General features: G+C 69.8%; 64 protein-coding genes (1 of these 64 only partly in view). 40 read left to right on the top strand and 24 right to left on the bottom strand.

The features are described from left to right. Positions 1-217 precede the first annotated feature (217 nt). A complete protein-coding gene (locus tag CAP_RS18045; protein WP_044242574.1) occupies positions 218-1255 on the bottom strand; it encodes a hypothetical protein in 1038 nt (345 codons plus the stop codon). Between the two features lie 30 nt (positions 1256-1285). On the opposite strand from CAP_RS18045, the gene CAP_RS18040 reads away from it, so the two are divergent. Further along, positions 1286-2362, top strand: coding sequence for an MJ1255/VC2487 family glycosyltransferase (locus CAP_RS18040; protein WP_044242572.1), 1077 nt, complete (start codon positions 1286-1288; stop codon positions 2360-2362). A gap of 86 nt (positions 2363-2448) precedes the next feature. Here the strand turns inward: CAP_RS18040 and CAP_RS18035 are convergent, their stop codons facing one another. After that, complete coding sequence (locus tag CAP_RS18035; protein ID WP_044242571.1) at positions 2449-3291, bottom strand: protein phosphatase 2C domain-containing protein; 843 nt, start codon at positions 3289-3291, stop codon at positions 2449-2451. 354 nt (positions 3292-3645) lie between these two features. After that, positions 3646-4269 (bottom strand): polysaccharide biosynthesis/export family protein, encoded by a 624-nt coding sequence (locus CAP_RS18030; RefSeq protein WP_052375453.1) that lies wholly within the window; start codon positions 4267-4269, stop codon positions 3646-3648. A 183-nt stretch (positions 4270-4452) separates the two neighbouring features. Here CAP_RS18030 and CAP_RS53720 point away from each other — a divergent pair, with 183 nt between their 5' ends. The 7 genes from CAP_RS53720 (at position 4453) to clpA (ending at position 16887) form a co-directional block, all read left to right on the top strand. Beyond that, entirely contained in the window at positions 4453-6165 is a 1713-nt protein-coding gene (locus tag CAP_RS53720; RefSeq protein ID WP_044242569.1) for an O-antigen ligase family protein, read from the top strand. Between the two features lie 117 nt (positions 6166-6282). After that, positions 6283-8967 (top strand): polysaccharide biosynthesis tyrosine autokinase, encoded by a 2685-nt coding sequence (locus tag CAP_RS18020; protein WP_156040904.1) that lies wholly within the window; start codon positions 6283-6285, stop codon positions 8965-8967. Between the two features lie 92 nt (positions 8968-9059). Continuing rightward, positions 9060-10364, top strand: coding sequence for a hypothetical protein (locus tag CAP_RS18015; protein WP_197041233.1), 1305 nt, complete (start codon positions 9060-9062; stop codon positions 10362-10364). 115 nt (positions 10365-10479) lie between these two features. Continuing rightward, positions 10480-13026: a glycogen/starch/alpha-glucan phosphorylase gene (locus CAP_RS18010; RefSeq protein ID WP_081864996.1), complete on the top strand. Its 2547-nt coding sequence runs from the start codon at positions 10480-10482 to the stop codon at positions 13024-13026. A gap of 257 nt (positions 13027-13283) precedes the next feature. Further along, the gene (locus tag CAP_RS18005; RefSeq protein WP_044242563.1) at positions 13284-14039 is read left to right on the top strand and encodes a hypothetical protein; all 756 of its coding nucleotides are present in this window, start codon (positions 13284-13286) and stop codon (positions 14037-14039) included. A gap of 208 nt (positions 14040-14247) precedes the next feature. Beyond that, positions 14248-14580, top strand: coding sequence for an ATP-dependent Clp protease adapter ClpS (gene clpS, locus CAP_RS18000; RefSeq protein ID WP_044242560.1), 333 nt, complete (start codon positions 14248-14250; stop codon positions 14578-14580). A gap of 6 nt (positions 14581-14586) precedes the next feature. Next, a complete protein-coding gene (gene clpA / locus CAP_RS17995) occupies positions 14587-16887 on the top strand; it encodes an ATP-dependent Clp protease ATP-binding subunit ClpA (RefSeq protein ID WP_044242655.1) in 2301 nt (766 codons plus the stop codon). Here clpA and apaG read toward each other — a convergent pair. Then, positions 16880-17263: a Co2+/Mg2+ efflux facilitator ApaG/CorD gene (apaG, locus tag CAP_RS17990; protein ID WP_044242557.1), complete on the bottom strand. Its 384-nt coding sequence runs from the start codon at positions 17261-17263 to the stop codon at positions 16880-16882. The two genes, clpA and apaG, sit on opposite strands and share 8 nt — an antisense overlap. 135 nt (positions 17264-17398) lie before the next feature. Here apaG and CAP_RS17985 point away from each other — a divergent pair, with 135 nt between their 5' ends. Beyond that, complete coding sequence (locus CAP_RS17985) at positions 17399-18442, top strand: rhomboid family intramembrane serine protease (protein WP_231511547.1); 1044 nt, start codon at positions 17399-17401, stop codon at positions 18440-18442. 7 nt (positions 18443-18449) lie between these two features. Here CAP_RS17985 and CAP_RS17980 read toward each other — a convergent pair whose 3' ends face one another. Further along, positions 18450-19664 carry an ATP-grasp domain-containing protein gene (locus CAP_RS17980; RefSeq protein WP_044242554.1) on the bottom strand — a complete coding sequence of 405 codons (1215 nt, stop codon included), beginning with the start codon at positions 19662-19664 and terminating at the stop codon, positions 18450-18452. A gap of 227 nt (positions 19665-19891) precedes the next feature. On the opposite strand from CAP_RS17980, the gene CAP_RS17975 reads away from it, so the two are divergent. The 4 genes from CAP_RS17975 to CAP_RS17960 all read left to right on the top strand — a co-directional run bounded on the left by CAP_RS17975 (position 19892) and on the right by CAP_RS17960 (position 23810). Continuing rightward, complete coding sequence (locus CAP_RS17975; protein ID WP_197041232.1) at positions 19892-21040, top strand: acyl-CoA dehydrogenase family protein; 1149 nt, start codon at positions 19892-19894, stop codon at positions 21038-21040. Between the two features lie 48 nt (positions 21041-21088). Further along, complete coding sequence (locus CAP_RS17970) at positions 21089-21721, top strand: hypothetical protein (protein WP_052375452.1); 633 nt, start codon at positions 21089-21091, stop codon at positions 21719-21721. Between the two features lie 324 nt (positions 21722-22045). After that, positions 22046-23131, top strand: a complete 1086-nt coding sequence (serC, locus tag CAP_RS17965) for a 3-phosphoserine/phosphohydroxythreonine transaminase (RefSeq protein ID WP_044242551.1) — start codon at positions 22046-22048, stop codon at positions 23129-23131. A gap of 340 nt (positions 23132-23471) precedes the next feature. Continuing rightward, positions 23472-23810 (top strand): con-10 family general stress protein, encoded by a 339-nt coding sequence (locus tag CAP_RS17960; RefSeq protein WP_044242648.1) that lies wholly within the window; start codon positions 23472-23474, stop codon positions 23808-23810. Positions 23811-24083: 273 nt separating this feature from the next. On the opposite strand, the gene CAP_RS17955 is transcribed toward CAP_RS17960, so the two are convergent. Both CAP_RS17955 and CAP_RS17950 read right to left on the bottom strand, forming a co-directional pair. Beyond that, positions 24084-24845, bottom strand: a complete 762-nt coding sequence (locus CAP_RS17955) for an MBL fold metallo-hydrolase (protein ID WP_044242549.1) — start codon at positions 24843-24845, stop codon at positions 24084-24086. Positions 24846-24890: 45 nt separating this feature from the next. Beyond that, positions 24891-25826 (bottom strand): fatty acid desaturase family protein, encoded by a 936-nt coding sequence (locus CAP_RS17950; RefSeq protein ID WP_044242546.1) that lies wholly within the window; start codon positions 25824-25826, stop codon positions 24891-24893. A 274-nt stretch (positions 25827-26100) separates the two neighbouring features. On the opposite strand from CAP_RS17950, the gene CAP_RS17945 reads away from it, so the two are divergent. Further along, entirely contained in the window at positions 26101-27216 is a 1116-nt protein-coding gene (locus CAP_RS17945; protein WP_063748713.1) for an agmatinase family protein, read from the top strand. Positions 27217-27247: 31 nt separating this feature from the next. Here CAP_RS17945 and CAP_RS17940 read toward each other — a convergent pair whose 3' ends face one another. Then, complete coding sequence (locus CAP_RS17940; protein WP_044242644.1) at positions 27248-28552, bottom strand: M18 family aminopeptidase; 1305 nt, start codon at positions 28550-28552, stop codon at positions 27248-27250. Positions 28553-28742: 190 nt separating this feature from the next. Here CAP_RS17940 and CAP_RS17935 point away from each other — a divergent pair, with 190 nt between their 5' ends. The 3 genes from CAP_RS17935 to CAP_RS52370 all read left to right on the top strand — a co-directional run bounded on the left by CAP_RS17935 (position 28743) and on the right by CAP_RS52370 (position 31634). Then, positions 28743-29831: a quinone-dependent dihydroorotate dehydrogenase gene (locus tag CAP_RS17935; protein WP_044242545.1), complete on the top strand. Its 1089-nt coding sequence runs from the start codon at positions 28743-28745 to the stop codon at positions 29829-29831. Between the two features lie 78 nt (positions 29832-29909). Further along, the gene (locus CAP_RS17930; protein WP_044242543.1) at positions 29910-31061 is read left to right on the top strand and encodes a GNAT family N-acetyltransferase; all 1152 of its coding nucleotides are present in this window, start codon (positions 29910-29912) and stop codon (positions 31059-31061) included. A gap of 60 nt (positions 31062-31121) precedes the next feature. Continuing rightward, on the top strand, positions 31122-31634 hold the full coding sequence (locus tag CAP_RS52370) for a hypothetical protein (protein WP_197041231.1): 513 nt from the start codon (positions 31122-31124) through the stop codon (positions 31632-31634). 94 nt (positions 31635-31728) lie between these two features. Here the strand turns inward: CAP_RS52370 and CAP_RS17920 are convergent, their stop codons facing one another. Beyond that, the gene (locus CAP_RS17920; RefSeq protein ID WP_044242641.1) at positions 31729-33027 is read right to left on the bottom strand and encodes an FHA and sigma-54 interaction domain-containing protein; all 1299 of its coding nucleotides are present in this window, start codon (positions 33025-33027) and stop codon (positions 31729-31731) included. Between the two features lie 410 nt (positions 33028-33437). On the opposite strand from CAP_RS17920, the gene CAP_RS17915 reads away from it, so the two are divergent. Beyond that, the gene (locus tag CAP_RS17915; RefSeq protein ID WP_156040903.1) at positions 33438-35774 is read left to right on the top strand and encodes a DUF1588 domain-containing protein; all 2337 of its coding nucleotides are present in this window, start codon (positions 33438-33440) and stop codon (positions 35772-35774) included. A gap of 11 nt (positions 35775-35785) precedes the next feature. Beyond that, positions 35786-37054: a DUF1501 domain-containing protein gene (locus CAP_RS17910; RefSeq protein WP_044242538.1), complete on the top strand. Its 1269-nt coding sequence runs from the start codon at positions 35786-35788 to the stop codon at positions 37052-37054. A gap of 10 nt (positions 37055-37064) precedes the next feature. On the opposite strand, the gene pbpC is transcribed toward CAP_RS17910, so the two are convergent. Next, entirely contained in the window at positions 37065-39623 is a 2559-nt protein-coding gene (gene pbpC, locus CAP_RS17905; protein WP_052375451.1) for a penicillin-binding protein 1C, read from the bottom strand. A gap of 51 nt (positions 39624-39674) precedes the next feature. Beyond that, entirely contained in the window at positions 39675-45545 is a 5871-nt protein-coding gene (locus tag CAP_RS17900; RefSeq protein WP_044242537.1) for an Ig-like domain-containing alpha-2-macroglobulin family protein, read from the bottom strand. 147 nt (positions 45546-45692) lie between these two features. Here CAP_RS17900 and CAP_RS17895 point away from each other — a divergent pair, with 147 nt between their 5' ends. Together CAP_RS17895 and CAP_RS56055 are read left to right on the top strand one after the other, a co-directional pair. Then, on the top strand, positions 45693-46826 hold the full coding sequence (locus CAP_RS17895) for an AAA family ATPase (protein WP_044242536.1): 1134 nt from the start codon (positions 45693-45695) through the stop codon (positions 46824-46826). A 167-nt stretch (positions 46827-46993) separates the two neighbouring features. Next, positions 46994-47581 (top strand): FliH/SctL family protein, encoded by a 588-nt coding sequence (locus CAP_RS56055; protein ID WP_231511545.1) that lies wholly within the window; start codon positions 46994-46996, stop codon positions 47579-47581. Between the two features lie 30 nt (positions 47582-47611). Here CAP_RS56055 and CAP_RS17885 read toward each other — a convergent pair whose 3' ends face one another. Further along, positions 47612-48814, bottom strand: coding sequence for an MFS transporter (locus CAP_RS17885; protein ID WP_044242535.1), 1203 nt, complete (start codon positions 48812-48814; stop codon positions 47612-47614). A gap of 810 nt (positions 48815-49624) precedes the next feature. Between CAP_RS17885 and CAP_RS17875 the strand changes: the two genes are divergently transcribed. The 6 genes from CAP_RS17875 (at position 49625) to CAP_RS17850 (ending at position 57042) form a co-directional block, all read left to right on the top strand. Beyond that, positions 49625-50773, top strand: coding sequence for an ABC transporter ATP-binding protein (locus CAP_RS17875; RefSeq protein WP_081864992.1), 1149 nt, complete (start codon positions 49625-49627; stop codon positions 50771-50773). Further along, positions 50770-51495 carry an ABC transporter permease gene (locus CAP_RS17870; RefSeq protein ID WP_044242530.1) on the top strand — a complete coding sequence of 242 codons (726 nt, stop codon included), beginning with the start codon at positions 50770-50772 and terminating at the stop codon, positions 51493-51495. The genes CAP_RS17875 and CAP_RS17870 overlap by 4 nt, the downstream gene beginning before the upstream one ends. Continuing rightward, complete coding sequence (locus CAP_RS17865) at positions 51492-53432, top strand: Gldg family protein (RefSeq protein ID WP_231511544.1); 1941 nt, start codon at positions 51492-51494, stop codon at positions 53430-53432. The genes CAP_RS17870 and CAP_RS17865 overlap by 4 nt, the downstream gene beginning before the upstream one ends. Further along, a complete protein-coding gene (locus CAP_RS17860) occupies positions 53429-54430 on the top strand; it encodes a DUF4340 domain-containing protein (protein WP_044242528.1) in 1002 nt (333 codons plus the stop codon). The genes CAP_RS17865 and CAP_RS17860 overlap by 4 nt, the downstream gene beginning before the upstream one ends. A 250-nt stretch (positions 54431-54680) precedes the next feature. Then, positions 54681-55316, top strand: coding sequence for a hypothetical protein (locus CAP_RS17855; protein WP_156040902.1), 636 nt, complete (start codon positions 54681-54683; stop codon positions 55314-55316). A gap of 4 nt (positions 55317-55320) precedes the next feature. Further along, positions 55321-57042, top strand: a complete 1722-nt coding sequence (locus CAP_RS17850) for a serine/threonine protein kinase (RefSeq protein WP_044242526.1) — start codon at positions 55321-55323, stop codon at positions 57040-57042. Between the two features lie 190 nt (positions 57043-57232). Here CAP_RS17850 and CAP_RS17845 read toward each other — a convergent pair whose 3' ends face one another. Then, a complete protein-coding gene (locus CAP_RS17845) occupies positions 57233-58123 on the bottom strand; it encodes a site-specific tyrosine recombinase (RefSeq protein ID WP_044242525.1) in 891 nt (296 codons plus the stop codon). A 154-nt stretch (positions 58124-58277) separates the two neighbouring features. On the opposite strand from CAP_RS17845, the gene CAP_RS17840 reads away from it, so the two are divergent. The 3 genes from CAP_RS17840 to rpmB all read left to right on the top strand — a co-directional run bounded on the left by CAP_RS17840 (position 58278) and on the right by rpmB (position 60921). Beyond that, complete coding sequence (locus CAP_RS17840; protein WP_231511543.1) at positions 58278-59126, top strand: N-formylglutamate amidohydrolase; 849 nt, start codon at positions 58278-58280, stop codon at positions 59124-59126. 14 nt (positions 59127-59140) lie between these two features. Next, the gene (locus CAP_RS44870; protein WP_156040901.1) at positions 59141-60610 is read left to right on the top strand and encodes a hypothetical protein; all 1470 of its coding nucleotides are present in this window, start codon (positions 59141-59143) and stop codon (positions 60608-60610) included. A gap of 86 nt (positions 60611-60696) precedes the next feature. Then, the gene (gene rpmB, locus CAP_RS17825; RefSeq protein ID WP_044242619.1) at positions 60697-60921 is read left to right on the top strand and encodes a 50S ribosomal protein L28; all 225 of its coding nucleotides are present in this window, start codon (positions 60697-60699) and stop codon (positions 60919-60921) included. 417 nt (positions 60922-61338) lie between these two features. Here rpmB and CAP_RS17820 read toward each other — a convergent pair whose 3' ends face one another. The 9 genes from CAP_RS17820 to rpsP are packed head-to-tail and all read right to left on the bottom strand — an operon-like array spanning position 61339 to position 67704. Beyond that, positions 61339-62400, bottom strand: coding sequence for a hypothetical protein (locus CAP_RS17820; RefSeq protein ID WP_052375448.1), 1062 nt, complete (start codon positions 62398-62400; stop codon positions 61339-61341). Continuing rightward, positions 62397-63119, bottom strand: a complete 723-nt coding sequence (locus CAP_RS17815) for a DUF72 domain-containing protein (protein ID WP_044242521.1) — start codon at positions 63117-63119, stop codon at positions 62397-62399. Before CAP_RS17815 ends, CAP_RS17820 begins: the two co-directional genes overlap by 4 nt. Before the next feature lie 51 nt (positions 63120-63170). Beyond that, complete coding sequence (locus tag CAP_RS17810; protein ID WP_044242519.1) at positions 63171-64097, bottom strand: lysophospholipid acyltransferase family protein; 927 nt, start codon at positions 64095-64097, stop codon at positions 63171-63173. Further along, positions 64094-65179 (bottom strand): tRNA epoxyqueuosine(34) reductase QueG, encoded by a 1086-nt coding sequence (queG, locus tag CAP_RS17805; protein ID WP_044242517.1) that lies wholly within the window; start codon positions 65177-65179, stop codon positions 64094-64096. Before queG ends, CAP_RS17810 begins: the two co-directional genes overlap by 4 nt. A gap of 25 nt (positions 65180-65204) precedes the next feature. After that, complete coding sequence (locus CAP_RS17800; RefSeq protein ID WP_044242515.1) at positions 65205-65801, bottom strand: RNA methyltransferase; 597 nt, start codon at positions 65799-65801, stop codon at positions 65205-65207. Continuing rightward, positions 65798-66499, bottom strand: coding sequence for a tRNA (guanosine(37)-N1)-methyltransferase TrmD (gene trmD, locus CAP_RS17795; RefSeq protein WP_044242513.1), 702 nt, complete (start codon positions 66497-66499; stop codon positions 65798-65800). The genes CAP_RS17800 and trmD overlap by 4 nt, the downstream gene beginning before the upstream one ends. Before the next feature lie 34 nt (positions 66500-66533). Then, positions 66534-67193, bottom strand: coding sequence for a ribosome maturation factor RimM (gene rimM, locus CAP_RS48190; RefSeq protein WP_052375447.1), 660 nt, complete (start codon positions 67191-67193; stop codon positions 66534-66536). Then, positions 67190-67441 (bottom strand): KH domain-containing protein, encoded by a 252-nt coding sequence (locus CAP_RS17785; RefSeq protein ID WP_044242511.1) that lies wholly within the window; start codon positions 67439-67441, stop codon positions 67190-67192. Before CAP_RS17785 ends, rimM begins: the two co-directional genes overlap by 4 nt. Positions 67442-67443: 2 nt before the next feature. Beyond that, the gene (rpsP, locus tag CAP_RS17780) at positions 67444-67704 is read right to left on the bottom strand and encodes a 30S ribosomal protein S16 (RefSeq protein ID WP_044242510.1); all 261 of its coding nucleotides are present in this window, start codon (positions 67702-67704) and stop codon (positions 67444-67446) included. A 218-nt stretch (positions 67705-67922) separates the two neighbouring features. On the opposite strand from rpsP, the gene CAP_RS50540 reads away from it, so the two are divergent. The 10 genes from CAP_RS50540 to CAP_RS17730 all read left to right on the top strand — a co-directional run bounded on the left by CAP_RS50540 (position 67923) and on the right by CAP_RS17730 (position 80148). After that, a complete protein-coding gene (locus tag CAP_RS50540) occupies positions 67923-68390 on the top strand; it encodes a hypothetical protein (protein ID WP_156040900.1) in 468 nt (155 codons plus the stop codon). 182 nt (positions 68391-68572) lie between these two features. After that, complete coding sequence (locus CAP_RS17770; RefSeq protein ID WP_197041230.1) at positions 68573-69910, top strand: DUF4350 domain-containing protein; 1338 nt, start codon at positions 68573-68575, stop codon at positions 69908-69910. After that, positions 69907-70884, top strand: a complete 978-nt coding sequence (locus tag CAP_RS17765; RefSeq protein ID WP_044242507.1) for an AAA family ATPase — start codon at positions 69907-69909, stop codon at positions 70882-70884. The genes CAP_RS17770 and CAP_RS17765 overlap by 4 nt, the downstream gene beginning before the upstream one ends. A gap of 7 nt (positions 70885-70891) precedes the next feature. Further along, positions 70892-72586 carry a DUF58 domain-containing protein gene (locus CAP_RS17760; protein ID WP_081864990.1) on the top strand — a complete coding sequence of 565 codons (1695 nt, stop codon included), beginning with the start codon at positions 70892-70894 and terminating at the stop codon, positions 72584-72586. A gap of 54 nt (positions 72587-72640) precedes the next feature. Continuing rightward, positions 72641-73453 carry a 16S rRNA (adenine(1518)-N(6)/adenine(1519)-N(6))-dimethyltransferase RsmA gene (gene rsmA, locus CAP_RS17755; protein WP_231511541.1) on the top strand — a complete coding sequence of 271 codons (813 nt, stop codon included), beginning with the start codon at positions 72641-72643 and terminating at the stop codon, positions 73451-73453. A 158-nt stretch (positions 73454-73611) separates the two neighbouring features. Then, complete coding sequence (gene atpD / locus CAP_RS17750) at positions 73612-75036, top strand: F0F1 ATP synthase subunit beta (protein WP_044242505.1); 1425 nt, start codon at positions 73612-73614, stop codon at positions 75034-75036. Between the two features lie 7 nt (positions 75037-75043). Continuing rightward, positions 75044-75601: an ATP synthase F1 subunit epsilon gene (atpC, locus tag CAP_RS17745; protein WP_044242504.1), complete on the top strand. Its 558-nt coding sequence runs from the start codon at positions 75044-75046 to the stop codon at positions 75599-75601. A 132-nt stretch (positions 75602-75733) separates the two neighbouring features. After that, a complete protein-coding gene (gene dnaG / locus CAP_RS17740; protein ID WP_044242501.1) occupies positions 75734-77737 on the top strand; it encodes a DNA primase in 2004 nt (667 codons plus the stop codon). Positions 77738-77863: 126 nt separating this feature from the next. Continuing rightward, positions 77864-79786 carry an RNA polymerase sigma factor RpoD gene (gene rpoD, locus CAP_RS17735; RefSeq protein WP_044242500.1) on the top strand — a complete coding sequence of 641 codons (1923 nt, stop codon included), beginning with the start codon at positions 77864-77866 and terminating at the stop codon, positions 79784-79786. Positions 79787-79797: 11 nt separating this feature from the next. Further along, positions 79798-80148 carry a hypothetical protein gene (locus CAP_RS17730; RefSeq protein WP_156040899.1) on the top strand — a complete coding sequence of 117 codons (351 nt, stop codon included), beginning with the start codon at positions 79798-79800 and terminating at the stop codon, positions 80146-80148. 63 nt (positions 80149-80211) lie between these two features. Here the strand turns inward: CAP_RS17730 and CAP_RS17725 are convergent, their stop codons facing one another. Both CAP_RS17725 and bamA read right to left on the bottom strand, forming a co-directional pair. After that, positions 80212-80994, bottom strand: a complete 783-nt coding sequence (locus CAP_RS17725; RefSeq protein ID WP_044242496.1) for a rhomboid family intramembrane serine protease — start codon at positions 80992-80994, stop codon at positions 80212-80214. An 89-nt stretch (positions 80995-81083) separates the two neighbouring features. After that, positions 81084-83006 carry the 3' portion of an outer membrane protein assembly factor BamA gene (gene bamA, locus CAP_RS17720; RefSeq protein ID WP_156040898.1) on the bottom strand. 750 nt of this gene lie beyond the right edge of the window, so the window shows 1923 of its 2673 coding nt (coding positions 751-2673); the start codon falls outside the window, past its right edge; the stop codon is at positions 81084-81086.

Raw genomic sequence — 83006 nt, 5'->3', positions numbered from 1 at the left:
TCGAAACACCCGCAAAAACCTGTTCGACCTGCGACGCCACGCCGCGCTCAGCAACGTGGCGGTAGTTGACCAGCAGCTCTTGCTTGCGGCTTAACTGGTCAGGTCTCTAGGTACTGCGTAGCACTGCGTACGGCAATTCAGGGACCTTCGGTCCCTACGCTCCCGATGGTCGCTACCCTGCTGCGTACGGCAATTCAGGGGCCGACAGGCCCCTGCTTCAGGGTACGCAGTACGAGGCGATGAGGTCGAGGGTGGTGAGGGCGCGGCGGGCGCGGGGGGTGAGGGAGAGCGGGGGGCCCTGGGCGGCTGGGGTGGTGACGAAGGCGCGGAGCCAGCGCTCGGGGGGGGAGCGGGTGAGGACGCCGCCGAGGTCGAAGAGGGCGAGGTCGTCGATGCCGGAGGCGCGGGCGGTGGCGACGTCCTGGCGTAGCTCGTCGACGTCGCCGTAGGTGGGCTCGTCGCCGAGGGCGCCGGTGCCGACGACGCCGAGGGAGGCGCCCGCGGCATCGCCGAAGCGGGTGCGCGCGTCGCGGCACAGGGCGGCGAGGAGGGAGAGGGCATCGAGGCGGCGGAGGAGGCCGCGAGACCAGCCTTCCAGCATGGAGGTGTAGAGCATGGCGTGGATGCTCCGGTAGCCGATGCCGCTCAGGGGCGTGGCGAGGACGCGCTCCCAGGAGCGCGTGGGGCCGTCGCGGAGCAGGAGGGGGACGATGGCGGCGGTGGGGTGGATGTCACGCGCGATGAGGTGGTCGACGAGGGCGCGGTAGAGGGTGTGAGGGGCAGCGTCGGGAGGCGGCAGGGGGTGGGGAGGGTGCGAGAGGTCGGGAGGGTGCGAGAGGTGGGGGGGCGGAGGAGACCAGGTCGCGGCGCTGCCACGGAGGAGAGAGACGAGGCCGCGGGGGCCGGAGAGGGCGCGCTGGACGAGGGGCATGGGGGGCTCCAGGTCGAGGATGACCTCGCGGGGGGGGACCACCTCCTCGGTGAGGCGTGCGAGCAGCTCGTCGATGAAGGCGCGGAACTCGGAGGCGTTCGGGGCGCTGGCCCAGCGGCCGGCGTGGTCGGCGATCATCGGCCAGACGGCGACGGGGACGTCGGCCGTGGCGGCGGCGCGGCAGAGGCGGGGGAGATCGGGGAGGGTCTCGGGGCGCACCGCGATGGAGAGCTCCAGGCCGTGGCGCGCGAGGAGGCGAAGGACGGGCGGTGAGCCCACCTCGGAGAGGGGCAAGAGCTCGCTCCAGATGCGCCGTCTCCTCATCGCTGGGGCTCCGTACTAAGCTCGGGGGGCATGAAGATCCTTTACGGCGTCGTGGGCGAGGGGATGGGGCACGCGATGCGGTCGCGGGTGGTGCTGGAGCACCTGCTCGACGAGGGGCACGAGATCGAGGTGATGGCCTCGGGGAGGGCGACGGAGTTCCTCGCCAAGCGGTTCGAGGGGGTGAACCGGATCCACGGGCTGCACATGATCTACACGGAGAACCGGGTCCGGCGCGGCAAGACGCTGTGGTCGAACGTGCTCGCGGGGACGACGGGGGTGCCCGAGAACATCGCGGCGTACTTCGAGCTGATCAAGGACTTCAAGCCCGAGATGGTGATCAGCGACTTCGAGTCGTGGACGTACCTGTACGCAAAGGCGCACCGGCTGCCCATCGTGTCCATCGACAACATGCAGATCATCAACCGGTGCGCGCACGAGCCCGAGATCTATGCGGGTCACGAGGCGGATTTCAAGATCACGAAGGCGTTCGTGAAGAGCAAGCTGCCGTTCTGCGATCACTACCTGGTCACGACGTTCTTCTACCCGCCGGTGCGCAAGGAGCGCACCACGCTGGTGCCGCCGATCCTGCGGCCAGAGGTGCTCGCGGCCAACCGTCGGCCCGGGGAGCACCTGCTCGTGTACCAGACGGCAGAGGGATACGGGGCGCTGCTCGATACCCTGGAGAAGACGGGGATCGAGTGCCGGATCTACGGGATGCGGCGGGGGATCACCGAGCCGCAGGTGGAGGGGAACCTGCGCTACATGCCGTTCAGCGAGGAGGGCTTCGTGGACGATCTGGCGTCGTGCCGCGCGGTGATCGCGGGCGGCGGGTTCACGCTGATGGGAGAGGCGGTGTACCTGCGCAAGCCGATGCTGGCGGTGCCGCTCGGGCGGCAGTTCGAGCAGATGATCAACGCGCGCTACCTGGAGCGCGAGGGGTACGGGCAGTACGCGGAGGCGCTCGACGATCCGGCGGTGATCGCGCGTTTCGTGGCGGCGATCCCGGGCTGCGAGGAGAAGCTCGCGGGTTATGCGCAGGACGGGAACAAGGCGCTGTTCTCGCAGCTCGATGGGCTGCTCGATCGCGCGGCGGGCGGCGTTCTGTAGCGAGGCGGCGCCGGGCGGCGCTTCTCGCGTCGGCGCCACGTGAGCACGTCAGCGCCGCGTGAGCACGTGGGCGCGTCAGCGCCGCGTCAGCGCTCTGATCGGGTGCTGCCTGGGGGGGACGCTGAAGGGGGCCAGGGGCTGTCGTCCTCGATGCGGATGAGGACGACGGTGATGTTGTCGCGGCCGCCGCGCTCGTTGGCGAGGGCGACGAGGAGCGCGCAGGCCTCGGTGAGCACGGGCTGTTCGAGGACGATGCGGGTGACGTCGGTGTCGTCGAGCAGGCCGTGGAGGCCGTCGGAGCAGAGGATGAAGACGTCGCCGGGGCGGGTGGACTCGGCGCAGGCGTCGGGCGCGAGCGTGGCGGAGATGCCGAGGGCGCGGGTGATGACGTTGCGGGGGAGGTAGGCCAGATCCTGGGCAGTCAGGTCGGGGCGCTCGCGGAGGGCGTCTTCGAGGAGGGAGTGGTCGCGGGTGATCTGGCGGAGCGCGCCTTCGCGCAGGAGGTAGCAGCGGCTGTCACCGGCGTGGACCACGTGCAGGCGCTGCTCGTCGGGCGAGAAGGCGGCGGCGACGACGGTGGTGCCCATGCCGCGGTGGGCGCGGGAGTCACCGGCGCGGGCGAAGATGCGGGCGTTGGCCTCGAGGATGGCGGCGGCGAGGCGGTCGCCGGTGGCGCCGTCGGCGCCGTTGGCTCCGCTGGCACCGTTCGAGCCGCTCACGCTGCCCGAGTCGCCGGGGCGCGCGGGGTCACCGCGGAAGTAGCGGGCCACGGCGCTCGCGGCCATGCGGCTCGCGACCTCGCCGGACTTGTGGCCTCCCATGCCGTCCGCCACGAGGAACACGTTGTACTCGGGCAAGAGCAGGAAGCGGTCCTCGTTGTGGAGCCGTGCCCTGCCGACATCCGACAGCCCCGCCGCGATGGCACGCATCGGGAGGGAGCTTAGACGACCGATGGCACGGTCGGGAACTGGGTTGTCGGTGAGCTTGCACGAAAGACAGGACGCGGCCGCCGGCAGGGCGTGTTGGCGTGCCGGGGTACCAGGCGTGACAGGGTTGAGAGCCCGTCGCCGCGGGGGCACTACGGAGCGCGCTCGTCCTGCGTACCTTGAGTTCGTCCCGGGTCCTCGGCTCGGCGTTCGAGCGAAGTATCGGGGGTAGCGACCAGCGGGAGCGTAGGGGCCGCAGGCCCCTGCTCCAGGGTACGCAGTACCGACCAGCGGGAGCGTAGGGGCCGCAAGGCCCCTGCTCCAGGGTACGCAGTACTACGCAGTACTACGCAGTACCTAGGGGACGACGACGGTGTCGTTTGATTGGAGGGGGAGGTTGGCGCGGAGCTGGCCCTCGTCGACCACGTGGGTGTAGGGGAACGGGATGCGGCGCTCGCCGAAGGCGTCGCGGCGCACGATGACGATGTCGTCGGGGTCGGCGAAGCGGCTGAAGCCGCCGGCGAGGGCGATGGCCTGGAGCACGGTCACCTGGGCGGTGGGGGTGAACTCGCCGGGCCGGGCGACCTCGCCGACCACGTAGACCCGGTAGCTGTGAAGCTCGGCGACCTCGACGCTGACCACGGGCTTCTGCGTGTAGTACTTCTCGGCGCGCTTGCCGATCTCCGCGCCGATGTCGAGGGCCGTCCGGCCTGCGGCGAGGACCTCGCCGACCAGGGGGACGGTGATGAACCCGTCGGGGCGCACCGTCGTGCGCTGGTTCAAGGCTTCCTGGCTCCAGGCGCGCACCTCGAGAATGTCGCCGGGGCCGATGCTGTACTTGCTCGTGGCCTTGCGCTCGGCGTCGTAGTCGAACTTGGGCATGGAGCTGCCGCAGCCCGTGGCGGCAGTGACCGCAAGAAGCAGGGCGGCGAGGAGGGTCGGCCGGGGCTTGGGGGTGTTTCGGGCAGGTGCGCGGGTCATGGACTCTGTCTCCTCCGGAATCGCTGCGGGCGCTCGTGGTTCCGCCCACGCCCGCTCTCCTTGCTTGGATGCTGCTCAGGCCCAGGGCGCGCGCCTTCTTGGATCTTCGCCCATCAGCAACCCCGACCGCCCCTCCGGCAACGAAGCAGGGAGGGAGACCGGAGACCACCCGGTGGCGGATGGATGGCTGCGTGGATCGTGTGCGCGCTCTGCGCGCTCGTCATCTTGAAGCCTCAGGAGTTCATCCCGGCGCTGGCCGGGCTGCCCCTCCTCTATATCGCGTTCGCGGCGGCGGCGGTCCTCGTCGTCTTCGACGTGTGCTGGCGCAGGGTGAGGCCAGCGCTGGCGCCGCAGATCCCGTTTGCGCTCGGCTTTTTCGCGTGGGCGCTGCTCACCACGGCCATCAAGGTCCCCGACGTGCTGTCGGAGCGGGTGGCCTTCTTCGTCACCGCGGCGGGGGTGGTGCTGGCGGTGGGGGTGGGGAGCGCTTCATCGCGGGGGCTCAAGGCGTTCGCCGTGACGTTCCTGGCGTGCGGCGTCCTGGTGACTGGCGTCGCGATCATGCAGGGGCGCGGGCCGCTGATGTGCATGACGGCGGTCGACGAGGAAGACTGGATGGGGACCGGCGAGCTGCGGTCGGATGGACGTTCCTGCACGCTCGACGACGACTGCTACAAGGACGCGCCCAACCCCGAGGCGAGCTACCGCTGCGAGCGTCAAGGGCCACTCGGCACGTCGACGGTGCGAGGGCGGGTGCGCTACCGGGGGTCGCTGGCAGACCCGAACGAGCTGGCGCTGATGGTGGGGATGACCATCCCCTTCGCGTTCGCGCTGGCGGACCGGGGGCGGCGGCGCAAGCGGCGCGACGAAGGTAATGAGGGCGGCGGGAGCGGCGGGAGCGGCGAGGACGGCGCCGAGGCCACGGCGAGGAGCGCGGGCGAGGATGCGGTGGTCGGCACGGCCGGCACGGTCCATGTGGCCGGTGTGACGGATGGCGCCGGTGTGGATGGAACGCACAGGGGAGAGGAAGGCCGGACCGCAGACGGCCTCGCCAGGAAAGAGGCGGGGGTAGGTCAGGAGAGGCCTGCCTGGATGGCCATGCGGAGCGAGGCGAGCGGGGGAGCCATGATGGCGACTGCTGTGCCGCTGCCGCTCCTCCTCACCGACAAGCTGCTCGGCCGGGTGGGGGCGGGGCTGCGGGCGCTGCCCGTGGTGGCGCTGCTCGCCGCCATCGCGGTGATGGTGGTTATGACGAAGTCGCGCACGGGCGTGATCGTCTTCCTGGTGGTGCTCGGGCTCTACTTCATCAAGCGCATCGGGGCCTGGGGGGTGGTGCTGTGCTGCCTGGTGGGGCCGCCCATGCTGCTGCTCGGGGGGCGCAGCGGGGCGGAGGCCGAGGAGAGCTCCGGGGAGCGGGTGGAGCTGCTCCGCGAGGGGTTCGAGATGATCCGCCGGACCAAGGGGATCGGCGTGGGGTCGGGGCAGTTCGGGTACGAGAACTCGATCGGGCTGACGGCGCACAACGCTTACCTGCTCGCTGCGGCCGAGGTGGGCATCGTGGGGGCATGCCTGTTCGGGCTGACGCTGTACGCAGCGGCGAAGGTGCCCCTCGCGATCTGGTTCGGGAACTACCGGGTGGACTCCGTGGTGGAGCGCTTCGCGCCCGCGGTGTTCGTGAGCCTGTGCGGGGCCTTCGCCGGCATCTTCTTTCTGTCCTGGAGCTACAAGGACGTCCTCTACATGGCGATCGGGGCCTCGGCGGCGCTCTACGGGGCAGCCAAGGGGCAGGACGAGCGGGTCTCGGTACGGATCTCCCTCACGGAGGTCGTGCTGGTGTGCCTGGGGATGATGGGGATCCTCGTGGCGATCTACCTGGGGATCCGCATCTTCAAGTGAGTGTGTCCGGGATCGCATGCGGCCGGTAGAGCGCTGAGCACGGCCTTTGCCCTCTCGCTGGTCTGGCCGCGCAGGGCGCGCGGAAATGACACCGAGCACGTCCCAGCACGAGGATCCATGGCATTCCTGAGTACAGACAGCACACCCCGCGAACGCTTGTCGCGGCTCATCAGCCTGCTCCGGCGGGTGCGGATGTACTGGCGCTCCACGGCCGTCATCGCCATCGTCGGCATCGCGATCTCGCTCGGGGTGGCGCTCACCACGAAGCGGATCTGGCGGAGCGAGACCACGCTCCTCTACCGGGATACCATCCAGACCGGTCAGCAGCCGAACGCCACGCGGGCGGCGCGGCTCGGGCCGAAGCTGAAGGACATGATCTACGCGCGGCCGAAGCTGTCGAGCGTGATTGAGGAGTACAAGCTCTACCCGGAGAAGACCGAGCGTTCGATGGTCGAGGCGGTCGCCGAGATGCAGAACCACCTCGGGTTCCGCGGCCGGGACAGCGACTCGTACGTGGTGTCCTTCTCGCACCACGATCCGCTCGTGGCGCAGCAGGTCACGGCGCGGCTGGCAGACCTGATCATCGAGGACTACCAGCGCGAGAACATGACCTCGGCGAAGATGACGCTCGACTTCCGGAAGCGTGAGCTGGAAGAGGCGAGCAAGCAGGTCGAGGAGGCGAGCCGCTCGCTGTCGTCGTTCCTGGCGGAGCACCCGCAGTTCCAGTGGGGCCTCGGGGACTCGCCGTACGCGCCGACGCCCCAGGTCCAGGCGGCGCCGACGCACGCCGCGCGGCCCCAGACGCCCACGGCGTCGCGCAGCTCGGATCCGGAGCTGTCGGCCCTGGAGCGGCGGCTCGCCCAGGTGGGCGCGCGGCTGTCGCCGGGGACCGGCAGCGTTGAGGTGGCAGCGCCTGCCACGTCGGCCGATGTACAGAGGGCCCGACAGGCGGTGGCCGCGGCAGAAGCAGCGCTCGCCGACAAGCTGCGGGTGGTGACGCCGCTCCACCCCGACGCGGCGACGGCGCAGGCGCGGGTGGACGCGGCACGCCAGGAGCTGGCCCGCGCGGAAGGTGCCCCGCAGGTGCGCGCCGTCCCGGCTCCGGCAGCGGGGGCGCCGACGCTGGGCGCGGAGGAGCAGGCTGCGCTTGAGCGGGAGCGGACGTCGCTGCTCCAGCAGATCGCGGCGCGCCGCGCCAAGCTGCAGGCCGAGCGTCAGGGATCCGCGCAGGCCGCTGCGCCCTCGGCGGCCGACGCGGCCACGGCGGCGGCGGCGGCGGCAGCGTCGGCCATGTCGGATGTGGTGGGGCTCGAGACCGAGTGGCACAAGCGGCGCCTCAACCTGGACCGGGCGCGCGATTACCTGAAGACGGCGCAGTCGAACGAGCGGGCCGCGAACATGGTCTCCGAGGCCGTGCAGAGCAAGGGCGAGACCGAGATGGCGATCCTCGATCCGGCCTACCTGCCCTCGCGGCCCGACAAGGGGCGCGGCAAGGTGTTCATGGTCGGCGTCGTGGTGTCGCTGATGTTCGCGTTCGGCATCGCGGGGGCGCGGGTCCTCCTGAACGACACCATCTACGACGAGGCCGACGTGGGCGCGATCGGGAGCCTGCCGGTGCTGGCGGCGATGCCCGCGCTCCCTGCCATCGAGCCGCCGCGGGTGCGGGCGATGGTGCCCCTGCAGGAGCCGGAGCGCGACGTGCCGGAGGTGGTGGAGGTCGAGGACGACGACGACGACTACTACGAAGACGCCGACACCCAGGTGGTGGCTGCGCCCGGGGAGAGCCGCCTGCACACCCAGACGCTCCGGTGGGGCAGCCCGCTGGAGGTCGCGGAGATGCGGCGGAAGGTGGCCGAGGCGCGGGAGCAAGCGGCGGCGCGGGCGACCGCGGAGGCGCAGGTCGCGCAGGCGGCAGCAGAGGCGCGCGCGGCAGCGCACCGGCCGAGCGAGGCGCCGCTCGTGAAGGTCCCCCAGGCGACGCTCGCGCGGGTGCGGACGCCGCTCGATCCGGACGCGAACACGCCACACGGGCCGGAGGTCGAGGAGATCGGCGACGATCCGGCGGCGGAGCACGGGGGTGAGGACGCGATGAAGCTCTTGCGCAACGTCCCCCCGCAGGCGCTGGCCTCCCTGCGCGTGCTGCGGCACCGGCTGGAGCGGCACCGCGGAGAGGGGCGGATGATCGTGTCGGTGCTGAGTCCGGGCCCCTCCGAGGGCAAGACCACGCTCGCGGCGCGGCTGGCGATGACGCTCGCCGAGGCGGAGCGCGCGCGGGTCATCCTGGTGGACGGGAACCTGGGGAGCCCCCGAGTCGCCTCGACGCTCGGCCTGAAGCTGCCCGGGTATGCGGGCCTTTCGTACCAGATCCGGCAGCGGATGCTGGGTCACCGTCAAGGGATGGAGGGCATGGTCGGGCATGGTGCGGGCGGGAACGCTCCGCTCGGGGTGGTGCGGCTCGCGCCCTCGCTGTGGGTGCTCGCGGAGCCGGCGCTCGGGGAGAGCTACCCGGACGTGGTGAACTCGCCCCACTTCGGCGCTGCCCTGCAGTCGCTGCGGCGTTGCTTCGACTACGTGATCGTCGACGGTCCGGCCGTGCTGGGCTCGGGCGACGCCAACGTGCTCGAGGACGTGGCCGACGGCATCGTGCTGGTGGCGCGCTCGTCGCTGACCCGGGGGGCGAGCCTGACCCGGGCCATCGCTCAGCTCGGGGATCGCCGGATCCTCGGGGTGGTGCTCAACGATGTGAGCGAGCGGCCCGTGGCGCGGAAGAAGGTCGCCGTGGTCCAGGACGCGACGGCCTGATCGCGGAACGAACGCTGTGATAGCCTGTCCGCGCCCCTGCTACGGGGCGCGGAGGCGTTTCGATGCGGCTCAGTGCGTGGATCTCGGTCGCGGTGGCGACCCTAGCGGCCGTGGTGGTCCTCCCGGCCGGATGTACCCAGGATTTCGGCCGGTTCGAGCCGCTCCCGACGCCCACGTGTGGCGAGACGGAGAAGCTGTGCAACGGCGGCTGCGTCTCCCGGCTGAACGCGGCCTACGGCTGCGGCGAGAGCTGCACCCCCTGCGCGTTCCCGAACGCCACCGCCGCCTGCGTGGGCGACGTGTGCGAGATCGGGACGTGCGCCGCGGGCTTCGCGAACTGCGACGGCGCGGACGACGGCGGGAACGGCTGCGAGACGTCGCTCAACACCACCACGAACTGCGGGGTCTGCGGGCGGGTGTGCGATGGCGCCGAGGCGGGGACCGCCACCTGCGTGAACGGGATCTGCGGGCAGTCGAACTGCCCCGCGGGGTTCGCGGACTGCGACGACGACGCCTCGAACGGCTGCGAGGCGAACCTCGCCGAGGACGCGACGAACTGCGGGACGTGCGGGCGCCCTTGCTCCGACGCGCATGTCGCGGGTGATCCGCAGTGCCAGGACGGGCTGTGCGTCCCGGCGTGCCTGGACGGCTTCGGGGACTGCACGCATCCCGACATCTCGAGCGCCGACGATGGCTGCGAGTCGGATCTCTCGAACAACGTGGACCACTGCGGGGCGTGCGACCGGGAGTGCTCGGGCGAGCACGTGGCGTCGCGGAGCTGCTCGGATGGCCTCTGCGACTCGACCTGTCAGATCGGGTGGGGAAACTGCACGCAGCCGCCTCCCTCGGCGCTCGACGACGGGTGCGAGGACGGGGTCGACAACGACAACGATGAATGCGGTAGCTGCATCAATGACTGCCGCAACATGAACCCGGAGAACGCCGACGCGTTCACGTGCTCGGCCGGGCCGAACCCCCAGAAGACCTGCGGGTGCACGGTGGACGGGGACTGCAACGGCGACGGGACCGCGGCCGGGACCTGCACGGGCGGGGCCTGCACGTGCAATGGAACCGCGTGCCGCTCCGGAGAGGTCTGCATCCTCGATGGCGCGACGAGCGCGTGCTCGTGCATGGGAGGAGATGGCTGTGGGAACGGGATGACGTGCTGCGATGCACCGCTCGGGTGCACCAACCTGAGCAACAACCCCGGAAGCTGCGGGGCCTGCGGGCGGACATGTCCCTCGGGGTTCGGGTGCTTCAACGGGCGATGCCACTGCAACGGTGACGACGATTGCGACGCAGGAGGTGGGGGGTCGTGCAGCCAGGGGTTCTGCACCTGCAGTGATACGGAGTGCGAACGGGGACAGCGCTGCCAGCCCGATGGGCAGTGCGGCTGACCGGCCTCGGCGTTCGTCTCGTCTCCTCCAGCTCCCGTCCCGCGCCCCCTCCCTCCCTTTCCCCTCCCCTAGCCCTCTACCAAGGCTCGCCAAGCACCCGTAAGCTGTCGGCAAAATGGCCGACCTTCCGCATTCTCCTCCTCCGGCTGGGTCCGACGTCGCCGAGACCTCCTCGCGGCTCCGCGAAGCGCACGCTTTCGACGTCCGCACGGGCCTGCAGCCCCGAGCGCTGCGCCGAGCCTTTGCCGATCACCTGCACCTGACGCGCGCACACGAGCTGTCGGAGGCCACGCCCTACGACAGGTACGTGGCCCTGTCCCACGCGGTGCGCGACCGGCTGGTGGAGCGCTGGGCGAAGACGCAGCGCACGTACTACGAGCGGGACGTCAAGCGGGCCTACTACCTGTCGGCGGAGTACCTGCTCGGCAGGGCGCTCTGGAGCAACCTGCAGGCGCTCGGGATCCACGATGCGTACAGCTCGGTGCTGGCGGACATCGGCGTGGACCTGCGGCAGCTCGTGGACGTGGAGCCGGACGCAGGGCTCGGCAACGGGGGCCTCGGGCGGCTCGCGGCCTGCTTCCTGGACTCGGCGGCGACCCTGTCCCTGCCAGTGACGGGCTACGGGATCCGGTACGAGTTCGGGATCTTCGAGCAGGTGATCCGGGACGGGTGTCAGGTGGAGCGGGCCGACGAGTGGCTGCGCTTCGGGAATCCGTGGGAAATCGAGCGGCCGGAGCACGTGGTGCCGGTGTCGTTCGGGGGGGTCACCGAGCGGGTGCCCAGCCGGCAGGGAGGCGGCTTCCGGATGATCTGGAGGCCGGAGCAGCAGGTGCTCGGGGTGCCCTTCGACACGCCGATCGCGGGGTACGGCTCGGACACGGTGAACTCGCTCCGGCTGTGGTCGTCGCGGGCGGGGCAGGACTTCGATTTCGGGCTGTTCAACGCGGGCGACTACGTGCGCGCGGTGGAGCAGAAGAACCAGACGGAGGTGATCTCCAAGGTGCTCTACCCGAACGACAACTTCGAAGCCGGAAAGGAGCTGCGCCTCCGGCAGGAGTACTTCTTCGTGGCCTGCTCGATCGCGGACATCATCGGGCGCTTCAACAGGACGCACGCCGACTTCCGGATCCTGAAGGACAAGGTGGCCATCCAGCTCAACGACACCCACCCGGCGATCGCCATCGCGGAGCTGATGCGGGTGCTCATCGACGAGCACCTCCTCCCCTGGGAGATGGCCTGGGAGCAGACGGTGGGGGCGTTCGGGTACACGAACCACACCTTGCTGCCCGAGGCGCTGGAGCGCTGGCCCGTCGCGCTGTTCGAGCGGCTCCTGCCGCGGCACCTGGAGATCATCTACGAGATCAACCGGCGGGTGCTGCGGGAGGTGCAGATCACATTCCCTTACGACGAGGAGCGCGTCCGGAGGATGTCGCTCATCGAGGAGGGGCCGGAGCGGCTGGTACGGATGGCGCACCTGGCGGTGGTGGGGTCGCACTCGGTGAACGGGGTCGCGAAGCTGCACTCGGATCTGGTGCGGTCGCGGCTGCTCCGTGACTTCAGCGAGCTCTGGCCGGAGCGCTTCAACAACAAGACGAACGGGGTCACGCCGCGGCGCTGGTTGAGCGCGTGCAACCCCGGCCTGTCGGAGCTCATCACGGAGAAGGTCGGGATCGACTGGATCACCGATCTGGATCAGCTCCGGGGGCTGGAGCCGAGCGCGGACGATCCGGCGTTCCTGGCGCGGCTCGCGGAGGTGAAGCTCGAGAACAAGTGGGCGCTCGCGCGGCTCATCCAGGAGGAGCTGTCGATCACGGTGGACCCGGCCTCGATCTTCGATGTGCAGATCAAGCGGCTGCACGAGTACAAGCGGCAGCTCCTCAACGCGCTGCACATCGTGGCGCTCTACGTGCGGTCGAAGCAGGGTGAGGCGGTGACGCCGCGCACCTTCATCTTCGGCGCGAAGGCGGCCCCCGGATACCGGATGGCGAAGCTCATCATCCAGTTCATCCACGCCGTCGCGGAGGTGGTGAACGGGGACCGGCGTCAGGAGGTGCTGCGGGTGGCGTTCATGCCGAACTACCGGGTCTCGCTGGCGGAGAAGATCATCCCCGCCGCCGACGTGTCGGAGCAGATCTCGACGGCCGGCATGGAAGCGTCGGGGACAGGCAACATGAAGCTCGCCATGAACGGGGCGCTCACGGTGGGCACGCTCGATGGGGCGAACATCGAGATCCGCGACGCGGTGGGGCCGGAGAACTTCTTCCTGTTCGGCCTGGATGCGGATCAGGTGGAGGCGAAGCGGCGGGAGCGCTTCAAGGGGATCACGGCCTGTGAGGCGGATCCGGTGCTGCGCGAGGTGGTGAGCCTCATCGCGTCGGGGTTCTTCTCGCCGGAGGATCGCGGCGTGTTCCAGCCGCTGCTCGATGCCATCCTCGGGGTGGATCCGTACCTCACGCTCGGCGATTTCAGCGCTTACGCGGCGTGCCAGCGCGACGTGGAGAAGGCCTACGCGGACCGTTCCGGGTGGGCGCGCAAGGCGGCGCTGAACATCGCGCGGATGGGCACGTTCTCCTCGGACCGCACCATCCGCGAGTACGGCCGCGAGATCTGGGGCGTCGAGCCCGTGGAGATCGAGATCGACGCGCCCCTGTCGCTCATGTGAACCGGATGCACGACGCGAAGCGGTCCGGGGACACACCGCTTCGCGCGACCACCGGAGGCCCGCTCGGGAGGCCTCCGCATGCACGTCGCAGCGCCCCGCCCGGGGCATCGGCTGCGTGAATTATCTTTTCGGTGCAGCGTCACGCGGCGTGACTCCGATCATCTCAATGGCTCACTTCGGCCGTGCGCGCGTTGCGCGCTGCGGGCGAGGGGCCACCTGGCGTCTCGGGCGCCAGCTCCGGAGGAGAAGATCGGGCAATGTTCATCCGTCACCGTCGCGCCTGGATCATCGTCGTTCTCGCGTCGTGTTTCGCTGTCCTCTTCCCCGCGCGCCCCGCGATGGCGAGCAGCGGGTCAGCCCACCTCGCGTGGGCACAGCTCCTCATCGACAACGTCCTGCCGGCATACAACGCCTACGGCACCCAGCCGAGCTACGTGCGCTGGGTGGGTGAAGGCGGAGCCACGCGCTTCGAGAACCGCACCGAGTGCAGCAACTTGCTCACCCACCTGTTCCGACAAGCCTACGGGATGACCTCGGGTGACATCGCGCAGTGGCTCGGGAGCGGGAGCCCGCGGGCCGTGACGTACCACGACGCCATCGAGGCACAGGATGGCTGGTTCGTCATCCCCAAGGTGCACCAGATCCAGCCCGGCGATGTCCTCGCCATTGCCTACCCCGAAGGGTTGTCTGCGTCGGGGCACATCGCGATCGCCCGGCTGGCCCCGGTCCCGAGAGTCGCGACTGCGCCCCTCGTGGCAGGGACCAGCCAGTACGAGATCGCCATCATCGACTCCACGCAGAACGGCCATGGCCAGACCGACAGCCGCGGCTTCAAGGAGAGCTACCACGCGGGGGTGGGGGCGGGATCGATGCGCCTCTACACGGACGCTCACGGCAGGATCGTGGGGCACACCTGGAGTAGTGAGAACGCCTCGAAGTTCTATGCCCAGGAAGAGCGTCACGCGGTCGTGGGGCGCCTGAACACGGCCGGACTCGCTCCCTACTTCCCCTGAGCGTCCTGCCTGGTGGCTGCCGCCCCCGCACACGGAAGGACGTCACGAGCGTCCTCTGCGGGTGGTGTCGCCAGCGGGCCGGCGCAGCACGCGCCACCCGTGCGCTCTTGCGGCCAATCCCGATAGCTCGCTGCGGTCCGGCCTGTCATGCTGGCCGGTGCAGGGTTGGGGAGGAGCTCTTCCTCTTGCTATCCTTTCGTCCGGCCTTATGAGTAAGAACTCCGAGGAGCGTGAAGATCGCGAAGAGCGGCAGGGTGACCTTGCGACGGAACGAGATCGCAAGGTCGACAAGCCCCGCCGCTACCAGGTGATCTTGCACAACGACGACTACACGACGATGGACTTCGTTGTCTTCGTCCTGGTCAAGTTCTTCAACCGCACCGAGACCGAAGCTACCCACATCATGCTCAGCGTGCACCACCGTGGCCATGGCGTCGCTGGCGTGTACACCAAGGACGTCGCCGAGACGAAGGTCGCCCGGGTGACGGATCACGCCAAGCAACACGGGATGCCTCTACGCCTCACAGCCGAACCGGAGTGAGTGACCATGCGGATCAGCCCCGAAGTCGAGATCGCTTTCTCTCTCGCGACGCGCGAGGCAGCGCGCCGCAAGCACGAGTTCGTCACCATCGAGCACCTCCTCTATGCCCTCCTCTTCGACGAGGAGACGGCGGAGGTGCTCCGCCACGCCGGCGGTGACAGCACCCAGCTCAAGAAGAAGATCGAGAAGTTCCTCGAGGAAGAGCTGGAGAAGCTGCCCGAGGAAGGTGAATCGACCCCGACGCTCTCGCTCGGCTTCCAGCGGGTGGTGGGGCGGGCCGCGATGCACGTGCAGTCGTCGGGCAAGAAGGAGCTCAAGGGGGCGAACGTCCTCGTGGCCATCTTCGCCGAGCGCGACTGCCACGCGGTGGCGCTCCTCAACGAGCAGGGGATCACCCGGTTCGACGTGGTGAACTACCTCTCCCACGGGATCTCCAAGACCGGCCAGGACGACCCGCTCCGCGAGGAGAGCCCGGAGGGCACCGAGGGCGAGCAGGGCACGCCGCAGACGGTGAAGGATCCGCTCGGCGCGTTCACGATGAACCTCAACAAGGAGGCCGCCGAGGGGCGGATCGATCCGCTGGTGGGCCGTCAGGCCGAGCTTTCACGGACCATCCAGGTGCTGGCGCGTCGTCGCAAGAACAACCCGCTGCTCATCGGCGACGCGGGCGTGGGCAAGACGGCGATCGTGGAGGGTCTGGCGCAGAAGATCGTGCAGGGAGAGGTGCCGGGGCCGCTCAAGGGAGCGACGGTGTACGCGCTGGACATGGGCGCGCTGCTCGCCGGCACCAAGTACCGCGGCGACTTCGAGAACCGGCTGAAGGCGGTGGTGCGCGCGCTGGAGAAGCAGCCGGGCGCGGTGCTGTTCATCGACGAGATCCACACCATCATCGGCGCTGGCGCGGCGAGCGGCGGGACGATGGATGCCTCGAACCTGCTCAAGCCCGCGCTCGCCACGGGGAGGCTGCGCTGCATCGGGGCGACGACCTTCCAGGAGTACCGCGGGCACCTGGAGCGCGACAGCGCGCTGGCGCGGCGCTTCCAGCGGATCGAGGTGCTGGAGCCGTCGGTGGACGAGACGGTCCAGATCCTGCGCGGCCTGCAGAAGCGGTACGAGGAGTTCCATACCGTGACTTACAAGCCGGAGGCGATCGAGGCGGCGGCCAAGCTGTCGTCCCGGTATCTGCAGGACCGGCGCCTGCCCGACAAGGCCATCGATCTGCTCGACGAGGCGGGCGCCGCCGCGCGGCTGGCGCACGGCGAGGGCTACGTGGTCAGCGTGGAGGACATCGAGCAGGTGGTGGCCAAGATGGCCCAGATCCCGCCGCGGCAGGTGTCAGTCTCCGACAAGAGCCAGCTCAAGGACCTGGAGAAGAGCCTGAAGTCGGTGATCTTCGGGCAGGACGAGGCGGTCAAGCAGCTCGCCACGGCGATCAAGCTGTCCCGCGCGGGGCTGCGCGCGGCAGAGAAGCCGATCGGGAGCTTCCTGTTCACGGGACCGACGGGCGTCGGCAAGACGGAGCTCGCGAAGCAGCTCGCCAAGGCGCTCGGCATCGGCTTCCTGCGGTTCGACATGAGCGAGTACCAGGAACGGCACACGGTCTCTCGCCTGATCGGCGCGCCGCCCGGCTACGTGGGCTTCGATCGCGGCGGTCTGCTCACGGAGGCGGCCGCGAAGACGCCGCACGCGGTGCTGCTGCTCGACGAGATCGAGAAGGCGCACCCGGACGTGTTCCAGGTGCTGCTGCAGGTGATGGACCACGGGACGCTCACCGACAACAACGGCAAGAAGAGCGACTTCCGGCACATGGTCCTCATCATGACCAGCAACGTGGGCGCGCGGGATCTCACCCAGGTCCGCGTCGGCTTCGGTCAGCGCGGGGTGTCGGGAGACGACGACCGCGCTTACAAGAACACCTTCAGCCCCGAGTTCCGCAACCGGCTCGACGGGCGGATCATGTTCTCGTCCCTCGACCCGGCGGTGATGGACAGCATCGTCGACAAGTTCGTCCTGGAGCTGAGCGCGCAGCTCGGCGACCAGGGCGTGACCATCGAGGTGACCAAGGCTGCGCGGCAGGAACTCGCCAAGCAGGGCTACGATCCGCAGAACGGGGCGCGCCCGCTGAGCCGGGTGATCGACCAGGAGATCAAGCGGCGCCTCGGGGACGAGCTGCTGTTCGGCGCGCTGGAGAACGGCGGGAAGGTGGAGGTCGACCACGACGGCAAGGCGTTCGTGTTCGCCTTCACGCCGAAGGAGAGCGACGCGGAGGCCTCTCCGGTCGCCGAGGAAGCCGCCGCCGTCAATTGAGCGAGTGAGGCATCGCGAGCTGGAACGAGGCGATCTCGGCGTCGAACATTCGCCCGTCAGGCCGGTACATCTGGTACGTCCCGCGCATGGCGCCGCGGGGCGTCTCCAGGACGCAGCCGCTCGTGTACTCGAAGTGTTCTCCGGGTCGGAGCATGGGCTGCTTGCCGACCACACCGGGGCCGCGCACCTCCTCGACCTTCCCGGTTCCGTGGGTGATGATCCAGTGGCGCGTCCGGAGCTGCGCTGGTTCGGTGCCCTCGTTCGCGATGCGCACGGTGTACGCGAACACGTAGCGCTTCTCGACAGGTGAGGACTGGGCCGGGACGTACGTCGTGGAGACGGTCACGCGGATGCCCTGTGTGGTGGCGGTCGACACCCTCAAGGCACTGCCACTGTCGGCACCTGCGCACAAGGGGCGAGCAGAACCCGCGGAGGGCCAGCCGAATGGTGGACGGATGCCGTCACCCGCGTCGTTGACAGCATGCGGGGTCGTCCGCACCTTCAGGCAACCGTGACCGACCGCAACACCCCGAGCCCCGTTCCCCGCCTGGCGACGCCCGCCCCTACCCCCCCTGTGCCGCGGTGGATCGGCGCGGCGGTGTTGCCGCCTGCCGGGGGCACCGAGACGGGGGGAGAGGAGTCGGGGCCGGGCTATGGGCTCACCGCGCTCGGGCCGGTCCACGCGCAGCGCAAGGCCCGGGAATGGGCGCTCGTGCTCCAGTCGAGCGACATGTGGCACCTCGTGCAGCTCACGCGGGCAGGCTGGGTGCTGCTCGTTCGTGACGAGGATTACCTGAAGGCGTCGCGGGCCATCGATCGCTACGAGGCGGAGAACCGCGACTGGCCGCCGCGGCCTCAGCGAGAGCGGCCGCGGCACCCGCAGTCGGCCTTCGCAGCGATGGTGTTCGCGGCTCTCGCGTTGTTCTTCACCATCACCGGTCCAGCCGCCGGGGCGAGCGCGTGGTTCCGCCGCGGGACGGCGGTCGCGGACATGATGCTCCAGACGGAGCCCTGGCGCGCGGTCACTGCGCTGACGTTGCATGCAGACACGGCCCACGTGCTCGGCAACGTGATCTCGGGGACCATCTTCGGCTCGGCCGTGCAGCGGCGGCTCGGACCGGGGGGAGCAGCGCTCGCCATCGTCACCTCGGGAGCGCTGGGGAACGTCGCCAATGCGCTGTGGCACCGGGGCGTGCTCGGGCAAGGGCACGCCTCCATCGGCGCTTCGACCGCGGTGTTCGGTGCCATCGGCCTGCTGGTGACGACCCAGCTCCTCCTGGACAGGACACACGCGGCGGGAATGAAGCGGACCATCTGGCAGAGGGTGGCGCCGGTCGTGGGTGGGCTCGCGTTGCTCGGAGCCCTCGGGGCGAGCCCGCGCGCAGACCTCGGAGCGCACCTGTTCGGACTGCTCGTGGGCGGTGTCATCGGCCTCGCGGCCGGTCTCGGGCTGCGCGGCAAGGCGACGTCACGGCGGCGCTGGCTGCAGCCGGCGCTCGGGGCGGTGGCGGCGCTCCTGGTGGTGGGGTCGTGGCAGCTTGCGTGGATCCGGTAGGGCCGCTTCAGCCGTCCGCGGGCCACATGCCCACCGTGCCGCCCACCCAGGTCAGGTCCTTGTTCTGATCGACGCCGAGCATCTTGCCGCGTGACAGGCGGACCAGGTTGAGCGTGAGCACCGGTTCGGCCTCGTCCGGTGCGCGCAGGAACATCATGCGCACCTCGGCCTTCACCCGGTTGCCATCGGGCATCTCCAGCCCGGGCTCGTAGGTGATCTTCTCCTGGAGGAGCCAGCCGGAGCGCTCGTGCTCCGGGATGGCCGCGAGATCCTCCGGCGTGACGTCCACCTTGACTCCGGCCCCGGCGAACGAGAACAGCGGCTTGAGGACGAAGTTCTCAAGATCCCGCGGAAGCTCCTGCAGTTCGTTCACGAACCAGGCGCGCGGGACGGCGACGTGCCGGATGTAGGGGAGCGTGGACTTGGACCAGGTCCAGTACCAGTTCGGGTGCGAGCACCAGGAGATGTCGAGTTCCTCGGTGTAGCCGAACGGGAGCTCGATGCGCTTGCGCTCCAGCTCGTCGAAGACGATCCGGTTGTAGAAGCGGCGCACCTGCACGAGCTTCCCGTCCACCCGGCGGAACAGGCGGCGACCTTCCCGGACGAGAGAGGTGGGACAGACCGCGTCGATGCCGAGGAGCATCTTCGTGGCGACGAAGTCGGGGTACGTCTTCTGACCGGGTGGATCGAGGTCCACCAGCACCACGTTCTCGGGCGCCTCACCGCCGAGCACGGTGCGGCGCAGGTGGTCGACGAAGCGCTCTCGATCGAGGCCGTTGAAGTAGACCGACCACTGCCGGTCGAGGTCCGGATAAGGGCGCAGCAACTCGCCGAGGACCTCCGTTTGCACCACCATCAGGGCGTAGAGCGAGGGGAATGCCTGCAGCTCCACCACCCGGCCATCGAGCTCCCCGTCCGGGCCGCGGGTGATCGCGAAGTCCACCTGAACACAGTTCGGGAGCGGGTCCATGCCGGGCGTGTCGAGCCTGGAGGGAATGGCCTGCTTCATCTTCGCCACCAGGATGGGGTCCGAGATCTGCCGGACGATCTCGGTGGCGTGACGGGCGAGCCGATCACGCAGGGTGGGCGGGATGAAGAGCGGTGTCTCTGCTACCCGGAAGGGGATGGGGCACCCGAGCCGCTGCTCAAGGCGGCCCATGTACTCCTCGTAGAGCTCGGGCCGGTACACCCGGTTGAACGCGCGCCGGAGGTGAGGATCCATGAGCGTGGCCTCGTAGCATGGGCGCGGCTGCGACTCGACGGCAGTCCTCGGGGGGAACGGACGGCGGGGCAGGTTCCCGCGGCGGAGCCGCCGCCAGGTCGGCTGGGCGGCGCCTGGCCACGATGTGGTAGCGTCCTGGCTCTCTTCAGAATCAGCCCCTCGGCGGTGTCCATGGCCGGAGCGCTGCTCCGACGAGGCGGCTCAACCCCTGCGCCTCGGAGGATCCCGTGCCCCTGCCGCCCCCCCTCTTCGAGAACGATGTGCACGCCACGCTCCGCAGCGCGGCGCGGCGCTGGGCCCGGACCGAGATCGCCCCCTTCGCGCATGCCTGGGAGGAGCAAGGGGAGTTCCCCCGCGCGCTGTATGAAAGCGCGGCGGCGGCCGGCGTGCTCGGTATCGGCTACCCGGAGACCTACGGCGGTGCTGGGGGGGACCTCTCGCACGTGCTCGCCGCGGCCGAAGAGTTCATCCTCGAGGGCAAGAGCGTGGGTGTCGCCGTGGGCCTGGGGAGTCACCGGATCGCGCTGCCGCCCATCCTTCTGGTGGGCACTGAAGCCCAGAAGCAGAAGTTCCTGCCTCCCGTGCTCCGCGGCGAGCAGATCGCAGCCCTCGCCATCACCGAGCCCGGAGGCGGCAGCGATGTCGCTTCCCTCACGACGCGCGCCGTGCGCGAGGGTGACCACTATCTGGTCAGCGGGGCCAAGATGTTCATCACCTCCGGTTGCCGCGCCGACTTCCTGGTCACCGCAGTGCGCACCGGAGGGGACGGACATGCGGGCATCTCGCTGCTCGTCATCGAGCGCGAGCACGGTTTCACGGTGAGCCGGAAGCTCGCCAAGATGGGCTGGTGGGCGTCCGATACGGCGGAGATCGCGTTCGATGGGTGCCGCGTGCCGGTCTCGAACCTGCTCGGAGAAGAGCATCAGGGGTTCGTCCCGATCATGATGAACTTCTCCGTCGAGCGCCTCCTGCTCGCGAGCAACTGCGTGGCCATCGCGGAGCTGGCCTACCGTGAGTCGATGGCCTACGCGCGGGAGCGCCAGGCCTTCGGCCGGTCCGTGAGCGGCTTCCAGGTGACCCGCCACAAGCTCGCCGACATGGCGACCCGCCTCGCAGCCGCACGTGCCCTCACCCAGGAAGTGCTGCAGCGTCATCTCCGCGGGGAGATGGTCACCGGGCTCGCAGCGATGGCGAAGAACGCCGCCACCGACATGTGCAGCGCAGTCTGCGACCAGGCGGTCCAGATCCACGGGGGCTACGGGTACATGCGGGAATACGTCGTGGAACGGCTCTTCCGGGACGCGCGCCTCTATCCCATCGGGGGTGGGACGCGGGAGATCATGAACGAGGTGATCTCGAAGACCGAGGGCTACTGACGGCAGGGGCTGCTAGAGTCCGCCCCCGAATTTCACGAGGAGCCCCTGATGAGCCATCTGCGATCCCGTTTTCACCGGGCCGCCGCGCTGGCGGTCGCTCTGGCAGCCGCCGCCCCGGCGTGCTCCAAGACCCCCGAACCGCCTCCCTCCACCCAGCCCGAGCGCAATGCACCGCCACCAGGCGTGGCCCCTCTTTCGGGCGGGCACCCCGCCGCTCCCACCGCGGCCCAGGGGGGAACCGAGGTCTCCTGGGACGTGCCCTCCGGCTGGGAGACGGCGCCCAATCCCAGCCCGATGCGCAAGGCCACCTACAAGATCAAGAAGGCGGAGGGAGATCCCGAGGATGCCGAGCTCAGCGTCAGTCAGGCGGGTGGCTCCGTCGAGCAGAACGTCCAGCGCTGGGTGGGCCAGTTCGAACAGAAGCCGGGAGAGGAAAAGCGGACCACGACCCGCAAGGTCGGCGACATCTCGGTCACCGTCGTCGAGGTGGGGGGAACCTTCAAGTCGGGCATGCCTGGAATGGGCCCGACCGAACCCAAGACGAATTGGGCACTGCTCGGTGCCATCGCAGAAACCCCTGGCGGCGTGACCTGGTTCTTCAAGCTCACCGGTCCGGCGAAAACGGTCACGGCTGCCAGGGCCGATTTCGACAAGCTCGTCGATAGCCTCCGCATCAAGTAGCGCGCAGCCTCTGCCTCAATCGACATTGTTGAGGCAATTCGCTTCCATGCGGCTGGCGCGCAGCCTCTGCCTTACTCCACCACTTTTGAAAGGCCCCCCTCATCTTTGCAAGCGAGGGAGCCCTATCTTGGTCTCTTACAACCAGCCAGAAGAGCGCATCCAGAAGGGACAGAGGTTTCCTTTCGGAGCACGGCAATCCCGCATTTTTTGCGGGCACCCCCTCGTCATGAACGGCCCGGTTGACGGGACGACCTGACGACCCGTGCTATAGCCCCGTCCGGGACTTCCCGAAGCGGCTCGCCCGCCCTACATGGAGAACCTGAGATGCCCCGCGTCCACAACTTCAACGCCGGACCCGCAGCGCTGCCCCTCCCTGCTCTTGAGCGCGCCCAGCGCGAGCTGCTCGACCACGACGGTACGGGCATGTCGATCATCGAGCACAGCCACCGGGGCAAGGCCTTCGAGGCCGTGCACAACGAGGCTATTTCCCTGCTCCGGCAGCTCCTCGATGTACCGGACGACTACCACGTCCTCTTCCAGTACGGCGGAGCGAGCCACCAGTTTGCCGTGGTTCCCTTGAACCTCCTGCATGCCGGTCGAAGCGCCGATTACATCATCACCGGAGGCTGGTCGGAGAAGGCCTACCAGGAGGCGGAACGCATCGGGACCGTGCGCGTCGCAGGGACCACCGAGGTGGATAAACGCTATACGCGCATCCCGCGCCAGGAGGAGCTGACGCTCGATCCGAACGCCGCATATGTGCACATGACCACGAACAACACCCTCTTCGGCACCCAGTGGCACTGGCTGCCGGAGACAGGGGACGTGCCGCTCGTGGCAGACATGTCCTCGGATTTTCTGTGGAGGCGTATCGACGTCCGCCGCTTCGGGCTGATCTACGCTGGTGCGCAGAAAAACATAGGTCCAAGCGGCCTCACAGTTGTGCTGGCGCGGAAAGATCTGGTCGATGGAGGCCGGAAGGACATACCCACCATCTTCCGGTACGCCACCCACGCCACCAACAACTCGCTTTACAACACCCCTCCGACCTTCGCCATCTACCTGGTCCGGAACGTGCTTGCCTACACCGTCGAGACTGGTGGTCTCGACGAGGTGGAGCGGCGCAACCGGCGTAAAGCCGAATTGTTGTACGGCACCATCGACGAGCGTCCGGATTTTTTCCGAGCGCCCGTCGAGGCAGCAAGCCGCTCATTCATGAATGTGGTGTTTCGACTCCCCAGTGAGGAGCTGGAGAAAAGATTCATCGCAGAAGCGGCGCGGGAAGGAATGGTTGGACTGGCAGGTCATCGCTCCACGGGAGGCATTCGCGTCTCCCTCTACAACGCGGTCGAGGTGGCCTCTGTGGAGTTCCTTGTGAGCTTCATGCGCGCCTTCGCGTCCCGCGGCTGAGGGCGGAGTCTTCGTCGAGAGAGGCACACGTGGACCGTCAGGTTCACCGGCCCCCGTGTGCGCATCGTGCCCGGCATACGATTTCAACGATATTGGCCGTGGCCCGCTTGACGTTGCTTCGCTCGGTACAAAGTTACTGTCAGAAGGAAGTGACCTTCTCCGAGAACTGCACTCACTACAAACAAGAGCCGATAAAGAGAGGATGGAGACAATGGACGACCGCGGAATGCTCCCGGTGGATGACACGACCAACGAAACCTCGGCGACAACGGCCGAAAGGCCGGCTGCACCCGCTGCCCCGTCGGCGCCCCCCGCGAAGAAGCTGCGTGGGTTTGCCGCGATGGACATCGCCCGTCAGCGGGAGATCGCCAGCAAGGGTGGACGAGCCGCCCACGAGAAGGGGACGGCGCACGAGTTCACGAAGGACGAGGCGCGCGCCGCTGGCAAGAAGGGCGGAGAGGCGGTGAGCCAGAACCGCAGGCACATGGCCGATATCGGCCGCAAGGGCGGTGAGCGGGTCAGCCAGGACCGCGAGCACATGGCCCATATCGGCCGCAAGGGCGGCGAGGCCGTCAGCGGCGACCGCCAGCACATGGCGGAGATCGGCCGAAAGGGCGGGGAATCGCGCGGAAGCTCGAAGTCCCAGCCGCCCGCAGCCCCCGAACGGGAGCAGACCTGAACCGTCTGCGCCTGCCAGCAGGGGTAAAGCTGGATCTGGCTTCCCACGGGGGTCCGCGCCCGCGGGGCTCTGAAGGAACCAGCATTCCAGAAGCGCCAGGGCCCCTGGGTGGGGGGAGATGTGCCGGGCGCGCGCGTACGGGCGAAAGCAATGACGCCCGCGCGCGCGTGCGCAGCACCCTACCCCTCCAGGTGTTCCCTCGGAGCACCTGATGTTGCCCTGAGATGTACGGCTCCCGGGCCCTTCGAGAATGGCTCGGAGATCATCACCCCATCACAGGTCGTGGCGCTCGCCTTCCCTGGCACAGGGAATCGGCGACGAATCCACGTCGTGGAAATCAGGGTAGTGAATGAGACGCATCCGCTCTCGCTGGATCTCGGGAAGAGCGACCAGCGAAGCGAGCGGTGTATGCACGCCGAGGTTGGTCTCGTGAAAAAAAAGGTCACTGCCGACCAGCCATTCGATGAGCCCCGGGTCGAAGGCAGTATCCGCGCTGTAGCCAAGGGTGCGGCCGCCCTGCGAGAACTTCAGCGCTGAGGTCGGGATGTGGTGGACCGTCGGCCGCCAGGTCACCTGGAAGGGGCCGATGGTCGAGACTCCCGGGCCCAGCGGCTCCACCTCTGCGTAGTCCTCGAGCGTGAGCTTGCGCGTCATGTAGGGAGCGCTGCTCTCTTTCGAGTTCGGCTCGATGAGCTGTTCCATCCCTCCGCGGAGGCGCGTGTCCCACAGGCTCGCGAGCACCTCGGGGATGGCGTGCAGCTTGGTCTTCCGGCGGGTCACGAACCGCTGGAAGAAGAGAAGCTGCTCCAGACCACCCACGTGATCCCCGTGCAGGTGGGTGATGATCACATGGTCGATCGATTCCAGGCCGACTGCCTCGCCCGACCCCCGAGAGAGGTCGGCGAGCGCCCGCCCGAGGGCCGGCGGCGCATCGACGAGCACCCGCGTGCCGTCGGCTTCGAGCAGCAGGCATGCGTTGTGGTACTTGGCGGTGAACGCGTCACCGACGCCGACGACCCTGACCGAGAATGCCATGGTGGGCAGCAGACTATCGCGTCTGCCACCGGCCGCTGAGGGGTCTCAGCCGGGGACCGCGCCGAGGTCTCCCTGGGTCTCCTTGGGCCCCGGGATCCACTCTTCATCGGGTCCCTCGCCAGGGAGGACGAGCGGGGTGCCGTCGTAGCGCAGGCGCTTGGCCGGCCACACGAAGGTGGAGAAGAGGTAGGCGAGAAGCGAACGCTGATCCAGGTTCGGGTGGATGTGGGGAGCGACCCGCTGCGCGTGCGCCGCTGGCAGCAGGCTCCAGTGCAACCCCGGCTCCATGTGATGGATGGTGTGGTAGCCGTTGTTGTACGTCCACCAGTTGACCACCTTGCCCACGAAGTTGCGCGAGTGGTTGTACTCGCTGTTCTCGTCGCAGCCATCGTGCTGCAGGAGGTTCATCGTGACGATGCCCCAGGCCGCGTACTGGTGGGGGATCAGCACGTAGAGCAGGAACTTCTTCCAGTCGAGCACGAGCAACGCCCCCATCGATCCGAGGAAGATCACCCACTCCAGCAGCATCTGCCGGAACCAGGGCGGGTTGCGCCGGTACATCGCGAAGAAGTAGCGCATGTCCGCGGTGAGGATGTCCTTGCTCACCATGCCGAAGAACAGCAGCCCATTCAGCAGGTGCCACCGGTAGCGCGTCTTCGTCGTGCGCATCACGTCGCGGCGCGTCTGGGTGTGCTTGTGGTGGCTGAGGTTGTGCCCGGGAACGTAGGCGCTCACCGGGTGGCCGTAAGTCAGGGTGAGGACGACCTGGAACACCCGGTTCAACCACCGCTGCCGGAACACCGGAGAGTGCACGGTGTTGTGCGTGGCCACCGCGCCAAAGAACGAGAACCAGCAGGTGAGCACGAGGAGCGGGATGGCCACCCACAGCTCACGGGGCGCGTAGACCCACTGCACGGCGACGAGCGCGAAGTAGGTCGCCACGAACACGAGCGTCTTCACGTCGGCGCGGTAGCGAAGCATGACGGATTCCTCGGCGCTGAGTAGGACCGGAGATGCCGATCCAGACGGAATGGAGACGACCCCTACGTAGCGCATTTGCCGCGTCGCATGTACGTCCGTTTTCCGGCTTTCCCGCTGCGCATACGGCTCCACGCCGCTGCGTGCCGGAGTTCGCAGCCTGCAAGACAGCCCGGACGATGCGCATGCCCGTGCAACGTGGTGACGGATCTCATGCCCCTCGCTTGACGGCGCTCACCGGGGCAGCCAACGTCAGGTGGCCGTGAGCACTTCTTCCATGAGCTCCCTCCGCCCGGACGGCGGCATCTATGGCCTCGACTACACGCCCGACCAGGCGAAGGTCATCCTGATCCCCGTCCCCTGGGAACCTACGACCTCCTACGGAAGAGGCACCGCGCGCGGTCCGGCCGCGATCCTGCGCGCGAGCCACCAGGTGGACCTGTACGACCTTCAGTACGGCCGCGTCTGGGAAGACGGCATCGCCATGCTCGAGGTGGACCCGGACATCGTCCGGTGGAACGCCGAAGCGTGTGCGGCCTCGGAGCCCGTGATCGCTGCGGGAGGGTTCATCGAGAACGATCCGGAACTCGAAGCGCGGGTCGCCCGAGTGAACGTGCTCTCCGCCAAGCTCAACGAGCGGATCACCGCCATCGCCCGCACCTGGCTGGAGCGTGGCCGCATCGTGGGCCTCGTGGGGGGTGACCATTCGTGCCCCTACGGCACCATCGCGGCGCACGCCGAGCGCTACCCGGGGCTGGGCATCCTGCACATCGACGCGCACGCCGATCTCCGCAACGCGTTCGAGGGATTCACCGATTCCCACGCCTCCATCTTCTACAACGTCGCGACCCGGCTCCCTTCGGTGGGACCCATCGTGCAGGTGGGCCTGCGGGACGTGTGCGAGGAGGAGCTCGCGTTCATCGAGGCCTCTCGGGGGCGCCTCGTCCCCTTCTTTGATCCCGTCATCGGCGAGCGCCTCTGCGACGGCGAGCCGTTCAACGCCATCGCCGACGACATCATCAAGGCGCTGCCCCGCGACGTGTACGTGAGCTTCGACATCGACGGCCTCGATCCCTCGCAGGGCCCGCACACGGGCACCCCCGTCCCGGGTGGGCTCACCTTCCGCCAGGTCATGGCGCTCCTCACCCGCCTGCGCCGCAGCGGGCGCCGGGTCGTCGGATTCGATCTGAACGAGGTGGCCCCTGGCCCCTCGTTCCATGCGGGCAACGGCACGAAGACGCTGCACGGAGACGAGTGGGACGCCAACGTCGGCGCCCGCATCCTCTACAAGCTGATCGGGCTGAGCCGCGTCACCCAGCTCGAAACGAGCGCCAGCGCCTCGAACGCAGCGCAGGATCGCACCGGAAAGGCGCTGCGCTCGCCCCGCGTCTAGGGGCTGCGTCACAGCGCCTCCGGGCAGCTCCTCAGCCGAGCGCGCGGCGATACGTCTCGATCGCCAGGTGAACGTCGAGGGTGCCTGCCATCTCCCGGCACGAGTGCATGCTCAGCATCGGCGCGCCCACGTCGATCGTCGCGATCCCCAGCTCCGCTGCCGTGATCGGCCCGATGGTGCTCCCGCACGGGAGATCGCTGCGCACCACGAACCGCTGCGGCGCGAAGCCAACCTCGCCACAGAACTCCGTGAACTGCGCGGCGGTCACCCCGTCGGTGGCGTACGACTGGTTGGCGTTCGACTTGATCACCAGCCCTCGGTTGAGCTGCGGCGCGTGGCGCGGCTCGTGGTGGTCGGCGTAGTTCGGGTGCACCGCGTGCGCCATGTCGGCCGAGATCAGCAAGGAGCCCGCCAGCGCCCGGCGCAGCCCCTGGGGCTCCTCGCGCCCGCGCCACGCCTCCACGATGCGCGTCAGCGTATCCCGCAGCAAGGTCCCCACCGCCCCCGTGGCGCTGCGGCTACCGACCTCCTCGTGGTCGTACAGCACGATCCCCCGGGTCGCCGCCGCAGGCGCGTGTGAGGCAGCGATGAGCGCCTGCGTCGAGGCGTGACAGCTCGCCAGGTTGTCGAGCCTGCCAGCGAAGATCAGCTCGTCGGACACCCCCCCGACCGCCGCCGGCACCACGTCGTACAGACACAGGTCGTACCCCACGATGGCCTCCGACCCGACATCGAGCTCACGGGCGAGCAGGCCGCTGAGCTCCGACTCCTTCCCGAGACCCAGCACCGGCACCAGGTGCTTCTGCGCATTGAGCACCAGCCCCTCGCTGTTCACGCCCCGGTTCAGGTGGATGGCGAGGTTCGGGACCCGCGCCACCGCGCGCCGCACGTCGAACAGCCGGCTCTCCAGCGCCCCGTCCCGACGACGGACCATCACCCGGCCGGCGATGCTCAGGTCGCGATCGAGCCACGTCGAGTAGAGGACCCCCCCGTACACCTCCACGCCGACCTGCTGGTAACCGCTCTTCACGAAGTCTGCGTGGGGCTTCAAGCGGAGGTTGGGCGAGTCCGTGTGCGACCCGATGAGGCGGAACCCGCCCTGCGCCGGATGCTCCGCCCCCGCGACGAACGCCACGATCGACGACCCGTTCCGGATCACGAACCGCTTGTCGCCCGGGGCGAGCGTCCACGCCTCGCGCTCCCCGAGCTCCGTGAAGCCATGCTCCGCGAGCCGGGCAGCCACCTCGCGGGTCGCGTGCCAGGGCGTGGGGGACCGATCGATGAACCCGCAAAGGTCCCGGGCCGCCGTCACCCCGAGGGCGCGCAGCGCGCGCAGCTCCTCCGCCGTCTTCGGGAAGCGCTCCCCGAGCAGCTTCGACGGGCTCCCCGCATCCTCACCCTGGGAGCCCGCGCCCGCCTCCCCCGCGTCCTTCGTCGCCTTCGTCTCCTTCGTCTCCATGGCGCGCCGAGCATAGCAGAGCCCCTCCCCGCGAACCTCGGGCGGTTGTGCTACCGATGCGGCGCGCATGTACCGCCTGATCCGCCCGCTCCTCTTCGCGCTCCCGGCCCACACCGCGCACACGCTCGGCATGCTCGCGCTCGCCCCGCTGGAGCACGTCGCGCCCCTGCGCGCCCTCGTCCGCTCCTCCACCGCGCCTGACCCCCTCCTCCGCACCCGGGTCATGGGCCTCGACTTCCCCTCCCCCCTCGGCATCGCTGGCGGCTTCGACAAGAACGCGCAGCGCGCCCGCGCCATCGCCGCGCTCGGCTTCGGCTTCCTCGAGCTGGGCACCGTCACCGCGCTCGCCCAGGCCGAGAACCCGCGCCCCAACCTGTTCCGCCTCCCTGCCGATCGCGCCCTCGTCAACCGCCTCGGCTTCCCCAACCAGGGCGCCGCGCGCATCTCCACGCGCATCCGCGCCCGTGACGTCGCGCGCCACGCGGGCATCCCCGTGGGCATCTCCATCGGCAAGTCCCGCGCGGTCCCCCTCGATCCCATCGAGCCCGCCATCGCCGACTACCTCACCAGCCTCCGCGCCGCCCGCGATGCCGCCGACTTCGTGGTGGTCAACGTCTCCTCGCCCAACACCCAGGGCCTCCGCGCCTTGCAGGGCGCCGCCGTCGCCAGGGCCCTGCTCGGCGCCCTCGCCGACGACAACCGCGCGCACGGCGCGGCGCTCCCCCTCCTCGTCAAGGTGGCACCCGACCTCGACGACGAGGACTTCGACGCCTTGCTCGACGTCGTCGACGAAGTCGGCCTCGCGGGCATCGTGGCCACCAACACCACCGTCCGCCGCGACGGACTGACCACCCCTCCCGACGTGGTGCAGTCCCTCGGCGCCGGAGGCCTGAGCGGCCCTCCCCTCCGCGCCCGCGCCCTCGCCATGGTACGCCGCGCCCGCGCCCGCCTCGGCGCGAACGCCACCCTCATCGGCGTCGGCGGCGTGGAGACCGCGGATCACGCCCTCGATCTCATCCGCGCCGGCGCCGACCTGGTCCAGCTCTACACCGCCTTCATCTACGGCGGCCCCTCCCTCCCCGCCCGCATCGCCCGCGACCTCTCGGCGCGCGTGGCAGAGTCCGGCGCGCGTTCCATCACCGACCTGCGCGGCTAGCGCTGCGACCCACGAGCCCCTGATTCAGGCACGCAGCGCTGGCTTTCCCCGACCCGAGCGGTACGCTGCGCCCCAGACGTGCAGCAGCGAGAAGGACGCCAGATCGAGGTCCGCATCGCCGGATCCATGCGCGACATCCCCTCCACCGCCTGGGACGCGCTCGACGGCGTGGCCGAAGCCCCGTTCCTCTCGTGGGCCTGGCTCGACGCCCTCGAACAGACCGGCTGCGTGGACGAAGAGGCCGGGTGGCTCCCGCACCACATCACCCTCTGGTCGGGCGACGAGCTCCTCGGCGCTGCGCCCGCGTACATCAAAGGCAACAGCGAAGGCGAGTTCGTCTTCGACCATGCCTGGGCCTCCGCCTCCCACCGCATCGGCGCCCCCTACTTCCCCAAGCTCCTCGTCGCGGTCCCCTTCACCCCTGCCACCGCCCGCCGCCTCCTCGTCCGGCGCCCCGAGGATCGCTCCGAGCTCCTCCCGGTGCTCGCCGAGGCCTTGCGAAAGCTCGTGAGCGCGCTCGACATCTCGAGCGCCCATGTCCTGTTCCCCACTGCCGACGAAGCCTCTGCCCTCGCCGACGCCGGCATGGCCCACCGTCACGGCATCCAGTTCCACTTCGAGAACGCCGGCTACACGAGCTTCGACGACTTCCTCTCCCGCTTCAACGCCAAGCGCCGCCACCAGCTCCGGCGCGAGCGCCGCGAGGTCGAGCAGCAGGGCATCACCCTCACCACCCTGCGCGGCGCGGACATCACCCCCGAGATCGTGGACATCATGTTCACCTACTACGTCTCCACCGTGGAGAAGTTCGCCTGGGGCCGGCAGTACCTGAACCGCGCCTTCTTCGAGGAGATCACGAGCCGCCTCCGTGGCAGCGTCGAGATCGTCCTCGCCCGCGACGGCGCCCGCCCCATCGCCGGCGCCTTCAACATCGCCGGGCCCACCGCGCTCTTCGGCCGTTACTGGGGCGCCTCGGAGGAGCGCCCCTTCCTCCACTTCAACGTCTGTTACTACCACCCCGTCGAGGACTGCATCCGCCGCGGCCTCTCGCGCTTCGAACCCGGCGCGGGCGGCTCCCACAAACTGGTGCGCGGCTTTCTCCCAACCGTGACCCACAGCGTCCATCACCTCGCCCACCCCCGCCTCGACGCCGCCGTTCGGGAGTTCCTCGAACGCGAGCGCGAAGCCGTCGTCTCGCAGACGTTGGACAAGAGCATCGCTTTCCGCTGACGCAGAAGGCCCCCCCTCTCGCTTGACGATCTGCCGGATGCCGCGAGATGCTCGGCCATCATGCATTCCTGGGTAGCTTTGCTCGCTTCGTGTCTCTTCGTCGGCGCGGTCGCCTCCGGCGGCTGCTCCAGCGACGAAGCCTTGAACGCCGAGTCGTCCGTCACGGTCAGCGTCGGCTCCAGCAGCGACACGCGCTTCCTGTGCAACGGCGGGAGCGCGGACGGTTACTGCAACGCCCACGGCGACCTCCCCGAGACCTGCGAGTGCAGCGACTGCCAGCTCACCGCCTTCTGCCGCAGCGCCTGCAACAACGACGGCACCTGCACCTTCGACCCCGAGAACCCGGTCGACGAGGACTGCACCTGCGAGGACTGCTACGGCAGCCACCCGAGCTGCCCCCCGTTCGCCGAGTGCAACAACAACGGCACCTGCGATCCCGGCGAGACGGCCGGCTGCTCCGACTGCGAGAACCCGACGGTCACCAGCACCACCACCACCACCAGCGCGGGCGGCGGCGGCGGCGCGGGTGGTGCGGGTGGCGCGGGCGGCGCGGGTGGTGCAGGCGGCGCCTGATTCCCCTGGGCCTGACGGCGCGCTGATGGCGCCTGCTCTCCGATGCGCTGACGACGCCTGATCCCCGGGCGCCGTCACGCCCCTCGCGCGAGGGTCACCGCGCCGACAGCCCGTACTTCTTCAGGAACGCGCGCACGTGGTGCCGCTCCATCCCGGCGCGGCGCGCCATCTCGCTCACGTTCCCGTCCGTCGCCCGCACCAGATCGCTGAAGTACCGCTGCTCGAAGGCCCCCACGGCCACCCGCTTCGCCTCGCTGAACGCACTCAGGGCGGGCGCCACCTCGCCGCCTCCCTCGAGTGGCAGCACCGAGGCCACCGCCTCCGCGCCCCGCGGCAGGCTCGCCGCCACGCTCGCCACGTTCACCAGCTCGCGCACGTTGCCCGGGAAATCGTGCTGCGCCAGCGTGCTCGTGATCAGGTCCACCACGTCGGGGGTCCGCTCGGGCCGTCCGATCCGCTCGCAGACCCGCTGCACGAGCGGCGGGATGTCCTCGCGCCGATCCCGGAGCGGCGGCAGCTCGATCCGCATCTGCGCGATCCGGAAGAACAGGTCGCTCCTGAACACCCCCGTGTTCATGGACCGCCCCAGATCTCTCCGCGTTGCCGCCACCACCCGCACATCCACCGGCTCGTAGGCGCTCGACCCGACCCGCTTCACCTTCCGCTCGGCGAGCACCCGCAAAAGCTTCGGCTGAAGCTCGGGCGGCAGCTCCCCCAGCTCGTCGAGGAAGATCGTCCCCCGGTGCGCGTCCTGGAACGCCCCGCTCCGCCGCTCCGTCGCCCCCGTGAACGCCCCGCGCTCGTGCCCGAACAGCAAGCTCTCCGCGAGCGGCCCCGGGATGGACGCACAGTCCAGCACCACGAACGGCCCCGCGCTCCGCGACGAGTGCTCGTGGACCGCCTGCGCCACGAGTTCCTTCCCCGTCCCCGTCTCTCCAGTGACCAGGATGGAAAGATCGGTGGGCGCCACCTCGCGCAGCAGCCGGAACAGGTGCCGCATCCGCGGCGACGACCCCACGAGTGGCCCGAAGTCCTCGTCGAACCCGACCTCCACCCGCTCCTTCTCCAGCGGCTCGAACCCGAGCACGCTGCCCCCCACGTGGATCGAGCAGGGCGCGGTGAGGATGCCCTCGCGCACGCGCACTCCACCCACGAAGGTGCCGTTCCGGCTGCCCAGATCGCGCAGCAGCACCCCTGGCCCCTCGGCCCGCAGCTCGCAGTGAGTGGCGCTCACTTCGCGATCGTCGAGCACCACGCCGCAGCTCGGATCTCGGCCGAGCACGATGGGAGAAACCCCGATCCGGAGCGGATCCCGTCCCGGCACAAGAAGCTGCCCACCGCGGACGAACCACTGCACCGCGCGGGCGCGTGTCGCGTCGTTCAACGCGCTCATGCCCTCACAGTAACGCGATCCGACCAGCCGCGACCACATTGCTCGGACCGCCTCGCACGCAGCTCACACCGCCACACCTCACAGGCGTGTGGAGCGGCGATCCGAGCGCGAGCGCAGGACGCTGCGGCGTCCCCTGGACATGAAAAGGTCCAGGGTCCATCGGCGTGATCAGCCCCTCGAACCGCGTATTTGCCGCTGGAAACGACGCGGCGATGGGCGGTACGCTTCCTGCTGTGCACGTGACCAACCCTGACGAACCGCCGCGCAGCGCGCGTCTCGACAGGGCACTGCGCGATCGGATCTCCACGCAGCCGGCTGCGCTTCTCGATCACGAGCCTGCAACGCGCGTGTGAGCTTGCCCGTTGATCCCTTCACCCGGCGCGCCGTGCGCGGCGCCCGATGAGGACGACATGCCGAGAGGACGAAGACTTCATAGCTATCTTGGGGCAGCAGGCCTCGCGACGCTCGCCACGATGGGCGCGGTCGCGGGGTCGGGCTGCAGCGGCAGCAGCGCCGACGAGGCCTGCGTCTCCGACGAGATGTACTTCGCGGAGCAGACCTGGTCGCAGGTGCTCAACGCGAGCTGCATCGGGTGCCACAACCCGCAGGGCATCGCAGGCAACACCAGCCTCGTGCTCAAGAACTCCAGCGAGGCGGGCTTCCTCAGCGCCAACATGGAGATCTTCAAGCAGGTCGCGACCCTTGAGCAGGGAGGCGAGTCGCTCGTCCTGCTCAAGCCGACCCAGAAGGTCTCCCACGGCGGCGGCAACGTCATCAAGGAGGGCAGCAAGGAGTACGAGATCCTCACGGAGATGGTGCGCCGGTACAAGGAGCCCTCCGCCTGCGAGACCGACACCACCGCCTTCTTCCAGGGCGTGCAGCTCGCGTCGGCCCCCGAGACCCTGCGCATGGCGGCCCTCGAGCTGCTCGGGCGCCTGCCCACCGAGGCCGAGGAGAAGGCCGTCGACGAGGGCGGCATGGAAGCCCTCGATGTCATCCTCGATCAGTACCTCCACGAGGAGGCCTTCTACATCCGCCTCAAGGAGATCTACGGCGACGTCTTCAACACCGATCGCTACCTGATGGGCGAGGACGCGATGGGCGTCATCCAGTCGAACCGCGCCATGGAAGGGTACGAGCCGCGCTGGTACAACGGCCTCCAGTACGACGAGGCGCTCATCGAGAAGTACGGCGCCGAGAGCTGGAGCGACCTCGTGAACACGCTCCGCCGCTACACCGTCCAGGGTGTCGCCCGCGAGCCGCTCGAGCTCGTCGCCCACGTGGTCCGCAACGACCGCCCCTTCACCGAGATCCTCACCGCCGACTACATGCTGGTGAACCCCTTCTCGGCGAAGGCTTACCAGATCGAGGCCGAGTTCCAGAACGAGGCGGACCCCACCGAGTTCGTCGAGGTGAAGCGCGAGGGCTACCCCCACTCCGGCGTGATCAGCTCCGAGATGTGGCTCGCCCGCCACCCCACCTCGGAGACCAACCTGAACCGGCACCGGTCGCGCATGGTCTACCAGGCGTTCCTCGGGACCGACATCCTCAAGCTCGCCGAGCGGCGGCTCGACACCTCCTCCGTCGCCGACTTCAACCCGACGCGGAACAACATCAACTGCACCGTGTGCCACTTCAACGTGGACCCGGTCGCGGGCTTCTTCCAGAAGTTCGGCCAGGTCGGCAACTACAACCCGGAGCGGCAGTGGCCCGAGACCCTGATCCCGCCGGGCTTCAACGGGCAGTCCATGGTCCAGGACGACTTCCCCACCGCCAACGTCTGGGGTGTCCAGCGCCTGGCCTACGATCCGCGCTTCGCGCTCGCGCAGATCTACAACGTGCTCACGGGCGTCACCGGCCAGAAGCAGCTCCTCGCGCCGGCCCCCGGCGAGGACAACTTCGAGAACAAGTTCCAGGCCTACCTCGCGCAGTACTACATGTTCAACGAGATCGCCGACGAGTTCATCGCCAGCGACTACGACATCCGCCTCGTCTTCAAGGCGCTCATCAAGAGCCCGTACTTCCGCGCCCGGAACTTCGGCGGCGACCTGACCCCCGAGCGCCAGCAGGAGCTGTCGCAGCTCACGAGCTCCCGCTTCCTCACCCCCGAGCAGCTCCACCGCAAGATCTGGGCGGTGAGCGGCTACCCGTGGCGCGAGGGCCGCTTCGGCACGAACTACCTCCTCAGCACGGAGCGCTACAAGCTGCTCTACGGCGGCGTCGATCACCTCGACGTGCTGCAGCGCATCGGCGAGCCGAACGGCATCATGGCCAACGTCTCCGACCGCATGGCCAACGAGATGTCCTGCCGGAGCGTGCCGCGCGACTTCTCCCTCCCCCAGGAGGAGCGGCTGCTCTTCCCCAACGTCGACGTGAGCTTCGAGCCCCAGGATCGCAACGGGTTCGACGTGGATCCCGCGATCGACGCCATCAAGCAGAACATCCAGTACCTGCACAAGCGCGTCCTCGGTGAGAGCCTGGACATCAGCCACCCCGAGATCGAGCGCACCTACCAGCTCTTCCTCGCCACCTGGCAGGAAGGCGTGAAGGGCATGGCCAAGGCCGAGGACGATCCCGAGCGCATCTCGCGGGATCTGCCCGGTGATTGCCACGTTAACGAGGAGTTCTGGACCTCCAAGCCGCTCCCCGAAGAGATGCGCATCAACGGCGACGAGACGTACACGATCCGTGCCTGGATGGCCGTGATGACCTACATGCTGTCGGACTACCGCTTCCTTTACCAGTGACAGGAGCAGCCATGGATCGTCGAGATTTTCTCAAGTTGGCATCGACGGCTGGCCTCGGCGTCGCCGTGGGCGGCCAGTTCTCTGGTCAGGCCAAGGCTGCCGATCCCTACAGCGGCCCGCTCTGGTTGTTCATCCACGCGAGCGGCGGCTGGGATCCCACGAGCTTCTGCGACCCCAAGGGGACGACGAACCTCGACTCCCCCGACCGCATGAACAACTACCTCCAGGCGGACATCCGCGATGACGCGGGCAACATCAAGTACGCCCCCGTCGCCGACAACGAGACGTTCTTCCCGAAGTGGAGGGACAAGCTCCTCGTCGTCAACGGCATCGACACCGGCACGAACAGCCACGAAGCCGGCGTCCGCACCACCTGGTGCGGCACCCTCAGCGAAGGCCGCCCCTCGCTCGCCGCCCTGCTCGCCGGCGTCTACGCGCCGACCCAGGCCATGGCGTTCATCTCGAACGGCGGCTACGACTACACGGGCAACGTCGTGTCGCTCACCCGCGTGCCCGACACCGGCACGCTCGGCCGGATCGCGTATCCGAACCGCATCAACCCGGGCGACGAGAACACGCGGCTCTTCCACACCGACGCGACGATGCAGCGCATCGCCACGGCGCGCGACGAGCGGCATCAGGTGAAGCTCAGCCAGCAGCACCTGCCCCGCCTGCGCCAGTCGATGAGCACCCTGTACACCTCGCGCCTCGGCCAGAACGAGCTGAAGCAGCTCATCCAGTACCTGCCCGAGGACTTCTACGACAACGGCATCGCGCGCCAGGCCCAGGTGGCGATCGCCGCCTACAAGGCCGGGATCTGCGTCTCCGCGAACCTGTCCACGGGCGGCTTCGACACCCACGGCCAGCACGACCAGAACCACTTCCCGTCGCTCTCCAGGATCTGGACCGGCGTGAACCAGCTCATGGAGTTCGCCGAGGAGCAGGGCGTCGCCGACAAGATCTACGTGGTCATCGGCTCCGACTTCGGCCGCACCCCTGGCTACAACAGCGGCAACGGCAAGGACCACTGGAACATCACCAGCATGATGATGATGGGCCCCAACATCCAGGGGAACCGCGTCATCGGCTCCACCACCGATCGCCACGCCGCGATCAACGTCGACCCGACGACGCTCGCCCCCGTCGAGAGCGGCGGCGTGCGCCTCACCCCGGGGCACGTCCACAAGGCGCTCCGCAAGCTCGGTGGCATCGACACCTCCGAGATCGTCGGCGAGTTCGCGCTCCTCGACACCAAGGAAGATCTCCCGATCTTCGGTTGAGCGCGGCGCTTCACTCCTCCACCGAGAACCCCACCTCCTCGCTCGGCCGTGCACCCTCCGCCTCTGCGCGGACCCGGTGCGCGCCGGGCTTGAGCGCATAGTCGGCCCAACCCTCCGGCGCCGCGAGCACCTGCCCATCCACCACGAACCGCGGCCTGCGCGCCCCCCGCGGCACCGACGCGCGCAGCCGGATCGCCTGCACCGACGCCACCGACGCATCCATCACGAACCGCGCCCCCTCCACCGGGAACACCACCCCCATCGCCTCGCGCCGCGCCCCTTCCTGCGCCGCCTCCTCCCCGCACCGCGGCGACATCTCCTCCGGCGCGACCGGCCTCCCCGCCGCCCTCGCCCAGCCCGCGAGCCGCGCCTCGTACCGCTCCATCACCCGCGCCTCCACCGCGTCCCCCCGGCACAGCGGCCCCGCGCGCAGCCCCGTCTGCCGATCGATCAGCACCTCCTCGTGCATATCGCACGACCCCAGCGCCTCCACCTCCTCGCGCGGCAGAAGCTCCCCGCGCCGGTGCGGACACACGGCCGTCGGCCGCTTCCCCGACAGGCTGCAGATCTCCACCTCCACGATCGCCGCCGGATCCACCGGCTCGAACGCGTGCGGCGGCCGGAGCCGCGCTGCTGCCACCATCGCCCCGTGCAGCAGCGGCCCGGCCCCCGTCACCCCGCTGACCCCCACCATCGGCGACCCGTCGAAGTTGCCGACCCACACCGCCACCGTCACCTCGGGCGTGTACCCGACCGCCACGTTGTCCCGGAACCCCTTCGAGGTCCCCGTCTTCACCGCCGCCGCGAACGGCAGCTCCAGCACGTTCTCCTCGCCAAACGCCCCCAGGCGCGCCTGCGGATCCGCGAGGATGTCCGTCACGATCCGCGCCCGCACCGCGTCGAGCACGCGCACCGGCTTCCCTCGCACACCTGCCGCCGCCGTCCCCTCTCCTGCCGTCGCCGTCCCCTCTCCTGCCGTCGCCGTCCCCTTCGCTGCTCCCCCGTCCCCCTCGCCCAGCACCAGCGCAGCCCCTTGCCTGTCCCGCGCCTCCCGCACTGCCCGCGGCGGCAGGTACGTCCCTCCCCGCGCCAGCACCGCGTACGCTGCCGCCAGGTCCAGGAGCCGCACCTCCCCGTCTCCCAGCGCGATCGCCACCCCGTAGTGCGTCGCCTCCCGGTCCAGCGTCAGAAACCCCAGCGCCCGCAGCCGCTCCAGCACCCGCTCCGGCCCGAGCGCCGCCGCCGCCCACACCGCCGGCACGTTGTACGAGTTCGCCAGCGCCTCCCGCAGCCGCACCGGCCCGTGGAAGCGCCCGTCATAGTTCCGCGGCGCGTAGCTCCCCTCCGCGAGCGGCAGCTCCAGCGCCACGTCGGGCAGCACCGTCGCCGCCGTGTACCCGAGCCGCTCCATCGCCAGCCCGTACACGAACGGCTTCAGCGCCGACCCTGGCTGCCGCAGCGCGAGCACCCCGTCGTTGTGACCGAGCCGCGCCTCATCCTCCGCATCCGGCGCCCCCACGTACGCCAGGATCTCCCCCGTCGCGTTCTCCAGCACCACCACCGCTGCCGCCGTCACCGCCCGCGATCCGAGTGACCTCACCGCCTCCTGCGTCAGCACCTCCACCTCGCGCTGCAGCCCTCGATCGAGGGTCAGCGTCACCTCGCTGACCTTGCCCCGCAGCGCCCCTGCCCTCCGGTCTGCCGCGCCCGAGAGCACGGCTTCCACGAGGTGCGGCGCCCCGAGCCCCCCGCCCCGCCCCGCGACCCGCAGCGGCTCCGCGAGAGCACCTGCCACCTCCGCCTCCGACGCGAGCCCCCCGTCCAGCATCCGCCTGAGGATCCGGTCCCGCCGCCGGAGCAACCGCTCCGTTCCCCGCTGCGGATCGTAGAGCACGGGCCCCCGCGGCATCGCCGCGAGCGCTGCGGCCTCGGCCAGCGACAGCTCCGCCGTCCCCTTGTCGAACGTGAACCGGCTCGCCGCCTCCACCCCCCGCACGCCTGGCCCGAACACCACCCGGTTCAGGTACTGCTCGAGGATCTCCCGCTTCGACAGCGACGCCTCGATCCGCAGCGCCAGCGCCATCTCCCCGATCTTGCCCACCACCGAGCGCGGCCGCGGCCGCACCGTGCGCGCGAGCTGCTGGGTCAGCGTCGACGCGCCCGACACCACCCGCCCCTCCACGCAGAGCTGCCCGAACGCCCGCAGCACTGCCGCCGGATCTACCCCCGGGTGCCACGCGAACCGCCGGTCCTCCGCCGCGAGCAGCGCCCGCTGGATGCGCTCCCCCATCGCCGCCAGCGGCACCCACCGCGCCCGCGTCCCGTCCCCCGCCCGCAGCTCCCGCAGCATCACCCCGTGGCGATCGCGGATCACCACCGACACCTCGCCGCTCTCCGGCCCTCGCACGAGCTCCGGCGGCAGCGGCGTGAACACCGCCAGCACCACGAGCAGCACCCACGGCAGAACGAGGACGGCCCCCGCGATCTTGAGCGCGCGCCGCCCACCACGCGCCCACCACGCGGAGAGGGTCCTGGAGAGCACTGCGCCCACCCGGGTCAGCCGGCCCATCACCGCCTCATCGTTCGCTCATCGTTCGCTCATCGTTCGCTCATCGCCGCCTCACCGCGGCGCGGCCGGCGCAGCCTGTGGGGACGTGCGCACGTCCGGAGCGCCGCCGCGCGCGTCCTGCGGCACGATCTCGATGCCCTCCGCCGCGGTCCGACCGAGCACCTCGGGCTGGTACATCTCCTCCGCCCGCGTCGGCGGCAGCACGAAGCGCCCGAGCGTCGTCGCCCGCGCCAGGTAGCGGTAGCGGTACATCCCCGCCGGCAGGTGATCGACGAAGAACAGCACCCGATCGTCCCGGATCTCGCGGATGAACTCGTTCCTCCCGAACCGCTTGCGCATCGCCCGGGCGTCCTCCTCGTCCCCCTCCTCCTCGTCGGTGTCCTCCTCGGCCATCATCTCCACCCGGTCCACGTCCAGGCTCCCCGCCGTCGTCGCGAGCCGCGCGTCCACGGCCTCGAACCCCGCGGGCAGCGGATCGTCGATGACCACGAAGTCGCGCGGCGACGGCGTCACCACCACCACCTCCCCGAGCACCAGGTCCCCGCCCTTGAACTGCCGCGCGCTGCCCTGCGCCGCGCCCGCGAGCGCCCGCGGCAGCTCCTCGGGCAGCACCGCGCGCAGCGTCTTCTGCACGAAGAACCCCCGCTCCAGCGGCTTCGTCGGCAGCTCCTTCCGCGCGTACCGCAGCCGCGCCTGGTAGAAGAGCCGCCCCTCGCCGTCCGCCGAGAACGCGAGCGGCGCCCCACCCGCGCGGGTGAGCTGCGACGCCGGGATCGACACCCGCGCCTGGCGCACGTCGCGCCCGTGGAACGGCGCCGAGAAGATCTCCGCCTCGCCCAGGAACACCCGCGCGTCGAAGTCCGGCGCCGTCTTCTCCTGCGCCTTGCGGTACTGATCGAGCGCGAGCAGCGACCACGCCGCTTCCTGCGTGCTCCGCCACGTCCCCCCCTTGCGCGCCGCGAGCAGCCCCGCCGCGAGGCGCGCCCCGAGCGCATGCGACGGCCGCGCCGCGAGCAGCCCCCGCAGAACCAGCGCGCTCGTCCGCACCTCCGAGTCCATCAGCGGCGCGTACGCACTGCCGGTGTTCACCACCGCCCGCGCCACCGCCCCGTCGATCCGGATCGCGCCCTCCAGCTCGGTCACCAGCGCGTCGATCTGCGCCTTGTCTCCCTTGCCGAGCACCAGCGCGTGCAGGAGCAGCGCCTTCGAGAACAGCGGCATCTCCGCCCGCTCCTCGAAGGCCCTCGATGCCCGCCCCGGATCCGGCGCCCCCAGGCCCGCCAGCACGTCGAGCATGAACGGCACCACGGCCAGCCGCCGCTGCGCGTACTCCCCCTGCAGCGGCTGCTCTAGCGCCCGGCGCAGCGCGTGCGTCCCCAGCTCCATCACCGAGGCCGGCACCGCCACCTTGTGCCGCTTCGCCTCGCCGAGCCCCCACATCGCGTAGGCGGTCACCCAGTCGTTCGGCAGCGGCGAGTCCGCCCACAGCCCGAAGCCCCCGTCCCCGCGCTGGTTCGCCACGATCGCCGCCACCGTCTTGCTGGCCAGCGCATCCACGTTCTTCGGCAGCTCCAGCCGGAAGTCCCGCGCAAGCTCCCCGAGCGGCAGGAGCGGCACGAGGCGGCTCACGAGCTGCTCCGTGCACCCGTACGGGTACTCCAGGAGCTGCTCCATCCCCGACTCCAGCCCCACCAGCGCCGTCGATGACAGGCTCACCGCGAGGCCCCCCACGTCCGGGCGCAGCGCCGACAGATCCCCGAGCTTCTCCGCGCTCGCCGTCGTGGTGTCCCCGTAGAGCGCCACCGCCTCCGGCGACACCGGCGCCTTCACGTCCCGCGTCACCTCCACCGCGTCGTCCGCGCCGCCGCCGCGCACCTGGAACCGGAGCTTCGCCGTCCCCACCGACGACGCCTCCAGCGCGAACGGCACCTCCCGCGACACTCCCGGCTCCAGCGTCAGCCGCTGCTTCGCCTCGCCGCGCAGCGTCAGCCCCTCCACCGCGAGCGTCACCTCCACCTCGGTCCGCGGCAGCCCCTTCGAGGTCAGCACCACCCCCGCCGCCATCCTGTCGCCGGCGCGCAGGAACCGCGGCAGCGCTGGCCGCGCCATCAGCGGTCGGCTCGTCACCACCCGCTCCTCCTCGTAGCCGAACCGGTCGTCCTCCCCCGCGACCACCGCCATGATCCGGTACGTCGTCAGCGAATCGGGCAGCGTGAACGTCACGCGCGCCTTGCCCTGCGCGTCGGTCACGAGCGACGGGTTGTAGTACGCGCTCGGCCTGAAATCGCGGCGCACCCCGAGCCCCGGCCCCGCGCCCGCGCCGCCGTACAGCCCCTTGTCCTCCCCGAGATCGGTGAACGGGTTGCGCACCCGCCCCATCCCCCGGCGCGACTCCAGCGTCCCCACCTTGAGCCGCCGCGGCGACGCGAACACCTCGAGCGGATCCGGCACCTCGTAGCCGATCAGCGAGAGCACCCCCTCGTCCACCGCGTACAGCGTCACCTCCGCGCGCGCAGGCTTCCCCGCCGCGTCGCGCACCTGCACGTCCACCGCGATCGGCGCACCTGGCCGGTACTCCGGCTTGTCAGGGCGCACCGCGACGTCGAGCCGCCGCGACGCCGGGCTCACCTCGAGCTGCGCGTATCCCAGCCGGAACGTCGGCCCCCCAACGTCCCGCACGTCGACGCCGCCCTTCCCGCCCTTGCTCGCCCCCGCGCTCTTGCCCTTCACGCCGGTCCCCTTCGGATCGGCCGCGGCCCCCGTGCGCCCCCGCAGGAGCAGCACCGACACGAACGCGTTCGGGCGCATGTCCTCGGTGATCGGGATCGACAGCACGGGCGCCGCGCCCTTCAGCGTCACCCGCTCCCGCGTGTACACCCCGGCGCGCTCCACCGTGACCAGCGCGTCCACCGACGCGAACGGTGACTTCACCAGCACCCGCGCCGTCTGGCCCACCTCGTAGCTCTCCCGATCGGGCTGAAGCTCCACCCGCAGCCGATCGCTGTCTCCCCACCCCACCGCGCCCTCGCCCGTCGCGTAGAGCGGCGCTGCAGTGCCCACCGGGTTACCCCGCCGGTCCACCGCCGTCGCGTGCACGAGGAAGTACCCCGCCGCCGGCACGGTGAGGCCGCAGCCCTGTGTCGCCTGGGCCGTCGTCACCCGGCAGCTCCCCACCACCTTGTCCACGGGCGCGTACACCCCGCGGTAACCGCCGCCGCTCACCTGCCGCGCCACGGTCCACGTCCGCTGCACGAGCTCCACCTTCACCGGCACCCGGTCGACCCGCTTCCCCTCCGGGCTCACCGCCAGGATCTCCGGCTGCACGGTGTCGCCGGCCTTCACGAACAAGGGCCCCTCCTTCAGCGCCACGTAGAACTCTGCCGGGTGCACCAGCGCCGTCGTGCTCGACGCCACTGACTGCCGCGACACATCGGTCACCTCCGCCTCGCAGGTGACGGACTCGGTCCCCCGCTGCCCCGGCAGCGCGAGCGACGCGGTGAGCTTCGTCTCCCCGCGCGTGTCGAGCTTCGCCCGGGCGCTCTCCACCTCGCTGCCGCGCGGCGCCCGGTCTGCCAGGTCCGCCGTGAACGCGCCCTCGTCGACCACGAACCCGTCGAGCCCCGGCGGCGTGAACGACGCCTCCGCGCGCGTCACCCCGAGCCGCGCGTCGGCCCCACTCATCGGCGCGCCGAACAGGTAGTCCCCCCGCGCCACGAACGTCGCCTTGTCCCCGCGCACGTAGCTCGGGCGATCCGGCTCCACCGTCGCCTTGATCTCCACGGGCCGGTACTCCGCGACCTCCACCGTCGCCGAGGTCTGGTTGTAGCTCACCGGATCCCCGTCCACCTTCGCGTTCAGGCTGTAGGTCCCGAGCTGCCCCGTCGCCGGGATCTTCGCGTCGAGCGAGAAGGTACCGAACGCGTTCAGCGCCACCTCCTGCGTGAGCAGCGCCTCCCCCTCCGGCGACTCCAGCGAGAACCGCACCCTCTTCCCCGCCGGCGTGCGCGTCCCCCGCCCCGCCTCCTCGCGGAAGATCCCCTTCACCTTCACCGTGTCCCCCGGCCGGTAGATCCCCCGGTCCGAGAACACGATCCCGAGCGGCCGATCACTCCCGAAGTCGTACGACGGCCCGCCGTAGCGCCAGCCGTTCAGCATGTCGTCCACACGCTGGTACATCCAGTCATTGCCCGCGCGCACGAAGAGCACCGAGCGCTCCGCGCGTTGCGGCTCCGGCGTCCACGCGCTCGCCGCGATGGTCGCGAAGCCCGCCGCGTCCGTGCGCACCGTGGCCGGCGGCGCTCCTGGCCTCCGGATCGACACCTCCGCGCTCGGTACCGGCGCCGCGTCCGAGAGCCGCGTCACCCACACGAGCGTCCCGTACGGCGACACCTTCGCGCTCACCCCGAGATCCGTCACCTGGAGGATCTTCACGTCCGACTCGAGCTGCGCCGCCCCGCGCCCTGGCCGCGAGGCGTACGTGATCCCGATCGCCAGCGGCCCCCGCCGATCCTTGCCGCCCAGCACCTCCTCGGTGCGCACCGGGTGCGTCGCCGGCTTGTTCACCGCCGCCGCGGGCTTCACCTCGACGCGCTTGCCTCCGGGCAGCGCCGCGATCTCCGCCATCCGCGGGCTCCTCCCCGGCGCGTTCTCGTCGGCCTCCAGCGCCAGGATCGCCTCCTCCGTCAGCGCCCCCGTCGCCACCTCCAGCGACTTGACGTTCATCGAGACGATCGGCACCTCGCGCGCCGTCCCCGGCTCGAACACGCTCCCCACCACGCCGATCTGCGCCTCGGGCCACCGGTCGTCGAAGCGCATCTCCCGCGTGAACGCCGCGCCGAGCGCCTGCCCGAACTCGTCCTTGAGCCCCGCGGCCACCTTCAGGCGCACCGTCGATCCCGGCACGAAGCGCCCGTAGACCTGCAGGCTGCGCACGAAGTCATCGTCGTTGTACCAGTCCGGCCACCGGATCTTCACCCCCGAGTCCACGGTGATGGCCTGCTTCGCGTCCCCGAAGCGCACCCGGTTCGAGAAGTCCAGGGAGAGCCCCCCGTCCGCCGCGCACCGCTCGTGCGGCGTGTCGTCGTCGCAGTCGACCTTCTCGACCCGGAGCGGCCCGTAGGTGTGGAAGGTGTGGCGCAGCGCCTTGCCGGCGACGAGCGGCCCCTCCGTCCCGCGCAGCTCCTTGTCCACCGTGAGCACGATCTGGCTGTCGAGCGGCAGCGGCGCCTCTGGCGTGATCTCCGCGAGCATCGCGTTGTCCTTGTCGGGGCGCCGCAGCGTGAACGGCACCCGAGTTTCCTTGCCGCCCGCGCCGCCCACGCCGCCCACGCCGCCCACGAAGAGCCCCACGTGCTTCTGGATCGCCGCGTCGGCGATGGGCTGGTTGAAGCGCAGCTCGAACTTCGCGTCCCGCTGCAGCTCCGCGCCCTCGTACGGCTCGGTGCTCACCAGCCGCGGCCGCGCGGTGCTGAAGCGGATCACGAAGGGCTCCGCGAGCGCCGTCCCGTCGAGCGCCTTCGTCCCGGCCGGCACCTCCACCCGCATCTCGGTCGCGCGCGGCAGCCCCTGGTCAGGCACGAAGGAGACGGCGCTCGTCCCCACCCACATCCATCGCCCGGGCACCGCCGGCGTCAGCGTCACTGGCGCCGCGGCCTCCGCGCCCGCCAGATCCAGCGGCCGCATCGGCCGGTCGAAGACCAGGCTGATCTCCGCGGACTCCTGCGTCGCCCCGTTCGGGGTCGCGAACACCACCTTCACCGGCCCCGTCGGCGCCGCGGCGAGCGCTTCCCCTCCCGGCGCGAGCGTCCCGCGCGTGGGCACCTGGGGCGCCCGCGCGCCCTGCACGCACGCGAGGCCGAAGGAGAGGACGACGAGACCGAGCGGCGCCGCGCGGAGAGCCGGGGCGCGAAGACCGAAGCGCATGCCCGCGAGTCAAGAATGTTGGCCCGTCGGACGCAAGCGGCGGATCGGGATTCTCCCTCCCTTCACCGCGCGCGGCGAGCCCCCTCCTCCCTTTTCACGGCGGGAAAGCGGCCCCCCCAGGAGGCTTTCCGCTAGCATTCCCTCCTCATGAAGCTCACCCGGATCGAGCTGGGGAACCTGCGCTGCTTCCGGAAAGCGACCTTCGATCTGATGCACCCGAGCGGCGACAGGCCGCTCGACGTGGCCTTGCTCGTGGGCCCCAACGGCTCCGGCAAGTCTGCGCTCCTCCGGGCCCTGGCGCGCTTCTTCACGCACCTCGTCGGCACTTACGACGGCGGCGCCTTCGACCTCTCCGACATCCGCCACGGCGAACTCGCCGCCACCATGTCCGTGCACCTCCAGGACACCCTGGACGACGGCACCCGCACCACCCTCGACCTGCAAGGCATGCTCACCCGCGTGCCCGTGGCGGTCCAGATCCGGCAGGACGACCCCCGCCGCCACTTCATCGTCGACCACGACCCCATGCAGGAGCTGCTCTGGAGGGCCGACCCTGCGCGCCAGGTCGAGCGCACCCTCGGCCAGGGCTTCCACCTCGTCGACGTCGCCCCCGGCGCTGTGCGGTGGCGCGACGCCGTGCTCGCCAGCAGCGGGAGCGCCGGCCTGATCATGGCCTTCGGCTCCCACCGGGTGATGACCTCCACCCAGATCCCGGGCCCGCGCCGCGACGGCGTCCTCACCCATCGCGCCGCGCACGCGCTCCGCCCGCTGAGCGGCACCCCCGACGCGCTCGCCTCCCGCGCCCGCGATCTCGCCCAGTGGATCGTGAACCTCGACTTCCTCCGCGCCCGTGCCAGGGCCGACCGCGGCGTGAGCGCGCCCCTCTGGTCCGCGCTCCAGACCGGCCTCGACAAGCTGCTCGCGCCCTACACCTTCGAGGGCATCGACGACGATTTCCGTATTCTCTTCCGCACCCCGCACGGCACGGTCCCGCTCGACGATCTCTCCCAGGGCTTCGCCAGCGTGTTCCTCATCGTCGCCGAGCTGCTCCTCCGCGGAAGCCTCGCGGCCTCGAAGCCCACCGACATCTTCCAGCAGGAGGCCGTGTGCCTCGTCGACGAGATCGAGGCCCACCTCCATCCCCGCTGGCAGGAGACCGTCATCTCCGGCCTGCGCGCCCTCTTCCCGCGCCTGCAGCTCATCGCCACCACCCACTCCCCCTTCGTCGTGGCCTCGGTCGAGCCCTGCAACGTGTTCCGCCTGGACGAATCCTCCTCCTGATCCTCCTCTCGCCTGCAGGTGCTCCTGACCCGACGCCGCGCCTCTCCCGACGCGCCCGACCTGCGGGACGTACGAGATGCCGCTTCCGTGCATTTCAGGGTGCGCAGGCCGCTACCCACCGCCTGGGGTCGGTCATCGAAGGAGGTGCAACGAACATGGAGGACAGGATGCGCGACGAGCCGCCGACGACAGCCACCATGGTCTACCGCATGGACCTTCATCGCTCCGCCGCCTGGCCCGCCCTCCCCGAGATCCTGGAGCGTGTCTTCTTCATGGCGCGCACCGAGGAGCGCTCCCCCTGCCGCTCCGCATCCTCCATCCCCCCGCGCTCCGTCTCGGGGAGCGACGCCCCGCCTCCGAGCGCGATCGACCAGCACTACGACGAGCTCGGGCGCCTCGCCAGCCTGCGCGACAGCCCCTACGCCAGTCCCACGCTGGAGCACGACATCGCCGACGCCTTCCAGCGCCTGCGCACGCTCCAGCAGCGCGAGGCCGAGGCGATCCGCACCGAGACGCTGTCGCGGCTGTCCTCCCCGCACCAGGGCCCCTCGGAGCGTGGGCTGGAGCGTGGGCTGGAGCGTGGGCTGGAGCGTGGGCTGGAGCGTGGGCTGGAGCGTGGGCTGGAGCGTGGGCTGGAGCGTGGGCTGGAACGTGGTCAGGAGCGCGCGCTCCGCGTCGACGACCTCTTCGCCGACTGCGACGACGCCGACCTCGACATCCTCACCTCGGATCAGATCTCCCCGAAGGCGCGCTGAAGGCGCGCTCAAGCCCGGGAGCCTTCGCCCTCAACCACGCGGCGGTCCCCCGAGCCGCGACGAGCGCGCGCCGGCGAGGAGCGCGAAGACCATCGCGCCCACGACGACCACGCCGAGGCCCACGCGCAGGGAGAAGGCCTGGCTGACGAGCCCGATGAGCGGAGGGCCGAGGAAGAAGCCGAAGTAGCTGACGGTGGTGACCGTGGCGATGGCCCGCCCCGGGTTGTCGGAGTTGCGCCCCGCGGCGCCGAACGCGAGCGGCGCGACGGTGGAGAGCCCCGCGCCGACGCAGCCGCAGGCGATGACCGCCGCGAGCGGGGTGCCGAGGAGCAGCCCGATGCCGAGGCTCGACGCGGCGAGCCAGCCTCCGGAAGCGACGAGCGCCCGGGGCCCGAAGCGCTGGGTGAGGCGGTCGCCGCAGAGGCGCCCGACGGCCATCATCAGGCTGAAGGCGGCGAAGCCGGTGGTCGCGTAAGCCTCGGAGGTGCCGAGGTTCTGGCGCAGGTACACCGCGGACCACTCGGCCATCGCGCCCTCGCCGATGAAGCAGCAGAGCCCGATGATGCCCAGGGAGAGGAGCCAGCGCGGTGGCCAGGCGCTGCCGGGAGGAGCCTGCCCCGCGGCGTCCGCGACCGGCACCTTGCCCGCAGACCTCAGGAGAAACCGGCTCGCGGCGAGGATGACGGCCATGGAGAAGAGCCCGGCGCCGAGGAGGTGGGCCTCCGGCGAGATCCCCGCGTCGGCGAGGCGGCCGCCGATCACCGCGCCCGCCATGCCCCCGCCGCTGAACGCGGCGTGGAACGAGGACATGATGGGCCTGCCGTAGGTGCGCTCGATGGCCACGCCCTGGCCGTTCATGGAGACGTCGAGCCCACCGCCGCCCCCACCCCACGCGAGAAGGGCGAGCGCGAGGAGCGGCAACGAAGGCGCCGTGGCGAGGACGCAGGTGCACGCCGAGAGGAAGACGCCGCAGGCCAGGGTGAGGCGGCGGCTGCCCAGTCGCCCCGTCAAGGCGCCGACGATCGGCATGCAGATCATCGCCCCGAGGGCCGGGGCGAGGAGGACGAGGCCGAGGGCGCCATCGCTGGCCTGGAGGCGCTCCTTCACCGCGGGGATGCGCGCATACCAGTGGGCGACGACGGCGCCGTTCATGCAGAAGATCGCGAGCACTGCCGTCCGCGCGAGGCGCGTGGCGCGGGCTCCCGGGGACGTCTCAAGCGCGGCGCGCGACAAGGCTCACCTGCAGAGGTCGGGAGAGGGCGCGCTGGATAGATCCGGGGTCGAAACCGGCGTCGCCACATACGCGGAGGTCCGTCACCAAGCTGTGGGATGCCGTGGCCCCCGGGGGGGTTGTCCACCGCAGAACGCCGTCCCCGAGGTCGACGTACGGCCTCTCCACTGAACAGGCTTGGGGTTCGCGACGTATACCCTTGGGGTCCGCAACCCCAGCCGCTGGCGACCGCGATGCCAGCCGCTGGCGTCCCCGATGCCAAACCGATGGGGTCCGCGACCCCGACCCTTGGCGTCCGCGACCCCGGCCGTTGGCGTCCGCGATGCCAAGGGTTGGCGTCCGCGAGGCCAACCGTTGGGGGTCCGCGATGCCAAGGATCGGGGTCCGTGAGGCCAACCGTCGAGGTCCGTGAGGCCAACCGTCGGGGTCCGTGACGTATCCCGCTGACATCGGCGACATATCCCGCTGGCGTCGGTGACGTATCGCGCTGGCGTCCCCCATGCCACACGCTGGCATCCACCACGCCCACGCTCGGGGTTCGCCATGCCAAGGCTCGGGGTCCGCGATGCCCGCGACGTACGCCACCTGCACCTGGCCCTCGGGGGCGACCTCGCGCTGGGCCTCCTCTTCGCTCCCGCTGCCTGGCGTCACGTCGGGAGGTCGGTTCTGGCCGGCTTTCGGGACCTTGCGGCAGGCGAGGGCGTCCTCGGGAATGATTTTCCCGGCGCGCCGTTGTAAGGGGCCGCTGGCGCCTCGGGGCCGGCTGCAAGGCCTGGACCCCGGCGCGCCTCCCAACCTGGAACGGTGCGCTCGTGATCGAGATCCGCGATCTCTACAAGTACTACGGCGACCGCCGGGCCGTCGGGCCCCTGTCTTTCACCATCGAGGCCGGCGAGATCGTCGGTCTCCTGGGGCTCAACGGCGCCGGCAAGACGACCACCCTCCGGATCCTGGCGTGCGATCTGTTGCCCTCGTCGGGGACGGTGCTCGTCGATGGTCTGGACGTGGTGGACAACCCCCACGAGGTGCGGTCACGCATCGGCTACCTGCCCGACAGGCCGCCCCTCTACGACGAGATGACACCCCGGGACTTCCTGGCCTTCGCCGCAAAGCTGCGGGGGATGGACGGGTCCACCGCAGAGAAGCGGGTGCCCGAGGTGCTGGAGATGACCGAGCTCGGAGGCGTGGCCGACGACGCGATCAGCTCGCTCTCCCACGGGTTCAAGCAGCGGGTGGGGATCGCGCAGGCGATCGTGCACAAGCCGCGGCTCCTGGTGCTGGACGAGCCGATCAGCGGGCTCGATCCGGTGCAGATCGTGGAGATGCGGCGGCTGCTCAGGAACCTGAAAGGGGAGCTGACCATCCTGCTGTCGAGCCACATCCTCTCGGAGATCAGCGAGACCTCCGACCGGATCCTGGTGATCCGCGACGGGACGATCGGTGCACAAGGGACCCCCGAGGAGCTGTCGACGAAGCTGCTCGAAGGCGTGCGCTTCGAGATCACGGTGGTCGGCGGGTCCGTCGCAGTAGGCTCGGCCGCCGAGGTGCTGCGCTCCGTGGAGGGCGTGCTCGCGGTGGAGCCGACGTCGTCCACCGAGCCCGGCGAGGCACGCGCCTTCCGGGTGGAAGCAAGCCGCGACGTGCGCGCCGCGCTGGTGTCGACCCTGGTGGCCAGAGGCCTGGGCGTCGTGGACCTGCGCCGCAGCGAACGCGAACTGGAGACAGTCTTCCTCCGCCTCTCCGCCGGCACCGGCAGGGCCGGGGCCGAAGAGGGGGCGCTGCCCCCTACGCCCCCCTCGGGGGGGGCTACCCCGCAGAGGAAGAAGGAGAAGCGGGAGGCGTCGGAGGCGGAGACGACGAAGGCCGAGACGCGGAGGGCCAAGTCGGAGGCCGAGGCGAAGAAGACGGAAGCTGAGGCGAAGAAGGCCAAGGACGAGGAAGACGAGGGAGAGTCGACATGAGAGGGGCGCTGCTCGTCGCGCGGAGAGAGCTCTCCGCATACCTTCGATCGCTGCTCGGCTACATCGTGGCCGCCGGCGCGCTGCTGATCGAGGGGATCTACTTTCAAGCCTACGGGCTGGGCTCGGGGCCGAAGCTGTCCGCAGAGGTGCTGCTCAGGTTCCTCGACGGGACCTGCGTGGTGACCATGGTGGCCGCGCTGATCCTGAGCATGCGGCTGCTCGCAGGGGAGCGGGAGCACGGGACGCTGGTGCTGCTGCGCACGGCGCCGATCCGGGACGGTGAGATCATCGCCGGGAAGTTCCTGGCGGCATTCACGCTCATCGTGCTGATGACGGCGACCACGGTGTACATGCCGCTCCTGATCTTCGTGAACGGGAAGGTGTCGGTGGGGCACATCCTCACGGGATACGCGGGGGTGCTGCTGGCCGGCGGGGCCGCGCTGGCGATCGGGATCTTCGCGTCGACGCTGGCGTCGAACCAGGTGGTGGCGGTGATCAGCGGGGCGGCGCTCATCGTGACGATGGCGCTCCTGTTCTGGGTGGCGCGGGTAACAGAGCCCCCGGTGAACGACTTCCTGTTCGCGCTGAACCTGTACCCGCAGCGGCAGCGGCCCTTCCTGAACGGCGTGCTGCGGCTGGAGAACGTCCTCTACTACGTGGCGGTGGCGTACTTCTTCCTGCTGGCCGCGACACACACGCTCAGGGCGCGGAGGTGGCGGTGAAGGACGAGAAGGAGCCGCAGGTGAAGACCGAGGCGAAGTCCGAGGTGACTGCCGAGAAGGTGAAGAGCACTCCCGCGGGGGCGCCGCTGCCGGTGCAACCCGGGGCGTGGATGGTGCCAGCCTACCTGGTGGCGCTGCTCCTGCTCTTCCTCGGAGAGCGGGTGGTGCCGACCTTCGACGCGGCGCGGTACGCGCTGTCGGGGCTCGGCGTGGCGGTGATGGCGCTGGTGACGGCGCTGCGCTTCGTGGCCGCGGTGCGGGAGCAGGGGGAGCGGAGGTCGATCGAGCGCGCCCTCGCGTTCCTGTCGCTGCTCGGGCTCGTGGCGATCGCCCTGTACTTCAGCACGACGGACACGGGGCGGAACCTGATCGGGTGGGCGACGATGTCGCCCGAGACGCGGACGCGGGTGCACGGGGCGACCACCGTGGGGTGGATCGGGCTTTTGGTGATCGCGACGCTGCCCTTGTTCTTCGGGGAGCTGGCGCTCGCGCCGATGCGGAGGGCGCCGCAGCTCGAAGGGCGGCGGGTGCGGGCCGCGGTGGTGTCGGCGATGACGCTGTCGTTCGCGGCAGTGTACGCGGCCCTCTTCGTGTACGCGGCCGGTGAGCTCGATGTGAAGGCCGACTTCTCGTACTTCCGGACCTCGCGGGCGAGCGAGTCGACGCGCAAGGTGGCCCAGGGGCTGACCGAGCCGGTGAAGGTGACGGCGTTCTATCCGCAGCTCAACGACGTGGGCGTGGAGGTGGAGGGCTACCTGCGGGAGCTCGCCGCAGGGACGCCGAACCTGCAGGTGGAGGTGCAGGACCGGCTGATGAACCCGGGCCTCGCCAAGGACGCGAAGGTCACCCAGGACGGGGTGGTGGTGCTGCAGCGCGGTCCGGCCCGAGAGCTTTTGACCGTGGGCGCGGACATCAAGACCGCAGCGACGAAGCTGAAGTCGCTCGACGCGGACTTCCAGAAGGCGCTGCTCAAGGTGATGCGGTCGCAGCGGACCGCGTACCTGACCGTGGGCCACGGGGAGATGAACGAGGCCGCAGGCGCGCAGGCGAAGGAGGGGCGGAGCGCGAAGAACCTGCGCAAGATGCTCGAGTCCCAGAACTACGCGGTGAAAGACCTGGGCCTCGCGCAGGGGCTGGGGAGCGAGATCCCGAAGGATGCCTTCCTGGTGATCGTGCTGGGGCCGTCGCAGGCGCTCCTGCCCGAGGAGGTCGCGGCCCTGAAGCGGTACGCGGACGAGGGCGGGAAGCTGCTCTACGCGCTCGATCCCGACGCGAAGGTGGACCTGGATCCGCTGGCGGCGACGGTGGGGCTCACCTGGAAGCCCGAGCCGCTCGCGAACGACAAGGTGTACGTGCGGCGGCGGTACAACGACTCGGACCGGGGGAACCTGGTGAGCACGCGGTACTCGTCGCACGCGTCGGTGTCGACGCTGAGCCGCAACGCCTCGCGGGCGCCGACGCTGTTCCCCGGGGCGTCGTCGCTCGACAAGCGCGAGGGCGGGGACGAGTCCGTGAAGGTGGACTTCACCGTGAAGTCCATGGGCGAGACGTTCACCGATCTGAACGGGAACTTCACGATCGACGAGGCCGGCGGGGAGAAGCGGACGACGTACAACCTGGCCGCGGCGGTCTCGAAGGAGATCGGCGGGGACGAGAAGAAGGAGATGCGGGCGTTCGTGGTGGCCGACGCGGACGCGCTGAGCGACGCGGTGTTCGGCAACGATCCCAACGTGGTGCTGACGCTCGACGCCATCCGCTGGCTCGGCGGCGAGGAGAGCTTCGCCGGGACCGTGACCACGGCGGAGGACGCGCGGATCGAGCACACGAAGGAGAAGGATCAGCTCTGGTTCTGGGGCACCATCGCGCTCGGCCCGGCCGTGGTGATGGGTCTCGGGCTCATCGTGACGCGCCGGGGTCGGCGCGGGAGGCGGGCATGAAGGTCGAACGTGGTTTCTTCGTGCACCTCGCGCTGCTCGTGGTGGCAGCGGCCTTCGCGGTCGGGGTGTGGACGCGGGACAAGAAGGCCGCGGCGCAGTCGCAGGCCGACGTGACGGTGTGGCAGGGGCGCGCCGACGACGTGGAGCGCATCGCCTACGAGGGCAAGAAGAAGAAGGTCGTCCTCGAGGCGAAGAAGGACAAGGTGGGGCGGTACTTCATCGGGTCGAGCGAGCGGGAAGCTGCCGCGCCCGAGGGGGAGAAGCCGGCCGAGGACGAGCCGCAGGGCAAGCAGGTGACGTTCGTGTCCGTGGGCGGCGCCGAGAAGCTCGCAGAGATGCTGGCGCCGCTCAAGGCCCTGCGGGGGATCGGGCGGATCGGCGACGATCGCGCGGCGGAGTTCGGGCTGGACGCGCCCGAGGGGACGCTGACGGTGACCATCAAGGGCGCGGAGCGGCGGCTGACGTTCGGCGCGGCGACGCCCGGGGGCGCCGACAGGTACGCGCGGGATCCGGGGAGCGGCGAGGTGTACGCGGTGAAGGGCGACATCTTCCGGGACCTGGATCAGGCGGACTCGCGGCTGCTCGAGCGGGATCTGCACGAGTGGCGCGACGTCGACGTGACGGCGGCGAAGGTGACGGCCGGCGACAGGTCGCGAGAGCTGCGGCGCAGCAGCGGGGGCGACGGGAAGAAGTTCTGGGCCGACCCGGGCAGCGAGGGACAGGCCGACGAGACGGCCGGCAACTGGATGACGAAGCTCGATCGGCTGCGCCCGACCGAGTACCTGCCCGCAGCGCCCGAGGGCCGCGAGGTGGTGGTGCGGGTGGACTACATGGGCGCCGGCGGGGCGCTGGGGTTCGTGGAGCTGGTCAAGGTGCCTGGCACTGCGGGCGGCAAGGCCGAGTACTCGCTCCTGACGGAGCGGCTCCGCCTGAACGGCAAGGTGCCGGCGACACTGGCCGAGCAGGTCGAGCAAGACCTGGGCGCCGTGGTGAAGTGAAGCGCTGACGAGGGAAGGCGGCGCAAGCGCGCCACGCAGGGCGGGGCAGTCCGAGACATCCTCGGCGCCCCCGGACCTCCTACCTCCACGCCCCTTCCCCGTCTCGTTCCCGCGGCTTCCCTCCCCTTCGCCTCCCGCCTCTCCCCTCCCTCGCTGGCCTACCCTCCCTCGCGGCCCTCCCTTCGGGCCCCCTTCCCGGATCTCTTTACTTGCGGCGGCGGGCCGGCTTCTGCGAGGCTCGCACCGCGATATGCAGCTTCGAACCTGGACCTTTCTGGCGATCAGCGCCGTGGCGCTGTGCTCCGCATGCAGTTCGACGCCCCCGGCCGAGGCTCCGTCCCAGGACACCGTGGAGCCGGAGCCGGAGCCCCCTCCGCCCCCCAAGCCGAAGCCCTGCGAGGCGCTCGACGAGAAGTGCGAGGCGGACGCTGACACGCGGTCGAAGATCGCGAAGAGCGCGCTGAAGTTCCGCCCGGTGAAGGGCTGGACGTACGCGCAAGGCACCGAGGCGACGGTCGCGCAGCAGGGGGAGAGCGGCGCGGCGGTGGCTGTTGCCGAGGTGGAGACGGGCACCGATGCCAAGGCGGAACCGACGAAGCGCGACGAGGCGCTGGAGGCGCTGGCGAAGCAGATCGGCGTCACGCCTCCGAAGAAGAAGGTGACCTGGAAGAAGCCGCTCGAGGAGAAGTCGGTCGGCGAGATGAAGATCGGCCTGTGGCAGCTCGAAGGGGCGAACCGCGGCGACAAGAAGGGACCGCTCCTGATCTTCGCGGGCCAGGTCGCGGACGGGAAGGTGCTGCTCGGGCTGGGGTTCGTGCCGGAGGACGACACCTCGGGCGCCGACGCGGCCATCCTGGAGTCGATCGACTCGATCTCGGACAAGTGACACCGTGACAGCACCGAACTTCGCACCCGGCACGCCCGTCGCGGGCAAGTTCACGATCCGCTCGCTGCTCGGCTACGGGGGGTCGACGGCGACCTTCAGGGCCGTGTCCTCGGATGGGCGGGAGGTGGCGCTCAAGGCGTACGCGCCGATGATCGGGCAGCGGCCCGATCTGATGGGGCAGCTCCAGCACTACGTGGCGGCGACGAACGCGCTCCCCGCCGACCTGTGCACGCCGATCCTGGAGGCGGGCTACGATCAGACCACGGCCGCGCCGTTCACGGTGACGGAGTTCGTCCACAACCCCTCCGTCGCGCAGCTCGTGATGCGCCGGCCGATGTCGCCGGACGAGGTGAGCGCGATGCTACGCACGCTCGCGGCGGTGCTGGACGCGGCGCACACGCGGGACATCTTCCACCTGGGGATCAAGCCGACGAACCTGTTCGTCGACGCGAGCGGGCCGGGGAACCTGAAGGTGAACGACTTCGGGACCATCCTCGCGCGGAACGCGCTGCCGACGCAGGAGGGCTACATGACGTCGGCGCCGTGGATGGCGCCGGAGCAGGTGCAGGGCGGGGTGCCGCCGAGCGCGGCGACCGACATTTTCTCGGCGGCGCTGGTGGCGTTCTACGCGCTCGTGGGACGGCCCTACTGGCGGTCCTGCCAGGGGACGCCGGACATCGCGGCGTGGCAGCGCGAGGTGATGTCGCCGCGGACGCCGGCGTCGGCGCGCGCGCAGGAGCTCGGTGCGCCGCTCGATCCGGGCCTCGATCCGATCTTCGCGCGGGCGCTGGCGATCGATCCGCGCGAGCGCTACCGGTCGATGACGGAGTTCGCGGCGTCGTTCGGCGGTTTCCCGAGCGGGCTCGGTCAGGCGATGACGCTGGCGATCCCCGCCCAGTCCTCGGCGTACGCGGTGGATCCAGGGCCCCCGAGGCCGCAGGGCGGCGACGCGGCGATGGGTGGCTATCCGTCGGTCGACGCGCTGCGAGGCCTGGCGCCAGGGATGGCTGGCGCGGGCGCGATGGGCGGTGGTGCGATGGGCGGCGCGCCCGGCATGCCTGGCGTGCCTGCCACGGCTGCCGGTCCCGAGATGCCTCCGTCGGCGCTGCAGACACATGTGCCGATGCCCGGTGGGATGGGCGCCGGGCCGGGTGGCCCGCCGCGGACCGCGTCAGGTCGGGCGATGCCGATCGTGGTGGGCGTCGCCGCGGTGCTCCTCGCGGTGGGTGCGGCGAGCGCGTGGTGGCTGATCGGCAGTTCCGACGACACGCCGACGCCGGTGGCTTCGACGTCGGCGAGCGCCGAGCAACCTCCGGTGCCTGCGACCACGGCGACGGAGGTGGCAGCGCCGACTCCGCCTCCGGACACACCCCCGCCGACGCCGGCCCTCGATGACGCCGGGACACCTCCGGACGACGCGGCCCCCGCAGCGCCAGAGACGGTCTCGGTGAAGGTTACCTGCAAGCCCGAGGACTGCGAGGAGATCACCATCAACAACAAGGTGGAGAGCGGCGATCTGCAGCTCGCGCCGGGCTCCTACCGGCTCGGCGTGAAGCGCACCGGCTACTTCCCCCGCGTCGAGACGATCGTGGTCGAAGCGGGCAAACCGCTGGAGAAGGAGGTCACGCTCACCGTGGCCAAGGCCACGACCCCCTCCACGCCCACCGGGAACACGACCGCCGCCCCCTCGAAGAACTGCGGCAAGTTCCTCAAGAAGTGCAAGTGAACCGGAGGAGATAGTCCTCCGGTCCCCTCCCCCCTCATCGACAAGCGCCGCGCCTCGCCACACTCGCCTCGCTGCACCTCTCTCGCTGCACCTCTCTCGCTGCACCTCTCTCGCTGCACCTCTGGCCACGCCCCCTCCACGCCGACCCAGTCGCCGACGCGGGAATCGACGGCACGCGACGCCGCCAGCGCTACGCCCGAGGATGCGCCTTCCGGTAGGCCGCGCGGACGTGGTCGTCGGCGAGGTGGGTGTAGACCTCGGTCGTGGCCACGTCGGCGTGGCCGAGCAGCGTCTGGACGGTGCGAATGTCGGCGCCGCCTTCGAGCAGGTGCGTCGCGAAGGAGTGGCGGAGCTTGTGAGGGGAGCTCGGCTTGGTGATGCCCTTGGCCCGGGCGTAGCCGGTGAGGAGCTTCCAGATTGCCTGACGGGTGAGCGGACCGCCGCGCGGGGAGAGGAAGAGCGCGGAGGTGGAGACCGCGCGGGGGTGGGCGGCGCGCAGCGCGAGGTAGTCGTCGAGGGCGGCGAGGGCGGGCTCGCCGAGAGGGACGAGCCGGCGCTTGTCACCCTTCCCGTGTGCCATCACCACGCCCTTGCGGCGATCGATGTCGCCGACCTTGAGACGCACCACCTCGCTGACGCGGAGCCCCGAGGCGTACATCACCTGGAGCATGGCGCGGTCGCGGACGCCGCGGAACGACGTCGCGTCGGGGGCGTCGAGGATGGCGAGGATGTCCTCGACGCCGAGGACGCGCGGGAGACGGCGGCCGATCTTGGGGCGCTCCACGAGGGCGCAGGGGTCGACCTCGATCACGCGCTCGCGGAGGAGGAAGCGCGCGAGGCCGCGGACGGCGGAGAGGTGACGCGCGGCAGAGCGGGCGCCGAGGCCCTGCTTCCCGGCCGAGACCAGGTAGGTGCCGACGACGGTTGCGTCGAGTTGCTCGGCCCGCGTCACACCGTTCGTCTCGGCGTGCGCCACGAACTGTGCGAGGTCATGGCCGTAGGCGTCGAGCGTCAGGGGTGCCAGCGCGCGCTCGACGCGCAGGTGATCCAGGTACACGTCGACCCAGCCGGAAAGATCCACCGCCGAAGGGTAGCGTGCTCGTGGAGAGCCGGGCCAGAAAGGCGGCCTGAAGGCGTGGCCAGGCGGTTCAGGGCGGGTGGCGTGAGGGGGAGCGCGACGGGTGAGGGTGCGGTCCCCCCTCCCGGCCGGCCCCGGAATGGGTAAGAGTGCGGTGGTGTTGCCTGCGTTCGAGGTCATCGACCCCCCCCGGGAGACCCCGGTCGTGGTCGAGGTGCCTCACGCGGGGGTCCACCTCGATCCGGAGTCGCTGGCGTGGACTGCGGCGCCGGCGCGGAGCGTGGGGCGGGACGCGGATCTGTACGTCGACGCGATCTTCGCGGATGCCGCGGAGGAAGGCGCGTCCTTGCTCGTGGCCCGCATGAGCCGGTTCGTGGTCGACCTGAACCGGGGCGAGGATGACGTCGACTGCGAGGCGGTGGAGGGTGGCGGGACCACGCCGTGGGCGCGGGGGCTCATCTGGCGGTTGACGACGGACGGGGAGCCGGTGCTGTGGCGGAGGCTGCCGCGGCGCGAGTTCACCCGACGGCTCGACGCTGTGTACCGGCCGTACCACGCGCGGCTCGCGGAGATGCTGGCGCGCAAGCGGGCGCAGTTCGGGTTTGCGATCTTGCTGTGCGCGCACTCGATGCCGAGCGTGGCGCGGCGGGGACACAGCGATGCGGTGACGCCTCGGGCAGACATCGTCCCGGGGACGCGGGGGAGGACGACGGCGGCGGGGGTGGTGATCGATGCGGTGGATCAGCATTGCCGGCAGCGGGGGCTGTCCGTGCGGCACGATGATCCTTACCGCGGTGGGTTCAGCACGGCCCACTACGGCAGACCGGAGCAGGGCGTCCACGCTGTGCAGATCGAGATTGCGCGCCGGCTCTACATGGATGAGCAATCCCTCGGGTTGGACCCCCGAGGATTCCCTGCCGTCCGCGAGCTCGGCCGCACCCTGGTCGCCCGTCTCACCTCACCCGAGCTGCACGAGCGCCTGCGGCAGCTCGGGTCTACCCTCTGACGCGGCCCCCGATCATGACCACGACTCGCGGACACGTCGACACTGGAGGGAAGCCCCGGAGCGGCTTCCCTGCTCCCCGGGTCCCCGTCGCGGACGCTGGCGAGGAGGTGCCATCGCAGGACGGGATGGATGCGATGTCCCGGCAAAGCTCGGATGGCGAGGTGAGCACGCCGGTCGAGACAGGGGTCGAGGACATCGAGGCCAGGACCGATGACGGGCCCGGAGCGCCGGCGGGGGCGGGCGATGAGGTGGCTGTCGCGCGCGGCGACGTGGCTGCGCCGGGGAGTGAAGCGGGCAGCGACGCGGCGGGGGCGGGCGACGACGCGGCGGCGGTCGAGGAGAGCGCGGGGGCGGCAGACGAAAGCGGGACGTCCGACGAGGGGAGCGCGGCTTCCGCCGAGGAGGGCGCTGGGGCTGCCGAGGAGGGCGCTGGGGCTGCCGAGGAGGGCGCTGGGGCCGCCGAGGAGGGCGCTGGGGCGGCGCCGACAGAGGAGGCCGCGGCGCCGACAGAGGAGGCCGCGGCGCCGACAGAGGAGGCCGCGGCGCCGACAGAGGTGGCTTCGGGGGGCGACGGGACGATGACGGAGGGCGGGGGGTGGGGCGCCGAGGAGGACGCCGCGCTCCGCGAAGGGCTGAACCGGCCGCCGTTGCTCGCTTCCGAGGCCCTGATGGAGGACCTGGCGCCCATGGAGCCCGCGCGGGACGCGGCGAGGCTCTGGTGTGCGGCGATCGGGCTGGTCTTCATCGCGCTCGGGGCGCTGCTCATTGCCGGGCTCCGGCAAGGAGGGGGGGCGTCAGGGTTCATCGGGGTGATGCTGGGAGGGCTGACGCTGGTCCTGGCGCTGACGCGGATCACGTACCGCCAGCGGGCAGCGGCGATGCTGGGCATCGGCGTGATGGCCACCGTGCTGGGGCTGGTCGGATCGGGGCCGGCGATGGGGATCGAGGCGGGCGGCAAGGGCTGGGGGGTTGCGCGCGCCGTGGCTGCGGCGGCCCTGCCTGCAGCCCTCGCCTTCCGCGGGCGTTACCGGGCCTATGCGGGCGCGCGGTGGTTGCTCGGCGCAGCGTTCGCGACGGCGCTGCCGTTCACGCTGTTCGTGATCCTCCGGCTGACGACGCAGGACATCGGGCTCGGCGAGGCGAGCGCGATGATCGTGGTGCTCGCCATGACGGCGGGGCTGCTGGGGTTCATGGGGGCAGAGACCACGAGCGCGGGGGCCTACCTGGCGCTGGCCGTGAACCTGGCGCTGGCCGGGGACCTGGCCTTCGATGGGCTCGCGGCGCTGGATCCGGTGGATGCCATCACGGTCGCCCCGGTACTCGCTGCGGCCGTGGCCTTCGCGGCGACCTCGGCGCTGACGTCGATCGGGCTGTTCCAGATCCTGGCCTGGCGCCTGGCGCCTGCAGCGCGGCGGATCAACCTGCACCCGCCGCCCAAACCGGCCGGGAAATCGCACCCGTCGGGCAGCGATTGGCTCACGTGATTGCTTGACAAGGGGGGCGGCTTCCTTCACTTTCCGCCGCTCCCGAGCCTGGGCGACGAATGGCGCGCCACAACGAAGAGGACTCCATGGCGAAAAGCGATATCACCGGGAAGCGCAAGCTGCTGGCGCAGAACGTCTCTCACTCCAACATCAAGACCAAGCGCTGGCAGAACGTGAACATCCAGACGCGTCGGCTCTGGGTGCCGGAGCTCAACCGCTTCGTCACGCTGCGCGTGACCACGCGCGACATCCGGACGATCGACAAGATCGGTCTGTTCGCGTACGCGCAGCGGCACGGCGTTACGCTTTGATTCACACGGCGGGGGCACGCGCCCCTGCCGCCCCACCGAGCAAAGCTCGTCGGGGCCCCACCACCCTGCGATCCACCTGAGATCTACGCAGCGCTCTGCCGCTTCGGGCCTGGCGTCCGTCGCGTCCGGAAGCGCGTGCGATCCCCGGCCGCGTGCACGAGGGAACACGGCACGCTTCGCTGGGCGCGCCATGAGCGTCTCACCCTTGCTGACGCGGCGGAGGGGTGAAGCCCCGCGAGGAGCGGAGGAGATGCGGCTCCTGGCCAGTTCGTACTCCGTTTCCCAAGTTCATCCCGGGTCCTCGGCTCGGCGTTCGAGCGAAGCATCGGGGGTAGCGACCAACGGGAGCGTAGGGACCGAAGGTCCCTGAATTGCCGTACGCAGTACCGAAGGTCCCTGATCCAGGGTACGCAGTACTCAGGCGTTGCCCTGGGTGACGGTGCGGGCTCCGCCGTGGCCGTCACGGGTGGCGACGAGGATGCGCTTGGCGCCCGTGCGGGTGCGCACGTCCGCGAGCTTCGCCTCCAGGGAGGCCTCCCAGCCGCCTTCGGGTGAGAGAGGCTCGGTGAGGCCGGCGAGGGTCTCGGGACCGATGGCGAGGATGCCTTCGAGGCCCAGAGCGGCCGCGATGCGGCCCCGCAGGAGGATGGCGATGGGCGCAGCGGTGGGGAGCAAGGTCCCCGGGGAGACACGGGTGATCCCGCGTCGCACGGGCACGGCGTCCCGGCCGAGTTCCAGCTCGAGCGCGGGGACGAGGATGCCGATGTGGGCGGGGGCGTAGGCCATGGCGGCGAGCATGCCCCGGTTGTCGCAGGCGACGATGGTCTCGGCAGGCCGCGCCTCGGCGCCCACAGGCCACGGTGAGCGCAAGAGAGAGATCGTGTCGGAGGCCTCGCCGGAGGCGCCGGGGCTCTCCTGCACGATGGCGTCGCCCGCGGCAGGGATGGTCTCGCGGAGGTCGTCCTCGGTCAGGGTGCCGCCCGCGAGCGCGCCGCCCACGTCCGTGAGGGCGCGCATCACGTCACGCTGATGAAGGGCGGCACCGCCAGAGGCGCCGACGCTGCGGATCAGCTCCGCACGGGCGGTCGCGCCGAGGTGGGTGGCGGCAAGGACGCCAGGACGCGCGAGCTCCCCGAGGCGTGAGCGGCCCAGGTAGCCGTGGAGGAGGCTGATCAGGCCGAGGGTTCGCGGGACGGCGATGCGGGCGGCGTCCGGTACGCTCGCGGCGTCGACGAAGCCGCGCGGGCGGGGGGCGCCGAGGCCAGGCTGCGCGGCGCGGCCATCGAACACGCGCGCGCCGACGCCGGTGCCGCCGATGAGCGCCACGGCGGGCGCCAGGAGGACGCCCGGGCGTGCCCCGGCGGCTGCGAGGAAGCCGGCGATCAGCGCGTCGGCCGCGCTCCCCCCACCGGCGAGGGCAGCCTGGGCGGCGTCTGCGGCCGTGCCGTCACTGGCCGTGGCGGCGATGCCGCGGATCACTGTTCTTCGTCCTCGGCCTTGAGCGTCATCGGCATGATCACCGGACGCACGGTGCCCGCGTCGCCAAGCTCGGCGCGAGAGCGGGCGGTGGCGGTGAGGAGCGCCTGGCGCGTGCGGGTGCCGCCGCGTCCCTCGACGATCACGAAGGCCTCGCGACGGCCGCGCAAGGCATCGGCGACGCGCTGCAGGCTGGCCTCGCTGAGGGAGGAGGACTTCCCGAGGGCGCGCAGGCGCGTGTAGACGATGGGGCCTGACGGCAGGTCGTCGCGGGCCGCGTCGAAGATGGGCAGCACGCCGGCGGCGCGGGCCGTGGCGATCACGTCTTCGGCCTCCCAGATGCCTGAGGGCTCCCAGGCGCGGACGACGCCTTCGGGGGGGATCCGCGCGAAGAGGTCGGCGATCTTCTTGCGGTTCGCGGCCGTGGGGCGGACGTCGGGAGGGGTCTGCAAGACGATGCAGCGCGCCTCCAGCGTCGCGGCGACGCCGAGGGCGCTGGCGAGCGCGGTGTCCAGCTCGGCCCCCGCGGCGAGCGCGCCGACCACGCGTGGCAGGATCACGCTGAAAACGAAGGTGGGAGGGACCGCTTTCCTCCAGCGGCGCAGCGTCGGAGGACGCGGCACGCTGGTGTCCACAGGCCGGATCTCGACCATGTCGAACCGGTCTTTGTATTTCTCGATCTTTCCCTGGAATTCAGGGAGCCCGACGAGCACACGCGCCATCGGCGCGACTCTTAGCCCAGCTTGGGCTCCGATGCAGCGGCCCGCATCACCTCAGGTGAAATGAAACCACTGCGTCGGGTGGGCTCGGACGAATTGCTCCATTTCCGCGGCGATCTGCCGCGCCGCCCCCGCGAGATCGGCCTCGGTGGGGCGCCTGCGGACCTCGATGGGCGGGGCGATGAGGAGCTCGTACTTCATGTAGCCCACCCGGCGCGTGAAGACGGGCAGGATGGGCGCGCCAGTGACGGCGGCGAGCTGGAGCGGGCCCTCGGGGACGCGCCAAGGTGCGCCGAAGAGGGTGACGTCGCGGCCGCGCATACCAGCGGGCAGACGATCGATCTGCACGGCGACGACGCCGCGCCGACGGAGGTGCGAGGCGAGGTGCAAGGCGGCGAGGGGATCCTGCTCCGGGCGGATGACGCGCACGCCGATTCGATCGCGGGCGCTGTCCTGGATGGCCTGGGCCCGTTCGTCCCGCTCCTGTTGCATGACCAGCAGGACGTCAGCCTCGTACACGGACTGGAGGAGGGGTCCTGCGGCGTGCCATCCGCCGGTGTGGGCTGTCGCGAAGATCACCCCGGCGCCGCGGGAGGTGGCTGCCAGGTAGTGCTCTTCGTGGATGCAGGCGCCGGTGAGGCGATCGTTGCGGCGGCTGCCTGCGACGAAGGCGTCGGTGAGTGCGGCGGCGAAGTTGGCGAACACCTCGACGACGAGGCGGTTCTCCTGCAGCACGCCGAGAGGGCCGAGGGCGAGCCTGAGGTTGCGGCGCACGGCGGCGCGCTGGCGCGGCAAGGCAGCGGCGAAGGCGGCGCCGAAGAGGGCCGGGCTGTACCGGACGAGGGCGTCGGGGCCATGCTCGATGCCGGCTTGCATGGCGCGTCGCCAGATGACGGAGTCGTGGTGGCGCAGGTCCTGTGACAGGTCCTGGAACAGAGCGCGCAGCAAGGTGGACAGGGTGCGTGAGGAGGGCGCGTTCATGTCGCTCGAGCCTTTCCGAGGCGCTCCGCTCCGCGGGCTGCCACCTCGCGCACCGAGGCGTCGTCGTGCTGGAGAGCTGCGTCGAGGGCGCGCGCTGCGGCTTCGGCCTCCTCTCCATGGGCACCACGGGCGAGGCGGTTCGCCGCGACGATGGCGGCGTTGCGGGCCAGGCCTGCGCGGCGGGCGCGGCGCACGGGAGAGCCCTCGGTCAGGGTGTCGAAGGCTGCCTGGTCGAGCGTGACGAGATCGTCGAGGGTGCGGCCTTCCCAGCGCGAGAGGGGGTGAAAGGGGGTGGTGCGCGCAGGCGCCGGGGGGGCGGTCCGGTTGAAGGGGCAGACTTCCTGGCACACGTCACAGCCGAAGACATGCTCGCCGACGCGCTCCTGCAAGGCTGCCGGAGGGGTGGAGCGGTGCTCGATGGTGAGGTAGGCGATGCAGCGGCGCGGATCGAGCACGAAGGGGGCGTCGAAGGCCTGGGTGGGACAGGCGTCGAGGCAGCGGGTGCAGGAGCCGCAGCGCTCGCGGAGGGGAACGTCGGCGACGAGGTCGAGGGTGGTGACCACCTCGCCCAGCATCTGGTAGCTCCCCTGACCGGGCGTGATCACCAGGCCGTTCTTGCCGACGAAGCCGATGCCGGAGCGGGCAGCCCAGGCGCGCTCGAGCACCGGTTCGATGTCGCAGAGCGCCCGCGCGCGCACGCCCTCCGCGAGCGCTTCGATGAACTGGGCGAGCTTGCGGAGCTGCTTCTTGAGGTGGTTGTGGTAGTCGCGGCCCCGCGCGTAGCGCGCGATGGAGCGAGCGACGGGAGGATCCGCGCCCTCGTCGGTGGAAGGGCGGGCGTAGCGTCGACCGACGCAGATGACGGAGCGGGCGCCTTCGAGGATGGCGCTGGTGTCCAGGCGCCGCCGCTCCTCGACATAGCGCGCCAGGTAGTCCATCTCGCCGTGCATCCCCTGGTCGATGAAGGCGCGGTAACGATCGTGGTCCGCGTCGAGGGGCTCGTCGGCGCGCGCGACGCCCACGACGTCGAAGCCGAGCGCGAGGGCTTGCTCGCGTACCTGTCGATCGAGCTCCGGTTGCATGCCGATCGCTCGCCCCGTGGTTTCGTCAGCCGAAGAGGCGGTCGAGCGTGATCGCGCAGGCCGCGCGCACGCTCAGGTGATTGTAGCCCGTGTCGGCCCGCGCCCGGATGGGTTCGAGCCGAACGTCCGCGCTGGCGAGAAGCTCGGCGGGGAGGCCCCAGCCGGTGCCGAACGCGATGAGGACAGGACGGCCTGCGTGCTCGAGCCGGGGGCGCGCGTCGGCGAAGGTGGTCAGCGCGCCTGAGCGGGTGGAGGCCGCGGTCGTCCACAGCGCGATGCGCTCCCGGGGTGTCTGCGGCGTCTGCGGCGTCTGCCCCTCTGCGGGCCCCGCGAAGGCGGCGTAGGCGTCCTCCAGCGTCGGCACCACCTGGAGGACCTGCAAGGCCACGGCTCTGTCCGGGATGCGGCGGCCGCCCGAGCCCTCGATCCAGTGCTCCTGGATGCGGGTCGCCAGGAGCCGCTGCGCCTCGACGGGGTGCACCACGAACAACCGTTCCACGCCGTAGGTCCGCGCGCTGCGGGCCATGTCGTGGAGGTCGAGGTTGGTGATCGCCGTCGTCACGTGCGCACCTGCGCGATCCAGCACCGGGTAATGAACAAGCGCCAGCGCGATCCTCGTCACGCCCTCTCCCTCTTGGTTTTTTCCCACAGATCGGGGCGGCGCTCGGAGGTGCGCAGCTCCGCTTGCTGGTGCCGCCACCTGGCGATGGCCGCATGGTTGCCCTGCTGGAGGACCTCAGGGACGCGCAGGCCTCTGAAATCGACGGGGCGGGTGTACTGGGGGTACTCGAGGAGCCCACCGAGCGTCGCGCTGTGAGACTCGTGCTCCATCGACGCCGCGTTCCCCAGCACTCCCGGCAGGAGGCGCACGCACGCATCGATGACCGCCATCGCCGCCACCTCGCCGCCGCTCATCACGAAGTCTCCGAGCGAGATCTCCTCGTCCATGAAGCTGCGCACCCGCTCGTCGAAGCCCTCGTAGCGGCCGCAGACGAGGGCGATGGCGGGACGGGTGACGAGCGACACCGCCACTTCCTGCGAGAAGGGGCGTCCCTGCGGGGTGAGGAGCACCCGGTGCGCACGGGGTTGTTCCTCGTCCATCGCTTCGAGGCAGCTCACGATGCAGTCCACGCGCATCACCATCCCCGAGCCACCGCCGTAGGGCGTGTCGTCGACGCTCCGGTGCCGCCCGAGGCCGAACTCCCGGGGGCTCCGCAAGCGGGCGTGGGCCGCTCCGGAGGTGAACGCCCGCCCCACCATGCCGACGGCAAGGAAGCGCTCGAACAGCTCCGGGAACAGCGTGATGATGTCGATGCGCATGAGAACGCGGCGCTGACCAGAGGCGGGGGGCGCTCTAGAGCAGGCCTTCGAGGGTGACGAGGGTGACGGTCTTCCGCGCGACGTCCACGGAGGCCACGTAGGCGTCGACGAGCGGAATCTCCACGGCGCGGGCCTTGGCAGCCTTTGCGGGAGCCTTTTCCTTCGCAGGAGCCGCTTGCTTCGCAGCCGCTTGCTTCGCAGGAGCCTTTTCTTTTGCAGGAGCGGCTTCCTTGGCAGGAGCGGCTTCTTTCGCGAAAGCGTCGTCCAAGGCGACCACCAGGGCATCGCAGCTCGGGTAGGACACGAGACCCGTCACCTGACCGACCAGCGCGCCTTCTCCGTTGAAGACCTCGGCCCCCTCGATGTCACAGGCGTAGAACTCGCCATCCTCGGCGGGGGGGAAGAGATCACGAGAGACGCAGACCATGGCTCCGCGGAGCGCCTCGGCGGCGTCACGGTCGTCCACGCCGGCAAGCCGGACGAGGAGGGCCTTGGTGCCAGGCCTCGTGGCTTCGAGCTTGGCGTCGCGCTCGGAGCCATCCGGCATGCGTAGCCGCACGGGCGGACGCCGAAGCAGCAGCCCCGACTCGTCGTTGAAGACGCGCAGGCGGAGTTCGCCGTGCACGCCATGCGGCCTGGCGATCTCCGCGAGGGGGATGTACCGCCGCTCCGGGGGGGAGGTGGAGTCTCTCAATCGAGGATGTCGAGGTGGGCGCGTCGGCCGGCCTTGCTGGCAGCAGCGCTCAGCAGCGTGCGTATGGACTGGGCGGTCCTGCCATCTTTGCCGATGACCTTACCGATGTCCTCGCGGGCCACGCTGAGCTCGATCCGCGGATACCGGTCGCCCGCGGCCTCGCGCACGACGACTTGCTCCGGGTGGTCGACGAGCTGGCGAGCGACGAGCGCCACGAGGTCCACCAGGGGGGACACAGAGGAAGGCATGATTACTTCTCGGCAGCCGCCGGCACACCCTGGGTGATGCCGCGCTTGAGCAGCAACGACACGGTGTGCGTCGGCTGCGCTCCCTTGGAGATCCAGTGATTGACCCGGGTGAGGTCGAGGCGGATCTCGGGCCGGCGCGGATCGTAGGTGCCCAGCCGCTCGATGAACCGACCGTTCCGCGGGCTTCGCTGGTCGGCAACGACGATGCGGTAGAAGGGCATCTTGTTGGTGCCCGCGCGGGCGAGACGGATATGAACAGCCATCGGATAACCTCAGATTCTCGTGAACGAGAGCGTGAACATGAAGCGCTTGACCTGGCGCACCAGCGAGGCGCGGCGGTGATTGCGCCGTCCCAGCTCCTCAGCGTCGCGACGGAGCGTCGTGACGCTGGGAGCACACCTGAACGCGACTTCACGCCAGGGGCGGGGCGCGCAACGTAGGCGGAGCAGCCTGCTCAGTCAACCCTGTGTTCCAGGATTCCGTGACTGCCGTTCAGGCGGCGAGCCCTTGGTATGAGGAGGAAAGGATCGGAGATGAGGAGGCGGAGGATGGAGAGAGGGCCGGACTGACGGGACGGGAGCCGGATGGAGAGGGGCCGTCCTGGGTCAGGGATAGAGGCGTGGGTAGGATCGGGTGCCGGGGGCTTACCCTGCCCTGCCGGTTGGAGTCACCCGAGGTCGAGAATGATGACGCCTCGGTTGGGATCGTCCTCGTCCTCGCGGGGACGACGTGGAGCAGGGTAGCGTTCGAGCGGCAGTTCCAGGCGCGGCCGCTCGTTGTCTTCCCGTATCGCTCTGTTCTTCTCTTCTTCGCGTTGCCTGATCTGCTCGATGATAAACGGAGGAAGCATCGGCACCCCTCCACCTGTGGGGATGTTCTCTCTCTGCTGTCAGAGGAACGAGGCATCGGAGAAAGCACCCCGCTCTTAAAGGCGAATCTAGCAATGTAGGGGGGCGGGTCAAGGTTATCGCTCTGGCCGAGAGTGGTATGTTCGCACCGCACATGACGCGGCACGGCAGTCATACGAGCGACCTGTGGCAAGGCGAGGCTGCAGCAAAACGCTCGTTCGAGGCTTCTTTGGCGCCACTTCGTCGCTGCGGGGATGATCGGCGACGTCGACGTGCGGGGGTCGTGCTGGTCGCGCTCCTCCTGGTCCTCGCCGTCCCTGTCAGGGTGCTGGCAGGGGCTTTCGATGTGAACGATGCCACGTGGGAGGGGTGCTCGGAGTTCCTCGAGATCGCACGCGCGGAGCTTGGCTCCGCACGCGTGAACGCCGTCGGGGTGCTCGACTGGAGTCAGGTGCAGCCCGAAGACGGTGTGCTCGTGTTGCACCCCGTGCAGCCCGTGGACCCGGAGGAGAGCACGGCGTTCATGAAGGCCGGTGGGCGCCTGGCGATCGTCGATGATTTCGGTCGCGGGGACGAGACGCTGCGGCGCTTCAAGATCGAGCGCACCACGACGCCCGACCACCCTGCGGCCTCCCTGCGCGGTCGCGCCGCGCTGGCGCTGGCGGAACCCGTCGCCGACGCGGTCGCCGGTCAGGCGGTGGGACCACATCCGGTGGTGAGCAACGTTCAGCGGCTGGTCACCAATCACCCGACCGGCCTGCGTCACCCCAACCTGTCACCGGTGCTGCGCATCCGCGCCATCGGCGAGCCCGACGTGGTCATTGCGGTGGCCGGGCAGGTGGAGAAGGGGCGCCTCTTCGCCATGAGCGATCCCTCTGCCCTCATCAACATGATGCTCCGCTATCCAGGCAACCGCGCCTTCGGGGTGGGGCTCGTCCGGTACCTGGTCGACGAGGATGGCGCGCAGGAGCGGCGGGGGCGCCTCTTCATCGTCGCCAATCGGTTCGACCAGGAGGGCTCCTTCGGCGGCGAGACGACGCTGCGCAAGGACCTCGACACCCAGCTCGCCAACCTGGCTCGCATGCTGGAGGAGGCTCGGCAGAACGGGTTTCCGGGCGCGATGCTCCTGGCGCTGGCGGCCATGGCCGCGCTGATCGTGGTGACCTGGGTGCTGCGGGCGGCGGCGCGCCCCTACCGCAGCCCCGTGCCCCGCTATGCCCGGCCCATCCCGCTCGTGTCCCAGGGAGGGGTCGCGGGGCGGTTCGCGGTGCTCGCGGCCCCCACGTCGCCGCGCAGCCTGATGCTCCTCGAGCTCAAGAGCGCGCTGGTCGAGGCGATGGCGCTGCGCTTCGGCCTCGAGTCTGATCCGAACACCGATACGCTCACCCAGCTCGTCGCGCGCGAGGGAAACCTTGACGAGCGGACTTTCTCGGACTTCAAGGAAGTACTGTCCACCATGCATCGAGTCGAAGCGTCCGTGGTAGCCGGCAAGCCCGCGCCTGTCTCCCGACCAGCGCTGTCGCATGCCGCGAAGGTGGTGCGCGAGGTGCTCCTCGCGTGCCACGCAGACGGCACGAGGGTGCCGCGGTCCACGCCCGTCGCCAGCCAGGGGGTTCAGTGACCCAGTCTCAGGCCGTCGCCGTCGACGAGATCGCTGCCGCCAAGGAGCGGCTCGACGCGCTCCGGCGCGAGGTGCTCCGCGTCTACATCGGAACCACGCGCACCCTGGATCTGCTCCTCACGGCCCTGCTCGCCCAGGGTCACGTGCTGCTCGAAGGGGTGCCCGGCGTCGCCAAGACCACGCTGGTCAAGACATTCGCGGCGAGCCTCGGGGCGTCGGTGCGGCGGATCCAGTTCACGCCGGACCTGCTCCCCGCCGACATCACCGGCACCTACGTGCTGTCCCCCAAGGAAGGGACGTTCACGCTCCGGCCCGGGCCGATCTTCGCGAACGTGGTCCTGGCCGACGAGATCAACCGGGCACCTGCCAAGACGCAGTCGGCGCTGCTGGAAGCCATGCAGGAGCGGCAGGTGACGATTGAGGGCGATCGCTTCGAGCTCCCTGCGCCGTTCATGGTGCTCGCCACCCAGAACCCGATCGATCTGGAGGGTACCTACCCGCTGCCGGAGGCGCAGATCGACCGCTTCCTCATCCGCGTCAGCCTCGGCTACCCGCTCCACAAGGACGAGGTGGCCATGCTCCGCGCGCACAATGTGGATCCCCCGAAGGGGCGCGCGGTGCTCAACGTGGAGGAGCTGATGTCTCTCCAGGGGATCGCGCGGCGGGTCCATGTCGAGGACGACATCTACGAGTACGCGGTGGCGCTCACGGCCTTCACGCGGTCGCACCCGCGCGTCCTGCTCGGGGCGTCGCCGCGGGCGACGCTCGCCCTGGTCCAGGCCGCGAAGGCGGCGGCCGTGGTTGGAGGGCGACCGTTCGTGACACCGGACGACGTCCGCGGGATGAGCGGCGCCGTGCTGGCCCACCGCCTCGTGCTGATCCCGGAAGCCGAGGGCGATACGCGCGCGCGGGACGCCATCGTCGAGGAGGCGGTCCAGCGCGTCGGCTACCGGCGCGCAGCCCGCCCCGCCTGAAGGCGACATGCAGCTCTACCCGACGCGCACTGCAGCCCACCTGGCCATCGTCGGCGCCGCAGTCGTCACGGTCGGGCTTGTGGCGCGCGAGCCGGCGATCTCGGGGTGGGGCGGCGCGATCCTCGTCGCGCTCGCGCTGGCACGCGCGGTGACGCTGGTGTCCGTGGCGCGCATCCGTGCGGCCGGATTCGAGATGCTCTGGACAGGTCAGCGCCGGCTCATCAGGGCGCAGCGCGGCGGCGTCGTGGAGATCGAGGCCGAGGTCCGGAACCGCGACACGCTCGCCGCGAGGTTCGTGCGCCTGCGCGCCGTGGCGTCGTCGCAGCTCGACGTCAGCATCGAGCCGGATCGAGGAGAGGTCCTGGCTTCGGGACGACTCAAGGTCAAGGTCAAGGTGCGCACCCCGCGCGTGGGGCACCACGGCCTGCACGGGCTTGCCCTGGAGGTGCACGGCGCCCCCGGGCTCTTCGAGGTGCCGCTCACCTTCGCGAACCCCTACGGCGTGGAGGTGTTGCCGCGCCCCTTCATGGCGTACCTGATGCAGCCCCGCGGCGGACGCAGCCACCTCGTCGCGCCGGTGGGCCGCCCGGGGAGGTCCCGCGGTGAGGGGGACGAGCTGCGCGAGCTGCGCGAGCACCAGCACGGCGATCCCTTCCGCAAGATCGCCTGGAAAGCCAGCTCGCGCCGCGGTGTGCTGCTCGTGCGCGAGCTCGAACGCGAGGAGCGCGACGTGGTGTGGGTGGTGCTCGACGCGGCCGTGGAGCTCTGGGCAGGGCCCGTGGGCCGCGCCCCCCTCGACATCACCATCGACGAAGCGGCGACCATCATCACGCGGCACCTCGCGCGCGGAGACCGGGTCGGGCTCGTCATCTTCGCCTCCGGGGTCCGCACGTTGATCCAGCCCGACCACGGGCCGACCCATGGACAGAAGCTCGCGCATGCGATGCTGGTCGGATGTAGCACCTATGACGCGGACCGGAGCGACCTCGACGAGGCGGATGCTGCCGTGCGCGTGTTGGAGCATCTCCGACCTCTCGATGCGCAGGGGCTGGCGGACGTGCGTCGGGGTGATCTCGACCGTCTCGCGGCGCGCGCTGACGCGATGCGGGCACGGGCGCCCTTTCCGGCCGTGGCGCCTGTCGGACGCTCTCCGCGCGACCGTTCGCTGCGTCGTTACCTGGCGAGTTATGGGATCGAGTCGCCGCCTCGTTACGAGCCAGACAGGCGTGACGTGGCCGCCACGGTCGCGGATGCGCTCACTGCCGTCGCGCGCGCCAAGCCGAGGGCCAGCATCGTCCACGTCCTGGCCACGCCTCCGCCAGAGGTGACGGGCGGTCCGCTTCCCCCGGTGCTGCAGCGGCTGGCGCGACGCTCGGCGAAGGTCTTCTGGGCGACCCCCGACGTGGAGCCGGCCCTGACGCCGCCCTGGAAGCCAGCGCAACGCCCCCCGCACGACCCCGACGACGGCGTGGTCGCCGAACCCGCGCGCGACGCCTTCCAGGAGGCCGCGCCTGTCGCTGCCGAGGCGGTGCTCCTGCGTGCACGCGTCGCGCAGACGCGGCGGGAGGCAGCCCTGCGGCGCCTTGGCGTTCGCGTCATCCGCATCCGGCCGATGGCGCACCGTACTCCCGTGGACCATCTCAGCGCGCCCGAACCGACGGCGCCCGCGTCACCGACGTCCGACGACGGCGTGACGGGTTGAAGGAATTCCTCGATGTCCAGCAGTGCCTCCGGATCCGTCGCAGAACGTCTGAGGGTGCGCGGTCTCGCCCCGAAGAAGCGCTTCGGTCAGAACTTCCTGGTCGACGAGGAGGCATCGCGGCGGATCGCGGAGGCGGCTGCGGCGCCCGGCGGCGGGACCGTCCTCGAGATCGGCGCGGGTCTCGGCGCCCTGACCCGACCCTTGCTCGCCCGGGCAGGGAAGGTGGTGGCTGTGGAGCGCGACCGCGATCTCGCGCCGATCCTGCGGGAGGACTTCCAGGCCCCCGTCGAGGAAGGGCGCCTGGAGATCCTCGAAGCAGACGCCGCGCAGGTCGACTGGCTCGCGGCGCTCGCCAGCGCCGGCGGCGCGCGTCCATGGGTCATCGCCGGGAACCTTCCCTACCAGATCACCGGTCGCTTGCTGGAGCGTGCCACGGAGGTCGCGGATGACATCGACCGGGCCGTGTTCATGGTGCAGCTCGAGGTCGCCGAGCGCCTCCTCGCGCCGCCTGGTGGAGATGCCTACGGCGCGCTCACCGTCTTCGTGCGCGCCGCCTTCGAGGTGAAGCGCCTGCTCACGGCCCGCGCTGGCGCGTTCTACCCTCGCCCCGCGGTGGATTCGGCGGTGGTGGTGCTCACGTCCATCCGGCCGAGGCGCGCCAACGAGACGGAGGCATTCCGGCTCGCCGTGCGGGCAGCGTTCGGGGCGCGCCGAAAGACGCTGCGGAATGCGTGGCGCGGGATCTACGGGTGGAGCGCGGAGGAGCTTGCCAGCCACGCGCAGGAGGCCGGGATCTCGCTGGATGTGCGCGGCGAGACGCTGGATGTCGAGGATTTCGCGAGGCTTGCGGCGCGCTACTCCCGGTGAGGTCGAGCGCCGACCAAGTGCCCTGTGCGCTCGGCGAACGCGCCCCATGCGACCCCCCTAGTCATGTGCTCAGGCTCATGCTAGTGGCCCGCCCGACGCTTTGCGTTCAGTCCGGGGCCGCGCAATGTGCGGCCATCCCCTCAGGAGGCTCCAGCTCCATGGTCGTCGGTAAGATCACGCAGGTCATCGGCCCGGTCGTCGATGTCGACTTTCCGCCGGGTCAGCTCCCGAAGATCCTCAATGCACTCAAGGTCTCGAACCCGAGCATCTCGTCGGAGGCGCACAACCTGACGCTCGAGGTCGCGCAGCACCTCGGCGAGTCCACGGTGCGCACCATCGCGATGGACTCGACCGACGGTCTCACCCGGGGCATGGAGGTCAGTGATACGGGCAGCCCGATCATGATGCCCATCGGCGAGGAGTGCCTCGGCCGCATCCTCAACGTCGTCGGGGCCCCCGTCGACGAGGCCGGCCCGGTCAACGCCAAGCGCTTCGCCCCCATCCACCGCGAGCCGCCGGCCTTCATCGATCAGGCCACGAAGGTCGAGATCTTCGAGACGGGCATCAAGGTCATCGACCTGCTCGCGCCCTACCGCAAGGGCGGCAAGATCGGGCTGTTCGGCGGCGCAGGCGTCGGCAAGACGGTGTTCATCCAGGAACTCATCAACAACGTCGCCAAGGCCCACGGCGGCGTCAGCGTCTTCGCCGGCGTCGGAGAGCGCACCCGCGAGGGCAACGACCTCTTCCTGGAAATGAGCGAGTCGAAGCTCGAGAGCGGCGCGCCCGTCATCTCGAAGGCCGCGCTGATCTACGGTCAGATGAACGAGCCGCCGGGCGCGCGTGCCCGGGTCGCCCTCTCGGCGCTGACGGTCGCCGAGTACTTCCGAGACGAGGAGGGCCAGGACGTGCTGCTCTTCGTCGACAACATCTTCCGCTTCACCCAGGCGGGCTCGGAGGTGAGCGCGCTCCTCGGACGTATCCCCAGCGCCGTCGGTTACCAGCCGACCCTCTCGACCGAGATGGGCGCACTCCAGGAGCGCATCACCTCGACCACGAAGGGCTCGGTCACCAGCGTCCAGGCGATCTACGTCCCTGCCGACGACCTCACCGACCCCGCTCCGGCCACGGCGTTCGCGCACCTCGACGCCACGACCGTGCTCTCGCGCGCGATCTCGGAGCTCGGCATCTATCCGGCCGTGGATCCGCTCGACTCGAGCTCGACGATGCTCGATCCCCAGATCGTGGGCGACCGGCACTACCGGGTGGCGCGTCGCGTGCAGCAGACGCTGCAGCGCTACAAGGATCTGCAGGACATCATCGCCATCCTCGGCATGGACGAGCTCAGCGAGGACGACAAGCTCACCGTGTCCCGTGCCCGCAGGATCCAGCAGTTCCTGTCGCAGCCCTTCTTCGTCGCCGCGCAGTTCACGGGCCGCTCCGGGAAGTACGTCCCCCTCAAGGAGACCATCGCGGGATTCGAAGAGCTCCTCGAGGGGAAGCTCGACCACATCTCCGAGCAGGACTTCTACATGGCGGGCGGCATGGACGAGGTGAAGGCCCGCGCCTCGCGGAAGGCGGCCTGAGCGCACCATGGCCGAGACGATCCTGCTCGAGATCGTGACCCCGACGGGCGTGGCCCTTCGGGAGCGGGTCACCGATGTCACGGCACCCAGCGTGGCAGGAGAGTTCGGCGTGCTGCCGGGCCACCTGCCGCTGCTCGCGGCCCTGCGTACCGGCCTCGTGACCTACCACCAGGACGGCCATGCCCATCGGCTGGCGGTCCACCATGGCTTCGTGGAGGTGGCCAACGACGTCGCGCTGCTCCTGACCGAGCGCTTCGCCCGAGCGGAGGACGTCGACGTGGTGAAGACCCGCATGCGCCTGAAGGAGGTCGATGCGGAACTCGACCACTGGCAAGGCGAGCTAACGGATCACCGCCGCCGCGAGCTGATCGAGGAAGAGCAGTGGCTGGCCACGGAGCTCGAGCTCATTGGCGATCCGCCTCCTCCCATGGTCCGCGAAGACACGCGCTTCCTCGCAGACCACGCCGAACCGCCGCCAGTCGACGAACTGGCGGCGTCGTCGGAGCCCGACGAGAGCCTGACCGACCACAAGAAGCCGGGCTCCCCCTTCCCCGAAACCAAGTAGTCCTCCGAACGTCCCCGCTCGCCACAGACCCTTGAAAGTCGCTCGCTCCTCCCTTGCGCGTGAAGCTCCACCGCAGAAGACTGCGGGGAGCGAGGACGGGCAGGGGCTCGCCCCCGTCGCTCGTGGGGTGACATGATCTCGCCGGAGACGATCGCACTCGTCAAGGAGAGGACCGACCTCGTCGCCCTGATCGGCGAGACGGTGCGCCTGACGCGCCGGGGTCGAAGCTTCGTGGGCCTGTGCCCGTTCCACAAGGAGAAGAGCCCGAGCTTCCACGTCAACCCGGAGCGCGGCTTCTACCACTGCTTCGGGTGCAAGGAGAAAGGCAGCGCCGTCGACTTCGTGATGAAGATCGACGGGAACACCTTCGTGGAGGCCATCCACGCCCTCGCGGAGCGCTCGGGCATCGAGATCGTCGACACCTTCACGGATGCAGAGCGCCGCGAGGCTCAATCCGCCCGCAAGGCGAAGGAGGATCTCTACGAGGTCAACCGGCAGGTCGCGAGCTTCTTCGTGCACCAGCTCCGGGGAGGGCCCGCCTCACCGCCTCACCCCCTTGCGCGCTACGCCCGGGAAGAGCTGTCGCGACGCGGTCTCCCCCTCCCGCACGAGGGCGAGGTCACGAGCCCCATCGCCGACGCACTGCAAGCGTTCTGGGTAGGGTATGCGCCCTACGGGTGGGATGCGCTGGGCAACTACCTGAGGCAGCAAGGCATCTCGACGCTGCAGGCCGAGCGCCTCGGGCTTCTCGTCCCTCGCTCCTCGGGCAGCGGCTACTACGATCGGTTCCGCCACCGGCTCATGTTCGCGGTCACGGATGTGATGGGGCGGGTGATCGCCTTCAGCGGTCGTTCCCTGCCCGAGCCGACGCCCGCAGAACTCGGGGCGCTGAAGCTGCAGGGCCCCTCCGCGGACGCCGACAATGCCCCGGCGAAGTACATCAACAGCCCCGAGACGCCCATCTACAAGAAGGGGGAGCACCTCTTCGGATTGCACCAGGCACGCCACGCCATCCGGCAGCGCGGGGAGGCCATCCTCGTGGAGGGCAACTTCGATGTGGTCGCGCTCCACGCGCGCGGCGTGGCGCATGCTATCGCCCCCCTGGGGACGGCCTTTACGGTGGCGCAGGCACGCCTCATCAAGCGATTCGCCCCCTCCGTGGTGCTCCTGTTCGATGGAGATGCAGCAGGCCGCAAGGCCACCAGGGCTGCGCGCACACCCTGCCGTGAGGCTGGGTTGAATGCGCGCGTCGCGGTGCTCTCCGCGGGGCTCGATCCCGACGAACTCGCGCGACAAAAGGGGCCCGAAGCCATCGAGCGCCTCGTGAGCGGTGCGCGCGGGTTGCTCGAACACCTCATCGATGAGACGCTCGAAGACAACAGCTTCCGGGGGGCCTCGCTCCCGGACCAGATGGCGCGCATCAAAGCCGTCGCGTCTCTCCTCTCCGAGGAGGACGACATGGATCTGCGGTTGATGGGAAAGCTCTACGCAGATCGCGTATCCTCGAAGCTCGTCATCAGCGGCCGCTCGCCCACGGACCTACGACAGCTCGAGCGCATCGTGGACGACGCACTTGCCCGTGGTCCCCGTAGTCGAGGCGTTCAAGGAAGCTGGCGACAGGAGTCAGGGGGATCAGGAGCCGGTGGGCCCAACGACTTCAGGGCGAATGGCCCGGATCATGCTTTTGCTCCCGAGCCCCCCCTTTCACGCGAGGAACAGATACGTCGCGCCATCCTGGGTGCCGTGCTGGACTTCCCGGAGCTCCTCGTCGACCTGGAGGTCATGCCAGCCCTGGAGGTCCTCGAAGGGGATGTGGCCCTCGCGGTTGTTGCGGCGCGTCGGCACTTCATTCCCGAAAAGGGGCTTGCCGCCGACGAATTTCTTGCGCAAATCTCAAGCGCGATCCATTCATTCGCGGCTGGACGTCTCGCCGCACCAGGGTTCGAGGGGGCGGACGAGGCGAGGGCAGAACTCCTTGAGAATGCACGAAAGTTGAGGCGGCTGACCTTGAAACGCGCGAACGCCGCCGTAGTGCACCAGCTCGAAAAGGGAGAGACGATGGGGGACGTCGCTTCCGAGGAATCTCTGCTGCGAGAAGTCCAACGACGAGCACGGGAGAAGCTCGGTCTTTCTTGAAGCGTCCCAGCCACTTTCCTTAGGGACAGCCTGCTGAAGACGCTCACGTGATCCTTTATTTATTGCCAGTGGATTTGGAGTCCCTGTGGGGCGGCAGCCGAGCCGCTACCAATGGAGCATGAGGTAATGGCGAGCAAGGCCAAGCAGTCTTCTGGTCGAGCAGGCGGAGTCGCAAAGGGCGCGGGCGGGACCGCGAACGGCGCGAAGGGTGGAGCGGCGCGCGAGTCGCTGGCCACCGGTGGACTCCGCGGTGGTTCCAAGCCGGAAGGGGCGGCGCGCCCCGAGAGGGCGGAGAAGGACCGGAAGGCCCTGGAGAAGCTCGTCGAGACCGGCAAGAGCAAAGGCTTCCTCACCTACGACGAGGTGAACGACGCCCTGCCCCCCGATGTCTCCCCCGACCAGATTGACGACGTCGTCGGCGCACTGGGCGACGAAGACATCGAGATCGTCGACGGCGCGACCCAGGTCAAGATCGCCCCGAAGCGCATCGCGGACGAGGAGGCTTCCGACAAGAAGCTCTTGTTGACCTCGGACCGCGAGGAAGAGGACGTCGACTACTACTCCAAGTCGAACGATCCCGTCCGGATGTACCTGCGCAAGATGGGCAGCGTCTCGCTGCTCACGCGCGAAGGTGAGGTCGAGATCGCCAAGCGGATCGAGACCGGCGAGCAGAAGGTAAATGCCGCCATCCTCGACTCGCCGATCGCCGTGCGGGAGATCATCGATCTCGGCGAGAAGCTCCGGAAGCACAAGATCCGCGTCAAGGAGATCATCAAGGACGCGGAGAACGACGATCAGGAGTTCGACGAGGAGGAGGCAGACCGCCGCATCATCCGCCTCATCGACAAGGTGAAGCGCCTCGACAAGCGCAAGGCGGAGCTGCTCGACGAGCGCAAGGAAGGCGTCAAGGCCGACAGCCGCCGCAAGCAGATCGACGCGGAGATCTCCCAGGTCAACGGGGAGCTGGTCACCACGCTCGAAGAGATGCGGCTCAACAAGCGTACGATCGACAAGATCGTCCAGAAGCTCAAAGGCCTCATCTCCAAGGTCGAGAAGGCGGAGGCGGGCGCCACCGAGCTGGAGAAGCGCACGGGCCTCTCCAAGGGCGAGATCAAGCGCGAACTCGCCAAGGTGAAGGGCAACCGGATCGCCGAGGCTCGCCTGGCGCGGAAGCTCAACGTCACGCGCGAAGACCTCCTCGAGTGGGAAGCGACCATCAAGAACGCCCAGAAGGGCCTCAAGAAGGTCGAGGAGGAGCTCAACATCGACGTCGAGGCGATCCGCCGGACCTACGAGAACATCCGCGAAGGCGAGCGGATGGCCGAGAAGGCCAAGGCCGAGCTGGTCGAGGCCAACCTCCGCCTCGTGGTCTCCATCGCGAAGAAGTACACGAACCGCGGCCTGCAGTTCCTGGACCTGATCCAGGAGGGCAACATCGGCCTGATGAAGGCCGTGGACAAGTTCGAGTACAAGCGCGGCTACAAGTTCTCGACCTACGCCACGTGGTGGATCCGGCAGGCGATCACCCGCGCCATCGCCGACCAGGCGCGGACGATCCGCATCCCGGTCCACATGATCGAGACGATCAACAAGCTGATCCGCACCTCGCGTTACCTGGTGCAGGAGTACGGGCGCGAGCCGACTCCCGAAGAGATCGCCGAGAAGATGGAGCTTCCGCTCGACAAGGTGCGGAAGGTCCTCAAGATCGCCAAGGAGCCGATCTCCCTCGAGACGCCGATCGGCGAGGAGGAAGACTCGCACCTCGGCGATTTCATCGAGGACAAGAGCATCATTTCGCCTGCCGACGCGGTCATCAACATGAACCTCGCGGAGCAGACGCGGAAGGTGCTGAAGACCCTGACGCCGCGCGAGGAGAAGGTCCTGCGGATGCGCTTCGGCATCGGCGAGAAGAGCGACCACACCCTCGAAGAAGTCGGCCAGGACTTCGAAGTTACCCGCGAGCGCATCCGCCAGATCGAGGCGAAGGCCCTGCGGAAGCTGCGGCACCCCAGCCGCTCGAAGCAGCTCAAGAGCTTCATCGATAGCTGAGCATGTCGGGGATGCGCCACCGCACCTCGCACCTCGTTCCCCTTCGCCACCTGCTGGTCCTGTGCGGCGCCAGCCTGGTGGCAGCGGGGTGCGGCAAGACCATCACCGACAGCGACTGCCAGATGGTCGGTGAGCGCCTGCAGCGCGCGTGGAACGAGGAGATCCGCAAGGCGGCGCCTCCACAGGGCACGGCCGGGACGAAGGCCTCAGGCCTGCTCCTGAGCGAGGAAGAGCGCCTCGTCACGGACTGGATGGCGGAGTGCAAACGCGACCTGACGGGGAAGCGCGTCGCCCAGAGAGAGCTGGATTGCCTGCTCGGGGCTACCTCGCTCGAGCAGCTCAGCAAGTGCGCCAGACCCTGAGCTACTGACCAGGGCCTGGACTCGCTACCGAGGGGTGACGTCCCCTACCCCTGCCCCGAGTCCTCAGTTGAGCCAGCGCTTGTCCTTGGGCGGCGACTTCTGCCCCCCAGGCAGAACGCGCAACGGCGGGCCCGAACGCCCCCGCGATGAGGACGTCGGCAGGCGCCGGAGCGCCTCCGACTGCCCCTGGAGCTGCTTGAAGCGCAGCTTGAGGTAGTAGCGGCGAACCGGCGAGAAATCGCCGAACAGCCAGCCAGCCAGCATGCCCCCGAAGGGTGTGATGAGACCCTCCTGAGGGGCGCGCAGCGCGATCACGTTGAGCACCGACATCACGAACACGAACACGAGGAGCATCGTCCCGCTCACCGGCAGGACGAAGAAGAGACGCACCGAGGCGTTTCGGTGGGCCAGTGCCCAGGCGACCGCGACCGCCTCCACCATCCCCAGCCCTCCGTAGAACACGGGCTGCGCGATGTGCGGGATCAGGGTCCCCACGAGCACCTGGGCTGCGCTGGCGAAGGCCGCCGAAGCGAACAGGAAGGCCAGCATCCGCCGTGACCCCCAGCGCTCCTCCAGGGGCGTACCCAGGAAGTACAGGCCGAGCACCGTGCTCAGGAAGTGCCAGGGGTCCCGCACGCTGTGAAGCATCGGCGCGGTGACCAGCCGCCAGATCTGTCCGCTCAGGATCTTGTCGACATTGCCTTCGAAGGGCGTCCACACCGCCTGGCTCACCCCGGCGAAGTTCAGGCCGATGGCAAACATCACCCAGAGGGCGGTGACGGCCACCATCACCCCAATGAGGCCCTTCCCTGGCCGCGGGAACCGTGGCGCCGTATGCACGTCCATCGCTCTTCAGCGTACTGCCGCAGCCGCCTCAGGCAACTGCTAGCACTCTGGATAGATGCTTCCTGGTCCGCGCGTCGCCCGGCGCGAGGTCAGAAGAAGTTGCCGATGGTGAACTCGAAGCGGTTGCTCTCTTCGTAAGGCAGCGGCGCGAAGGGGAAACCCCACTCGAAGCGGAGCGGACCCAGCGGAGAGAACCAGCGGATGCCAAAGCCCCAGGAGGTCCGGACGTTGAGCAGGCGCGAGAACGTGAAGCAGGGGTTCGAGGCGTCGTACGGCGAAGCTGGAGCGGCGTTGCAGTAGAGCTGCTCGAGGTTCCAGGCGTTGCCGAGGTCCGTGAAGACCACGCCGCGGATCTGCACGGCGTCGATGATGGGGAACTCGAACTCGAGGTTCTGGTAGTACATGAGGTTGCCGCCGATGTTGGCCCCGTTCGATATCGGCGGTGAGTTCTCGTCGAGCGTCGCCCGGAGTGGCAACCGCGGTCCGATGCTGCGGAGGTAGAACCCGCGGACGTCGAAGATGCCGCCCAGGAAGAACCGGGCGAAGATCGGCACTCCCGTCGGATCGGGGCTCGTCACCAGGCCTGCCTCCGAGTTCAGCTTGATGACGATGCTGTCCGTGATCGGGTAGTAGAACCGCGCGGTGGTCCGGTAACGCCAGAACTGGTTGTCGCTGCCCAGGTACTTCGAGGCGAGCTCCACCGAGCCTTGCAGGTAGATGCCCGCGGTGGGGAAGAGCTGGTTGTTGCGGGTGTCGTAGGTGAGGGCGGGGCGGATGCTGGAGGTCACCCCGTCGTTGAAGAGGTTTGCCAGCGGCAGGCGCTGGAAGACGGAGACTGCGGAGGCAGTCCCCAGGAACGTCGACGTCGTCGAGGTGGAAATCTCGTTGCTCTCGAGCGTGTACGCCAGCGAGGCCCGGAGCTGCGGCTCGATGATCGGATAGCCCAGGGTGAGCGACCCACCCATCGAGGTCTGCGAGAACTGATCGTAGATCCTCAGCTGATCGTAAACGTTGATCGACCCCGAGAAGCGGCTGTCGAACAGGTACGGCTCGATGAACCGCACGTCGACGAGCTGCCGGAGCCCGGAGATCTGGGCCTGGATTGCGAGCGACTGGCCGTTGCCGAAGAGGTTCGCCTGCTGAACCTGGGCGGTGGCGATGAAGTTCTCGATGCTGGAGAACCCGGCGCCGATCTGGAACGTGCCGGTCGGCTTTTCGCCGATCTCCACGAACACGTTCACGTGACTCGGGTCGTCACCCTGCTCGGTGGAGATGTCTACCCGCTCGAAGTAGCCGAGTGCCGTGATGCGGCGCTTCGATCGTTCGAGCTTCGTCTCGCTGAACAGCCCGGTCTCGTAGATTTCCATCTCGCGACGGATGACCTTGTCGCGGGTCTTCGTGTTGCCCCGGATCTCGATGCGACCGAAGTAGACGAGCTGGTTGCGGCGCACCGTGACCGAGATGTCCACCTCGCGCTGCTCCGGGTCGAGCTGCGTGTCCGGCACCGCCTCCACGTTGGCGTAGCCCTCATCGCGGTACAGGGTCTGGACGGCGGCGAGATCCTTGGCGAGCTCGGCGCGGTTGAACCAGTCACCCTGCTTGGCCCTCACCATCTCCCGCAGCCGCCGCCGCCCACCCAGCGGCTCGATCTCGCGGCCATCTGCGTCCCTCTCCTGGATGCGCAAGGAGCGGATGCGGTATCGCGGCCCCTCGTTGATGGCGACGGTCACCTCGATGCCCGTACGGTCGGGTGTCAGCATCACCCGCGGGGTCGCGATCTGCGCCGAGAGGAAGCCGCGATCGTAGTAGAGCGCGTTGAGCACCAGCACGTCGCGCTCGAAGGCGTCCTGCCGGAAAGGCCCGCCCGTGCCGAAGTTGAAGAGGCTGTCCTGACCCGTCAGCATCACCTCACGCAGCTCGGCATCGGGAACGTTGTTGTTTCCGATGAACGTGATCCGACGGACGGTGACCGGCTCGTGCTCCTTGATGGTGAAGCGCAGCGTGACCTGGTT

The organism is Chondromyces apiculatus DSM 436 (genome assembly GCF_000601485.1).
Taxonomy (GTDB): Bacteria; Myxococcota_A; Polyangia; order Polyangiales; family Polyangiaceae; genus Chondromyces; species Chondromyces apiculatus.
This window is presented reverse-complemented; position numbering and strand designations above follow the sequence as displayed.

Coding starts and splice junctions, on each gene's coding strand:
- CAP_RS17730 (WP_156040899.1), top strand. CDS start 79,798: ATGCGCCACCGCACCTCGCACCTCGTTCCCCTTCGCCACCTGCTGGTC.
- CAP_RS17810 (WP_044242519.1), bottom strand. CDS start 64,097: ATGAACGCGCCCTCCTCACGCACCCTGTCCACCTTGCTGCGCGCTCTG.
- CAP_RS44870 (WP_156040901.1), top strand. CDS start 59,141: ATGACCACGACTCGCGGACACGTCGACACTGGAGGGAAGCCCCGGAGC.
- CAP_RS17910 (WP_044242538.1), top strand. CDS start 35,786: ATGGATCGTCGAGATTTTCTCAAGTTGGCATCGACGGCTGGCCTCGGC.
- CAP_RS17815 (WP_044242521.1), bottom strand. CDS start 63,119: ATGGCGCGTGTGCTCGTCGGGCTCCCTGAATTCCAGGGAAAGATCGAG.
- CAP_RS17950 (WP_044242546.1), bottom strand. CDS start 25,826: ATGCTTCGCTACCGCGCCGACGTGAAGACGCTCGTGTTCGTGGCGACC.
- CAP_RS17920 (WP_044242641.1), bottom strand. CDS start 33,027: ATGAGCGCGTTGAACGACGCGACACGCGCCCGCGCGGTGCAGTGGTTC.
- rpoD (WP_044242500.1), top strand. CDS start 77,864: ATGGCGAGCAAGGCCAAGCAGTCTTCTGGTCGAGCAGGCGGAGTCGCA.
- CAP_RS17960 (WP_044242648.1), top strand. CDS start 23,472: ATGGACATCGCCCGTCAGCGGGAGATCGCCAGCAAGGGTGGACGAGCC.
- rpmB (WP_044242619.1), top strand. CDS start 60,697: ATGGCGAAAAGCGATATCACCGGGAAGCGCAAGCTGCTGGCGCAGAAC.
- atpD (WP_044242505.1), top strand. CDS start 73,612: ATGGTCGTCGGTAAGATCACGCAGGTCATCGGCCCGGTCGTCGATGTC.
- pbpC (WP_052375451.1), bottom strand. CDS start 39,623: ATGGGCCGGCTGACCCGGGTGGGCGCAGTGCTCTCCAGGACCCTCTCC.
- CAP_RS18030 (WP_052375453.1), bottom strand. CDS start 4,269: ATGACCCGCGCACCTGCCCGAAACACCCCCAAGCCCCGGCCGACCCTC.
- CAP_RS18040 (WP_044242572.1), top strand. CDS start 1,286: ATGAAGATCCTTTACGGCGTCGTGGGCGAGGGGATGGGGCACGCGATG.
- clpS (WP_044242560.1), top strand. CDS start 14,248: ATGAGTAAGAACTCCGAGGAGCGTGAAGATCGCGAAGAGCGGCAGGGT.
- CAP_RS17915 (WP_156040903.1), top strand. CDS start 33,438: ATGCCGAGAGGACGAAGACTTCATAGCTATCTTGGGGCAGCAGGCCTC.
- CAP_RS18005 (WP_044242563.1), top strand. CDS start 13,284: ATGTTCATCCGTCACCGTCGCGCCTGGATCATCGTCGTTCTCGCGTCG.
- CAP_RS18035 (WP_044242571.1), bottom strand. CDS start 3,291: ATGCGTGCCATCGCGGCGGGGCTGTCGGATGTCGGCAGGGCACGGCTC.
- serC (WP_044242551.1), top strand. CDS start 22,046: ATGCCCCGCGTCCACAACTTCAACGCCGGACCCGCAGCGCTGCCCCTC.
- CAP_RS53720 (WP_044242569.1), top strand. CDS start 4,453: ATGGCTGCGTGGATCGTGTGCGCGCTCTGCGCGCTCGTCATCTTGAAG.
- CAP_RS17785 (WP_044242511.1), bottom strand. CDS start 67,441: ATGCCTTCCTCTGTGTCCCCCCTGGTGGACCTCGTGGCGCTCGTCGCT.
- CAP_RS17855 (WP_156040902.1), top strand. CDS start 54,681: ATGCAGCTTCGAACCTGGACCTTTCTGGCGATCAGCGCCGTGGCGCTG.
- dnaG (WP_044242501.1), top strand. CDS start 75,734: ATGATCTCGCCGGAGACGATCGCACTCGTCAAGGAGAGGACCGACCTC.
- CAP_RS17860 (WP_044242528.1), top strand. CDS start 53,429: ATGAAGGTCGAACGTGGTTTCTTCGTGCACCTCGCGCTGCTCGTGGTG.
- CAP_RS17895 (WP_044242536.1), top strand. CDS start 45,693: ATGAAGCTCACCCGGATCGAGCTGGGGAACCTGCGCTGCTTCCGGAAA.
- atpC (WP_044242504.1), top strand. CDS start 75,044: ATGGCCGAGACGATCCTGCTCGAGATCGTGACCCCGACGGGCGTGGCC.
- CAP_RS17970 (WP_052375452.1), top strand. CDS start 21,089: ATGAGCCATCTGCGATCCCGTTTTCACCGGGCCGCCGCGCTGGCGGTC.
- CAP_RS17760 (WP_081864990.1), top strand. CDS start 70,892: ATGCAGCTCTACCCGACGCGCACTGCAGCCCACCTGGCCATCGTCGGC.
- CAP_RS56055 (WP_231511545.1), top strand. CDS start 46,994: ATGCGCGACGAGCCGCCGACGACAGCCACCATGGTCTACCGCATGGAC.
- CAP_RS18010 (WP_081864996.1), top strand. CDS start 10,480: ATGGCCGACCTTCCGCATTCTCCTCCTCCGGCTGGGTCCGACGTCGCC.
- CAP_RS18020 (WP_156040904.1), top strand. CDS start 6,283: ATGGCATTCCTGAGTACAGACAGCACACCCCGCGAACGCTTGTCGCGG.
- CAP_RS17900 (WP_044242537.1), bottom strand. CDS start 45,545: ATGCGCTTCGGTCTTCGCGCCCCGGCTCTCCGCGCGGCGCCGCTCGGT.
- CAP_RS17955 (WP_044242549.1), bottom strand. CDS start 24,845: ATGGCATTCTCGGTCAGGGTCGTCGGCGTCGGTGACGCGTTCACCGCC.
- CAP_RS17725 (WP_044242496.1), bottom strand. CDS start 80,994: ATGGACGTGCATACGGCGCCACGGTTCCCGCGGCCAGGGAAGGGCCTC.
- CAP_RS17945 (WP_063748713.1), top strand. CDS start 26,101: ATGAGCTCCCTCCGCCCGGACGGCGGCATCTATGGCCTCGACTACACG.
- queG (WP_044242517.1), bottom strand. CDS start 65,179: ATGCAACCGGAGCTCGATCGACAGGTACGCGAGCAAGCCCTCGCGCTC.
- CAP_RS17980 (WP_044242554.1), bottom strand. CDS start 19,664: ATGGATCCTCACCTCCGGCGCGCGTTCAACCGGGTGTACCGGCCCGAG.
- CAP_RS18045 (WP_044242574.1), bottom strand. CDS start 1,255: ATGAGGAGACGGCGCATCTGGAGCGAGCTCTTGCCCCTCTCCGAGGTG.
- rpsP (WP_044242510.1), bottom strand. CDS start 67,704: ATGGCTGTTCATATCCGTCTCGCCCGCGCGGGCACCAACAAGATGCCC.
- clpA (WP_044242655.1), top strand. CDS start 14,587: ATGCGGATCAGCCCCGAAGTCGAGATCGCTTTCTCTCTCGCGACGCGC.
- trmD (WP_044242513.1), bottom strand. CDS start 66,499: ATGCGCATCGACATCATCACGCTGTTCCCGGAGCTGTTCGAGCGCTTC.
- CAP_RS52370 (WP_197041231.1), top strand. CDS start 31,122: ATGCATTCCTGGGTAGCTTTGCTCGCTTCGTGTCTCTTCGTCGGCGCG.
- CAP_RS17870 (WP_044242530.1), top strand. CDS start 50,770: ATGAGAGGGGCGCTGCTCGTCGCGCGGAGAGAGCTCTCCGCATACCTT.
- CAP_RS17935 (WP_044242545.1), top strand. CDS start 28,743: ATGTACCGCCTGATCCGCCCGCTCCTCTTCGCGCTCCCGGCCCACACC.